At 74.5% G+C, this 109,582-nt stretch carries 108 protein-coding genes, 1 tRNA gene and 2 pseudogenes; 52 read left to right on the top strand and 59 right to left on the bottom strand.

Annotated features, from left to right (window positions below; genetic code table 11):
• Window positions 1-87: sigma factor-like helix-turn-helix DNA-binding protein (locus ACZ4K2_RS32500; protein WP_467479266.1), on the top strand; the 87-nt coding region annotated here is incomplete at its 5' end.
• Between the two features lie 46 nt (window positions 88-133).
• Here ACZ4K2_RS32500 and ACZ4K2_RS32505 read toward each other — a convergent pair.
• Together ACZ4K2_RS32505 and ACZ4K2_RS32510 are read right to left on the bottom strand one after the other, a co-directional pair.
• Window positions 134-613: an ATP-binding protein gene (locus ACZ4K2_RS32505; RefSeq protein ID WP_467479256.1), complete on the bottom strand. Its 480-nt coding sequence runs from the start codon at window positions 611-613 to the stop codon at window positions 134-136.
• A 97-nt stretch (window positions 614-710) separates the two neighbouring features.
• Window positions 711-1,058 carry an STAS domain-containing protein gene (locus ACZ4K2_RS32510; protein WP_467479254.1) on the bottom strand — a complete coding sequence of 116 codons (348 nt, stop codon included), beginning with the start codon at window positions 1,056-1,058 and terminating at the stop codon, window positions 711-713.
• A 180-nt stretch (window positions 1,059-1,238) separates the two neighbouring features.
• On the opposite strand from ACZ4K2_RS32510, the gene ACZ4K2_RS32515 reads away from it, so the two are divergent.
• Window positions 1,239-1,934: an ANTAR domain-containing protein gene (locus ACZ4K2_RS32515; RefSeq protein WP_467479264.1), complete on the top strand. Its 696-nt coding sequence runs from the start codon at window positions 1,239-1,241 to the stop codon at window positions 1,932-1,934.
• A 274-nt stretch (window positions 1,935-2,208) separates the two neighbouring features.
• Here ACZ4K2_RS32515 and ACZ4K2_RS32520 read toward each other — a convergent pair whose 3' ends face one another.
• Window positions 2,209-3,324 (bottom strand): DUF1152 domain-containing protein, encoded by a 1,116-nt coding sequence (locus tag ACZ4K2_RS32520; RefSeq protein ID WP_467479252.1) that lies wholly within the window; start codon window positions 3,322-3,324, stop codon window positions 2,209-2,211.
• A 240-nt stretch (window positions 3,325-3,564) separates the two neighbouring features.
• On the opposite strand from ACZ4K2_RS32520, the gene ACZ4K2_RS32525 reads away from it, so the two are divergent.
• Window positions 3,565-4,947: an STM4012 family radical SAM protein gene (locus tag ACZ4K2_RS32525; RefSeq protein WP_467479250.1), complete on the top strand. Its 1,383-nt coding sequence runs from the start codon at window positions 3,565-3,567 to the stop codon at window positions 4,945-4,947.
• A gap of 152 nt (window positions 4,948-5,099) precedes the next feature.
• Here ACZ4K2_RS32525 and ACZ4K2_RS32530 read toward each other — a convergent pair whose 3' ends face one another.
• Window positions 5,100-6,026: a DMT family transporter gene (locus tag ACZ4K2_RS32530; protein WP_467479248.1), complete on the bottom strand. Its 927-nt coding sequence runs from the start codon at window positions 6,024-6,026 to the stop codon at window positions 5,100-5,102.
• A 320-nt stretch (window positions 6,027-6,346) separates the two neighbouring features.
• Between ACZ4K2_RS32530 and ACZ4K2_RS32535 the strand changes: the two genes are divergently transcribed.
• From ACZ4K2_RS32535 to ACZ4K2_RS32545, 3 genes are all read left to right on the top strand, one after another.
• Window positions 6,347-6,517 (top strand): DUF5670 family protein, encoded by a 171-nt coding sequence (locus ACZ4K2_RS32535; protein WP_146464684.1) that lies wholly within the window; start codon window positions 6,347-6,349, stop codon window positions 6,515-6,517.
• Between the two features lie 337 nt (window positions 6,518-6,854).
• Window positions 6,855-7,628: a hypothetical protein gene (locus tag ACZ4K2_RS32540; protein WP_467479245.1), complete on the top strand. Its 774-nt coding sequence runs from the start codon at window positions 6,855-6,857 to the stop codon at window positions 7,626-7,628.
• Between the two features lie 495 nt (window positions 7,629-8,123).
• Window positions 8,124-8,642 carry a transglycosylase SLT domain-containing protein gene (locus ACZ4K2_RS32545; RefSeq protein ID WP_467479244.1) on the top strand — a complete coding sequence of 173 codons (519 nt, stop codon included), beginning with the start codon at window positions 8,124-8,126 and terminating at the stop codon, window positions 8,640-8,642.
• A gap of 143 nt (window positions 8,643-8,785) precedes the next feature.
• Here the strand turns inward: ACZ4K2_RS32545 and cynR are convergent, their stop codons facing one another.
• The 4 genes from cynR to ACZ4K2_RS32565 all read right to left on the bottom strand — a co-directional run bounded on the left by cynR (window position 8,786) and on the right by ACZ4K2_RS32565 (window position 11,648).
• A complete protein-coding gene (cynR, locus tag ACZ4K2_RS32550; RefSeq protein WP_467479242.1) occupies window positions 8,786-9,691 on the bottom strand; it encodes a transcriptional regulator CynR in 906 nt (301 codons plus the stop codon).
• 71 nt (window positions 9,692-9,762) lie between these two features.
• Window positions 9,763-10,263, bottom strand: coding sequence for a nucleoside deaminase (locus ACZ4K2_RS32555; protein ID WP_467479240.1), 501 nt, complete (start codon window positions 10,261-10,263; stop codon window positions 9,763-9,765).
• Window positions 10,264-10,441: 178 nt separating this feature from the next.
• Window positions 10,442-10,912 carry a cyanase gene (cynS, locus tag ACZ4K2_RS32560; RefSeq protein ID WP_467479238.1) on the bottom strand — a complete coding sequence of 157 codons (471 nt, stop codon included), beginning with the start codon at window positions 10,910-10,912 and terminating at the stop codon, window positions 10,442-10,444.
• Window positions 10,913-11,033: 121 nt separating this feature from the next.
• Window positions 11,034-11,648, bottom strand: coding sequence for a carbonic anhydrase (locus ACZ4K2_RS32565; RefSeq protein WP_467479236.1), 615 nt, complete (start codon window positions 11,646-11,648; stop codon window positions 11,034-11,036).
• Window positions 11,649-11,949: 301 nt separating this feature from the next.
• Between ACZ4K2_RS32565 and ACZ4K2_RS32570 the strand changes: the two genes are divergently transcribed.
• Both ACZ4K2_RS32570 and ACZ4K2_RS32575 read left to right on the top strand, forming a co-directional pair.
• A complete protein-coding gene (locus ACZ4K2_RS32570; protein ID WP_467479234.1) occupies window positions 11,950-12,564 on the top strand; it encodes an ankyrin repeat domain-containing protein in 615 nt (204 codons plus the stop codon).
• Window positions 12,561-13,688 (top strand): hypothetical protein, encoded by a 1,128-nt coding sequence (locus ACZ4K2_RS32575; protein ID WP_467479232.1) that lies wholly within the window; start codon window positions 12,561-12,563, stop codon window positions 13,686-13,688. Before ACZ4K2_RS32570 ends, ACZ4K2_RS32575 begins: the two co-directional genes overlap by 4 nt.
• Before the next feature lie 211 nt (window positions 13,689-13,899).
• Here the strand turns inward: ACZ4K2_RS32575 and ACZ4K2_RS32580 are convergent, their stop codons facing one another.
• From ACZ4K2_RS32580 to ACZ4K2_RS32595, 4 genes are all read right to left on the bottom strand, one after another.
• A complete protein-coding gene (locus tag ACZ4K2_RS32580) occupies window positions 13,900-14,106 on the bottom strand; it encodes a cold-shock protein (protein ID WP_201836477.1) in 207 nt (68 codons plus the stop codon).
• 237 nt (window positions 14,107-14,343) lie between these two features.
• Window positions 14,344-15,663 carry an Nramp family divalent metal transporter gene (locus ACZ4K2_RS32585; protein WP_467479262.1) on the bottom strand — a complete coding sequence of 440 codons (1,320 nt, stop codon included), beginning with the start codon at window positions 15,661-15,663 and terminating at the stop codon, window positions 14,344-14,346.
• Window positions 15,663-15,920: a hypothetical protein gene (locus ACZ4K2_RS32590; protein WP_467479230.1), complete on the bottom strand. Its 258-nt coding sequence runs from the start codon at window positions 15,918-15,920 to the stop codon at window positions 15,663-15,665. The genes ACZ4K2_RS32585 and ACZ4K2_RS32590 overlap by 1 nt, the downstream gene beginning before the upstream one ends.
• Window positions 15,921-16,026: 106 nt before the next feature.
• On the bottom strand, window positions 16,027-16,935 hold the full coding sequence (locus tag ACZ4K2_RS32595; protein ID WP_467479228.1) for a manganese catalase: 909 nt from the start codon (window positions 16,933-16,935) through the stop codon (window positions 16,027-16,029).
• 438 nt (window positions 16,936-17,373) lie between these two features.
• On the opposite strand from ACZ4K2_RS32595, the gene ACZ4K2_RS32600 reads away from it, so the two are divergent.
• Together ACZ4K2_RS32600 and ACZ4K2_RS32605 are read left to right on the top strand one after the other, a co-directional pair.
• Complete coding sequence (locus tag ACZ4K2_RS32600; protein ID WP_467479226.1) at window positions 17,374-18,135, top strand: AfsR/SARP family transcriptional regulator; 762 nt, start codon at window positions 17,374-17,376, stop codon at window positions 18,133-18,135.
• Between the two features lie 109 nt (window positions 18,136-18,244).
• Entirely contained in the window at window positions 18,245-18,472 is a 228-nt protein-coding gene (locus ACZ4K2_RS32605; RefSeq protein ID WP_467479224.1) for a hypothetical protein, read from the top strand.
• A 125-nt stretch (window positions 18,473-18,597) separates the two neighbouring features.
• On the opposite strand, the gene ACZ4K2_RS32610 is transcribed toward ACZ4K2_RS32605, so the two are convergent.
• Together ACZ4K2_RS32610 and ACZ4K2_RS32615 are read right to left on the bottom strand one after the other, a co-directional pair.
• Window positions 18,598-18,963 carry a hypothetical protein gene (locus ACZ4K2_RS32610; RefSeq protein WP_467479223.1) on the bottom strand — a complete coding sequence of 122 codons (366 nt, stop codon included), beginning with the start codon at window positions 18,961-18,963 and terminating at the stop codon, window positions 18,598-18,600.
• Window positions 18,964-19,275: 312 nt separating this feature from the next.
• A complete protein-coding gene (locus tag ACZ4K2_RS32615) occupies window positions 19,276-19,449 on the bottom strand; it encodes a hypothetical protein (RefSeq protein WP_467479221.1) in 174 nt (57 codons plus the stop codon).
• Between the two features lie 339 nt (window positions 19,450-19,788).
• Here ACZ4K2_RS32615 and ACZ4K2_RS32620 point away from each other — a divergent pair, with 339 nt between their 5' ends.
• A complete protein-coding gene (locus ACZ4K2_RS32620) occupies window positions 19,789-20,073 on the top strand; it encodes a DUF7336 domain-containing protein (RefSeq protein ID WP_467479219.1) in 285 nt (94 codons plus the stop codon).
• A 40-nt stretch (window positions 20,074-20,113) separates the two neighbouring features.
• Here the strand turns inward: ACZ4K2_RS32620 and ACZ4K2_RS32625 are convergent, their stop codons facing one another.
• The 3 genes from ACZ4K2_RS32625 to ACZ4K2_RS32635 all read right to left on the bottom strand — a co-directional run bounded on the left by ACZ4K2_RS32625 (window position 20,114) and on the right by ACZ4K2_RS32635 (window position 21,792).
• Entirely contained in the window at window positions 20,114-20,344 is a 231-nt protein-coding gene (locus ACZ4K2_RS32625) for a hypothetical protein (RefSeq protein WP_467479218.1), read from the bottom strand.
• Window positions 20,345-20,643: 299 nt separating this feature from the next.
• A complete protein-coding gene (locus tag ACZ4K2_RS32630; protein ID WP_467479216.1) occupies window positions 20,644-21,036 on the bottom strand; it encodes a gas vesicle structural protein GvpA in 393 nt (130 codons plus the stop codon).
• A 384-nt stretch (window positions 21,037-21,420) separates the two neighbouring features.
• Window positions 21,421-21,792 carry an STAS domain-containing protein gene (locus tag ACZ4K2_RS32635; RefSeq protein WP_467479214.1) on the bottom strand — a complete coding sequence of 124 codons (372 nt, stop codon included), beginning with the start codon at window positions 21,790-21,792 and terminating at the stop codon, window positions 21,421-21,423.
• A 160-nt stretch (window positions 21,793-21,952) separates the two neighbouring features.
• Between ACZ4K2_RS32635 and ACZ4K2_RS32640 the strand changes: the two genes are divergently transcribed.
• Both ACZ4K2_RS32640 and ACZ4K2_RS32645 read left to right on the top strand, forming a co-directional pair.
• Window positions 21,953-22,432 carry an ATP-binding protein gene (locus tag ACZ4K2_RS32640; protein ID WP_467479213.1) on the top strand — a complete coding sequence of 160 codons (480 nt, stop codon included), beginning with the start codon at window positions 21,953-21,955 and terminating at the stop codon, window positions 22,430-22,432.
• A gap of 671 nt (window positions 22,433-23,103) precedes the next feature.
• Complete coding sequence (locus ACZ4K2_RS32645; RefSeq protein WP_467479260.1) at window positions 23,104-24,558, top strand: amidase family protein; 1,455 nt, start codon at window positions 23,104-23,106, stop codon at window positions 24,556-24,558.
• 425 nt (window positions 24,559-24,983) lie between these two features.
• Here ACZ4K2_RS32645 and ACZ4K2_RS32650 read toward each other — a convergent pair whose 3' ends face one another.
• From ACZ4K2_RS32650 to ACZ4K2_RS32690, 9 genes are all read right to left on the bottom strand, one after another.
• Entirely contained in the window at window positions 24,984-25,469 is a 486-nt protein-coding gene (locus tag ACZ4K2_RS32650; protein ID WP_467479211.1) for a GNAT family N-acetyltransferase, read from the bottom strand.
• A 72-nt stretch (window positions 25,470-25,541) separates the two neighbouring features.
• Window positions 25,542-25,913: a gas vesicle protein GvpJ gene (gvpJ, locus tag ACZ4K2_RS32655; protein ID WP_467479209.1), complete on the bottom strand. Its 372-nt coding sequence runs from the start codon at window positions 25,911-25,913 to the stop codon at window positions 25,542-25,544.
• A gap of 228 nt (window positions 25,914-26,141) precedes the next feature.
• The gene (locus tag ACZ4K2_RS32660; RefSeq protein ID WP_467479207.1) at window positions 26,142-27,197 is read right to left on the bottom strand and encodes a CU044_5270 family protein; all 1,056 of its coding nucleotides are present in this window, start codon (window positions 27,195-27,197) and stop codon (window positions 26,142-26,144) included.
• On the bottom strand, window positions 27,194-27,844 hold the full coding sequence (locus tag ACZ4K2_RS32665) for an RNA polymerase sigma factor (protein WP_467479205.1): 651 nt from the start codon (window positions 27,842-27,844) through the stop codon (window positions 27,194-27,196). The genes ACZ4K2_RS32660 and ACZ4K2_RS32665 overlap by 4 nt, the downstream gene beginning before the upstream one ends.
• A gap of 275 nt (window positions 27,845-28,119) precedes the next feature.
• Complete coding sequence (locus tag ACZ4K2_RS32670; RefSeq protein ID WP_467479203.1) at window positions 28,120-29,340, bottom strand: Cmx/CmrA family chloramphenicol efflux MFS transporter; 1,221 nt, start codon at window positions 29,338-29,340, stop codon at window positions 28,120-28,122.
• 301 nt (window positions 29,341-29,641) lie between these two features.
• The gene (locus tag ACZ4K2_RS32675) at window positions 29,642-30,613 is read right to left on the bottom strand and encodes an intradiol ring-cleavage dioxygenase (protein WP_467479202.1); all 972 of its coding nucleotides are present in this window, start codon (window positions 30,611-30,613) and stop codon (window positions 29,642-29,644) included.
• 365 nt (window positions 30,614-30,978) lie between these two features.
• A tRNA-Met gene (locus ACZ4K2_RS32680) sits at window positions 30,979-31,055 on the bottom strand.
• Window positions 31,056-31,112: 57 nt separating this feature from the next.
• Window positions 31,113-31,316 carry a cold-shock protein gene (locus ACZ4K2_RS32685; RefSeq protein ID WP_143638655.1) on the bottom strand — a complete coding sequence of 68 codons (204 nt, stop codon included), beginning with the start codon at window positions 31,314-31,316 and terminating at the stop codon, window positions 31,113-31,115.
• Between the two features lie 398 nt (window positions 31,317-31,714).
• A complete protein-coding gene (locus ACZ4K2_RS32690) occupies window positions 31,715-32,359 on the bottom strand; it encodes a dihydrofolate reductase family protein (RefSeq protein WP_467479200.1) in 645 nt (214 codons plus the stop codon).
• Between the two features lie 298 nt (window positions 32,360-32,657).
• On the opposite strand from ACZ4K2_RS32690, the gene ACZ4K2_RS32695 reads away from it, so the two are divergent.
• A complete protein-coding gene (locus tag ACZ4K2_RS32695) occupies window positions 32,658-33,008 on the top strand; it encodes a beta/gamma crystallin domain-containing protein (RefSeq protein WP_467479198.1) in 351 nt (116 codons plus the stop codon).
• A 139-nt stretch (window positions 33,009-33,147) separates the two neighbouring features.
• The gene (locus tag ACZ4K2_RS32700; RefSeq protein ID WP_467479197.1) at window positions 33,148-33,654 is read left to right on the top strand and encodes a DUF4232 domain-containing protein; all 507 of its coding nucleotides are present in this window, start codon (window positions 33,148-33,150) and stop codon (window positions 33,652-33,654) included.
• A 281-nt stretch (window positions 33,655-33,935) separates the two neighbouring features.
• On the opposite strand, the gene ACZ4K2_RS32705 is transcribed toward ACZ4K2_RS32700, so the two are convergent.
• Both ACZ4K2_RS32705 and ACZ4K2_RS32710 read right to left on the bottom strand, forming a co-directional pair.
• The gene (locus ACZ4K2_RS32705; RefSeq protein WP_467479195.1) at window positions 33,936-34,253 is read right to left on the bottom strand and encodes a hypothetical protein; all 318 of its coding nucleotides are present in this window, start codon (window positions 34,251-34,253) and stop codon (window positions 33,936-33,938) included.
• Window positions 34,254-34,850: 597 nt separating this feature from the next.
• The gene (locus ACZ4K2_RS32710; RefSeq protein WP_467479193.1) at window positions 34,851-35,462 is read right to left on the bottom strand and encodes a TetR/AcrR family transcriptional regulator; all 612 of its coding nucleotides are present in this window, start codon (window positions 35,460-35,462) and stop codon (window positions 34,851-34,853) included.
• Window positions 35,463-35,531: 69 nt separating this feature from the next.
• Here ACZ4K2_RS32710 and ACZ4K2_RS32715 point away from each other — a divergent pair, with 69 nt between their 5' ends.
• Together ACZ4K2_RS32715 and ACZ4K2_RS32720 are read left to right on the top strand one after the other, a co-directional pair.
• Window positions 35,532-36,425, top strand: a complete 894-nt coding sequence (locus ACZ4K2_RS32715) for an NADP-dependent oxidoreductase (protein WP_467479192.1) — start codon at window positions 35,532-35,534, stop codon at window positions 36,423-36,425.
• A 579-nt stretch (window positions 36,426-37,004) separates the two neighbouring features.
• Window positions 37,005-37,640, top strand: a complete 636-nt coding sequence (locus ACZ4K2_RS32720; RefSeq protein WP_467479190.1) for a hypothetical protein — start codon at window positions 37,005-37,007, stop codon at window positions 37,638-37,640.
• 124 nt (window positions 37,641-37,764) lie between these two features.
• Here the strand turns inward: ACZ4K2_RS32720 and ACZ4K2_RS32725 are convergent.
• The 4 genes and pseudogenes from ACZ4K2_RS32725 to ACZ4K2_RS32740 all read right to left on the bottom strand — a co-directional run.
• Window positions 37,765-37,911, bottom strand: a pseudogene (locus ACZ4K2_RS32725) (AAA family ATPase); the annotation flags it as partial.
• Window positions 37,912-37,923: 12 nt separating this feature from the next.
• Window positions 37,924-39,591 carry an ABC-F family ATP-binding cassette domain-containing protein gene (locus ACZ4K2_RS32730; protein ID WP_467479188.1) on the bottom strand — a complete coding sequence of 556 codons (1,668 nt, stop codon included), beginning with the start codon at window positions 39,589-39,591 and terminating at the stop codon, window positions 37,924-37,926.
• Window positions 39,592-39,671: 80 nt separating this feature from the next.
• Complete coding sequence (locus ACZ4K2_RS32735) at window positions 39,672-41,306, bottom strand: ABC-F family ATP-binding cassette domain-containing protein (RefSeq protein ID WP_467479187.1); 1,635 nt, start codon at window positions 41,304-41,306, stop codon at window positions 39,672-39,674.
• Between the two features lie 534 nt (window positions 41,307-41,840).
• A complete protein-coding gene (locus ACZ4K2_RS32740; RefSeq protein ID WP_467479185.1) occupies window positions 41,841-43,028 on the bottom strand; it encodes a carboxylate-amine ligase in 1,188 nt (395 codons plus the stop codon).
• A gap of 186 nt (window positions 43,029-43,214) precedes the next feature.
• Here ACZ4K2_RS32740 and ACZ4K2_RS32745 point away from each other — a divergent pair, with 186 nt between their 5' ends.
• Entirely contained in the window at window positions 43,215-44,417 is a 1,203-nt protein-coding gene (locus ACZ4K2_RS32745) for a PP2C family protein-serine/threonine phosphatase (protein WP_467479183.1), read from the top strand.
• Between the two features lie 36 nt (window positions 44,418-44,453).
• Here ACZ4K2_RS32745 and ACZ4K2_RS32750 read toward each other — a convergent pair whose 3' ends face one another.
• Complete coding sequence (locus ACZ4K2_RS32750) at window positions 44,454-44,744, bottom strand: STAS domain-containing protein (RefSeq protein ID WP_467479181.1); 291 nt, start codon at window positions 44,742-44,744, stop codon at window positions 44,454-44,456.
• Complete coding sequence (locus ACZ4K2_RS32755) at window positions 44,744-48,925, bottom strand: SpoIIE family protein phosphatase (RefSeq protein ID WP_467479180.1); 4,182 nt, start codon at window positions 48,923-48,925, stop codon at window positions 44,744-44,746. Before ACZ4K2_RS32755 ends, ACZ4K2_RS32750 begins: the two co-directional genes overlap by 1 nt.
• A gap of 317 nt (window positions 48,926-49,242) precedes the next feature.
• Here ACZ4K2_RS32755 and ACZ4K2_RS32760 point away from each other — a divergent pair, with 317 nt between their 5' ends.
• Window positions 49,243-49,605, top strand: coding sequence for an STAS domain-containing protein (locus ACZ4K2_RS32760; protein WP_467479178.1), 363 nt, complete (start codon window positions 49,243-49,245; stop codon window positions 49,603-49,605).
• A 33-nt stretch (window positions 49,606-49,638) separates the two neighbouring features.
• On the opposite strand, the gene ACZ4K2_RS32765 is transcribed toward ACZ4K2_RS32760, so the two are convergent.
• Window positions 49,639-50,490: a GPR1/FUN34/YaaH family transporter gene (locus ACZ4K2_RS32765; protein WP_467479177.1), complete on the bottom strand. Its 852-nt coding sequence runs from the start codon at window positions 50,488-50,490 to the stop codon at window positions 49,639-49,641.
• Between the two features lie 152 nt (window positions 50,491-50,642).
• On the opposite strand from ACZ4K2_RS32765, the gene ACZ4K2_RS32770 reads away from it, so the two are divergent.
• Window positions 50,643-51,521 carry a LysR family transcriptional regulator gene (locus ACZ4K2_RS32770; protein WP_467479175.1) on the top strand — a complete coding sequence of 293 codons (879 nt, stop codon included), beginning with the start codon at window positions 50,643-50,645 and terminating at the stop codon, window positions 51,519-51,521.
• A gap of 49 nt (window positions 51,522-51,570) precedes the next feature.
• On the opposite strand, the gene ACZ4K2_RS32775 is transcribed toward ACZ4K2_RS32770, so the two are convergent.
• From ACZ4K2_RS32775 to ACZ4K2_RS32825, 11 genes are read right to left on the bottom strand one after another with little or no spacing between them, the layout of a single operon-like run.
• Window positions 51,571-53,151: an AMP-binding protein gene (locus ACZ4K2_RS32775; RefSeq protein WP_467479173.1), complete on the bottom strand. Its 1,581-nt coding sequence runs from the start codon at window positions 53,149-53,151 to the stop codon at window positions 51,571-51,573.
• A 12-nt stretch (window positions 53,152-53,163) separates the two neighbouring features.
• Window positions 53,164-53,739, bottom strand: a complete 576-nt coding sequence (locus tag ACZ4K2_RS32780; RefSeq protein ID WP_467479171.1) for a flavin reductase family protein — start codon at window positions 53,737-53,739, stop codon at window positions 53,164-53,166.
• Window positions 53,726-54,604 carry a hypothetical protein gene (locus ACZ4K2_RS32785; protein WP_467479169.1) on the bottom strand — a complete coding sequence of 293 codons (879 nt, stop codon included), beginning with the start codon at window positions 54,602-54,604 and terminating at the stop codon, window positions 53,726-53,728. Before ACZ4K2_RS32785 ends, ACZ4K2_RS32780 begins: the two co-directional genes overlap by 14 nt.
• Window positions 54,601-55,203 carry a 4'-phosphopantetheinyl transferase family protein gene (locus ACZ4K2_RS32790; RefSeq protein ID WP_467479168.1) on the bottom strand — a complete coding sequence of 201 codons (603 nt, stop codon included), beginning with the start codon at window positions 55,201-55,203 and terminating at the stop codon, window positions 54,601-54,603. The genes ACZ4K2_RS32785 and ACZ4K2_RS32790 overlap by 4 nt, the downstream gene beginning before the upstream one ends.
• Window positions 55,200-56,312, bottom strand: a complete 1,113-nt coding sequence (locus ACZ4K2_RS32795; RefSeq protein ID WP_467479167.1) for an acyl-CoA dehydrogenase family protein — start codon at window positions 56,310-56,312, stop codon at window positions 55,200-55,202. The genes ACZ4K2_RS32790 and ACZ4K2_RS32795 overlap by 4 nt, the downstream gene beginning before the upstream one ends.
• Window positions 56,309-56,572 (bottom strand): acyl carrier protein, encoded by a 264-nt coding sequence (locus ACZ4K2_RS32800; RefSeq protein WP_467479165.1) that lies wholly within the window; start codon window positions 56,570-56,572, stop codon window positions 56,309-56,311. The genes ACZ4K2_RS32795 and ACZ4K2_RS32800 overlap by 4 nt, the downstream gene beginning before the upstream one ends.
• Before the next feature lie 40 nt (window positions 56,573-56,612).
• Window positions 56,613-57,464, bottom strand: coding sequence for a hypothetical protein (locus tag ACZ4K2_RS32805; protein ID WP_467479164.1), 852 nt, complete (start codon window positions 57,462-57,464; stop codon window positions 56,613-56,615).
• Window positions 57,461-58,786 carry a TrpB-like pyridoxal phosphate-dependent enzyme gene (locus ACZ4K2_RS32810; protein WP_467479162.1) on the bottom strand — a complete coding sequence of 442 codons (1,326 nt, stop codon included), beginning with the start codon at window positions 58,784-58,786 and terminating at the stop codon, window positions 57,461-57,463. The genes ACZ4K2_RS32805 and ACZ4K2_RS32810 overlap by 4 nt, the downstream gene beginning before the upstream one ends.
• The gene (locus tag ACZ4K2_RS32815) at window positions 58,783-59,064 is read right to left on the bottom strand and encodes an acyl carrier protein (RefSeq protein WP_467479160.1); all 282 of its coding nucleotides are present in this window, start codon (window positions 59,062-59,064) and stop codon (window positions 58,783-58,785) included. Before ACZ4K2_RS32815 ends, ACZ4K2_RS32810 begins: the two co-directional genes overlap by 4 nt.
• Window positions 59,065-59,117: 53 nt before the next feature.
• Complete coding sequence (locus ACZ4K2_RS32820) at window positions 59,118-60,368, bottom strand: glutamate-5-semialdehyde dehydrogenase (RefSeq protein WP_467479159.1); 1,251 nt, start codon at window positions 60,366-60,368, stop codon at window positions 59,118-59,120.
• Entirely contained in the window at window positions 60,361-61,083 is a 723-nt protein-coding gene (locus ACZ4K2_RS32825) for a thioesterase domain-containing protein (protein WP_467479158.1), read from the bottom strand. The genes ACZ4K2_RS32820 and ACZ4K2_RS32825 overlap by 8 nt, the downstream gene beginning before the upstream one ends.
• Window positions 61,084-61,420: 337 nt before the next feature.
• Here ACZ4K2_RS32825 and ACZ4K2_RS32830 point away from each other — a divergent pair, with 337 nt between their 5' ends.
• From ACZ4K2_RS32830 to ACZ4K2_RS32865, 8 genes are all read left to right on the top strand, one after another.
• Window positions 61,421-62,737, top strand: coding sequence for a KamA family radical SAM protein (locus tag ACZ4K2_RS32830; protein ID WP_467479157.1), 1,317 nt, complete (start codon window positions 61,421-61,423; stop codon window positions 62,735-62,737).
• An 8-nt stretch (window positions 62,738-62,745) separates the two neighbouring features.
• Complete coding sequence (locus ACZ4K2_RS32835) at window positions 62,746-63,987, top strand: pyridoxal phosphate-dependent aminotransferase (RefSeq protein WP_467479258.1); 1,242 nt, start codon at window positions 62,746-62,748, stop codon at window positions 63,985-63,987.
• Window positions 63,988-64,004: 17 nt separating this feature from the next.
• Complete coding sequence (locus ACZ4K2_RS32840; protein WP_467479156.1) at window positions 64,005-64,271, top strand: phosphopantetheine-binding protein; 267 nt, start codon at window positions 64,005-64,007, stop codon at window positions 64,269-64,271.
• Complete coding sequence (locus ACZ4K2_RS32845; protein WP_467479154.1) at window positions 64,268-65,449, top strand: acyl-CoA dehydrogenase family protein; 1,182 nt, start codon at window positions 64,268-64,270, stop codon at window positions 65,447-65,449. The genes ACZ4K2_RS32840 and ACZ4K2_RS32845 overlap by 4 nt, the downstream gene beginning before the upstream one ends.
• On the top strand, window positions 65,442-66,980 hold the full coding sequence (locus ACZ4K2_RS32850; protein ID WP_467479152.1) for an amino acid adenylation domain-containing protein: 1,539 nt from the start codon (window positions 65,442-65,444) through the stop codon (window positions 66,978-66,980). Before ACZ4K2_RS32845 ends, ACZ4K2_RS32850 begins: the two co-directional genes overlap by 8 nt.
• Window positions 66,974-68,251 carry an aminotransferase family protein gene (locus tag ACZ4K2_RS32855; protein ID WP_467479150.1) on the top strand — a complete coding sequence of 426 codons (1,278 nt, stop codon included), beginning with the start codon at window positions 66,974-66,976 and terminating at the stop codon, window positions 68,249-68,251. The genes ACZ4K2_RS32850 and ACZ4K2_RS32855 overlap by 7 nt, the downstream gene beginning before the upstream one ends.
• Window positions 68,248-69,510: an ATP-grasp domain-containing protein gene (locus tag ACZ4K2_RS32860; RefSeq protein ID WP_467479148.1), complete on the top strand. Its 1,263-nt coding sequence runs from the start codon at window positions 68,248-68,250 to the stop codon at window positions 69,508-69,510. Before ACZ4K2_RS32855 ends, ACZ4K2_RS32860 begins: the two co-directional genes overlap by 4 nt.
• A gap of 187 nt (window positions 69,511-69,697) precedes the next feature.
• Complete coding sequence (locus ACZ4K2_RS32865) at window positions 69,698-70,969, top strand: MFS transporter (protein ID WP_467479147.1); 1,272 nt, start codon at window positions 69,698-69,700, stop codon at window positions 70,967-70,969.
• Between the two features lie 39 nt (window positions 70,970-71,008).
• On the opposite strand, the gene ACZ4K2_RS32870 is transcribed toward ACZ4K2_RS32865, so the two are convergent.
• The 4 genes from ACZ4K2_RS32870 to ACZ4K2_RS32885 all read right to left on the bottom strand — a co-directional run bounded on the left by ACZ4K2_RS32870 (window position 71,009) and on the right by ACZ4K2_RS32885 (window position 75,126).
• On the bottom strand, window positions 71,009-71,458 hold the full coding sequence (locus ACZ4K2_RS32870) for a VOC family protein (RefSeq protein ID WP_467479145.1): 450 nt from the start codon (window positions 71,456-71,458) through the stop codon (window positions 71,009-71,011).
• A 144-nt stretch (window positions 71,459-71,602) separates the two neighbouring features.
• Window positions 71,603-71,872, bottom strand: a complete 270-nt coding sequence (locus ACZ4K2_RS32875; protein WP_467479144.1) for a DUF3761 domain-containing protein — start codon at window positions 71,870-71,872, stop codon at window positions 71,603-71,605.
• 136 nt (window positions 71,873-72,008) lie between these two features.
• Window positions 72,009-73,442 (bottom strand): APC family permease, encoded by a 1,434-nt coding sequence (locus tag ACZ4K2_RS32880; protein ID WP_467479143.1) that lies wholly within the window; start codon window positions 73,440-73,442, stop codon window positions 72,009-72,011.
• Window positions 73,435-75,126: an amidohydrolase gene (locus ACZ4K2_RS32885; RefSeq protein ID WP_467479141.1), complete on the bottom strand. Its 1,692-nt coding sequence runs from the start codon at window positions 75,124-75,126 to the stop codon at window positions 73,435-73,437. Before ACZ4K2_RS32885 ends, ACZ4K2_RS32880 begins: the two co-directional genes overlap by 8 nt.
• 127 nt (window positions 75,127-75,253) lie before the next feature.
• Between ACZ4K2_RS32885 and ACZ4K2_RS32890 the strand changes: the two genes are divergently transcribed.
• Window positions 75,254-75,853: a TetR/AcrR family transcriptional regulator gene (locus ACZ4K2_RS32890; protein ID WP_467479139.1), complete on the top strand. Its 600-nt coding sequence runs from the start codon at window positions 75,254-75,256 to the stop codon at window positions 75,851-75,853.
• A gap of 109 nt (window positions 75,854-75,962) precedes the next feature.
• Here ACZ4K2_RS32890 and ACZ4K2_RS32895 read toward each other — a convergent pair whose 3' ends face one another.
• Window positions 75,963-77,501, bottom strand: coding sequence for a class I adenylate-forming enzyme family protein (locus tag ACZ4K2_RS32895; RefSeq protein ID WP_467479137.1), 1,539 nt, complete (start codon window positions 77,499-77,501; stop codon window positions 75,963-75,965).
• Between the two features lie 232 nt (window positions 77,502-77,733).
• Between ACZ4K2_RS32895 and ACZ4K2_RS32900 the strand changes: the two genes are divergently transcribed.
• The 6 genes from ACZ4K2_RS32900 (at window position 77,734) to ACZ4K2_RS32925 (ending at window position 84,893) form a co-directional block, all read left to right on the top strand.
• Window positions 77,734-79,359 carry an NAD(P)-binding domain-containing protein gene (locus ACZ4K2_RS32900; protein ID WP_467479135.1) on the top strand — a complete coding sequence of 542 codons (1,626 nt, stop codon included), beginning with the start codon at window positions 77,734-77,736 and terminating at the stop codon, window positions 79,357-79,359.
• Window positions 79,356-80,468, top strand: coding sequence for an alpha-hydroxy acid oxidase (locus ACZ4K2_RS32905; protein WP_467479133.1), 1,113 nt, complete (start codon window positions 79,356-79,358; stop codon window positions 80,466-80,468). The genes ACZ4K2_RS32900 and ACZ4K2_RS32905 overlap by 4 nt, the downstream gene beginning before the upstream one ends.
• A complete protein-coding gene (locus ACZ4K2_RS32910) occupies window positions 80,462-81,931 on the top strand; it encodes a cytochrome P450 (RefSeq protein ID WP_467479131.1) in 1,470 nt (489 codons plus the stop codon). The genes ACZ4K2_RS32905 and ACZ4K2_RS32910 overlap by 7 nt, the downstream gene beginning before the upstream one ends.
• Before the next feature lie 37 nt (window positions 81,932-81,968).
• Window positions 81,969-83,249, top strand: coding sequence for a cation:proton antiporter (locus tag ACZ4K2_RS32915; protein WP_467479130.1), 1,281 nt, complete (start codon window positions 81,969-81,971; stop codon window positions 83,247-83,249).
• 280 nt (window positions 83,250-83,529) lie between these two features.
• Window positions 83,530-84,159, top strand: a complete 630-nt coding sequence (locus ACZ4K2_RS32920) for a DUF642 domain-containing protein (protein WP_467479128.1) — start codon at window positions 83,530-83,532, stop codon at window positions 84,157-84,159.
• 74 nt (window positions 84,160-84,233) lie between these two features.
• Window positions 84,234-84,893, top strand: a complete 660-nt coding sequence (locus ACZ4K2_RS32925; RefSeq protein WP_467479126.1) for a DUF642 domain-containing protein — start codon at window positions 84,234-84,236, stop codon at window positions 84,891-84,893.
• 7 nt (window positions 84,894-84,900) lie between these two features.
• Here the strand turns inward: ACZ4K2_RS32925 and ACZ4K2_RS32930 are convergent, their stop codons facing one another.
• Complete coding sequence (locus tag ACZ4K2_RS32930; RefSeq protein ID WP_467479124.1) at window positions 84,901-85,890, bottom strand: alpha/beta fold hydrolase; 990 nt, start codon at window positions 85,888-85,890, stop codon at window positions 84,901-84,903.
• Between the two features lie 203 nt (window positions 85,891-86,093).
• Here ACZ4K2_RS32930 and ACZ4K2_RS32935 point away from each other — a divergent pair, with 203 nt between their 5' ends.
• From ACZ4K2_RS32935 to ACZ4K2_RS32955, 5 genes are all read left to right on the top strand, one after another.
• Entirely contained in the window at window positions 86,094-86,474 is a 381-nt protein-coding gene (locus ACZ4K2_RS32935) for an antibiotic biosynthesis monooxygenase family protein (RefSeq protein WP_467479122.1), read from the top strand.
• 255 nt (window positions 86,475-86,729) lie between these two features.
• Window positions 86,730-87,251 carry a toxin-antitoxin system HicB family antitoxin gene (locus ACZ4K2_RS32940; protein ID WP_467479120.1) on the top strand — a complete coding sequence of 174 codons (522 nt, stop codon included), beginning with the start codon at window positions 86,730-86,732 and terminating at the stop codon, window positions 87,249-87,251.
• Window positions 87,252-87,347: 96 nt separating this feature from the next.
• The gene (locus ACZ4K2_RS32945) at window positions 87,348-88,190 is read left to right on the top strand and encodes a DUF4097 family beta strand repeat-containing protein (RefSeq protein WP_467479118.1); all 843 of its coding nucleotides are present in this window, start codon (window positions 87,348-87,350) and stop codon (window positions 88,188-88,190) included.
• Between the two features lie 129 nt (window positions 88,191-88,319).
• Window positions 88,320-89,294: an ATP-binding cassette domain-containing protein gene (locus tag ACZ4K2_RS32950; protein WP_467479116.1), complete on the top strand. Its 975-nt coding sequence runs from the start codon at window positions 88,320-88,322 to the stop codon at window positions 89,292-89,294.
• A complete protein-coding gene (locus ACZ4K2_RS32955) occupies window positions 89,291-90,109 on the top strand; it encodes an ABC transporter permease (RefSeq protein ID WP_467479114.1) in 819 nt (272 codons plus the stop codon). The genes ACZ4K2_RS32950 and ACZ4K2_RS32955 overlap by 4 nt, the downstream gene beginning before the upstream one ends.
• Window positions 90,110-90,199: 90 nt before the next feature.
• On the opposite strand, the gene ACZ4K2_RS32960 is transcribed toward ACZ4K2_RS32955, so the two are convergent.
• Window positions 90,200-90,955, bottom strand: a complete 756-nt coding sequence (locus ACZ4K2_RS32960; RefSeq protein WP_467479112.1) for an SDR family NAD(P)-dependent oxidoreductase — start codon at window positions 90,953-90,955, stop codon at window positions 90,200-90,202.
• Between the two features lie 156 nt (window positions 90,956-91,111).
• Here ACZ4K2_RS32960 and ACZ4K2_RS32965 point away from each other — a divergent pair, with 156 nt between their 5' ends.
• Both ACZ4K2_RS32965 and ACZ4K2_RS32970 read left to right on the top strand, forming a co-directional pair.
• The gene (locus tag ACZ4K2_RS32965) at window positions 91,112-91,525 is read left to right on the top strand and encodes a LytR C-terminal domain-containing protein (RefSeq protein ID WP_467479111.1); all 414 of its coding nucleotides are present in this window, start codon (window positions 91,112-91,114) and stop codon (window positions 91,523-91,525) included.
• Between the two features lie 62 nt (window positions 91,526-91,587).
• Window positions 91,588-92,145 carry a GNAT family N-acetyltransferase gene (locus tag ACZ4K2_RS32970; protein ID WP_467479109.1) on the top strand — a complete coding sequence of 186 codons (558 nt, stop codon included), beginning with the start codon at window positions 91,588-91,590 and terminating at the stop codon, window positions 92,143-92,145.
• Between the two features lie 12 nt (window positions 92,146-92,157).
• Here the strand turns inward: ACZ4K2_RS32970 and ACZ4K2_RS32975 are convergent, their stop codons facing one another.
• Both ACZ4K2_RS32975 and ACZ4K2_RS32980 read right to left on the bottom strand, forming a co-directional pair.
• Window positions 92,158-93,450 (bottom strand): cytochrome P450, encoded by a 1,293-nt coding sequence (locus ACZ4K2_RS32975; protein WP_467479107.1) that lies wholly within the window; start codon window positions 93,448-93,450, stop codon window positions 92,158-92,160.
• Between the two features lie 440 nt (window positions 93,451-93,890).
• The gene (locus ACZ4K2_RS32980; RefSeq protein ID WP_467479106.1) at window positions 93,891-94,304 is read right to left on the bottom strand and encodes an ArsR/SmtB family transcription factor; all 414 of its coding nucleotides are present in this window, start codon (window positions 94,302-94,304) and stop codon (window positions 93,891-93,893) included.
• A gap of 107 nt (window positions 94,305-94,411) precedes the next feature.
• Between ACZ4K2_RS32980 and ACZ4K2_RS32985 the strand changes: the two genes are divergently transcribed.
• Window positions 94,412-96,388, top strand: coding sequence for a heavy metal translocating P-type ATPase (locus ACZ4K2_RS32985; RefSeq protein WP_467479105.1), 1,977 nt, complete (start codon window positions 94,412-94,414; stop codon window positions 96,386-96,388).
• Window positions 96,385-96,804 (top strand): (2Fe-2S) ferredoxin domain-containing protein, encoded by a 420-nt coding sequence (locus ACZ4K2_RS32990; protein WP_467479103.1) that lies wholly within the window; start codon window positions 96,385-96,387, stop codon window positions 96,802-96,804. Before ACZ4K2_RS32985 ends, ACZ4K2_RS32990 begins: the two co-directional genes overlap by 4 nt.
• A gap of 118 nt (window positions 96,805-96,922) precedes the next feature.
• Here ACZ4K2_RS32990 and ACZ4K2_RS32995 read toward each other — a convergent pair whose 3' ends face one another.
• The gene (locus tag ACZ4K2_RS32995; RefSeq protein ID WP_467479102.1) at window positions 96,923-97,684 is read right to left on the bottom strand and encodes a DeoR/GlpR family DNA-binding transcription regulator; all 762 of its coding nucleotides are present in this window, start codon (window positions 97,682-97,684) and stop codon (window positions 96,923-96,925) included.
• 88 nt (window positions 97,685-97,772) lie between these two features.
• On the opposite strand from ACZ4K2_RS32995, the gene ACZ4K2_RS33000 reads away from it, so the two are divergent.
• Window positions 97,773-98,999, top strand: coding sequence for an MFS transporter (locus ACZ4K2_RS33000; protein ID WP_467479100.1), 1,227 nt, complete (start codon window positions 97,773-97,775; stop codon window positions 98,997-98,999).
• A 104-nt stretch (window positions 99,000-99,103) separates the two neighbouring features.
• Window positions 99,104-100,096 carry an LLM class flavin-dependent oxidoreductase gene (locus ACZ4K2_RS33005; RefSeq protein WP_467479099.1) on the top strand — a complete coding sequence of 331 codons (993 nt, stop codon included), beginning with the start codon at window positions 99,104-99,106 and terminating at the stop codon, window positions 100,094-100,096.
• 27 nt (window positions 100,097-100,123) lie between these two features.
• Here ACZ4K2_RS33005 and ACZ4K2_RS33010 read toward each other — a convergent pair whose 3' ends face one another.
• Window positions 100,124-101,080, bottom strand: a complete 957-nt coding sequence (locus ACZ4K2_RS33010) for an SDR family NAD(P)-dependent oxidoreductase (protein WP_467479097.1) — start codon at window positions 101,078-101,080, stop codon at window positions 100,124-100,126.
• An 845-nt stretch (window positions 101,081-101,925) separates the two neighbouring features.
• Here ACZ4K2_RS33010 and ACZ4K2_RS33015 point away from each other — a divergent pair.
• Window positions 101,926-104,097 (top strand): TerD family protein, encoded by a 2,172-nt coding sequence (locus ACZ4K2_RS33015; RefSeq protein ID WP_467479095.1) that lies wholly within the window; start codon window positions 101,926-101,928, stop codon window positions 104,095-104,097.
• A 138-nt stretch (window positions 104,098-104,235) separates the two neighbouring features.
• Here ACZ4K2_RS33015 and ACZ4K2_RS33020 read toward each other — a convergent pair.
• A pseudogene (locus ACZ4K2_RS33020) lies at window positions 104,236-104,349 on the bottom strand (carboxymuconolactone decarboxylase family protein); the annotation flags it as partial.
• A 64-nt stretch (window positions 104,350-104,413) separates the two neighbouring features.
• Window positions 104,414-104,665, bottom strand: coding sequence for a hypothetical protein (locus ACZ4K2_RS33025; RefSeq protein ID WP_467479094.1), 252 nt, complete (start codon window positions 104,663-104,665; stop codon window positions 104,414-104,416).
• Window positions 104,666-105,003: 338 nt separating this feature from the next.
• Between ACZ4K2_RS33025 and ACZ4K2_RS33030 the strand changes: the two genes are divergently transcribed.
• From ACZ4K2_RS33030 to ACZ4K2_RS33050, 5 genes are all read left to right on the top strand, one after another.
• Complete coding sequence (locus ACZ4K2_RS33030) at window positions 105,004-105,519, top strand: DUF1203 domain-containing protein (RefSeq protein WP_467479092.1); 516 nt, start codon at window positions 105,004-105,006, stop codon at window positions 105,517-105,519.
• Window positions 105,520-105,781: 262 nt separating this feature from the next.
• Entirely contained in the window at window positions 105,782-106,324 is a 543-nt protein-coding gene (locus tag ACZ4K2_RS33035) for an MOSC domain-containing protein (RefSeq protein WP_467479091.1), read from the top strand.
• Window positions 106,325-106,559: 235 nt separating this feature from the next.
• Window positions 106,560-107,729 (top strand): serine hydrolase domain-containing protein, encoded by a 1,170-nt coding sequence (locus tag ACZ4K2_RS33040; RefSeq protein ID WP_467479089.1) that lies wholly within the window; start codon window positions 106,560-106,562, stop codon window positions 107,727-107,729.
• Window positions 107,730-108,081: 352 nt separating this feature from the next.
• Window positions 108,082-108,618: a DUF4232 domain-containing protein gene (locus ACZ4K2_RS33045; RefSeq protein WP_467479087.1), complete on the top strand. Its 537-nt coding sequence runs from the start codon at window positions 108,082-108,084 to the stop codon at window positions 108,616-108,618.
• Window positions 108,619-108,833: 215 nt separating this feature from the next.
• Complete coding sequence (locus ACZ4K2_RS33050) at window positions 108,834-109,229, top strand: RidA family protein (RefSeq protein WP_467479085.1); 396 nt, start codon at window positions 108,834-108,836, stop codon at window positions 109,227-109,229.
• The last annotated feature ends 353 nt before the right edge of the window (window positions 109,230-109,582 follow it).

Consider the following 109,582-nt stretch of genomic DNA (forward strand, 5'->3'; position numbering starts at 1 on the left):
CGTCTCGGTGTCTCCCAGATGCACGTCTCCCGGCTGCTGTCACGCACCCTGGCCCGCCTGCGCGAGGGCCTGCTCACCAAGGGCTGAGCCCACCGCCCGCCGCCCGCTCACGAGCCGGCCGGTACGCCCGGCGTCAGCGCGGGCCGTGGGGCGGGTGCCCGGCGGGGAGCCCGTCCGGGTGCAGGTTCAGGTGCGCCACCACCTGCTTGCCGCTCTCCAGGGCGGTGGTGTGCAGCCGGGCGCACAGGCGGGTGACCAGGCGCAGGCCGTGCCCGCCGATGCGGCCGGGGTCGTGCGGGCGGACCTCGGGCCGGTGCGGGGAGCTGTCCCGCACCGTGATGCGCAGTACGGCGGCGTCGGGGGTGACCTCCAGTTCGAGGCCGCCGGGGCCGGGCGCGTGCCGGTAGGCGTTGGTGACGAGTTCGCTGACGACGAGCTGGGCGTCCTGGCTCGTGCGCTGTTCCGGGGGGTGCCCCGCCCGGGCGAGGAGCGTGCGCACGGCCTGGCGGGCCGCGGTGATCGGGGCGTCGCCGATGTCCCACACCGTGCTGTGCCACAGGCGCGGGGCGGGTTCGCGTTCATCCGGGGCATGGTTCCTGAGCGGGGTGACCATAGAACTGTCCTGTGGGTCGTTCTTCGGCTTTCGATCACATGGCGTGGTTGTCGAGTTGTTTCGCGTACCCACTGTCGTCACTCTCATGGGCACACGGTCAGCTGCCGGGCGTGGGCCCGGTACCGGCGATCGTGAAGTATTCCAGGGTTCCGCTGACGGCCAGCAGCCGGTCCACGGCCGGTTGCAGGGGGCCGACGAGGACGAGGTCGCGGCCGTCGGCCCGGTGCCGTCGGTGGGCGTCCAGGAGGGCGTTGAGGAGCATGCTGTCGGCGAAGACGACCCGGGAGAGGTCCACCGCGGTGGTGGGCGGCTCCGCCTGACGGGCAGCCGTGAGGGCCGCCTCGACCTCCTCGCTGTCGTCGTGGTCCAGTTCACCGCGCAGCGTGATCAGCAGGAGCTGATCGAAGCGCGTGACGTGCACTTTCGTCGGGAAGGGCGCGGACATCGGGCCATCCTCACACCCGTCACCGGCCCAAGCCAATCCCCCCCGGTGCGCAGGGGTGCGCGTGCCGGTAGCGCCGGGCCCAGCGGGTATCAGCAACCACGAGCCGCCCTGAGGGGACGAAGACCGCGCTGTGGGAGGTGACCAGCGGTGGACCGCGACCGCGAGCAGCACGCGCTGGACATGATCGACTGGATCCTGGAGACCTCCTCCCTGCGGGAGTTCCTGCACCACCTGGTCGAGGACGCCGTCAGAGCCTCGGGCGCGGACGGCTGCGGCGTGACCCTGCAACGGCGGCACCGGCCGCTGACCGTGGTCAGCACCGGCGGCACGGCGGAGAAGCTGGACGAGGAGCAGTACGGCCAGGACGACGGCCCCTGCCTGCAGGCCCTGCGCACCGGCGAGACCGTGCACGTGCCCGACACGCGCCGGGAGACCCGGTGGGGCCCCTACCCCGGCTTCGCCGCCGGCCTGGGCGTGCGCTCCTGCCTGTCCCTGCCGGTAGCGGCCCGCACCCACACCGTGGGCGCGCTGAACTTCTACGCCACCGGCCCCGACGCCTTCAGCGCCGAGGACCGGGACCGGCTCGCGCTGTTCGCCGCCCAGGCCGGCGGCGGCATCGCGCTGGCGCAGCGCCTGGCCGACGCGGAGGACTTCACCCGCGAGCTGCAGACCGCGCTGGCCTCCCGCAGCGTGATCGACCAGGCCATCGGCAGCGTCATGCAGCAGCACAAGTGCGGCGAGAAGGAGGCCTTCGACCTGCTGCGCCGCCTGTCCCAGCAGACCAACCTCAAGCTCCGCGACGTCTGCGCCCGCCTGCTCACCACCCTCGCCGACCAGCCCCCCGCCCCGCGGGCACCCCTGCGGCCGAGGCCCTGACACCGGTCACCGAAGCACCGGCGACCGACCACCGGCATCGGCCCCCTCCGGCCCCGGCCTCCGGCGACCAACCCCGCCCCCGGCCACCCGTCACCGTCCCCGGGCCGGCCGGGAACCGCCCGCGCACCCGCGGCGGTTCGCCCGGCCCGCCGTGACGGCGCCCGCCGTGACGGCGCCCGCCGTGACGCGGCCGGGCAGGACGGCGCCCGGCATGATGATGCCCCGTGACGGTGCCCGGCGAGGCGGTGCCGGGCCGCCGGGCGGTGGCGCGGTGTCACCGCCCGGCCGTGCCGAGCCGCCACAGGGGCGGGGCGTGCCGGGAGGGCACGACGGTCCGCAGATGGGTGCGCAGCCGGGTCAGCTCGTCCTGGTCCAGGGTGAGTTCCTCGGCGATGCGGCGGGTGGTGACGTAGGCGATGCCGTCGTCCGCGGTCCGCTGCTCCCACCGTGCGTAGCGCTCGGGCAGCGGCTGCCCGGCGGGGCGGCGGGCCGCGGCGGCGGCCGGGGGAGCGGCCCGGCGCAGTTCCTCGGCCCGCTCGCGCTCGCGGGCGATCTCGGAGAACCCGCAGACGCGCAGGCTTGCCCGCTCGGCCTCGGCCAGGTCGCCGGTGCCGGCCAGTTCCCGTGCCAGGGTGTTGATCTCCAGCGCGCGGGCCAGGGTGAGCCGGTAGACGCCGGGGCTCGCGTCGGTCAGGGTCACCGGCCGCGGCGCGTCCCGCGTGCCGCAGACGCCGCGTATGCCGCGGGCCGCCGCCACCAGCAGCGCGCTCGCCTCCGAGGGGTGCCAGTCGAAGACGCGCCGCACGCACAGGGTGTCGGCGGCGGTCAGCGTGTGGACCGGCGTTCCCAGCAGCGGCAGCAGGGCGCTTTCGGGCACCTCCGAATCGAGGCCGGGACCGGCGACGTGGACCGAGGTGTCCAGGCCCGTGTGCGCGCACGCGGCCAGCGCGAGCGCGTCACCGAGCGGACTGCGCAGGGTGGGTTCGCTGCCGTCGGCCAGCACGTCGCCCCCCACGTCGACGACGTCGACGTGGCCGGTCCCGCAGTACGCGGCGGCCTCCTCGATCTGCCGGGCCAGTCCCACCACGCCGTCGTAGGGGTCGAGCATCCCGATCTCGGGCAGCAGGTCGGCGGCGAGGCGGGGCAGCAGCGATCCGGCGGGCGGCCGGGGCGCGGACCGCGGGGTGAGCAGCCGCAGCGTGGGGCCCGCCGGCACCAGGCCGGTGAAGTCCGACGGCCGGCGGGGGCCCGGCACCGGGTCGACGACCAGCCGCTCCCAGGCGTAGGTCAGCACGAGCGCGTCCGTCCCGGCGCCGTGGAGCGCGGCGTGCACCATCGCCGTCGTGATGGCGTCGCCACCACCGCCGGCGGCTAAGAGAAGTCGCTTCATGGAGGACATGGGTATCCCATGACCACCGCCGTTTCCAGGGCGCGGCGCCCTCTTCCCCCTGCCCGGCCCCCCTCCGTTCTCATGCCGCAGGTGCCCCGGCAAGCCGCCGAACCTGCCAAATCAGGTGCGGGGAAACCCGATTACTTCGGCACTTCGCCTCATATCTGAAGTGACCCCCAGTCGAACAAGCTGTGACACGGCGCGACCAACGGATGCAAACCGAAAGGAAGCACCGCCCCAGTGTCGACTTCTTTACCGCTCCTGACCGTCTCCTCGGCCGCCGAGGAGCCCACCACGCCCTACAAGCAGTACGTCTACGCCTATCCGCACCAGAAGGCTTACCGGCTCACCGACGACCGCCCGCTCCTCACCGACGTGTGGGCCGGCGAACGGCTGGACGCCCTCTCGCTGTACGTGCACATCCCCTTCTGCGAGATGCGGTGCGGCTTCTGCAACCTCTTCACCCGTACCGGCGCTCCCGAGGAGGTCACCCGTGACTTCCTCGGCACGCTCGAACGGCAGGCCCGGGCGACCCGGGAGGCACTGGAGGCGAACGGCACACCGCGGTTCACGCTCGCCGCGTTCGGCGGCGGCACCCCGACCTACCTCACCGCGGACGAGCTGACCCGGCTCTGCGACATCTGCGAGAACGTCATGGGCGCGGACCTGCGGGCCGTGCCCTGGTCGGTGGAGACCTCGCCGGCCACGGCGACGGCCGACCGCATCGCGGTGCTGTCCGAGCGCGGCGCCACCCGGCTCAGCATCGGGGTGCAGAGCTTCGTCGACGAGGAGGCGCGTGCGGCGATCCGCCCGCAGAAGCGCAGCGAGGTGGAGGCCGCGCTGACCCGGCTGAAGGAAGCCGCCTTCCCCATCCTCAACATCGACCTGATCTACGGCATCGAGGGCCAGACGGAGCAGTCCTTCCAGGTCTCCCTCGACGCGGCGCTGAGCTGGGAGCCGGAGGAGATCTACCTCTACCCCCTCTACGTCCGTCCGCTGACCGGCCTGATGGCCCGCCACGACGCCGACGGCAGCCTGTGGGACGAACAGAGGCTGCGGCTCTACCGCTTCGGCCGGGACCGGCTGCTGGCCGCCGGGTACCGGCAGACCTCGATGCGGGTGTTCAGCCGGATCGGCACCGCCGCGGTCGAGGGCGCGGACGACAGCAACATCAGCGAGTACAACCAGCAGGCGGGCATGGTCGGCCTCGGTGTCGGTGCGCGGTCGTTCACGAACGATCTGCACTACACGACCGACTACGCGGTGGCCGTCCCCGAGGTCCGGCGCATCATCGACGACTACATCGCGACGCCGACGGAGGAGTTCCGCCGCGCGCAGTGGTCGTTCCGCATGGACGACGACGAGCGGCGCCGCATGTTCGTCCTCGGCATGCTCCTGGAGTCCGGCGGGCTGCGGGTGGAGCAGTACCGGCAGCGGTTCTCCAGCGTGCCGCAGGAGGACTTCCCCGGCCCGTTCGCCCTGCTCGCCGAGCGCGGCTGGCTGGACGGCGACGAGAAGGTGCTGCGGCTGAGCGCGGAGGGGATGGCCTGGGCGGACGCCATCGGCCCGCTGTTCTTCTCCGCGCGCGTCAACGAGGCCATGACCTCCTACCGGGACCGCTGACCGGCCTCCCGGACGGCCCCCCGCACCCGCACCGCCCCCGTCCGGGCGGTGCGGGTCAGCGCCGTCCGGGCCCGCCCGCCGTCCGGGCCCGGACCTTCCTCCCCGGCCCGGACGGCGGACGGGCCCGTTCATCCCCCCCGTTCATCCCCGGGTCATCCCCGGGCGGGTGCCTCGGCGCGGGCCGGCCGGCGCACCGGTACCGACACCACGGCCAGGCCGCCCAGCAGCAGCAGCGCCCCGGCCACGGCCGTAGCGCCGAGCCGTTCACCGAGCACGAGGACCCCGAGCAGCGCGGCCACCAGCGGTTCGGCCAGGCTCAGCGTGCCGGCGGTCGAGCCGCTGATCCGGGCCACCCCGCGGGTGAACAGCAGGTAGCCCAGGGCCGTCGTGGCCAGTGCCAGCCATCCGACCAGCAGGACGGCCCGGGGCTCGGCGAGCCCGTGCGGCCGGGCCAGGACCCAGGGCAGGACCAGGACACCGGCGCAGAACACACTGACGGGCGCGGCGGCGACGGTGTCGGCGCCGAGTTCCCCGAGCCGCTTGGTCGCCGCGATGTACACCCCGAAACTCGCTCCCGCCACCATTCCCAGCAGCACCCCGGAGGCATCGCCCGCACCCGCGTCGGCGGGCACGAGGAGCAGGGCGATGCCCACCACCGCGCACAGCGTGCCGCACATCCACACCCCGCCGAGCCGCTCACCGGTCAGCACCCGCCCGCACACCCCCGACACCGCCGGCACCGTGCCGAAGGTGACGGCGGTCGCCAGCGCCGCGCCGCCGCGGTCGACCGCCTCCAGGAAGCACACCTGGAACACCGCGGTGACCAGGACGCTGACCAGCACCCACCCCCGGCAGCGGCGCCGCCACACCGAACGCAGCCCCGCCCGGCGCACGGTGAACAGTCCCAGGACCAATCCGCCGAGCAGCATCCTGCACCCGCCGATCGCCACCGGCGAGGCACCGCTGCCGGCGAGGACCTGGGCCGGGCCGACGGTGCCCCAGAGGAAGGCGGCCGCCAGGACGGGGGCCACACCTCCGGTGCGCAGGGCCTCCCCGAGTTTGCCCGCTGTGCTCCTCACGCTCCCTCACATTCCGCAGGGCCGGGCAGGATCCCGCGGCACAGCACACCTCGGTGGCACACCCGACGACTCCTGGCCCCGACGCTAGCCACCTCCCCCGGAGCGCCCCATTGGGAGAAGCCACCAAGTCCCCGCAGCCCGCTTGGACGTTGCCTCAAGCCGGGCCACGCCGCGCCGCCGGCCGCGCCGACGCGTGGGACGCCGTACAGGGGGAACACCGCAGGGCACGCACATGCCCTGCATCGCCGGAAAATAACGTGCGGTATGTGTGCGTGTAGGGCAGAAGTAAGGGCATTCGGTGGGCCAGGAGGTTGATAACGATGGTTCCCCTGCTTCTGGTTCTTCTGCTGGCCCTGATCCTCTTCGGCGCGGGCTTCGCCCTGAAGGCGCTGTGGTGGATCGCGGTGATCGTGCTCGTGGTCTGGCTGCTCGGCTTCGTCGTCCGCTCGGCGGACGGAGCGGGCCGCAAGGGCCGCTGGTACCGCTGGTAGACACACCTGCCGGACGCGAGAACCGCGCCCGGCACGGCCCCGAAGGGCCCGGCCGTCCACGGCCGGGCCCTTCGCCGTGCCGCGGACCCGGCCCGCGGGCCGGACGCGAATCGGGCCTATCGGATGCCGCAAGGGGTATGTGAGCAAAACAGCGGCCCCGCGGAACCAGCAGTGGAACCCTGCGCCTCCAAGTTCCGCGGGACCGCTGCCCCGGGCCGAGGGACCGGGCACCCGGGCCGGCTCCTTCGGTCGCCGTCCGGCGGGCGGGTGATGGGGGGTTGGGCCGGATGCCGCGTCCGGATGCGGACCGTGTCCGCCCCGTCACAAGATCCTGACCATGCGGATACCCACGGAGAACTCCTCCCGCCGCCGGCCGGCGCGGCGCGGCGGCGTACGTCACACCCTGTCCACGGCCCTCGCCTGCGGCCTGCTGCTGGCCGGCGCCACCGCGTGCGACCAGACCGTCGAGCGCAAGACCTCCCGCGGCGCGCCCGGCGCGGCGTCCGCCTATCCCGGCCAGTCCGTGGGCAGCCGCCTCCCGGGTGTCGGCGACCGGATGTGGAGTCAGGTGCCGCCCGGCACCGGCCAGGCGGTCGTCGTCTACGGCGAGCGCCGGGATTCCGCCGACAGCCTCGCCGTCCTCTACCAGAAGCAGGACTCGACGTGGGTGCGGACGGCGAGCTGGCCCGCGCACAACGGCCGGCTGGGCTGGACGGAGGACCACCGCATGGACGACGAGCGCAGCCCCGTCGGTGTGTTCACCCTCACCGACGCGGGCGGCACGCTCGCCGACCCCGGGAGCCGGCTGCGCTACTGGCGCGACGACAACGCCTACGCCGCCATGCTGCTCCCCGAGCAGGTCCACGCCCATGACTTCGACCACGTCATCGCCATCGACTACAACCGGCTCAAGGGCGTACCGCCGTTCGACTGGAGCCGCCCGGACGGGGTGGAGAAGGGCGGCGGGATCTGGCTCCACATGGACCACGGCGACGGCACCTCGGCGTGCGTCACCGTCCCCGAGAGCGGCATGAAGACACTGCTGCGCACGCTGGACCCGGCGCAGCACCCCGTCGTCGTGATGGGTGACCGCACCCGCCTGCGGACCTGAACGCCCCCGGGCCGCCCGCCCGCCGGAGCCTCCGGGACGCCCGTGGCATCACGTCATGCCTCGTGAGCGGAACGTGTCGGCCACCGGGGGATGCCCGGTCCGCACGAGACCCCTGTGGGACCCCGGTGGGACCCCTGCGGCAGCCGGGCCGACGGCCGGTTTCCGCCAGAAAACGGGTGACGCGCCCCATAGGGGCCATATCACGTCCTAAGCCCGGCCGTAGCCGGGCGCCGCGACGAGCAGGCACGGAACACGCCGAATGACCGTTTTGAGAGTTTCCTACGAAACGGCGTAGTACGTCACATTCTTGCCCTGCCCTCGGCGGGCCGCTAACCATGTTGGTCGTTGCCGCAAGCCGCGGGGCCGACCGGGCGTCCTACGCCCACCGTGTCCGCCGCGCCGTGCAGCACAGGGCTTCACCCCGACGCCCTGCAGGCCGCGACCGGAAACTTCCGGCCGGCGCCTCGAAGACGTCCCACAGGAGTGTCCCCCTTCATGACCGCGATCACCGCCCCCCGCCGCCTTGCCCGCCTGCGCTCCCTCGCTCTGACCGGCATCGCCACGACCGGCGCCGCGGCCGCCGCCCTCACCCTCATGCCCGCCGCCGCGCACGCCGCCGAGGCCCCGCGCGGCGCCCACACCGCCACCGCCGCCTCGCGCGACGGCCACGCCGACCCCGCCGCCGCGGGCAGCGCGAACAACCTCGACGGCTGGATCAAGAAGTCGCTGGCCATCATGAAGCAGAAGGGCATCCCCGGCAGCTACGAGGGCCTGCACCGCAACATCATGCGCGAGTCCGGCGGCAACCCCAGCGCCCAGAACAACTGGGACGTCAACGCGCAGAAGGGCATCCCCTCCAAGGGCCTGCTCCAGGTGATCGACCCCACCTTCAACGCCTACCACGTCGCCGGCACCGCGCAGAGCGTCACCGACCCGGTCGCGAACATCACCGCCGCCGCCAACTACGCCGCGCACCGCTACGGCTCCATCGACAACGTCAACTCCGCGTACTGAGCCACCCCCGACGCGCCGGGCCGCGCGGGCGAGGACCCGCACCCGGCGCACCCCCGTGGCCGGCCTCACGGCCCGGCCGCACACCCCCCCGGCCGCACACAGCCCCGGCCGCACACACCCCCCGACCGCCGCCCGCCCGTCCGCTACCGCGGCCGGTAGCCGCGTGCCTCCACCACGTCGTCGACGAGCCGGGTGAAGGCCCGCACGGCAGCGCTGCGGTAGGCGTGGGAGCGTCCGAGGAGGGCGACCCCGCGGTCCGGCAGGGCCGGCCGCAGCGGCACCGGACGCAGACGGGGATGGTCGTGGGTGACCGCGTCGGGCAGGACCGTGGCCAGCGGAGTGCGCTGGACGATCTCGATCAGCCCCTGGATGGAGTTGGCCTCCATGGTGATCCGCGGGGTGACCCCGTGCTCGGCGAAATAGCCGTCGATGTGCCCGCGCGTGGCGAAGTCACCGCTGAGCAGCACGAACTCCGTGTCCGCCAGCGCCCGCAGGTCCAGCGGCTCCTCGCGGGGCGGCGCGCCCGGGTCGGCACGGACGACGAGGCTCAGCGTCTCGGTGTACAGATCGGCGGCCTCGACGCCCTGCTGGTGCGCTCCGGCGAACGCGATCCCCAGGTCGATGCCGTCACCGAGCAGGGCCGCTTCCATGTCGTCCTGCGTCATCTCCCGGATGGTCAGGGTGAGCCCCGGATGCCGGCCGTACAGCTCCGCCGCCAGCGGGCCGACGAGGTAGGCGGTGAAGGAGGGGGTGACCGCGAGCCTCAGATGGCCGCGGGAGAGATCCTGCAGGTCGTGCAGCGCACGCTCCGCGGCGGCCAGGTCACGCAGCGCCCGCCGGGCGTGCCGGACGTACGCCTCACCGGCGTCGGTGAGGCGCACACTGCGCCCGGTTCGGTCCAGCAACTGCACCCCGAGCGTCCGCTCCAGCTGTCTGACCTGCTGGGACAGGGTCGGCTGGGAGATGTACAGCTCCTCGGCCGCCCGGGTGAAGCTGCCGTGGTCGGCCACGGCGAGCAGGTAGCGCAGGTGACGCAGTTCCACGGACACCCCGCCAATGTAACGGCGCTCAGCCGCCGTCCTTTCGCCCGCGCCCGCCGCGGCCCGCGCGGTGCCAGCGCTCAGGACGCGGTGGGGACGCCGGTGACGCGCCGCTCGCCGCCGTTGCGCTCCCGCCACAGCCTGTAGACGTCCACCGCCGCCTCGCGCGGCTCATGGCGCATGGGCAGCCGCCGCTCGTCCCAGTCCTTGGCGAACTCACCGTAGAACGTGGCGAGTTCGAAGTACTTGCGGTCGTCCACGTAGTACGGCTCGTAGGCGTCCCGGGTGGTGAGGAAGACCACCTCGTCGGGGGAGCAGTAGTACAGCGAGCCCAGGCACATCGGGCAGGGGTGGGCCAGCACGTAGATCGTGGTGCCCACCAGGTGCTCGGTGCCCAGCTTCCGGCACGCCTCGCGGATGGCGAGGATCTCGGCGTGCGCGGTGGGGTCGTTGGTCTGGGCGACCTGGTTGGCGCTTTCGGCGAGGACCGCGCCGTCCTTGACGATGACCGTCGCGAACGGGCGGCCGCCCTCGGTGACGTTGCGGTGGGCGAGGTCGATGGTGCGCTGGGCGAAGTCCATGTCGTGCCGTCCTTCACGGAATCTGCGGTGTGTGTGGGGGGAGGAGGGGGCGTGCCGGGCCGGCCACGGCGTGTGCGGTGGCGCGGCGGCACGGGCGGGCCGGGAAAACTCTCCGGACCCGCCCGGTGGGGGGAGTGCCCGACGCCGACGGCTCGGCGTCAGAACGGCGGCCGCGGCATCAGAAGGGCTTGAGCGGCAGGTACTTGCCGTCCAGGGTGATCACGGCACGCTCGCCGCCCTCGGGGTCGGCGACCTTCTGCACGTCCAGCTTGAAGTTGATGGCCGAGATGATGCCGTCGCCGAACTGCTCGTGCACCAGGGCCTTCAGCGTGGTGCCGTAGACCTGGAGCATCTCGTAGAAGCGGTAGATGGTGGGGTCGGTGGGGATGCCGCCGGGGATGGACCCCCGCGTGGGGATCGTCTGCAGCAGCAGCACCGCGTCCTCGTCCAGCCCCAGCAGCTCGCCGACCGCACGGGCGGCCTCCTGCGGCAGGGCGTGCTGACCGAGGACGGCCGCGGTGGTGAACGCCACCGACAGCCCGCTGGCATCGGCGATCTGCTGCCAGGTGAGGTCCTTGCGGGTCTTGGCCTCGACCGCGGCGGCGGCCACGGCCTGACGTGCGGCCGGGTCGAACTGGGCGTGCGTCATGCGGATTCTCCTTCGGGTACGAAAAAAACGAGAGGTTCGGATTCGCAGTCGGATACGACATGCGGAAGGCGGACCACGGCCCCGCCACCGGGGCGGCGGACCGGAGGAAGACGGGGGAAGTTCAGGCCGCGTCCGCGCCGGTACGACCGCGCACATCGCTCACGTCGCGCCCATCGAGCGCGTCGAGCACCTCGACGTCGCCGGTGGCGATGTCGAAGACCCAGCCGTGCAGCCGGACGGCGTCCTCGGCCAGGGCGCGGGCCACGGACGGGTGGGCGGCCAGACTGGCCAGCTGGGCCCGCACGTTCGCGCGCACCAGACCCGCCACGTCCCCCGCCCCGCCGGCCCGCGGGGCGCCGGCGTGCCGCAGCCACCGCCCGACCGCGGGCACCGCGCCCAGGTCGTGGCCCTCGGCCAGCGCGGTCATCGCGCCGCAGGCCGAATGCCCGCACACGACGATGTCCGCGACCTTCAGGACCGCGACCGCGTACTCGACGCTCGCGGCCACCGCCTCGGCGTGCGGACCGTGGACCGGGACGATGTTCCCGGCCGTCCGGATCACGAACAGCTCACCCGGCTCACTGTCCGTGATCAGTTCCGGGACGACACGGGCGTCGGAACAGCCGATGAACAGCGTGTGCGGCGCATGGGTGTCGGCCAGACGGGCGAACAGATCCGCCTTGTGCGGACGGACGTCCCGCTGGAAACGGCGGACGCCCTCGGCGAGGCCGCGCATGGGGCACTCCCTTCGGTGGGTGTAGCCGGCCTGCCGGGGCCGGCACGAACCACCATGCGTGACAAGGACCTATAGGGTCCAAGACGCACCAGTGATGCCCCCCATTGGTCCCATCAATGACCCGCGCACCGCACCGGGCCCGCCCCGTCCCGCCGGCAGGATCATCCGATCGGACGACCCGGCCCTCACCCCTGCGGCCATCCGAGCGCAGCCGGAACACCGACGGGCGGGCGGCACCCCGACCGCGACGCTGGGAGCACGGCGAGGCAGCGCGCCCGTCACCGCCCCGTGAAGGACACCCATGACCCGGAAGACCCCCTCTGCCACCGACCTCGCCCTGCTGGACGCCGCCGACCGCGGCGACGCCGACGCCGTCCGCGCGGCCCTGGCCGCCGGCACGGACCGCGAGACCCGCGATCCCGAGGGCCGCACCCCCCTGCTCCGCGCGGCCCTCGCCGACCGGGTGGCGGCGGCCGCAGCACTCGTCGCCGCGGGCGCCGACGTCAACGCCCAGGACGACCGGCGGGACAGCCCCTGGCTCGTCACCGGGGTGACCGGCAGCGTGGCGATGATGCGCGCCCTGCTGCCCGGCGGCCCGGACGTGACACTGACCAACCGCTACGGCGGAGTGTCGGTGATCCCGGCCGCTGAACGCGGCCACGTGGCCTACGTACGCGCGGTACTGGCCGAGACCGGCACCGATGTCGACCACGTCAACCGGCTCGGCTGGACGGCCCTGCTGGAGGCGGTGATCCTCGGCGACGGCGGCCGCAGGCACCAGGAGGTCGTCCGCGCACTGCTCGCGGCGGGCGCCGACCCGCTGCTCCCGGACGGCGACGGCGTCACCGCCCGCACACACGCCGAACGCCGCGGCTTCGCCGAACTGGCGGCCGTACTGCGCCAGGCCGAACAGTGAGGAGGACCGCACAGGCCGCGGCCTGCGCCCTCGCCGCGCTCGCCGCCACCGTGCCGACCGGCTGCACACCCGCCCCCGCCCCACCACCCCCGCACACGCCCCCGCCCGCGGCGGCCACCGGCACGCCACGCGGCTCCGCCGCCCGGGAAACCGTGCTGCTGACCGACTTCGGCGCGGACACCGTGACCTTCGCCGCCCCCTCCCGGCGCCCGGGGACCGCCGGCCCCGCCCCGGTGACCGTGGGCACCGCCCCCTACGGCATCGCACTCGGCCCCGACAAGAACGCCTGGGTCACCACGGCCGAGGGCGTCGCGGTGGTCGACACCACGACCCGCACCCGCACCGCGCTGATCCCCTACCGGACCGACACCGGCCCGGTGACCACCGGCGAGTACCGGGGCGGCGGCATGGGCATCGCGCTGTCCCCCGACGGCCGCCGCGTCTACGCCGGCGTGAACGTGCCGGACGGCGACGGCACCCTCGAAGTCATCGACACCCGCAGCCGCGAGGTCGTGCGCACCCTGCCCGTGGGACGCCGCCCCTTCGACGTCGACGTCTCCCCCGACGGCCGCCGCGTCTACGCCACCGGCCACGACTCCTTCGACGTCACCGTCATCGACACCACCGCCTGGACCACCCGCCGCATGCAAGTGGCCCCCTACGGCACCCAGGGCGGCCTCGGCTCCTGGCTGAAACCGCACTACACCGCCGTCCGGCCGTCCGACGGCGCGCTGCTGCTCCCCTTCGAGGGCGAGCGGCTGGCCGTCGTCGACCCGGACACCGGCCGGGTCCGCATCGAGCGCATGCGCGCCGACACCCACCAGCACGGGGTCGCGATCGGCGCCGACGGCACCCTGTACGTCGTCGGCACCGGCCCGATCGACCCCGCGCGGGACGACGGCCCCTCGCTGACCGTCCGCGCCCCCGACGGCCGGGAACGGATCATCCCGCTGGAGGGCCCCCACGAGTCCGTCGCCCTGTCGGCCGACGGCCGCACCGCCTACGTCACGGGCGGATTCACCCGCGACGGCTCCTGGGACGGCCTCAGCCTCGTCGACCTCCACACCGGCCGGGTGACACGATTCCCGGCCGGCACACGCCCCTTGGGCATCGCCGTCCTCTGACCCGCCGCCCGGGCGGTCCTCGCGCCCGCGCCCCGCCGTACCACCCTGGGCGCCAAGGCCGTGTGGGCGCCCGCCATGTCGCCCCGCCACCCACTCGGCGAACCGGCACCGCGCTCCGACCCGCTCGCTTGAGTATTCAAGTAAGTACGACCACCGACCACGAAACGTGGCCCCCGGGAACACTCCCGGGGGCCACGCTCGGACGTCGGCTCTAAGCGACGACCGTGATGTTCTCCGCCTGCGGGCCCTTCTGGCCCTGCGTGACGTCGAACGTCACCGCCTGGCCTTCCTGAAGCTCACGGAAGCCGGAAGCATTGATGTTGGAGTAGTGCGCGAAGACGTCGGGGCCCCCGCCGTCCTGCTGGATGAAGCCGAAACCCTTCTCGGCGTTGAACCACTTCACGGTCCCGCTGGCCATGCGTATACCTCTCGATCGAGCCGGGCCCACGCCGTGTGGACCCGCAGATGATCACCGCCACCACGCCCGTACACCCGTACAGCAGAGCGCCCGTACCAGGCGACACGGGCAGTGACGGCAACCACCACAACCACCGTGACGCTACATGCAGTACTCGGCCCACGCCAGAGAGAAACAACCCGATACCCCGCCCGATCCAGGCAGAAGACGGCGTTCAGCCCAGGTGAAACGCGTCGTTCAGCCGTGTACGGACTGGGCCACAAGGAGGACGTTCAGGACACTGATCGCCGCGCACACCGCCACCGCGGCCGCCGTGGTCACCTTCCGGTTGGCCACGGGGCCCATCAGTGAACGCCGGGCGGTGAACCACAGCAGGGGCGCGAGCGCGCAGGGGATGCCGAAGGACAGCACGATCTGGCTGAGCAGCAGCGCCCGGGTGGGGGCGACGCCCGCCGCGAGGACGACCAGGGGCGGTGCCATGGTGAGCAGCCGGCGCACGAGCAGGGGGACCTGCCGCCGCAGGAACCCCCGCATGACGACCTGCCCGGCGAAGGTGCCCACCCCTGCGGAGGCGAGACCGGACGCCAGCAGGGCCACGGCGAAGGCGAGGGCCGCCCCGGGGCCGAGCGCGGTCCGCAGCCCCTCGTGGAAGCCGTCGAGGCTCTCCTCGTGGCCGCCGCCGCGCAGCGCCGTGGAGGCGAGGGTGAGCATGCCGGCGTTGACCAGCCCGGCCACTCCGAGCGCCACGGCCAAAGAGGTGCGCTGCCCGCGCAGCACCCGCCGTTTCTGCTCCGGCGAGGTGGCGGCGGGCCGCTTGCCCAGACAGGAGTGCAGGTAGATCACGTGGGGCATGACCGTGGCACCGACGATGCCCGTGGCCAGCATCAGGCTCTGACCCCCGGCCAGCTCCGGCCGCAGCCCGGACAGCGCCCCGTGCCAGGACCCCGCCCGCACGAACTGGTAGGCGAACCCGAGGACCAGCACCCCCAGCAGCAGCGCGGTGACGGCCTCGAAACGGCGCCGCCCCTCGGGCGCCAGGACGAGGAGGAACAGGGACAGCACGGCCACCAGGAGCGCCGCGGGAACCAGCGGCAGACCGAACAGCAGGTGCAGGGCCACCGCTCCGCCGACGAACTCGGCGAGGTCGGTGGCCATGGCGACGAGCTCGGCCTGGACCCACAGCACATACGCCACCGCACGGGGGCTGTGCTCCCGGCACAGCTCCGGCAGGTCCTTGCCGGTGGCCACGCCCACCTTGCAGGCGAGGTACTGCACGAACATCGCCACGACATTGGCGAGGAGGACCACCCACAGCAGCATCGGCCCGTAACGGCTGCCCGCGGTCATGTTCGTGGCGAAGTTGCCGGGATCCATATAGGCGACGGACACCACCAGGGCCGGGCCGAGCGCGGCGAGTCCGGCACGACCGCGCCCGAACCGGCCCCGCCGGCCCGCCCCGCGGGCCGGCGCGCCGTGCGCCGCCGGGTGCCCGGGCCCGTCGGCGGGCGGCTGGAGCGTGCCGGCGGGAACGCTCCGGCAGGACCGGGGGTCGAGCATCACGGCCGGCCCCCCTCGCCCGTCCGGCCCGCCGCCGCGCCGGGGCACCCCGGCCGCCGTGCCGTGCCCACCAGCCGCCGGGACAGGACGGCCCGGTGGCCGGCGGCGCCCAGCAGCACCGGCGCGAGCAGCCACTGGGGCCAACTCCCGAGGGCCACGGCGGTGACGGCCGCCGCGCAGTGGAGACAGATCAGAAGCAGACGTGCCGGGGACGGGCGGGAGACGCGCCGTACCGCGGCGGGGTCGGAGACTGCCATGCTCGCTCCCCGGATGCCTGGAGGGGATGTCTGAAGGGACCGCGGGACGTCCTGGCCGCCGGTGCCGCCCGGCGGGCCACCGGCCCACCGGGCGCGGCGGCCGCCCTCAGTCGTCCGGGCTCAGCGCGTCCCTGATCTTTCCCCTGACGCCGGTCTCGGTGCCCAGGACCGGCCCCTTGGGCGGCCCCTGGCTGCCGTCATAGGTGGCGAACAGCTTCGGGTCGGGCGGGGGAGCCATGCCGAGGTCCCCGAGCGGCTGCGGGTTCTCCAGCACGCTCAGCTCGTGTTCGCCGTCCGGTGCCAGGCCGCCGGCCCACAGCCCGGCGCCCGACTCCGTGCCGTCGGACAGGTGCCACAGGGTCTGGGCGTGCTCGCGGTACTCCTCCTCCTCCAGGCCGCCGGGGACGACGTAGCTCTCCAGCCCGTCCTCGCGGAGCTGCTCGATGGCGGCGAGCCACTGGTTCTGGTGGACGGTGTCCCGGGCCAGGTTGAAGCGCAGCATGTTCTTCACGCCGGGGTCGTCGGTCATGTTGTACAGCCGTGCGGTCTGCAGCCGGCTCTGCGCCTCGGCCGCGACGTTGGCGTAGAAGTCGGCCATCAGGTTGCCGCTGGCGATGGCGTAGCGGCCGTTCCACGGGTATCCGTTGCTGTCCGCGGGCAGCGCCCCACCGCCGGCGATGATGGCCTGCTGCGGATCCATGCCGCCCATGACCGCGCCGACCGCGGGATCACTGACGGCGACCTTGGTGGTGGTCGTGGCCGGTGCGCCCTCCAGGAGCCGGGCCACCATGGTGGCCAGCATCTCCACGTGGCCGATCTCCTCGGTGGCAATGTCCATGATCAGGTCTTTGTACTTGCCCTTGATGCGGGCGTTCCAGCCCTGGAAGAGGTACTGCATCATCACCGACATCTCGCCGTAGGCACCGCCCACCAGCTCCTGCAGCTTGTGTGCGTAGACGGGGTCGGGCTTTTCGGGCTTGGCTTCGAACTGCAGCCGTTGGGTGTGGGAGAACATCACTGCTCCTCGATGGATCTCGCGGTGCGGCCGAGTGGCGGTCCACCGGCACTCCGGTCGCCGAGGCCGGTGACGGCGACGCTAGGCGGGCACCGTCACCACCCCGTCCCCGGCGGCGTACGGCAGCGGGCACCCAACCGCGGCCGGACCACGCACGCCTCCGCCCGCGGCCACACGGGTGCCCGTGCACCGCCCCGGCCCGCCCACCGTGCCCGGTGACACCGCCGAGACGCCCCCCCCGCCGGACCCGCGGCGCGCGCGAGGCCGTTTACCGCACCCTCCCGCGGGCTACGCGGCCCGTCGGAGGCTGCGGGCCCGGCCCCGGCCAGGACGGCAGGGAGCGCCCTCCCGCGGCGAGGCGTCCGCGCACCGCTGCGCGGACAACGCCGCAGGCGGGCGCCTGGGCACGAACACGATGCGAGTTGGCGGTTGTGCCACATGAGTGCCGACGACACCCCCCGACGAACCGCTCCCGACAACACCGTCTGCCTGGGACTACTGGGCGATTTCCGGCTGGAGATCGACCGGCGCAGCGTCTACCTCCCGCCCTCGGCCCAGCGGCTCCTCGCCTACCTGGCCCTCCACCGGGGGGTCGTCCTGCGTGAACAGGCAGCCGAGCTGCTCTGGCCCGGCCTGCCCCGGGCCCGCGCCGCGGCCAGCCTGCGCTCGGCCCTGTGGCGCATCTCCCGGCGCAGCAGCCAGTACCCGGTGGTCGCCCCGGAGCCGACACGGCTCTCCCTGTGCGGCCGGGTGGCCGTCGATCTGCCGGCCGCCTCCCGGTACGCCGCCACCCTGGCCGGCGGCTCCAGCGGTGACCCGCCGGGCACGGAGATCCCGGCCCTGCTCTGCCAGGACCTCCTGCCTAACTGGTACGACGACTGGGTCATGGACGCCCGCGAGCACTTCCACCAGCTCCGGCTGCACGCGCTGGAGGCCGTCAGCCGCCGCCACCGCCACCACGGCCGGCTGTGTGCGGCGCTCATGTACGCGATGACGGCAGCCGAAGCCGAACCCCTGCGGGAAAGCGCCCACCGGGAGATCACCGCCGTGCACCTCGCCGAAGGCAACGCCGCCGAGGCCCTGCGGCACTTCGCCTCCTACCGGCACCGCCTGCACAGAGAACTGGGACTGCCCCCCTCCCCGGAGTACCGCCGACTCCTCGCCCCCTACCTGGGCCGCCACACTGCCGGCAGGCGGTGACCCCCCCCGGCCGCGCCGGGGGGCACGCGCCACCGCCGCCGGAACCCGACCCGCACCGCGGGTTGCGCCGCGGCCGTCGCGGGCAGCCGACGCGGGGAAGGGAGGACCCATGACGCGACGCTCCACCCCGGCCCCGCCGCCGTGGACCCGCCCCGGCAACCGGTGGGGGCCGCGGTTCTACTGGCCGATGCTCGCCATCAGCATCGCCCTGCTGGTGTGGCGGGTGGCCGACGGCGACCCGCCCGGCCGCATCGTGGTGACGGTGCTCCTGGTCCTGATGTGGACCGGCCTGCTGCTCGCCAACCGCACGGCCCGGCGCAGCCAGGACAGCCCCTGACCCCGCACCGGGCACCCGCACGGCACCACACAGCACGGCACCACACAGCGCGGCACCACACAGCGCGGCGCCGCGCCCCGCTCCTCGGAGCGGGGCGCGGCGCCGGTGGGGGAGAGGCCGCCAGGTCAGCGGTAGGCGCAGATCGCGTAGACCGAGATGCCGACGTCGCCGTACCTGGTCTGACGGCCGAGGCCGATCCAGCCGTCTCCGGCGTCCGTGGGGAACGAGCCGACGAGGATCGCGTCGGAACCCTGCGCCTCCGCGCCCCCGCCGACGGCGACCTTCCCGGACGGGCAGTGCACCGTCCGCCGCTGGAAGTTCGGCACGTTCGCGTTCGGCAGCTTCACGACCTGATACCCCTCGACCGCGGCTGCCGCTGCCGCCGCCTTCGGCCCGGCGGGTGCCTGTTCGTCCGCCGCCTGTGCCCAGCCGACCCCCGAGACCAGGGCCAGCACCACCGCTCCGACCCCGAGTGCTTTCTTCCCGCGCATCGTGCTCCTCAGCGTTCGGGAGGCCCCGACAGCCGGGGCCCCTCGCGACCGCCACCCTGCCGCCCCCACACCCCCCGGGAAGCCGTGTACCGGACCAAACGCCCGGAAGGGGGGAACGGGGAGCACCGGCGCAGACCGGTCACCCGTCGTGCTTCCCGCGCCCCGCCGGCCACCCGGAAGCGGCCGGAACCAACCGGCTCCGGCGCCGCTCCGCTTCCCGGCCGGCGGCCCGGGGAGCCGCCAGGGCGCGCGGCACCGGCGGCCGGACGAGCCACCGTGCGCACACCCCGCCGGCCCCGGTACGGCCCGGTGTCAGTGCCGGAGCCTGTCCTTGACGCTCTCCTTGGTGCCCCGGGCCCTGCCCCGGGCTTCGAGCGCGGCGCCCTTCGCGGCGAGGGTCTCCTTGCCGGCGGCGTGGGCCACCTTCCGCACCGCTCTGCCGACGACCTGCTCGGCCTTGGCCTTGGCCTTCTGTCCGGCACTCATGACGGTCCTCCCATCGGCGCCCACCGGTCCGCCTGCCCCTGCCGGGGCCACGGAAACGGCGACCGCACATGCTGTCCGCGGACACCCGCCACCCGCCCGGCCCGGTTCTTCCCGCGGCCAGGGGTCCGCTCCTCCGCGCCGGCCGGCCGGAAGGAGGCCGGCGGCGGACCGGGGTCGATCACCAACGGCGGGATCAGGACAGTCCTCAGCGTCGACCGGCCCACCCACGAGACCTGCACCCGCACCGAGTTGCGCGATGGCCGCACCGGCACGGCCCCCGGCCCCCCGCGGCACCTCTCGCCGAGGACCCCGCCCCGGACCGGACGGTAACCTGTGGCCATGCAGGTCCATCTCCTGTGGCACATCGCGCACCAGAACGAAGCCGGCGACGGCGGCACGGTCGTGCACCACGACGGCACGGACGTCCACATCGACGAACGGGACGGCGACGACGTCAAGTTGCTCGGCGTCTACTCCTCCCGGCACACGGCGGCGGAGCGGATGCGCCGCGCCCGCCTCCTGCCCGGCTTCGCCGACGAGCCGGAGTGCTTCCTCATCGAGGAGTACACCCTGGACGCCGACGCGTGGACCGAAGGCTTCGAGCACGTGCGGCCCGCGGACTGAACCGCCGCGCCGAGCACGCACCGCCCGCGGCGCCCGACGCTCAGCCCGGCCGCCGGGCCATGACCACCAGACCCGGCCCGCCGGACTCCTCGGCGGGCAGCCGGAGTTCGGCGACCGGACGCATCCCGGCCCGCTCGATCAGGCCCACGAACCGCTCCGGCCGCCACAGGTGCGTCGTCCAGCGAACGGGCACGCCCCCGTACGCCTCGGTGCGCACCACGTCCTCCTCGCCGGCGTGGGTGGCGGCGAGGAAGTGCCCGCCCGGCACCAACGCGCGTGCGAACAGGGCGAGAACCCGGGGGAGGACGTCCCGGGGGAGGTTGAACAGCGACCACCACCGTAGTTGTCGGCCACCCGGTCGTAGGACTCACGAACCACCTCGAGATCGGCCGGGCGGTCGACGGGGTGCGCGCGCATCACCCGACGATGGAACCCGCCGCGACGGCCGTCAGCACGGTCGGGGAAAAGGACGGACAGGACCGCACCCTGCCCCTCCGGCGAACCGCGCGACGGGGGCGGGCCGCGGCACGGACGAGCCCGCGGCCGTACGTGCCCGTAGCCGGCCCTCTCTCAGTCCCCGCGCGCGGCGCGCTGGCCCTGGCGCTCCCGGCCCTCCTCGCGGGCCTGCTGGAAGGCGTCGGAGATCGTCTCCGCGGCACCGGACAGGGCTCCCTTCGTCTTGCCCCGGGCCCCGGACTCCGTGAGCTTGCCCGTCAGCTCGGTGAGCCCGGCCGGCTTGCGCGGCCCCGCTTCCAGGTCCATGCGGTTGCACGCCTCGGCGAAGCGCAGGTAGGTGTCGACGCTGGCGACGACGACCCGGACATCGATCTTGAGGATCTCGATCCCGACGAGGGAGACCCGCACGAACGCGTCGATCACCAGCCCGCGGTCGAGTACGAGCTCCAGCACGTCGTACAGGCCGCTGGAACCGCCTCCGCCACCCTGCTGTGTCGCCATGGTCATAGGGACCAACCCCTTGCCGTGCCTTTTCGTGGGGTCCGGTCGGCCAGGATGCCGGCAGCGCGTCGGCCCCACCGCCCGCCGCGGCGAAGGCCCGCGACGAACGCTCCGGAGGCGGGTAGCCACCGCCGCCCACGGCCAAACGCCGGGTACGACACCGGCAGGGCGCCCGGCCCGGCCCGGCGCTGTCGCCCTCGCCGTCCCTCCCGAGCCACCTCTATGCCCGCCACGGCGGTGCGCGGCGGGATCACCACCGCCTCCGCCGTGGCGTTCCGTGGCGGGACACCGGCCGTGCGTGACCGCCGTGGGCCGGGGCGCCCGGGCACCCGGTCCCACGCGGTCCCACTCTGCCCCCGTTCCCGACTCCGCCCTGGCCGGCCGCGGCCGTCAGGCGTCGAGGGCCTGGCCGAGGCTTTCGTGGCAGCCGATGAAGGTGTCGACGCCGACGAGTTCCAGGATGCGCATCACCGGGCCGGTCGGGCGTGCCAGGCGCAGCCAGCCGCCCGCCTCGGTGAGGGAGCGGTGGGCGGCGATGAGAATGTTGATGCCGCTGGAGTCCATGAACGTGACCTGCCACAGGTCCACCACGACGCGGGGCGTCCCGCAGGCGTCCAGGGCCCGACGAAGCGTGTCACGGGTGTGGTGGTCCAGTTCCCCGGACACGGTCAGCACCTGGACGCCGTCGGCGGCGGTCGCCACGACCGACAGCCGGCCCGGCTGCCCGCCGTTTTCGCCGTCCGCCACTTCTTCCTCAGCCATGTCGGTGATACTGGCACAGCCGGACCCTCGCCCGGATCGCTGCCCCGCGATTCCCGGGTGATGTTCTTGCGCGGCGCAACCGGCACCGGGGCGCCGAGCGTCACCCGGTAGCGATACGGGTACGCGCACGCGAGGTGAATGCACAGTGAAGGCGGCCGCGATGGAGTCAGTGCCCGTGGGCGAGGACGGCACCACGCCCCAGGAGCGGACCATACAGACCACGGTGGCCCTGGACGGGGACGGCACCGACATCGCCCAGGCCCGGCGCCTGGCCGCCGGCTTCCTCGACCGCGTCCGGGCCGAACACGGCCTGCCCGTCTCGCGGCGCGCCGTCGACCTCACCCGCCTGGTCGTCAGCGAACTGGTCACCAACGCCCGCAAGTACGCGCCCGGACCGGTGCTGCTGGACCTGTGCGTCACCGGCGACACCGTGGAGGTCGCGGTGTGGGACTCCAACCCGGAGCTGCCCATGGCCAGGGCCGCGGACGCCGGCCGGGTCGGGCAGCACGGCCTGGAGATCGTCATGGCCGTCGTCCACGGCTTCGAGGTGCAGCGCGAACCGGTCGGCAAGCGCATCACCGCCCGCATCGCCCTCACCGACGACCCCGGAGGCACCGCGTCCGGCCGCCCGCCCGGATAGCCGGATCGGCGGACGGCGATCATCGGCCCTCGGGACGCGTGCACCGGGCACGTGTGGGCCACGTACACGTGAGCGAGCCACGTGTGGACCGCGTCCATGTGAGCCGGACACGTGGGGGCCGGGCACGTGTGGACCGGGCACGTGTGGACCGCGTCCATGTGGGCCGGGCGCATGTGGCCCGGGGCGGCCGGCTGCGGTGGGCGGCCCAGCGCCCCTCCCTCCGCTCCCGGCCGGGAGCCCCGGCGGGCCCCGGGGCGCGCGCCGGACCGGGGAACGGGACCACGGACCCGCCGGAAGCACGCCCCCCTCCCCGCGGACCCCGGCGGAACCGGGCCCAGGGGAACGGGACCTCGACGTAACCGGGGCCGGTGGCGCTCTTGTGCGGGCGCGGCAGGCTGTAGTCGGCTGTCCCCATGCGACAGTTGACGGCACATCGGTTACGGACGCCCCACGGCACGGCACGCCGCAGGGGCGCGGCCGGCAGGAGAGGGACGGCGGCTCTGGGCGCCGCCGTACTCGCCGGGTCACTGTGGGCGGCCTCGCCGCTCCAGCCCGCGCGGGCCGCCACCCCCGCGCCCGCCGGCGCGATCGCGGCCACGAGCGGGGCGCCGGAGCACGGCTTCGGCCGCCTGCGCCTCGACACGGTGACCATTCCCCAGCTCCAGGCCCGCATGGCGGCCGGCGCGCTGACCCCCTCGGAGCTGACCCGCGCCTACCTGAAGCGGATCGAGGCGCTCGACCCGAAGATCCACGCCGTCCTGCGTACCGATCCCTCGGCCCTGAGGCAGGCCGCCGCGAGCGACGCGCGGCACCGCGGCCGCTCCGTCCGCGGCCCGCTCGACGGCATCCCGGTCCTGATCAAGGACAACGTCGAGACGCGGCACCTGGCCTCGACGGCGGGCTCCCTCGCCCTGGCGGGCAGCCCCCCGGCCTCCGACGCGGACCTGGTGAAGCGCCTGCGGCGGGCGGGCGCGGTGATCCTGGGCAAGACGAACCTGTCCGAGTGGGCCAACTTCCGCGCGCAGAAGCCCACCTCGGGATGGTCGGCGGTGGGCGGCCAGACCCGCAACCCCTACGTCCTCGACCGCAATCCGTGCGGATCGTCGGCGGGTTCGGGCGCCGCGCTCGCCGCGTCCCTGGCACAGGTGGCGATCGGCACCGAGACCGACGGCTCGATCGTCTGCCCGGCCGGCATGAACGGCGTGGTCGGCCTGAAGCCGACCCTCGGCCTGGTCAGCGGCGACGGCGTGGTGCCGATCTCCGCCGAGCAGGACACGGCGGGACCCATGGCGCGCAACGTCGTCGACGTGGCCCTCACGCTGTCGGTCATCGCCCGGCGCCCCCCGGGAGCCGGGGGCACGGACACCACCGGCGCCGCCCGGGCCAGGCGCGCGGCCGGGCTGCCGGCCGGCTCGTTCGGCCCCGGGAGCCTGCGGGGCAAGCGGATCGGCCTGTGGCGCCTGCCGTCCCTGGGACAGGCGGTCGACGGCGTGATGACCCGCGCGGCAGGCCGGCTGCGCGCCGCTGGCGCCGAGGTCGTCGAGGTGACGCCGCCCTACCAGGACCGGCTCGCCGCGCTCGAATTCCCGGCGCTGCTGACGGAGTTCCACCGGGACATCGACGCCTACCTCGCCACGCGCGAGGGCCCGCGCGCCCTGGCCGCCCTCATCGCCTTCAACCGCGCCCACCGGGCGGAACAGACCTGCTTCGCCGGGCAGGAACTCTTCGAGCAGGCCCTCGCCGCCCCGCCCCCGAGCGACCCGGGATACCGCACGCAGCGGGCGGAACTGCGAGAGCTGTCACGGCGTTCGATCGACGAGACGATGGCCGCCCACCACCTGGACGCGATCGCCGCGCCGACGAACCCGCCCGCCTGGACGACCGACTGCGCACGCGGCGACAACGATGTGATCCCCTCGTCCACCCCGGCGGCCGTCGCCGGCTACCCGTCGCTGTCCGTCCCGGCGGGCTCCGTGGGCGAACTGCCCGTCGGCATGCTGCTGATGGCCGGCGGCCGCCAGGACACGGCGCTGCTGTCCCTCGGGGCGGCCGTGGAGCGGCAACTGCACGCCTGGCGCGCGCCGCGGTACCTGCCGACGACCGGCCCCGGCACCGCCCGGCGGTGAGCGGCGGGCCGCCGGCACCCGCCGCGAGCCCCGCACGCGCCCGGCACGGAACCCGAGCCGGGTGCGAGCCGCCTCCAGAGCCTCCCGCCCGGCCCGGCACGGGACCCGAGCCGCCTCCGAACCGCCTCCAGAGGCTCCCGTCCGGCCCGGCCCGAGCCCGGCGAAAGCCCCTCGGGTCCCCGCGCCCGGCCGTGCCGCCGGTCCCGGGGACCCGGGGCGGGCCGGACCTCGGGGTCCGGCCCGCCGGGCCACGGCCGCGTCGTCGGCGGCCGCCACTACAGTGTGCGGTCGTCCGGCTGAGCGCCTCCGTCGCCGGTCCCCGTCGGCCGCCGTCCCGCTGAACGCCGGCCGGGCGGGTGGCACGGCCGGCCGCGCCGCCCGGACCGGTACCGGTGGCCTCGGCCGGCGCCGCAGGCGGCCGGGGGCTACGGACGGCCGGAACGGCTTCCCAGGGCGGTCAGGGCGTCGTCCGTGAGCCGGTACACCGTCCACTCGTCCTGGGGACGGGCGCCCAGCGCCTCGTAGAAGTCGATCGCGGGGCGGTTCCAGTTCAGCACCGACCACTCCAGGCGCTCGTAGCCCCGGGCCACGCAGATCCGGGCGAGTTCCGTCAGCAGGGCCTTTCCGTGGCCGCCGCCGCGGGCCTCGGGACGGACGTACAGGTCCTCCAGGTGGATGCCGTGCACGCCCCGCCAGGTGGAGAAGTTGAGGAACCACAGCGCGAAGCCCACGACCGCGCCGTCGGTGTCCTCGGCGACGTGCGCGTACGCGGCCGGACGCGCGCCGAACAGGGCCTCGGTGAGCTGTTCCTTCGTCGCCCTGGCCTCGTCGGGCGCTTTCTCGTACGCGGCGAGGTCGCGGATCATGGTGTGGACGGCGGGGACGTCGGCGGGAGTCGCGGGTCGGATCACGCCCCGAGTCTGACATGTGCGGCCCCCCGCCCCCCGGGCCGGGCCCGGGGGAGGAGGGCGGTGCGAGGTGGGTCATGCCTGCCGGGTGCGGCCCTCGTCACGCGCCTGCTGGAAGGCGTCCGACATCGCCTCCGCGGCACCGGACAGCACGCCCTTGGCCATGCCGCGGGCGCCGGACCCCTTGAGCTGGTCGGGCAGATCGGTCAGCCCGGCCGGTTTGCGCGGTCCCGATTCCAGGTCCAGGCGGTTGCAGGCCTCGGCGAAGCGCAGGTAGGTGTCGACGCTGGCGACCACGATCCGAATGTCGATCTTGAGGATCTCGATCCCGACGAGGGAGACGCGGATGAACGCGTCGATCACCAGTCCGCGGTCGAGAATGAGTTCCAGCACGTCGTAGAGACCACTGGAACCGCCCCCGCCGCCGCCCTGCGTCGCCACGGTCATCCCGACCAACTCCTCGTCATTCGTCCTGCACGGTCGCGCCGACGCTGCGACCGGCCGCGACGAAGGCTGCCAGGTTCGTGTGACCGCCACCCCCCGTGGCCAAACGCGCGGCCGGGCCGGCACGGCTCACCCGCGCGGTGACCCGCACCACCCCCGCCGGCCCGCCGGGCTCCGGCGGGCCGGTGCCGGCCCTCTCCTGCCGCACACCCGAGGACTGAGTGTCCGGGGTCAGGATGCCTTCCCGGCGGGCCGGGGCCGTACCTTCTCCTCGTCCACGACGGCCCGCTGCAGGATCGCCGTGCGCTCGGTGACGGTGCCCACCTCGGCGTCCCCGGCCGCGGTGACCTGCACGCCGCGGCTGCCGAGGTAGGCGTAGGTGTGCCGGTCGAAGATCCACTCGATGCGTTCGCCGGTCGCGGGGTCCAGACGGGCCAGCGCGATCCCCTCGCGTCCCGCGGCGTCCTGGGAGCGCGGGACGACCACGACGCCGGGGATCCTCGCCGCGGCACGGTAGAGCGCGGCGGCGGTCGGCGCGGACACCAGCTGCTCGCCGACGATGTCGCCGATGACGTCGAACGCCTGCTGGTCCCGGTCGCTGTCGCCGTTGGTGCGGGCGTAGACCCTCTTCAGCAGTGCCTCGGGGTCGGTGGGCAGTGCCCGGGTCTCGTCGTAGGAGTCACGGGTGATGTCGCTGTCGAGGGTGACGCCGTCCTCGGGCTGGTAGCCGGGCTCGTCCAGCCAGCCCCTGTGCCCGTCCGGGGACAGCCAGACCTCACGGGTGTGCAGGGGCTGCACCCAGGTGCGGGAGGTGTCGGTGTCCCCGTCCACGTCGGTGCTCGTGAAGGACACCTCGCTCCTGATGTAGATGAACTGGTCGGCGCGGGGTGCCGGCACGGCGTCGCGGCCGGCCGCGGTGGCGATGCGCTCGACCGTGGCCGCCAGCGCGACGTCGGAACCCGCCTGGATCCGTACGACGGGGGCCGCGACCGGGGCCGGCCCGTGGCCGCCGGAGCCGCCGGAGGCGCCGAGGGCGACGGCCGCCGCCCCGGCCAGGGCCAGCGCGGCCGGGATGCCGATCAGCACCGGCCGGCGCAGACGCCCGCGGGCCGGCCGGGGCGCGGCGGGCGGGACGGTGACGGCGGGACGGGAGCGTTCGATGTGTGCCATGAAGGTGTCCTCGAGTCGGTGCCGTCGGTCGGGTGGCAGCTCCGGGTCGCCGGGCGCCGGCAGCAGGCCGGCCAGTTCCGCGGGGTCCGGCTCCCCGAACCTCGGTGTCCGCCTCATCGAGCCGTCCCCTTTCCCGACCGGGCCGCGAGGGTGCGGCCGCCCTGTTGTTGTCCGCTCCCGCCGACGGGTTCCGTCCGCGCGTGCGGTCCCTTCCGGCCGGTGGCCAGTTCCTCGGCGGCGAGCGTGCGCAGCCGGGTGCGCGTGCGCGACAGCCGCGAGCGCACCGTGCCCAGGGGCACGCCCAGCGCCTGGGCCGCCTCGGCGTAGCTCAGCCCGGACCACACGCACAGCGTGAACACCTCACGCTCGCCCCGGCGCAGGCGTGCCAGGGCGCGGCCGGCCGCGGCGAGTTCCTCGGCGTCGGCCATGCGGCCCACCAGCGCCTCGGCGAAGTCCGGCACGGGCTCCTCGGCCGGCAGCCGGGTCAGCGCGGCCGAGTGCCGCCGGGCGGCCCGCGCCGTGTTGCGCAGCACGTTGACGGCGATCCCCATCACCCAGGGCCGTGGCGTCTCGCCCTCGTCCCGCAGCTTCGCGCGCAGCCGCCAGGCCTCCAGGAAGGTCAGCGACACCACGTCCTCGGCCGTCGCCCGGTCCCCGGACACCCGCACGGCATGCCGGAAGACGAGCTGCGCGTGGGCGCGGAACAGCTCCCGGAACGCCTCGGGGTCGCCCGCTCGTATGCGGGCGTGAAGTGAATAGTCCACGCTGTCGGTTGTCCGCGCGGGGCGCCGGGTTCCGGTGTCCTGCGTCACACCCTCCGCCGGGGCCGGTCGAGGAAGGCCCCGGACGCCCGTGACCGCCCCGGACGCCCGTGACCGCCCTGGACGGACGGCACCGGCCCTGACGCCACGCGGCCGGGCTCCCCGGGGAAGCGGGCCGGGCGTGCGGTCAGGGGCGGGCGGCTTCCGCGGCCGCGGCCGCCGGGGGAGCGTCCGGCCGCGTGGCCGGGCGGCGGTCCCGTGGGCAACGGTCCGTGCGCTCAGGCGCGGGCCGGCTCCGCCGTCGGCTCGGTGGCCGGGGCCGAGGAGGCGACCACCTGGGCCGGACGGGACGGCGTGCGGCGCTCCAGGCGCAGCGCGGCCACCGCGAGGGCGATCGCGGTGACGGTCATGGCGGCACCCGCCCAGGCGGTGGCGGAGAAGCCCAGCCCCGCGTCGATGACGGTGCCGCCCAGCCAGGGGCCGCCGGTGTTGCCGAGGTTGAAGGCGGCCGTGGTGGTGGCTCCGGCCAGGGTCGGGGCGGCACCGGCCACGTTGAACATGCGGGCGTTGAGGGCCGGCGCGGTGAAGAAGGCCGAGACACCGATCAGGAAGGACAGGGCGATGGCCGCGGCCGCCGTCCCGGCCAGCAGGGCGAGGGCGGTCAGGAAGACCGTCGAGGCGGTGATGCCCCAGATCATCACGCCGAACAGGTGCGCGTCGGCGACCCGGCCGCCGATGGTGGTGCCGACGAGCGCGCCGACGCCGAAGAGGCCCAGGATCCACGGGACCCACTTGGCATCCAGCCCGGCCACGTCCGTGAGCAGCGGCGACAGATAGCTGAAGGCGCAGAAGACACCGCCGGCGGCCAGCGCCGTGATGCCGATGGCGAGCCACACCTGACGGTCGCCGTAGATGCGCAGCTCACGGCTGAGCGTCGGCCGCTCGGCGGGCAGCGGGATCCGGGGGACCAGCGCCAGGATGCCGGCGAGGGCGACGGCGGAGGCCGCGCCGACCGACCAGAACGCCGACCGCCAGCCCAGGTGCTCACCGAGGAACGCGCCGGCGGGGACGCCGAGGACGTTGGCGATGGACAGGCCGCCGATCATGACGGCCATGGCACGGGCCCGCTGGCCCTTGTCGACCATGGCGATGGCGACGGCCGCACCGACCGCCCAGAAACCGGCGCACGCCAGGGCCGAGACGACACGGGAGACGAACAGGAAGGCGTAGGAGGGGGCGAGCGCGCCCGCGACCTGCCCGATGCCGAAGATGCCGATGAGGGCGATCAGGGTGGTACGGCGGGGCAGCCGGAGGGTGCCCACGGCCAGCAGCGGTGCCCCGACCACCATCCCGATCGCGAAGGCGGATATCAGCAGGCCCGCCTGCGGAATGCTGACGCCCATGTCCTCGGCGATGGGGCTCAGCAGTCCGGAGAGCATGAACTCACTGGTACCGAGCGCGAACACGGACAGTCCGAGGATGTAGACGGCTACGGGCATGCGGGATCGTGCGGCATCTCTGGGCATGACACACACCAACCCGCGCGAACGTGATCACATTCCCCCCTGCCGACCGCGCCCGGCCGCGACGGCCCCGCCGAGACCACCTCATCGGGACATACATCCACGGAACAGATGTACAGGGGTGTGGCGGACGTACAGGGACGGAGCGGACATGCGGGTGCGGTCCCCGCATGCCCGCCGTGTCACGCGCCGCGGGCTGCCCGCGCCGGAGCCCGGCACGGCTGAGCCTGACCGGGCCCCGACCCTGCCGGCCCGGCGCGAACGGCCGGGGCGCCCGTCAGGCGCTGGGGGAGGGGGAGGGGCCGGGGAACGGGCCGCCCGGCGGGCCCCCGCCCTCGTTGGTCGCGGCCGGGTCGACCGCCATCGTGAGGGAGCCGAGGACGCCCCGCTCGATCGCCCGGCGGTCGTAGACGAGGCGGAGCAGCCCGCCCTGCGCGCCGGTCCCCGGGTAGAGCATGTCCTCGTCGAGCTTGACGCGGGTCCCGGTGTTGGCCGAGTAGGGGGCGACACCCTCGGTGGCCTTCACCGCGTCCTCGGCGAAGTAGAACTGCCCGGTGTGGCAGGTGCGCCCGCCGGTGTAGCCGTCGGCGGTCCGCTTGCCGCCGGTGTGCACCTTGGTGTGGATGTGGACGGCGCGGCCGGCGTACCAGCCGGGGAAGACGGTCCGGAAGGTGACGAAGCCCTGGTGGTCGGTCATCTGGATGCCGCGCAGCCAGGTGAGGTCGTCCGTGGGGGTGGCATGGCCCCCGCCGCCGCCCGGGGGCGGCCCCGTCGGCGTGCCGGAGGGCGGGGGACCCGGGGGCTGGCCGGGACCGGGAGGGGTCCCGCCCCCGTTGCCGTTCTGGGTGTAGCCGGAGTAGACGCCGGACGCGTCGCAGTGCCAGATCTCGACGGCCGAGTTCCGCAGGGGCCTGCACGTCGCGGCGTCCACCGCGCGCAGGCGCAGCAGGAGCGGTATGCCGGTGCGGTCCTCGACGACGTTCTTCCGGAAGAGCTCGTAGTCGATGTAATAGGGGCCCTCGATCTGCTCGGCGGTCAGCCGCATGCACGCACCGGAGGCCAGCGCGGCGGCCTCCGCGGCATCGACTGCGCCGAGGTCGGTGGAGGAGTACCGGGCGGACGCGTCGGCGGCGGTGCCGATCCCGGCGAGGGCGACTGCTCCGGCCCCGCTCAGGGCCAGCATGCGGCGGCGTGACACGGCCCGTGAGACGACGGCGTTGTCGGGCTCGTCGACAGGTGGATTGGTCATGGACGCGACATTAGGAGCGCTGCCTGTGAGACGGATGTGAATCAGCGGCCTGATCCGGTCAACCTCCGCAACGGCCGCCGGCAGCCGTTACGGAAGGTTGACGGGCCGGGCCGCGGCCCGCGTGCCGGGCACGCGGTCCCCGGTGCGTCACGGGCCCTCCGGGGACGCCCGGCGGGCGAGGAACTCCTCGAACGCCGCCCGCTGCTTCGGATCCATGAAGCCCTGGCGGACCCCGCGGGCCTTCTCCTGGAGCCAGTGCGCCTCGTCGGGGTCCAGGAGCTCGGCGACCAGGCGAAGGGGCCGGCATCCGGTGAGGGGGACCGGACACGGCGAAGGGGCCCGGCATGAGCCGGGCCCCTTCTTACTGGTAGCGGGGACAGGATTTGAACCTGCGACCTCTGGGTTATGAGCCCAGCGAGCTACCGAGCTGCTCCACCCCGCGTCGGTACCGCCACTCTACACAATGGCTGGGACGCGGGGCGACGCGGTTTCGCGGCCGTCAGCCGCGGACGATGTTCTCCGCCTGGGGGCCCTTCTGCCCCTGGGTCACGTCGAAGGTGACCGTCTCTCCCTCGACGAGCTCCCGGTAGCCGTTGCCGGCGATGTTGGAGTAGTGGGCGAAGACGTCCGGTCCGCCGCCGTCCTGGGCGATGAATCCGAAGCCCTTTTCGGCGTTGAACCACTTAACGGTGCCGCTGGCCATGCTGTTGTCCTTCGATATATCGCTGGGAGATCCCGGCTGGTCTGTGGGCGGGGCCGACCGTGACGGAAGGTGCCCGCGTCCGTTCTACCCCGTCGCCGCGCGGTTATCCGACTTTTGCAGAAGTCGATGCCGCCTTCCCGTGCCGGCCGGGTTCCTCCTGCCCGGGACACCGGTGGTCTTACCGGCTGTTTCCGGCCGGTCCGCCGGGTCAGCGGACCCGTACCGTCACCGTCTTCGAGGCGGCCGTTCTCCTCCAGGCACAGCCGGCGCAGGTAGCCGGCGCTGTCGCCGTGCGCCGTGTCCGTGATCGTCTTGCCGGTGTGCGCCGTGCGGGGCGCGGTGAGTCCACACCGCCCTTGGCGAACGCCGGCGCCGGGACAGCCGGAACGGGCGGCGCGTCACTTCCGCCAGAACAGGTGGTGCGTCACACCGCTCGGGCTGGGCACGACCTCCAGGTGGAACCGGTCCAGCAGCTCGTCGGGGGACTCCCACAGCCGGAGCCCGGTCCCGAGCCGCACCGGCGAGACCGCCACGTGCAGGGTGTCGACGAGATCCGCGTCGAGGAACTGCCGGATGGTGGTGACCCCGCCGCCGAGCCGGACGTCCTTGCCCGCCGCCGCCTCCCGCGCCCGTCGGAGGACCGTGGCCGGATCGCCGTCGACGAAGTGGAACGTGGTGTCGGAGAGCGTGAACGACTCACGCGGGTGATGCGTCATGACGAACACCGGGGTGCGGAACGGGGGGTCCTCGCCCCACCAGCCGCGCCACGCGGGCTCCTGCCAGGGCCCGCGCCGGGGCCCGAACTTGTTCCGGCCCATGATCTCGGCGCCGATGCCGCGTGCGAAATCCCGGGTGAAGTAGTCGTCGAGACCCCGGCTCCCACCGGGATCGGTGCGCATCGGCCAGCTCGCCGTCGCCCCGGCCCAGGCGAACAGCCGCTCGGGACGGTCCAGGCCGAACGGCCGCTCAAGGCTCTGGTGCTCACCCGCACCGATGCCGTCGTCCGAGACGTTGAAGTTCATGACTCTCAGCAGTTGTTCCACGTCGCTGCTCTTCCGTTCCTCTCCAGGCCCCGGCGCCTCGTCGTGCGACGGGGCGCCCACACCCTCACGTCGAACGGGACACGAGCGGATCGACAACACCCCACCCCCGACTTCCCGGCCGCGATCCGGCCCGGCCGGGGCCACGGCCTTACCGCGGGCTATCACCTCTTCGTGGTGTTTTTTCTGATCACATCCGTTATGGGCGTGTTACGTCCATAGCGTGGGGCGACACATCCGAGCCGGCGACACCCTCCGACAGGACGGCACGTGCGCCGGCCTGCGGTACGAAGGAGACAGTGTGATCTCGAAGAGCAAGAGGGCCGCGCGCGCCCTGGCCATGGCGCTCGCGACCGCCACCGCCCTCACCCTCGGCACGAGCGGCAACGCCTTCGCCATCGACCACGTCGAGTGCCGCGGGGGCGAGAACTTCCTGAAGATCTGGTCCCACGACGGCGGCCGGCAGAGCGTCGACTGCTACGCCAACCGCGGCCGGACCGGCTTCGGCGGATGGTGGGTCGACCGGATCTCCACGGGCAACAACGACCTGATCTACTACGACGCCAACGGCGACTCGGTGCGGATCAACCGCTGGACCGACATCACCTTCCCGAACCGCCCGCCGAGGGTCGACAGCATCGAGATCCTGTGACGGGCCGGCACCCCGGGAGCCCGGGCCTGTACCGATCCTGAGACATTCCCCGTGTGGGCCCGGGGGCAGGGATCATGCCGACCATGGTCCTGGCGGAGGACACCCGGCAGGACCATCAAGCAAGGCAAGGAGTGTTCCGATGCGTACGTTCGGGAAGTTCGCCACCGCCGTCGCCGCCTCTGCGCTGGTGGTGGCCGCTGCCGGTGCGGGGGTCGCGCAGGCTTCTTCGGCGGCAGGTGCCGCCGCCCCCTCGGCCTGCCGGCCGGCCAACCACACCGCGAAGATCACCGCAGCACCCGCCAGCTCAGGGCACCGCCACTACCGCGTGACCCTGACCGCGCCGCGCGGGTACGCGTCCTGCCGGCTGGCCGGTTCGCCCACCGGCGTGCGGTTCTCCGACCACGGCGTGCCGACCGGGGTCACCGCCGGCCGCTACGGCGACCAGAAGACCGTGGTGACCTTCGGCCCGGGCCACCCGGTGCACTTCGACATCCAGGTGCCCAACGACCGCCGCGGCACCCCCGCCGACGAGGCGTCGTTCACGCTCCAGGCCCCGGGCGGGGAGATCCCCGGCGCGTCCTTCGCCCAGGGCAGGCTCAAGGTGGCCCGCGGCACCCTCATCGGCCCGGTCCAGCGCGGCGCCTGACCCGCCGCGGCACGGTTCCGCTCGGACCCCCGTACGGAACGAAAACGCGCCACGGACGGGACGCCGCCGCACAGCCGCACACGGCGCCACCGCGGCGGGAGCGGCTGTGCGGCACGCGGACGGTGTCCCTCCCCGAGGCCCGAGGCCCGAGGGACCCGAGACCGGAGACCGGAGACCGGCTCGGTTCGGCTCGGTTCGGGGAGGAACACCGCCGTCTTCCCGCGCGGTGCGCCGCGTGCGCGGCCGGCCGGGTGGGGGAAGGCCGGCCGCGCGGCCGGACGTCAGCTGGGGGTGACCCCCACGCGCGTCACGATCGCGTTCAGGTCGCACCACGTCGTCGAGGTGCCGCCGGACACCGCGCGGTTCCCGAAGTGGGTGTAGACGTAGCCGGACTTGTTGCACTCGATGAACTCGGTGAACGCCCCTCCGGTGCAGCGGATCGACGCGCCCTTGTGCCCGGCGCTGCCGGTCAGCAACTGCGGCTGCCCGCAGGAGAGGGCCGCCGCGCTCTGACCGGAGGCGGCGGCCGTCTCGGCCACGCCTCCCACGGCCAGGGCCACGGCGGACAGACAGGCAGCGCTGATGGAACGCATACGCATACGACTCTCCTTGTTCCCCGGGGATTCCCGGGTGGTCGTTCCGGTGTCTCCGTGTGCTGCGCGGACGCGCCCGGCAAAGGGCCCAGGCATCCGGGGCGGGCCGGCGCTCGCTCACCGCGCCGTTCCAGTTGAGCGGGTGCGGAGGTTGTTCGTAAGGAACCCGTCGAGAGAATTCAACGAACAGGATTGTTCGGCATCGGCACCACCCGCCGAACAACCCCGCGTCCGCCCGGGACCCCCGGCGCCCCAGGGCCGTGGTGGCCAGTCAGCGGTCCGCCCTGTGGTCCCCGGTGGCCTGCTCCCTGCCGCGGCTCGGTCCGTCGGCGTCCGGCCGGCTGCTCTGGCCGCTCCCGCACGAGGGCGCGGACCTGAACGGCGACCACCACTCCGTGCTCCACGGCGACGCCGACGCCACGGCGGCCGCGATCCGCACCGGCCGGCCGGTCGTGACCGGGCGGGGCGGGCCGGCACCCTCGCCCCGCCCCGGCGCCGGGTCCCCGGCCGCGCACGGCCCGCCGGAGGGGAGAGAGCCGCTGTCCGCACACCGCGGGGGCGGGGGAGTCGCGGCCGGGGCGGGTGCCTCTGGCCGCGTCCGGGCTACGGTGCGGCCGGGCCCGGGCCTGCGGGGTGCGGGGAGGGGCGGGCGGCCTCCCAGGCCGCCTCGATCATCAGGAAGACCTCGTCCACCGCGGCCTGCGGATCGCCCGCCTCGCGGGCCAGCGCGTAGGCGTCGACCGCGAACCTCGCGACCGCCCGGCAGGCCGTCGGGGTCCGGTTCAGGCCGGGGCCGTCGGCGATGGCCGCCGCCAGTGATTCCGCGTGGCGCAGTCTCATCGACTCCTCGTACTCCCGCAGGGCGGGCGAGGCGTCGATCATGCGCCATACCGGGGCGGCGGCGTCCGCCGTGCAGTGCCGTACCAGGGCGTGGATCTCGTGGCGCAGCGCGGGGACGAGCGGTTCGTGCGCCGCCCGGTCGGTGACCGCCCGTACGAGGCGCTGCTCGAAGTCCGCGTCCTGCTCGAAGACCAGGGCCTCCTTCGAGGCGAAGTGGGAGAAGAGCGTGGTGACGGCCACGTCGGCCTCGGCGGCCACGTCCCGGATGCCGACCGCGTCGTACCCGCGTTCCAGGAAGAGCCGCAGGGCGGCCTCGGCGATCTTCTGGCGGGTCTCGGCCTTCTTGCGCTCTCGGCGTCCGGTCGGCGGGGTCATGGCCGCACGCTACCAGGTCCGTATCCGTAACAACTTCAAAAAGCTAACCGTTAGTGTTACGTTCGGTGTATGAGAAAAGTGAGCTTCGCCGAGTTCGGCGGACCGGACGTGCTGCGGCTGGTGGAGGCCGAGGAGCCCCACGCGGGCCCCGGCCGGATACGCATCGCCGTGCGGGCGGCGGGCGTGAACGCCGTCGACTGGAGGATCCGTGAAGGCCAGGTCCTGGGGGCCCACCCGGTCGAGTTGCCCGCCGGAGTCGGCCTGGACGCCGCCGGGGTGGTGGACGAGGTCGGCGAGGGCGTCGACGGCGTCGAGGTCGGCGACCGCGTGTTCGGCGAGGGGAGCAGCACCTACGCCGAGTTCGCCGTGCTGTCGGCCTGGGCCCGTATGCCCGGCGGCCTGACGTTCGAGGAGGCGGCCGGGTACCCCTCCGTGGTGGAGACCGCGCTGCGCGTCCTCCGCGAGTGCGGGGTGCGGCCCGGGCAGACGCTGCTGGTCAGCGGCGCGTCCGGGGGAGTGGGGTCGGCGGTGCTCCAGATTGCCCGCGACCGGGGCATCACGGTGATCGGCACGGCCGGGGCCGCGAACCAGGACTACCTGCGCGGCCTGGGCGCCCTCGCCACGACGTACGGCGAGGGCTGGGCCGAGCGGGTGCGGCGGCTCGGCCGGGTCGACGCGGCTCTCGATCTGGCGGGCTCGGGCGTGATCCGCGAACTCGTCGAGCTGACCGGGGACCCGCGGAAGGTGATCTCCATCGCCGATCTCACCGCGCCGGAACTCGGAGTCCGCTTCTCCGGCGTGGCCGGGAGCGTCCCGGACGCGCTCGCCGAGGCCGTCGACCTCATCTCCCGGGGCAGGCTCCACATCCCGGTCGAGAAGTCCTACCCGCTCGCCGAGGCCGCGGCGGCGCACATCGACAGCCGCGCCGGTCACACACGCGGACGCCGCGTCCTGATCGTCTGAAGAACCGGCCGCCGCTACGGGTGCCGGCCCCGCGAACAGCGGCCGGCACCCGTAGCGGCGGCCACGCCCCCGGATCCCGCCCCAGGCCCGGCGCGGCCGGCCCGCCCGCGGAGGGCCGCCTCCAGCGCACGCCGCGCGGCACACACCCGCCCGGCACCCCGGCGAAGGCCGACGCATCGCCCGGGAGCGCCCGTCGAGCACGTACCGGGCGACCGCCCCCGGCCCGCCCCGACGGCCAGGAGGCCCGTCCGCACCGCCCCGCGCCGACGACGGCGCGGCCCACCGTACGGCGCCGGACCTGTCACGCCACGGCGCCGGACCTGTCCCGCCCGGTACCCGCACGCGGCACAGCCGACGCGCGCCTCCCGCGCACCGCGGACGCATCCCCGGACAGGCAACCGCCCGGCCGTGGCCGCGACGTGCCGCCGCCCGCACGGTCTCCCGGCCCGCCGGCCCGCCGGCGCCCGTTCCCCGTTCCCTCCCGGCCCGGCCGCCGAGACCGGGTGCCGCGTTCACCCCACCACCGGTGCGCGGGCCGGATATCGTGCTACGTCCCCGAGGAGAAAGGGCGACGACGCCATGGACAGGTCCGCCTCCAAGAGCTTGGTCCGCGCGAGCCTCGTACTGGGCGCGGCCCTGGTGTCCACCGCGCTCTGCGCCCCGGCGAGCGGAGCCGCCCCCGGGGAGCCGAGGCAGGACACGGGAGCGGTCACGGCCGCCCGCGCGAGCAGCGAACGCGGCTGCCCCGTCGTCTACTTCGACCTGGGCGAAACCCTCGTGCACACCGCCGACGACGGCGGCATCGGCTACCGGCGCGGTGCGGCCTCGTACCTGCGCGCCCTGCGTGAACGCCACGTCGCCGTCGGCCTCATCACCAACGTCCCGCCCTCCTGGGGCACGACCGACGCCGAGCGTGCCGCCAGGCTGAAGGAGGAGGTCGACGCCGCCTGGCGCGGCCCGGCCCCCTTCGCCTGGGCGGACTTCGGCGACCGCGTCCTCACCCCGCGCACCGAGACCGAGCGCAAGCCCGCCCCGGTCCTCTGGCAGCGCGCGAAGGCCGCGTCGGGCCACTGCCGGGTCGTCTACCAGGCGGAGACGGCCGAAGAGGTCGACGTGGCCGCCTCGCTGGGCTTCGTGCCGTACCAGGTCGGCCGCCCCCACCGGCCCGCGTTCCTGCCGGTGGGCCTGGTCGAACTCCTCGGCGGGCCCCGCTGACCGAGGAGCCCGATCAGGCCCGCCGAGGAAAGGACGTCCTCCACGTACGGCACGGGCCCGTGGCGGCGGTGGCCCGCCTTCTCGCCGATCGCCGACCGCGCGCGGGGCAGTGCCGGGGAAGCCGCCCGCGGTCCAGCGGCGAGACCCGGACCACCCGGTCGAAGCGGCCGGGACGGGTCAGGGCCGGGTCGAGGATGCCGGCGCGGTGGGTGGCCGCGGTCATGACGACGCCCTCCGAGCCGGAGAATCCGTCCCTCTCGGTGCGGATCCGGCCCCGGCGCGTTCAGGCGCCGGCCCGGGCCGCCGGCGCCGTGCCGCCCCGCCGCCCGGGCACCGGGGCCAGCCCGACCTCCCGGCCCGGCCAGCGGCGCCTCAGCCAGCGGTCGTGACTGGCGATGACGATCGCGCCCGGACCGGTGCCCAGGGCCTCCTCCAGTTCGTCGCACAGCCGCGGGGACAGGTGGTTGGTGGGCTCGTCGAGCAGCAGCAACTGCGGCGGACGGGCCACCAGCAGGGCCAGCGCCAGCCGTCGGCGCTGCCCGACGGACAGCCGGCCGACGGGTTCGTCCAGGTCCGCGTCGTGCAGCAGCCCGAGCGAGCCCAGCGGCACCTGCTCGGCCCGCTCCGGTCCCAGGGACAGCGCGTAGGTGTCGCGGACCGTGCGCTCGGGCCGCTCGAACACGGTGTCCTGGGTGAGCAGCCCCACCGTCAGCCGCCGTCGCCGGTGCACCTCGCCCTCGGCCGGCAGCCGGCCGGCGAGCACCGCGAGCAGCGTCGACTTGCCCGCCCCGTTGCCGCCGGTGACCAGCAGCCGGTCGGCCGCCGACACCTCCAGGGCGGCCACGGCGAGCCGGCCGGGCACCCGCACCCCCCGCAGGCGGACCAGCGGCTGCGGGCCCTCCTGCGCACCGGCGGCCAGCGTCCGCGGCGCGAACCGCAGCGGACGCGGCGGCTCGGCGACCCCGGTGCGCTCCAGCTCCTCCAGCCGCCGGCCGGCATCGCGCACCCGCCGGGAGATCTGGTTCTGCACCCGGCCCGCCCGGTGCCCGTAGCCCATCTTCTCGTTGTCGCGCGGCCCGCGGTCGGGCGCGACGCGGTGCGCGCTCACCCCCGCCGCGTGCCGCAGCCGCGCCGCTTCCTCCCGCTCCTCGGCGTACCGCCGCTCCCAGCGGGCCCGCTCGGCGCGCTTCTCGCCCAGGTAGGCGCTGTAGTTGCCGCCGTAGCGGACCGGGCCGTCCACCGCCGGGTCGAGGTCGAGCAGATCGGTGCAGACCGCGTCCAGGAACGCCCGGTCGTGGCTGGCGAGCACCACGCAGCCGGGCAGGGCGCGGACCTGCTCCTCCAGGAAGGCGGCGGCGCCGTCGTCGAGGTGGTTGGTCGGCTCGTCCAGCAGCAGCGCCGAGGGCCGCCTGACGAGCAGCGCCGCCAGGGCGAGCCGGCCGCGCTGGCCGCCGGACAGCGAGCCGAGCGTGCGGTCGTGGCCGAGCGCGCCGAGGCCCAGCCCGTCCAGTACGAGGGCGGCGCGGCGGTCGGCGTCCCAGGACTCCCGCTCCTCGGCCCGCTCCAGGAGCCGGCCGTAGGCGTCGAGGAGTTCCCCGTGGCCGGGGGCGTCCTCGGGGACACGGGACAGTTCCTCGCCGAGCCGTGCGAGGTCCGCGAGGTCCCGGCGGGCCTCGCGCAGCGCCTCGTCGAGCACCGCGCCGAGGGTCCAGCCGGCGTCGAAGGGCATCTCCTGGTGCAGGAAACCGAGGTCGGCGGGGCGGGTGACGCTGCCGGCGTCGGGTTCGTCCACGCCGGCCAGGACCCGCAGCAGGGTGGACTTGCCGGTGCCGTTCTCCCCGATCAGGCCGATGCGCCGGCCGGGGGAGGCGGTCAGGTGGACGCCGTCGAGGACGCGGCGGCCGCCCAGGGTGCGGACGATGTCGTGGGCGAGCAGAGCGGTCTGGGGCATGGGTGTCCGTCCGGGGGGTGATGCGGTGGGCGGCCCGCCGGGCGCCGGGCCTCGTGCGCGGGCCAGGTCGCACCGGCGGTTCACACCCCGGCTTCCCCCGTCTCCGTCAGCGTGCCGTCGGCCAGCCGCAGCCGGCGGCCCACCCCGATCTCGGCGAGGAACCGCTCGTCGTGGCTGACCACGACGAACGCCCCCTGGTAGGCGTTGAGCGCGCTCTCCAACTGCCCGGCGCTGACCAGGTCGAGGTTGTTGGTCGGCTCGTCGAGCAGGATCAGGTGCGGGGCCGGTTCGGCGCACAGCACGCAGGCCAGGGTGGCCCGCAGCCGTTCGCCACCGGACAGGACCCCGGCCGGCAGGTGCGCCCGGGCGCCCCGGAAGAGGAAGCGGGCCAGCAGGTTCATCCGCTCCGCCTCGGGCCGCCCGGGCGCGAAGCGGGCGAGGTTCTCCGCCACGGTGCGGTCCTCGTCCAGCAGGTCCAGGCGCTGCGAGAGGTAGGCGATCCGGCCGTCGGCGCGGGTGACCTGCCCGCCGTCCGGGGCGAGGTCACCGGTGATCAGCCGCAGCAGGGTGGTCTTGCCGGCACCGTTGGGACCGGTCAGCGCGATGCGCTCGGGGCCGCGGACGCTCAGGTCGAGACCCCCGCCGGCGAACACGGCCCGGCCGGCGCGGTGCACCTGCAGCCCCTCGCCGAGGAACAGGGTGCGCCCGGCGGGCACCTGTGTCCCGGGCAGCTCCAGGATGAGGCGCTGCTCCTCGCGCAGCGCGCGGCCCGCCTCGTCGAGACGGGCCCTGGCCTCGCTGACCCGGGACGCGTGCATCTGCCCGGCCCGGCCCGCGGCCTCCTGCGCACCGCGCTTCATGGTGCCGGCGAAGATGCGGGGCAGGCCGGCGTTCTTGAGGTTGCGGGCGGCGTTGCTCGCCCGGCGCTCGGCGCGCTCCCGGGCCTGCTGCATCTCCCGCTTCTCCCGCTTCAGTTCCTGCTCGGCGCTGCGGACGTTCTTCTCGGCGACCTCCCGCTCGGCCCGCACGGCCTCCTCGTACGCGCTGAAGTCACCTCCGTACAGGCGCAGTTCGTCGCTGCCGAGTTCGGCGATGCGTTCCATGCGGTCGAGCAGCGCGCGGTCGTGGCTGACCAGCAGCAGGCAGCCGGTGAAGTCCTCGAGCGCGTCGTAGAGCTTGTGGCGGGCCGTCAGGTCCAGGTTGTTGGTGGGCTCGTCGAGGAGCAGCACGTCGGGGCGCGCGAGCAACTGGGCGGCGAGACCGAGGGATACGGCCTGGCCGCCGCTGAGCGTGCCCAGGACCCGGTCCAGGGCGAGACCGCCCAGACCCAGGCGGTCGAGCTGGGCGCGGCTGCGCTCCTCGATGTCCCAGTCGTCACCGATGACGGTGAAGTGCTCCTCGCTCGCGTCCCCGGACTCGACGGCGTCCAGGGCGCGGATGACCCCGGCGACGCCGAGCACCTCGGCGACGGTGAGGTCACCGCTCAGCGGCAGGGTCTGCGGGAGGTGGCCCAGCACCCCGCTGACCGACAACGAGCCCGCGGTGGGCTTGAGTTCACCGGCGATCAGCTTGAGCAGGGTGCTCTTGCCGGAGCCGTTGGGCGCGACCAGGCCCGTACGTCCGGCGCCCAGGGCGAAGGACAGGTCGTGGAAGACCGGGGTGTCGTCCGGCCAGGCGAAGGACAGGTGCGAGCAGACGACGGCGGCGTCGGACATGAAGGAGACCTCGACGGTTCGAGGGCAGGGCCGTGCGGACCTCTGCCCTGGGCAGACGTGGGAAAAGGGGGTACGACGAAACGGACCACGTCGGCGGCGCTCCTGTGCACCGGCCGGTGGCCGTCAGAACCGGGTCTCACCCGGAGATGTCGTCGTCACCCACCACGTCTGCGACTCCTCTGCCTCTGCCACGGTCCAAGTCGCGCACAGCCTAGCAAAGGAGGCCACGCCCCGGCCGGGACCGCACCCGCCCCACCCCGCGACTGGCACCCCGCCCGGCCCGACAACGTACGGCTGTATTACACCCGCCCGGCAACGTACGGCTGTAGTACACCCGTCCGTGCACCCGCCGCTGACCCCCGCCCGGGCCTGCCGCCGGACAGCGGCCACGGTCGGCAGGGGCGGGGCCCAGTATTGCGAGGGGTGTCGGGCCGCCTGTACACGCAGGCGGTATTCCGCGCGGCTCGCGGACGTACGGCTGTATTGCACCCGTCCGCATACCCCCGCCGGCCCGGCTCCCGGAGCGCACCGCGCTCAGGGCGTCTGCGTGGGCCAGGTCGCGGCGATCACGTGGTCCACGACGTCACGCAGGCTGGAGCGGCGGCGGTAGGCGGCGCGCTGCCGGTCGGCTCCGCCTCCCTCGGCGCGCAGCCGGTCCCACCGGGCGCGCACCAGGTCGAGATCATCGGCACGGCGCAGGGCGGGGGACAGGACCCGCAGCATGTGCTCGACCTGCGCGGCCTGCGGGGCCAGCCGGCGGGTGACCGGGTCCAGGGCGTGCCCGCCCAGTCCGTCGCGGGCCGCCCGCCAGCAGGCCGCGCGCAGCATCTCCGGCACTGGGCGGGGGGCCGGTTCGCCGGCGCGGACGGCGTCGAGGGCGGTGGCGACCAGGGCGCGGACGACGGCGGCGAGCAGGACGGTGTCCTCGCAGGTCAGCGCGGCGTCGGCGACGCGTACCTCGACGGTGGGCAGGTGGTGGGAGGGGCGGATGTCCCAGTAGAGGCCGCCGCGGTCCAGCACGGCCTGCGCGTGGGTGAGTTCGTCGACCAGGTCCTGGAAGTGGGCCGGCGACTCGAAGTAGGGCGGCGGGCCGGAGACCGGCCAGCGTCCCCAGGAGATGGTGCGCCAGCTCGCGTAGCCGGTGTCGCGGCCCGCCCAGAACGGCGAGTTCGCGGTCAGCGCGGTCAGCGTCGGCAGCCAGGGCCGCAGGTGGTTGCTGACCTGGACCGCCTCGTGCGGATCGGCCACGCCGACGTGGACGTGACAGGCGCACGCGCTCTGCTCGTCGTCCAGCGCGCGGAACCGCGACAGGCTCTCCGCGTACCGCGGGCCCGGTGTGAGGGGCACGGGGGTGACCAGGCCCAGGACCGGGGAGCCGGTCGAGGCGATGCGCAGGCCGCGGCCGGCGGCCGCGGCCGCGAGGGCCGCCCGCGTGGCGCGGATCTCCTCGGCCGCCTCCGCCAGCCGGGTGTGCGGGGCGGTCCGGCTCTCCACCTGGTAGCGGGTCAGCTCGGTGCCCACCCGGTCGCCGAGCGCCCCCGCGGCCGCGGCGGCCACCTGCGGGCCGAGGGGGCTGACGGCCCTGGTGACGGGGTCGACGAGGAGGAACTCCTCCTCCACCCCGACCGTCAGCGGGGCGGACCTGCCCCCGAGGGCGCCGTGGCCGTGGCCGGTGGCGGGTACGTCGTCCGGCGGCGACTGCTGCTGCGGCTGACTGGTCATGGTGAGTGCACTGTGGCAGAGGGCGCCCGCCCGCACGCGGTGAAACGGCGAGCGCGGCCGATTCCCGACCGATTCCCGACGAAGCGAGCACCGCGCCCGGCAGCCCGCTCCGCCGAACACCACGTGCGCCGGTATGACCGGGCCGGGCGGCGGGAAGCCGGGGATCGTGAGAGCGGGGAGACGGCTGTGACCGGTGACGAGGGCCTGGGCCTGGACGACGTGCTTCGGGCGGCGGAGGACGCCGCTCCGGTGGAGTCGGTGGACGTGGTGGCCCGGAACCTGGAGAAACGGTTCTCGGCGACGGAGGTGTCCTTCCTGTTCGTCGACCTGCTGGGCCAGGAGGCCGTGCGGCTGCCCCGGGCCGGCACGGCCGGGGACGCCGCCGGCCGGGCGGAGCGCACCGCCCTGGCCGGCAGCGTCTACGACCGGGTGCTGCGCTCCCAGCGCCTGCACCAGGAGGACGATGGGGAAGGCGGCTGCCGGCTGGTGGCGCCGGTCACCAACCGCGGCGACTGCATCGGCGTGCTGGACATGGTGGTGCCCCACGCGGACGACGCGGTACGGGACGCGGTGGCGCAGGCCGCGCACGCGCTGGCGTACATCGTGGTGACCGACCGCCGCTTCACCGACCTCTACCACCGGGGCCGGCGCACCACCGCCGTGAGCCTGGCGGCGGAGATCCAGCACCAGCTGCTGCCGACCGCGCCCTGCTGCGAGGCGGCCCACTTCACCCTGGCCTGCGCACTGGCCCCGGCCGACGAGGTCGGCGGCGACACCTACGACTACGCCCTGGACCAGGACACCCTCCACCTGTCGATCACGGACGCCATGGGCCACGACACCGCCTCCGCGCTGCTGGCCACGCTGACCGTCAACGCCCTGCGCGGAGCCCGCCGCGCCGGACGGAGCCTGCTCGACCAGGCCCATGCCGCCCACCGGGCGATCACCGGCAACGCCCGCGGCATGACCACCGGCCAGCTGCTGCGCATCGACCTGGAGAGCGGCGCCTGCGCGCTGGTCAACGCCGGCCACCCCCGCCCGCTGCGCCTGCGCGGCACCCGCGTGGAGGAACTGATGGTCAAGGCCGACCTGCCGTTCGGGGCGCCCCTCCCGGTCAGCTACCGCGTGCAGCGGCTGCGACTGCGGCCCGGGGACCGTCTGGTGCTGCTCACCGACGGGATGCAGGAGCGCCACGCCGCCGCGGTCGACCTGCCGGCCCTCATCGCCGACACCCGCGAGGAGCACCCCCGCGAGGTGGTCCGGGCCCTGACCTCGGCGGTCCTGGACGCCGGCGGGGGACACCTGGCCGACGACGCCACCGCCCTGGTGCTGGACTGGCACGGCAGCCTCTCCGGGCAGCGTCACACCAGCGGCGGCTCCAACGCCTGAGCGCCGGCCCGCCGGGCACGCCCCCGGCGGGCGTTCTCAGCCGAGACCGTGCACGGTGGCCAGGTCCGCGAGACCGGAGACGGTCAGGACGGGGGCCAGCAGCGGTGTGGCGATGAGCTGGAGGCGTTCGGCGTGCACGAACAGCACGCTCAGACCGGCGCTGTCGAGGTAGCCGACGGCCGTCAGGTCCAGCACGAGCGGGCCGGCCGAGGCGTCCAGGGCGTCGGCGAGCGAGCCGGCGTTGCTCATGTCGATCTCGCCCGCGACGGTCAGTTGCGGTGTGCCGTCCGGGCGCCGGCCGGGGACGAGGGTGAGCGGGGTGGTCATCAGGCGATCCTCAGGTGCATGTCGACAGTGGTGCCGGCGATGCCGGGCGTGATGGTGACCTGCTGCATCAGGGAACGCATCAGGGTGACGCCACGACCGCGGTGGGGGTTGAGCTCGGGCTGCGGGTGCTTCCACCGGCCGGTGTCGGTGATGGTCAGGTGCAGGTCGTCGACGAGGGCCTCGGCCCGCAGGCGCACCTGCTCGCCGGGGGCGTCGCGGTGGCCGTGCTCGATGGCGTTGGCGCACGCCTCGCCCGCGGCCACCAGCACGTTCTGCACGGTGCCGGGCGGCAGTTCGCACTGGTCGAGCCAGCTGCGCAGGGCTTTGCGCACGGGCGCGAGCTGGGCGGACTCGGCGGGGAAGGACACGTCCAGGGGCGCCGGGTGCCGGTAGAGGAGCAGGGCGACGTCGTCGTCGTACCCGCCGGCCGGCGCCAGGCGGGTCATGATCCGGCTGGCCAGGTCGTCGACGGTGCAGTCGCGGCCGTCCTGGACGGCTTCGCCGGCCTGGTCGATGCCGTCGGTCAGCGGCCGGCGCCGCCGTTCGACGAGGCCGTCGGTGTACAGCAGCAGCGTGCCGCGCGCCGGCAGGACGCACTCGGCCTCGGGCCGAGGGCGGCCCGGCCGCACCGCGAGGGGGATGGACCGCCCGTCCTCCAGCAGCCGGGTGGTGCCGTCGGGGTGGGCCAGGATGCCCGGCGGGTGCCCGGCGCTGGAGTAGGTCAGGTGGCCGGTCTCCGGGTCCAGGACGCCGCAGAAGACGGTCGTGCACAGGGCGCCGGGAATGGTGGCGGCGAAGTGGTCCAGGGCCATGAGGGCCTGCGCGGGGCTGGTGTCCTGCAGGAGCAGGGCGCGGCAGGCGCTGCGCAGCTGCCCCATCACGCTGGCGGCCTCCAGGCCGCGGCCCACGCAGTCGCCGACGACGATCCCGGTCCGGCCGTCGGGCAGGGCGATGGTGTCGTACCAGTCGCCGCCGACCTCCAGGGGCTGGGTGGCCGGCTCGTAGCGGACGGCGAACCCCTCGGGCAGGCTGGACGGCCCGAGGATGGCCCGTTGCAGGGCGATGGCGGTCTCGCGCTGCTGGTCGAACTGATGGGCCCGGTTCAGTCCCTGGGCCAGGTGGCCGGCCAGCAGCGACAGCAGAAGCTGGTCCTCCTCGGTGAACGGCCGGTGCTCGCCCAGGTCGATCCACGCGACCATCGGCCCCCGGGGGTGCTCGACGGTGATGGCGGCGCCGGTGGAGTGCGGCACGGAGGTGAGCGCGGGCCGGCACCGCATGTCGCCGAGCGCCTGCCGGTCGGCGGCCGGCAGGTCCTGCCAGGACGAGCCGTCGGTGGCGGTCAGGGACGGCTCCGCGCCGCCGTCGAAGACGGCCGCCAGCACGCACCGGGCGCGCCACAGGGTCCGCAGCTCCTCCAGGGCCCCGGCGAGGGCCTCGGGCAGGCTGGTGGCCTGGGACAGGCGGGTGCTCAGCGCGGCCAGGGCGCTCTTGCGCTGGATGGCGTAGTGCTCGGTGGTGACGTCCCGGAAGGTGCCGACGGTGACCCGCTGCCCGGAGTCGGGGTCCTGGACGTGGGCGAAGCTGGCGGTCACCCACCGCCGGTGGCCGTCGCGGTGCGTGACGGGGATGGTGTAGGAGCCCCGGGGGTTGCTCAGGAGCTGGTCGAAGGCCTCACTGACCTGGCGGTGGGCCTCCGGGTCGGTCTGCGCCGACGGCCACCAGGGGTGGACCGGGAGGTAGGGCAGGTCCTCGGGGCCGTAGCCGAGGACGTCGGCGAACGCGGCGTTGATCTCGATGACGGCGCCCTGCTCATCGCAGACGAAGAAGGCTTCCTGGAGGGAGTCCACGAGCGCGGTGCGCCAGCGGGCGTGGTGGGTGCGCAGCCGTGCCAGCTTGACGTTGGCCTCGACCCGGGCGAGCAGTTCGGCGGCGGCGAACGGCTTGACGAGGTAATCGTCCGCGCCGGCCTGCAGTCCCTCGATGGAGGCCTCCTGCCCGGCCCGCGCGGACAGCAGCAGCACGGGCAGCGAGGCGGTGCGGGTGTCGGCGCGCAGGGCGGCCACCAGTTGCAGGCCGTCCAGGCGGGGCATCATGACGTCGCTGACCAGCAGCTCGGGGGGTTCCCGGCGGATGGCTTCCAGCGCCTGCAGCCCGTCGTCGACCGCCTCGACCTGGTAGCCGGCGCCGGCCAGGAGGCGGGTGAGGTACTCGCGCATGTCGGCGTTGTCGTCGGCGATCAGCACCCGGGCCTCCAGGCCGGCTTCGGCGGCGCGGGCCGGCGTGCCCGTCGTCAGCGGAATCGTCGCCGTTCCCGCGGGCTGGTCGGCCGCGGTCCGGGGCAGCCAGCGCAGGGCCTCCTCCACGAAGGGGTCGGCGGTGCCCGCCGCCGCGGGAACCGCGGCCCGGGGGCCGGTCCCGGCCGCGCGCGCGAGGGCGCCGGGGGGCAGGTGGGCGCTGCCGAAGGGCAGCCGGACGGTGAACTCCGTGCCCTCGCCCTCGGTGGACCGGGCGGTGATCGTGCCGCCGTGCAGGCCGACCAGTTCCTGGACCAGCGCCAGCCCGATGCCGCTTCCCTCGTTGGAGCGGGAGCGGGCGTTCTCTATGCGGTGGAACCGCTCGAACAGCCGGGGCACCTCGGCCTGCGGCACCCCGATGCCGGTGTCCCGGACGGTGACGGCGGCCTGGCCGTCCTCCTCGCGCACGACGACCTCGACGGAGCCGTCGAAGGTGAACTTCAGGGCGTTGCTGAGAAGGTTGAGGACCACCTTCTCCCACATGTCGCGGTCGACGTGGACGGGCCGGCCCAGCGGGCGGCAGTCCACGCGGAAGTCGAGGCCGGCCCGGTCGATGGCGGAGCGGAAGACGCTGGCCAGTTCCCCGGTGACCGCCGCCAGGTCCACGGGCTCGTAGCGGGCCTGCATACGCCCCGCCTCGATGCGGGAGAAGTCCAGCAGGGCGTTGACGAGCTTGCTCAGCCGCAGCCCGTTGCGGTGGATCATGTCCAGTTCGCCGCGGGCCCACGCGTCGTCCGCCAGCCGGCTCCGCAGCTCCGCGAGCGGGCCCATGATCAGGGTCAGGGGGGTGCGGAACTCGTGGCTGATGTTGGAGAAGAACGTGGTCTTGGCCCGGTCCAGCTCGGCGAGCTCCTCCGCCCGCTGCTGCTGGGTCTCGTAGCTGCGGGCGCTCCCGAGACCGGAGGCGAGGTGCCCGGCGGCCAGCTCGACGAAGCCGCGGTAGCCGTCGTCCAGCGCCCGGTAGCGGTTGAGGCCGGCCACCAGGAAGCCGTACGGGGCGGTCCCCTGCCGCAGCAGCGGTACGGCCAGGGCCTGCCGCGGCGGCTGCCGCCAGTCGCCGGCCGGCAGGTCGCCGAACCGGTCTCCCACCAGGTCGATCAGTGCCGGTTCACCGCGCGACAGCACCGCCGCGGGCCACACCGGGTCCGCGTCGCCGGCCCGCACCACCGGGACCGCCATGGGGTGGCCGCCGGGTATCCCGGTGGTGCCGGCCAGCCGGGCGGTGCCGTCGTCCGTGAACAGGTAGGTCAGCGTGAAGGGCAGGTCCCTGGCGTTGCGCGCGAGCTGCCGGCCGGCGAACTCCAGCACCTCCTGCTCGGTGCGGATGACACTGGGGTCGGAGCCCAGGTCGCGCAGGGTCGCCATGCGGCGCTCGCCGATGACCCGCTCGGTGTCCTCGCTGACCACGCACAGCATGCCGACCAGGGTGCCGTCGTCGTCGTGCAGCGGACTGTAGGAGAAGGTGTGGTAGCTCTCCTCGCGGTAACCGGCCCGCTCCACGAACAGCAGCAGCGCCTCGTCCCACGTCGCCCGGCCGGTCCCCAGCACGTGGTCGATGCGGGGGCCGATGTCGTCCCAGATCTCCGCCCACACCTCGCGGGCCGGGCGGCCCAGCGCCCAGGGGTACTTCCGGCCCAGGGTGTCGCGCCGGTAGGCGTCGTTGCAGAAGAACGTCAGCTCCGGTCCCCACGCCATCCACATGGGAAACCGGGAGGACAGCAGGATGCTCACCGCGGTCTGCAGGCTCTGCGGCCAGCCGTCCGGCGGTCCCAGCGGAGTCGCCGCCCAGTCGACCGCGAGGAGATCACGGCCGACCACCGGATCGGCGGTGAAGAGGGCGGCCCCGGCCGTCGACAGCCCGTCCCCAGCGTCCTCGGAACCCGCCACGTCACACCCTTTCCGACCCCACTGCCCCTGCAGTGCTCCTGCCCCCGTCGACGCCGTCGATCACGGCGCTGATAAGGAGATACCCACGACTCGCCGACCCACCGGTGCGGCGGTGCCGCGACGACTTCGTAGGATAAGCCAACTGTTCTGGGCAACCCGTCCAGCCCGGCACGGAGCACGTACCGCACCCGGGTCGTGGCAGCCGGCACCTGCTGGGCACGACGCCCGGCTGGCCCTCTCATTCGTGGGTAGGCGTGACAGCGCAGGGTGCGCCACATCCAGCTCCCGCCCGCATCCGCCGCTAGGAGAACGATCCTGTGACCGAGACAGAGCGCACGTTGGCCATCACGCAGGAACCCGGTCCCCGCGGATCGATCCTGGTGCGGGTGGACGGGGAACTGGACCACCACACCGCGCCGCAGCTCCGTGCGGTCGTGGCCGAGCTGCCCTTCGGCTCGGTCCCCGCGGTGGTCCTGGAACTGGCGGGACTGGAGTACTGCGACTCCACCGGCATCACCGCGTTCATCACCGCCTACCACCAGGCCACCGCCGCGGGATCCGCGCTGGGCATCGCGGGCCTGCGCCCGGGGCTGCGGCACATGCTGGAGATCGCGGGGATCGACCAGATAATCCCCCTGCACGCCACCGCCGAGGAAGTCCTCGACCGGGTGCGGAAGTAGCACCCGGCGGGCCGGGCCCGGCGTACCCGCGGGTCACGGGCCCGGCCGGGGCGGCGGGCCGCCCCCTCGTCCCCGACGGGGCCGGCGGCGCGGAGGCGCCCGTCGCGGTCCGGCCTGCGCGGGCCGACGGGCAGCACGGGGCGGCCGTGCGTGTCCTCGACGACGGGGGGCGCCGAGGCGTACCGGGCGGCCAGGCCCGTGGCGGCGCCGAACCAGCCGCCCACCTGGGTCACGGTGCGCCGGCGCCCCGGTCTGGAAGGCGCCGGCGGCCAGGAGGACGAAGGTGGCCGTCGGCAGCACCAGCTCGGCCGCACGGCGAGGCCGACGCGCGGCGCGGCGACGGCCGTGCAGGCGCTGAGGAGGCCCCACCCGAGCAGGAACGGCCCCAGGGCGTCGTGGGTATCGCCGGCGACCACCGGGGCGCGGCGCGAGCCACCCGTAGGTAGGCCGGAAGGCGCCGTACGAGACGAACGCCGTGGCGCCGAAGGTGCTGCCGTGGCGGAACTCGAACAGACCGGCCGCGAACCGGTCGAGGCCGCCGTGGAACCGGGCGAGGGCCGGTGCGGGGAGGGCCGCGCCGGACTCCCTGAGCGGGCCCGTGCCGACGGCGGACAGCAGCGGGGTGGTCGGGGCGAAACCCGCCAGGCCCGGCGGGGCGGGATCGCCGGCGGCCACCGGGCGCGGGGCCGGGCGGGCGGCTGCCGCGACGGCACCGCTCGTCGTCTCCTCGTTCACGGCCGGCACCCCTTCACTCGCAGCGGCCGGGGACCGGGGGAGGACCGCGCGGGCCGCGGCCGGCGCCCGTGCCCGCCGGGTGGCCGGTGGCCGCCGAGAATGACGTGAAATCAACCGTCCGGGAAAAGCCGCCTCCCCATAAGTGCACATGCCAAACGTATTGATGAGGAAGAGGAGGGAAGGCTACGCTCCTAGGCGCCGTTACCCGTCCGTGACCGAATAGCTGGACGACGGAGCGAAGGAAAAGAGCCGGCGGACAGCCGGGCTTGTATTTCGACGGGCCGACCTACGCGGGGGAAGAATTGGATACACGGCATTTCGAGGCGTTCCTGGGCGCCGTGGACGCGGGCAGCGTGACCCGGGCGGCCAGTCTGCTCCAGGTGACCCAGCCCACCGTGACGAACCGCATCAAGGCGCTGGAGCGGTCCCTCGGCCTGGTCCTGCTGGAACGCCTGCCCGGCGGCGTCCGGCCGACGAGAGCCGGTCACTCCATCATCGAACAGGTCCGCGAGATCGTACGGCTCAGCGGTCGCGTCCGGCGTATCGCGGACGCCTCGCTCACCCCGCAGGGCAGAATCTGCGTCGGCGCGTCGGAAAGCCTCATAAACCACCGGCTGCTCCCGCTCATCGAATACCTGCTGTTGCGATATCCGGAAATGGATGTGTCGCTCAGACTGTCCACTCCCCAGGAATCGCTCGTCATGCTGCGCAACGGGCAGCTGGACTGCGTGTTCATGATAGGGAGCGGAGCGTCCCAGCAGGACGTGGAGCACCGCGACCTGCGCCCCGAACCGTTCGCCCTGGTCGCCGGGGGGCGCCGGACCCGCGGCCGCCCGGACGCCCGGGAGCCGATCCCGTCGATTCTGGTCACCGCCGACCTCGACGTCCGGCACTGCGGCGGACTCCTGTACGAGGTCGAGTCGACCCTGCGGGCGGGGCGGACGCTGAAACTGGACTCCATCACCGCGGTGAAGCGCATGGCCGAGAGCGGCATCGGCGTCGCACTGCTGCCGGAGGTCACCGTGGCCGAGGACATCGCCGACGGCCGGCTCCGCAGGGTCGTGGGCTGGCGGCCCGCCACCCCCACCTACACGCAGGCCCTGTGGCGGCGCGGCGACGGCGCGCACCCGGTCCTCGACGCCGTGCTGAAGGCCGCCACCGACGTGGTCGGCGCGGGCTGACCGGACCCCGCACCCCCGGACCTCCGGGGCGCGGAGCCCGGCGGACGGCTCAGGCGGCGTCCGTGGCCAGGGCGGCCAGCAGCCGCCGGTGGTCGGTCTTGCCGTGCTGGTTGACGGGCAGGCTCCCCATGACGCGCACCACGCTCGGCGCCATGTACGCGGGCATCGAGCGCAGGCAGAACGCGAGCAGGTCGCTCTCCGCCGGAGCGGCCGCGCCGTCGGCCGGGACGACGAACGCGCTCAGCTCGGCACCCCCGTCGGGCCCCTCGTAGACCACGACGGCCGCCTCGCAGACCCCGGGATGGGCCAGCAGCCGCCGCTGCACCTCGGCCGGTTCCACCCGGTTGCCGCGGATCTGCACCTGGGAGTCCCGCCGCCCGCAGAAGCGCAGCGCGCCGTCCTCGCCCCGGAAGGCCAGATCACCGGTGCGCAGCAGGCGCTGCCCGGAGCGGGGCTCCAGCGGGTCGGCGACCAGGACGGCGTCCGTGGCCCGCGGGTCCCCCCAGTAGCCGGTCATCAGGGCCGGGCTGCGCAGGTACATCTCCCCGACGACGCCCTCCTCGCGCACCGGCGCCCCCTCGGGGTCCAGCAGCAGGATGTCGGTGCCCCGGTGCCCGTTCCCGATCGACAGGTGCGTCACCCCGGCGGGCAGCGGGTCGGGGACCTCGGCGAAACTGGCCGCCATGGACTCCGTCGCCCCGTAGCAGTTGACCAGGCGGATGCCGGGCCGCAGCCGCTGCAGGTGGCGCAGTTCGTCCAGCGGGAACTCCTCCCCGCAGAACAGGACCCCGCGCAGCTCGGTCAGCTCGGCCAGCCGCTCCGGCACGTGGCGCAGCGACTGCCGCCAGATCGACGGCACACCGTTGACGTGCGTGGCCCGCGTCGCGTGCAGCACCTTGAGGAACCGCGTCGGCCAGCGCAGCAGATCCCGCGGGACGGGCGCCACCGCCGCCCCGCTGCCCAGGGCCAGGCCGATGTCCAGCAGCGAGAAGTCGAACTGCAGGGGGGAGGTCGACGCCACCCGGTCTCCCACCGACACGAACTCCTCGGCGATCATGCCCCGGTAGAAGGCGACGACGGCCCGGTGGCTCATCACCACGCCCTTGGGCCGGCCCGTCGTGCCCGACGTGAAGATCAGGTAGGCGGTATCGCTCGGCGTCACGGCGCGCCGCAGCCGGCCGCGGCGCACCGGCGGGCGGGGCACCTCGATGCCGCCCGGGCCGAACCGGCCGTGTCCGACGCCCTGCCCCGGCTCCCCGCCGGCCGTCAGGCACAGCGCCGGCTCGGCCAGCCGCTCGATCGTCTCCCGCCGTTCGGCCGGTGTCTCGGGACTGACCGGGACGAAGGGCAGGCCGCGCGAGGAGCACGCCAGCACCAGGGCGACGGCCTCGGCGGACGTGTCGGACACGATCATGACGCGCTCGCCGACGTCCAGGCCGTAGCGGTCCAGTGCGGCGGCGTACCGCTCGGCGGCCTCGCGCAGGCCGTCGAAGGTCGTCACCCGTGGCGCGCCGTCCGCGTACTCCACCACCGCGGGCCGGTCGGGGTGCGTGTCGGCGGCGGCCAGGAGGAACTCGTCGAAGCGTTCGTCGGGCCGGTGGGGCACCGCGGGTGCGGGAGTCGCTGGCATGGTCCCTCCAGATCAACGCGGGTCGTCGGCAGCGGCCGGGGCGGGCGGTACCGGTGGTGCGGGCGGTACGGGTGTGGCGATGTGCGGTTCGCCGGTGACGAGGACCAGCGGGGGACCGGGGGCGGCGGTCAGATGGCGGACGGTGCCGACGACCAGCACATGGTCGACGGCGGTGAAGGTCTCCGCGACATCGCAGGTCAGCACCACGGCGGCGTCGTGCAGGACCGGGACGCCGCCCAGCACGGCGTGCGGCGTGCCCCGGAAGCGCTGCGCGGGGCTGCCGCTCGCGAAGCGCCGCACCAGCGGGCCCTGCGTGTGCGACAGCACGTTGACGGCGAACCGGCCGGCGGCGAGCAGGTCGTCCAGGGTGCGTCCGCCCGTGCCGAAGGCCACCAGCACGCTGGGCGGCGCCACGGAGAGCGACATCAGCGAGGTCGTGGTGCACCCCACCGGCCCTCTCGGGCCGAGGGCGGTGGTGACCGCGGCACACTTCGCCAGGCCCGTCATCGTCGCGCGGAACAGCGCCTCGTCCACCGCCGCCCCACCCGGCGGGGCCGCCTGGGGAGCCGTCGTCTCAACTCCGAGCACGGCTCACCTCCGGGCCGGCCGTGAGCCGGGCGAGCCGGTCGAGGGCCCGCCCGACCACGCCGGCGCGGGGGCGTCCGCGCCGGGCGGAGTCGGCGGCGAAGCGCAGGGCCTTGGGCAGCTGCGCCCAGGCGTCGGCCTGCTCCGGGGCGGGCCGCGGCCCCAGGCGGTGGAGCTGGTGCCGGGCGGCCGCCCACAGGTCGTCGGCGTGCCGCTCCAGCAGTTCGCCGTCGGCGGTGAGGCGGTCGTGCAGGTACCCGAGGACCTCCCGCGGCTCGCGCAGCCAGGTGCCCGGCCACTCCGTCGGGGGACCGGCGGGGGGCGCGGCGGTCCGGCGCAGCCACCGGTAGGCGTCCGTGGGACCCGGGTCCGCCGGTTCCCCCAGGGCGTGCACGTCCCGGTTGCGCACCGCCGCGTCGAGCCGCCCGACCGGCGCCAGGGCCCGGCCCAGCGCGTCGTCGCCGAGCACTCCCGCGTAGGGCAGCTGCTCGCCGCCGGGCATCAGGGCGTGGAAGGGGTCGGCCACCAGCCACCCCTCGGCGCCGTGGCCGCGCAGCAGGAACCAGTGGGGGACGGCCCGCACCCCGTGGTGCGGCGACCAGGGCAGGTGGAAGGCGTTGCCCGACACGATCACCTGCCCGTCCTCGGCGAGCCGGGCGGCGAGCGCGGCACGGGCCGACGGCCAGTGCGGCCGGTGCTCGGGCACCAGGGTCCCGCCGTCGATGCGGTCGTGGTGGGAGAAGGCGAGCGCGCCGTCCGGGCCGTCGGTGCGCACCCACAGGTGCACCGCGGCCGCCAGCCGGACGGCCGCCGTGCCTCCCAGGTACTCCACCAGCGCGGTGGAGTAGCAGGACAGGGCAGGTGTCATGGTGTCGCCTCCCAGGCGCAGGCCACGGGTACGCCGACGAGCCCGCGCACCTTGCGCCAGCGCAGCCCGCGCCAGTCGCCGTCGTCGAGGTGCGGGGGCACGTCGATGCTCCAGGGACGCCCCCCGATGCCGGATCCGTCGGTCTTCACGCAGGCTTCCTGGACCGTCCAGATCTCCGTGAAGACGGTGTGCCGCAGGGGCGCCGGCAGGCGGTCCAGGCGGTCCGCGTACGGCGCGGCGCACCGCCGGAGCATCGAGCGGCCGACCTGCCCCGGCGGCACCTGGACGTCGACCCCGACCCGGCGGCCGCGGGCGACGGCCACGACGGTGTGCTCCCCGTCGTGGGAGATGCTGATGCCGGTCCGGGGCCGGCCCGCCAGGACCGGCTTGCCGTTGCGGCCGGCCACGACCGGCTCGCCGGCGCCGGCGGGGGCCACCTCGGCGAGCAGACTCCGCAGCAGCGCGCGCCCGGCCAGCAACTGCCGCGCACGCCAGGCCGGCCGGCCGCGGGCCGCGTCGCGGTCGGCGCCGGTGAGACGGCCGGCGGACGCCTCACCGGTGGCCACCCACACGCGGGAGCCGACCTCCAGCACCCTCATGAGACGTCCTCCGGCCCGCCCTCGGCGGCCGTTTCGGCCACGATGTCCAGGACGACCTCGGTGGTGCCGCCGCCGATCCCGAACAGCGCCCCCTGGGCCCGCAGCTGCTGGGGGCCGCCGGTACGGAAGCCGTGCGCGCCCTGGAGGTGGGCGCACACGTCGAGGACGTGTTCGACCGCCCCGGCGGCGCTGGCCTTGAGCAGCGCGGCGGCCGAGGTGTCGCGCCGGACGGCGACCGCCTCGGTGAGGCTCTCGGTCAGGGCCCGGTGCTGACGCGAGTGCAGCAGGGCCTGCGCCCAGCGCCGGCGCACGTCCTCGCGCTGCCACAGCACCCCGTCGCCCCGGCGGCGCCGCCGCAGGTGGCGGGCGGTGTCGCGCAGCACCCGCTCGCACAGCGCGACCGCCCACAGGGCGCCGGCCAGCCGCTCGGTGGCGATGTGCGCCGCGAAACCGCTCAGCCCCCGGCCGGTGCCGCCCACCACGTGGTCGCGGGAGAGCCGGACGCCGTCGAACGTGAGGTGACCCGTGCCGGAGCCGTCGAACAGCGCCGTCTCGGCCGGTTCCGCGTGCACGCCGGGGGCGTCGGCCGGTACGAGCACCCAGGTGAAGTTGGTGAAGTGGGGGCCCGGCCGGTGGCGGGCCAGGACGAGGGCGGCACCGCAGGCCGTCGCGTTGGTGATCCAGCGCTTGGTCCCGTCGAGCCGGACACCGTCCGCGTCCAGGACGACCCGCGTGTCCAGTGCCGCCAGGTCGCAGCCGGAGGTCTCGTCGGTGGCGGCCAGGGCCACGACCGTGCGGCCGCCGAGACCGTCCGCCAGGGTCCGGGCGGCCGGGCCGCTCCCCGTGGCCAGCAGCGGCAGGCAGGTGGCCAGGGGGACGGTCACGGCCAGCGTCGCGCCCAGGCCGAAACGGCGGTCGACGTCGGTCAGCAGCGCGCCCAGGGCGGCCGGGTCGACGCCCCGGCGCGGGTCGCCGCCGCGGTAGACCCCGGCCAGCCTGTGCTGCGCGCCCAGGACGCGCCAGAGGTCGGCGCCGCTCGCGTCGGCGGGCAGCGCGCCGAGCCCGGCGCCGGCCGCGGGGGCGGCCCGCGGCACCGCGAGGACGCTCATGCCGCCGCCCTGCTGTCCTTCTCGTCGCCGGCGCCCGCCCGCCGCACCGCGGCCCACAGACTGCCCGCGGTGGCGAAGGTGGTGTCGTTGAGGTCCTCGTCCGGCAGGCAGACACCGAGCCCGTCCTCGATGGCGAAGAGCAGGTCGATGGCCTTCATGGAGTTCATCCCCAGGTCGTGCAGCCGGCTGTCCTCGGTCAGGGGGCGGTCCCCGAGGTTGGGCAGGAAGGGCGTCAGCAGGTCGATGAAGGACTGGTTCACGGCTTCTCCGTCGCGTGGGTGGTCGGGTGGGTCGGCAGGGTCAGGGGCGGGGGGACCGCACGGCGAACACCTCGCGGTCGGCGGCGAGCAGGGACACCAGCTCGGACAGCAGGCCGCCGGGTACCGCCCTGCCCCGCTCGGCACGCCGCTGGGCGATGAACGCCGACGCGGCGAGCCGGTCCCAGCGGCTCAGGTGCTCCCGCGCCTGAAGGCGCTCGCCGAGGTGCTCGCGGTAGGCGGCGTGCAGGTGCCGGGACCGCGTCAGCAGCCAGGTCTCCGCGGTCAGCCGGCGCAGCGCGGCGAGCCGGTCGGAATGGCCGGCGTAGGCACCGGCGTAGGCCGCCGGATCCTCGAGGTCCAGCTCCGGCCGGGGCGCGCGGTGGCCGGGCACCGGCGCCAGGGCGCAGGCGAAGGAGGCGGTGGGCAGCCGCTGCCAGGGCAGCGTCCAGCGGCCCGGGCGGGCCGGACCCCACGCCGTGTCGTTGTCGTAGGCGTCCTCGACGCCGGCTCCGTCCCGGTGCGCCGCGACCAGGAAGCCGTGGTCCATGCGGGCCCGGCCCGCATAGGGCAGCCAGGGCATGTCGTAGGCGTCGGCGACGGCGTAGACGACGGGCGCCCGCCCGGCCATGGCGCGCAGCCCGTCGGCGGGGACGCCGTGCCCGACGTCCCGCGGGCGCAGGCCGACCAGGGCCGCCCCGGCGCGCAGCTGGTCCTCCGCCCGCGGGTCCACCGTGGGCAGGCCGCCGGGGCCGGGCCGCGGCCGGAAGCGCAGGCGCGCCCCCAGCGCGAGATGGCGCCCGGGCCCGTACCGGCGGTCCGCGAGGACCGCCAGGTTGACCTGGACGCAGTCCAGGATCCCGGTCCGCACGGCCGGGGCCGCGGTCGCCGTCACGGCCGCGCCCCCACCGGCGCCAGCCCGGCCACCGCGCGGGCGAGCGCCTCGTCGGGCGGGGACTGGTCCTCCACCCCGCCGGCCAGGAAGTGCTCGTAGGCCCCGAGGTCCAGGTAGCCGTGGCCGCTGACGCACACCAGGACGCCGCCGGAGGTCCTGGGATCGGCGGCGATGCGGGCGGCGGCCGCCAGGGCGTGGCCGGATTCGGGCGCCGGCAGGACGCTCTCGTGGCGGGCCAGCAGCCGCCCCGCGTCCAGGGCGTCCGCCTGGCCGACCGCCATGGCGTCGACGTCCCCGCTGTGCCGCATCGCGGAGATGAGCTTGGCCGCGCCGTGGAAGCGCAGCCCCGCGGTGTGCGCGTCCGGGATCCGGTAGTCGCTGCCGATGGTGTACATGGCCTCCAGCGGGCCGCTGCCGGTGGCGTCGGTCTTGTCGTAGGCGTAGACGCCGCGCGTCAGCTTCGGGGTGCTGCTGGACTCGGCGGCCACCAGGCGGGGCCCGTCCGTGCCGGCCGCGCGGGCGGAGGCGTGGAAGGGCAGCGCGATGCCGCCGAAGTTGGAGCCGGCGCCCACGCACCCGACGACGGTGCCGACCCCGGCGTCCAGCCCGGCGAGCTGCTCCTCGGCCTCCAGGCCGATCACGGACTGGTGCAGGATGCTGTACGTCTCACCGCTGCCGATGCAGAAGGCCACCCCGTCGTGGCCGGCGGCGTACTCGACGGCCTCCCCGATGGCCAGCGAGAGGCTGTTGCCGGCGGCCGGGTCCTCCGTCGCGGCGACCTTGGTCATACCGCTCGGGCTGGCGTGCACCTCGGCCCCCAGCATGCGCATCAGGACGCCCCGGTAGGGCTTGCGCCGCAGACTGGACTCGACCATGAAGACCCGGCAGCGCAGCCCGAACAGGGCGCACGCCGCCGCCATGGCGGTGCCCCACTGACCCGCGCCGGTGCCCGTGACCAGCTCCCGCACGCCGGCCTTGCGGTAGTAGTAGGCCTGCGCGAGCGCCGTGTTGAGCTTGTGGCTGCCCGAGATGTTGACGCCCTCGTTCTTGACGTAGACGGGGACGCGGGCGCCGACGGCCTCCTCGAACCCGCGGGCCCGCCACAGCGGCGTCGGACGGTACTGCCGGTAGCGTTCGACGACCGGCGCGGGGATGTCCCAGTACTCGCGGCTGGAGACGCTGTGCCGGATCAGCTCGGCCGGCGTGTTGATCTTTATCTCGCCGGACCCGTCACCGCGGCGGGGCGGGGTGCGGTCCGGCGGCAGCGGCTCGGACAGGTGGGGCAGGACGCTGCGCCAGCGGGTCGGGATCCCCTGCGTCACCGCCGCACCTCCGCGGCCGTCACGACGTCGATCAGGTCCCGGACGGTGCGGAAGCTGCGCCCCACGAAGAGGTCGTCGGGCAGGATGACGTCGAGTTCGTCCTCGATCCGCACGAGCATCCCGACGAACCCGAGCGAGTTCACGTTGAGCAGGTCCCCGACGAGCGGTTCGTCGTCGGCGACCCGGTCGGGCGGCAGGGACAGCCGTGACTCGGCGATGACCACCTTCTTGACGACGGTGGTGACGGCGTCCCGGTCGAGGGACAGTTCCTGGGGCATGGCGTGCCTTTCGCGGGGGAGGAGCGCGGGGAGGGAAGGGGGAAGGCCGGGCGTCAGCCGCGCAGGGCGCCGTCGCCGTCGGTGACGTAGCTGTGGGTGACCAGCGCGCCGAGCGTCACGGGACCGCGCACGTGCAGCCGGCCGGTGGCGATGGCGATCTCGGTCCCCAGGCCGAGGGTGGGGCCGTCGTGCAGCCGCAGCGAGCCGTTGACCACGACCATCGCGGCGTCGACGCGGCGGCGGAAGGCCTCCACGACCTGCCGGTCACGGGCGATGACGCCCTCGGTGTGACCGGAGCCGTGCCGGCGGACGTGGTCCAGCGCGGCGCCCTCGCCGTCGACCGCGACCACGGCGACGACCGGGTCGAGGAACTCCCGGTCCAGGTCGTGCGCGGCCAGGGGCTCGGTCTTGAGCGCGCCGGGGACGACCGCGTCCAGGTCGGGGGCCGTGCGCAGGGTCAGCTCCGCCTCGCGGCCCGCCAGCCCGTCCGCCAGGGCCCGCAGGTAGTCCCCGGCGACGGCGCGGTCGACCAGCACGGTCTCCACGGAGGTGCAGCCGGCCGGCTCGGGCAGCTTGCTGTCCAGCGTGGCCCGCACGGCGAGGCCGAGGTCGGCACTGCGGTGGACGTAGAGGTGGTTGACGCCGCCGCCACTGGCGATCAGCGGGATGGCGCTGGTACGGCAGTGCTCCACCAGCGCGGGACTGCCGCGCGGGATGAGCACGTCCACCTCGTCCGGCCGCTTCAGCAGGGCCCGCAGCAGCCGGCGGTGCGGATCGTCCAGCACGGTGACCAGCCCGGTGGGCAGCCCCGCCCGGTGCAGCGCCGCGTGCACGGCCCGCTGAAGGGCGGCGTTGGTCGCCGCGGTCTCCTTGCCGCCGCGCAGCAGCACGGCGTTGCCGACGGCCACCGCGAGCAGGGCGCCGTCCACGGTGACGGTGGGCCGCGCCTCGTAGACCATCAGGACGACACCCAGCGGCCGGGGGACGCGGTGGACGTGCCGGGCCGCGCCCAGGACGGGCACCTCCGTCTCCTTGACCTGCCGCAGCTCACGCCGGACCACCCCGCTCAGCGCGGCCATCCGCTCCCGGTGGACGTCGCCCAGGCGCAGCCGGTCCACCAGCGTGGGCGGCATGCCGAGCCGCTCGGCCGCCGCGATGTCCGCCGCGTTGGCCTCGGCGATCTCCGGCCAGTGGGCGGTGAGCTCCTCGCCGAGGGCACGGCAGTACCGGTCGTAGGCGGGGTCGCCCACGGGCGGGGCCGCGTCGAACGCCGCCCGGGCCCTGGCCAGCAGCTCGTCAGGCATGCTGCTCCTCCGTGCTCGCGAGGAAGGCCCCGAGATGGTCCAGCAGGAGGGGCAGCCGGTCGCCGTCGAAGGCGCTGAAGTGGTCGCCGGGCAGCGGCCGCACGGTCAGGTCCGCGGCCACCTCCCGCCAGGCCGCCAGGTGGGCGTCGTTGTCCTCGCCCGCGCACGGCATCAGCAGCGTGGGGCAGTCGTGGCGGCGCCGCGCCCGGTAGGAGACGACGGCGTCCAGGTGCGCCTCGGCGGTCAGGGCGGCCCGCCCGGCGGGCACACCGCCGCCGTCGTCGGCGGCGAGGCCGGCGCGGACCCGCTCGCGCCAGCGCCGGGCCGCCGCGGGGTCGCGGTCGATCCGGGCGGCCGGGCTGTCCACCATCACGACCCGGGGCCGGTGCCCCTCCTCGGCCAGCCGGGCGGCCAGCTCCCAGGCGAGGACCCCGCCCAGCGACCAGCCGAACAGCAGCCGCGGCGGCTCGGGAAGGCCCGCGAGCAGCGCCAGGTACCGCTCCGTCATGGCGGTGACGGTGCGGTCCGGCTCCTCGCCCGGCGCCAGCCCGTGACCGCGCAGGGCGAAGACCGGACCGGAGCGGCGCAGGGCGAACCCCACCCCCGTGTAGGCCCCGACGCCCCCGCCGGCGGCGTGGACGAGGACGCTCGCCGCACCCGGCCGCGGCCGGCCCATCGGCATGAGCACCGGCTGGGCGACTCGTGCGCTGCTCATGGTGTTCGTCCGCGCTGCGGGCAACCGATCATCAACGATCTTTCCTTCCGCGCTCAACGGCATCGACGGGAAGCGACTTCCGCGCCTCCCACCTTTCAAACGAATTCCGCCCGCACCCCATAGAGGACCCTTATCGCTTTTCCCGGCGGGCATTATGGCGACAGGTCCGACAACGTAATTAGGCACTCTTATCGACGCCATGCGAAGCATTTATGGCTCTGCGCACGGTCTCGAATCAACGAATCCCGGACGGGTAACCGGCGCTCGACGCCACGACCGCCGAAAAGGGTCGGCCTGCCGTCGCCCAGGTATTCCGCCGAAACCAGAGGGACCCCGCATGACACTGATGCTCGACCAACCGGTCGGCGTTACCCGCTTCAGGGCCTTCGGTCCGCGGCAGATCGACGACATCGTCCGGCGCTACGGCCTTTCCCCGGAACTCCGGGACGGCATCGCCCTGCTGGCCCATGTCCTGCCGTTCCGCGTGAACGAGTACGTGCTGGACGAGTTGATCGACTGGACGGACCCGGCACAGGACCCGATGTTCCGCCTGGTCTTCCCCCAGCGCGGCATGCTCCCCGACCACGACGAGCGCGCCCTGGAATCGCTCGTGCGCTCCAAAGCGGCGAAACGGGAACTGGCCGCCGAGGTCGGCCGGATACGCGGCGGCCTCAACCCCCACCCCTCCGGGCAGCGCGAGTACAACGTGCCGGTGCACGAGGGCGAACGGCTGGCCGGCCTCCAGCACAAGTACCGCGAGACCGTGCTGTACTTCCCCACGCAGGGGCAGTCCTGCCACTCCTTCTGCACCTACTGCTTCCGCTGGGCGCAGTTCGTGGGCGACCCCGCCCTGCGCTTCGCCGCCCCCGGCCCCGACCGCCTCGTCCGCTACCTGCACGACCACCCCGAGGTCAGCGACGTCCTGGTGACGGGCGGCGACCCGATGGTGATGAGCACCGACCGCCTCACCGGGCACCTGGAACCGCTGCTGGCGGTGGAGAGCGTCCGCACCCTGCGCATCGGCACCAAGTCCCTGGCCTACTGGCCGCAGCGCTTCGTGAGCGACGCGGACTCCGACGCGCTGCTGCGGCTCTTCGAACGGATCACGGCCGCGGGCAAGCAGGTCGCCGTCATGGCCCACTTCACCCACCCCCGCGAACTGCGCACCGCCCTGGTGACCGAGGCCCTCCGGCGGATCCGGGCCACCGGAGCCGTGGTCTACTGCCAGGCCCCGATGGTCGCGCACATCAACGACGACGCCGAGACCTGGGCCTCCATGTGGACGGCCGAACTGGCCCTCGGCGCCGTCCCCTACTACATGTTCGTCGAACGCGACACCGGCCCCTACGACTACTTCAAGGTGCCGCTGGCCCGCGCGATGGAGATCTTCCACACCGCCTACCGCACCCTGCCGGGACTCGCCCGCACCGTGCGCGGACCGGTGATGTCCACCACGCCCGGCAAGGTCGTGGTGGACGGCGTCGAGACCGCCGGCGGCGACCGCTACTTCCAGCTCCGCCTGGCCCAGGCCCGCGACCCCGCCCTGGTCGGACGCCCGTTCCGGGCGCACTACGACCCGAGCGCCACCTGGCTCGCCGACCTGGAGCTCGCGGCGGACACCCCGCGCGACATCCGGGAGGCGCTGCGCCCGTGAACGCCTCGATGTCCCCCAACCTCGCCCTCAACGAAGAGGTCGCCCGGCTGCGGGCCCAGGGCCGCTCCGTCGTCCACCTCGGCTTCGGCGAGTCCCGGCTGCCCGCCTTCGCCCCCCTCGTGGAGCACCTGCGCGCCGGCGCCCGCCGCAACGCCTACGGACCCGTGGCCGGAGCGCCCGACGCCCGCGCCTCCCTCGCCGGCTACTTCCGGCGCCGCGGCCTGCCCACCGGCCCGCAGGACGTGCTGCTCGGCCCGGGCAGCAAACCCCTGCTCATGGCACTGAACCTGGTCCTTCCCGGGGACGTGCTGCTGCCCCGCCCCTGCTGGAACTCCTACGCACCGCAGGCCCGCATGGCGGGCAAGAAGGTCTACGGCGTCCCCATCCCCGCGCAGTGCGGCGGCGTCCCCGACCCCGACGCCCTGGCGGAGACCGTCGAACGCGCCCGCCGCGCGGGAGGCGACCCGCGCATCGTCGTCCTCACCCTCCCCGACAACCCCACCGGCACGCTCGCCTCCGCCCGGCTCGTCGAGCGGGTCTGCCGGATCGCCGAGGAACACGACCTGGTCGTCGTGTCGGACGAGATCTACCGCGACGTGATGCACCGCCCCGACGCCCCCTTCCTCAGCCCCGCCGAAGTGGCCCCCGACCGCACCGTGGTGACCACCGGACTGTCCAAGTCCCTGGCCCTGGGCGGCTGGCGGATCGGCGGCCTGCGCGTACCCCCCGGCGCCCGCGGCGGCGCACTGCGCGACCGGCTGATCGGCGTGGCCAGCGACATGTGGTCCACGCTGCCGGGCCCCATGCAGCAGGTCGCCGCCTACGCCTTCGGCGACCCGCCCGAGATCCGGGAGCGGCTGGCCGCGAGCGCCCGGCTGCACGGCGCCGTGGCCCGCGCCGTGCACGCCGCGGCTCTCGCCGCCGGCGCCACCTGCCGGCCGCCCACCGGGGCGTTCTACGTCTACCCCGACTTCGCACCCCGGCGCGAGGCGCTGGCCGAGCGCGGCGTGGACGGATCGGCGGCACTGGCCCGCCACCTCCTCGACGAGCACGGCCTGGCCGTCCTGGCGGGACACCACCTCGGCGACGACCCCGGCGCACTGCGCTTCAAGGCGGCCACCAGCATGCTCTACGGCGACACCGACGAGGAGCAGGAAGCCGCCCTCGCCGCCCCCGACCCGCTCGCCCTTCCGCACGTCGCCGACGCCCTCGTCCGCGTCGCCGAGGGCTTCGCCAAACTCGGCGCCTGACCCCACCGGGAGACACCATGGAGACACCCGACGTCCGCGCGGTCGTCACCGGCACCACCGCCGAGGTCCTCGGCGTCGACCACACCGACCTGCACACCGCCGGCGCACTCACCGACCTGCCCACCTTCAGCTCCTTCAGGATCGTGGAGATCGTCGAGCGGATCGAGGAGGAACTCGGCACCGAGGTCGAGGCCGGCGAACTCACCCCGGACAACCTCAGCCGGCTGGACACGCTCGTCGCCCTCTTCGAGCGGACCCTGCGCGCGAGCGGGGTGCCCGGATGACCGTCACCGACCTCCCCCGCACGGCATGGCGGCCCGCCGACCTCGAACGCGCGGTCCGCGAGGTCGAGACGGAAGCCGCCCGGCACGCCGAAGCCTGCGACCGCGAGGCCCGCTTCCCCGTCGAGGCCCTGCGGGCCATGCGCCGCACGGGACTGCTCGGCCTGCTGGTACCCGCCGAGGACGGCGGCCCCGGCGGCAGCACCACGGACCTGCTCACCGTCAGCAGCCGCCTGTCCCGCACCTGCATGTCGGTCGGCATGATCTTCACCATGCACTGCCAGCAGACGGCCGCCGTCGTCCGCGACGGCGGCCCGCTGCGCGAACGCCTGCTGCCCCGCATCGTCCGCGGCGAGCTGTACCTGGCCTCGGTGACCACCGAAGCCGCCACCGGCGGCCACCTGCTGTCCTCCGGATCGGCACTCACGGCCGACGGCGACTCCCGCATCCGCGTCGACCGCTTCGCCCCCGTCGTGACCGGCGGCAGCCACGCCGACGGATTCCTCATCACCGCCCTCGCCCCCGACGCCGCGTCCCCCTCCCAGCTCTCCCTCGTCTACGCCGACCGCGACCAGCTCGACATCACCGCCCGCGGCGGCTGGAACCCGATGGGCATGCGCGCCACCCACAGCGCCCCCCTGCACCTGGCCGGCGAGATCCCCCGCGACCAGGTCATCGGCGACCACGGAGGATTCCGGGACATCGCGGTACGCACCTTCGCCCCCCTGGCCCACCTGGGCTGGGCGGCGTGCTGGCAGGGCGCCGCCGACGGCGCCCTGCAACGCGTCGTGACCCTGCTGCGCGCCGAACGGCGCCGCCACGACCTGGAATCCCCCCTGCTGCTCACCCGCCTCTCGCGGGTCCGCCAGCGGCTGGACACCGTCCACGCGCTCGTCACGCACGCCGCGTCCGTCCTCGCCTCCGCCGAGGACACCACCACCGCACCGGTGCAGCTCCTGCTCAACGCGGTGAAACTGACCGCGTCCGAGCTGTGCCCGGCCGCGGCCGACGAACTGATCGACCTGATGGGCATGCGCCACGGCTACCTGCGCGACTCGCCGACCGGCCTGGAGCGGACCCTGCGCGACCTGCGCTCCGCCCCGCTGAACTACAGCAACGACCGCCTGCACGCGGCCGACGGAGTCCTGGCCCTGATGGACCGGGAGGTCCGCCATGTCTGACTCGCCGTCCGACCTGTCCGACCTGTTCGGTCTGTTCGCCCGGACCGCCCGCCGCCACCCGGACCGGCCCGCCCTGTGCGTGGCCGGCCGCACCCTCACCTACCGGGAACTGGCCCGGGCCGCCGACCGGCTCGCCGGCCACCTCGGCCCCGTCCCGCCCGGAGCACGGATCGGCCTGCTCGCCTCCCGCTCACCCCTGGCCTACGCCGGCTACCTGGCCGTCCTGCGCGCCGGGGCCACCGTCGTACCGCTCAACCCGCTCCACCCCGCGCACCGCAACGCGACGATCGCCGCCCGCGCCGGCCTGCGCTCGGTCCTCACCGACACCGCCCTGCGGGATCTGCTGCACACGAGCGGGGTTCCGCTCGCCCTGGCGACGGCGGACGGCACCCCGGCGGGACACCACACCCCGGCCCCACCGCCCGGCACCGCCCCCGAGCCGCCCGGCGAGGCGCCCGCCTACATCCTCTTCACCTCCGGCTCGACGGGCGTCCCCAAGGGCCTGCCCATCGCGCACCGCAACGTGCTCCCCTACATCGCCCACCAGGTGGAACGCTACGAGGTCGGCCCCGGCGACCGGCTCAGCCAGACCTTCGACCTCACCTTCGACCCCTCCGTGTTCGACATGTTCGTCACCTGGGCCGGCGGCGCCACCCTCGTCGTGCCCCGGCGCGAGGACCTCGCCGACCCGGTCGCCTTCGCCCGGGACCGGCAGCTCACCCACTGGTTCTCCGTACCGTCGGTGGTCTCGCTGGCCGCACGCATGCGCAGGCTCCCCGCCGACAGCCTGCCCGGCCTGCGCTGGGGGCTGTTCGCCGGGGAGCAGCTGACCCTCAAACAGGCGGCCGCCTGGCACCGCGCCGCCCCGCACGCGGTCATCGAGAACCTCTACGGCCCCACCGAACTGACCGTCACCTGCACCGCCTACCGCCTCCCGGCCGACCCCGCCGACTGGCCGGCGACCCGCAACGCCTCCGTCCCCATCGGCCACTGCCTGCCGCACCTGGAACACGTCGTCCTGGACGAGACCGGCCGCCCCGCACCCGAGGGCGAACTGTGCGTACGCGGCGCGCAGCGCTTCGCCGGCTACCTCGACCCCGGCAACAACGCCGGCCGCTTCCTGCACTGGACGCCCGGCACCCCCGCCCGCGCCCACGACACCCCCGACGCCCCCGCACCGCGGCTCTGGTACCGCACCGGCGACCGGGTCGCCGAGGAACACGGGGTGCTGACCCATCTCGGCCGCCTGGACGCCCAGGTCCAGGTGCACGGCTACCGCGTGGAACTGGGCGAGGTCGAGGCGGCCCTCGGCAGCCACCCCGCGGTGCAGGACGCCGCCGTCCTCTTCGACGGCACTGACCTCCAGGCCCTCTACGTGGGCGCCCCCGTACCGGCGCCGGAACTGGCCGGCTGGGTCGCGGACAGGCTGCCCGCCTACATGGTCCCCGGCCGGTTCCTGCGGGTGGAGCGCTTCCCGCTCAACGACAACGGCAAGCTCGACCGCAAGAGGCTGGAGACGCTGGCATGCTGAGGAACGACCACGACGCCCTCTGGCACAACTCCCTCACCCCGCAGGCCGTCCGGGACGGCGGCCTCGACCGCACCGCCGTCGTGCACGGCAAGGGCTGCCGCCTCCAGGACGCCACCGGCGCCTGGTACCTGGACGCGCGGGCGGCCATGTGGAACACCACCCTCGGCTACAGCTGCGAACGGATCGTGGACGCCGTCACCGAACAGCTCCGCCGCCTGCCGGTGGCCCAGGTCATCCGCTACGAGGAGCCCGCCGAGATCTCCCTGCGCTACGCCCGCCGGCTGGTGGCCGCCCTGCCCGACCCCCTCAACCACGTCCGCTTCGGCAGCACCGGCTCCCAGATGACCAGCGCCGCCGTGCTGCTGTCCCGCTTCGTGCGCAAGGTCCGCGGCGAGACGCGCCGCGTCAAGGTCCTCGCCTTCACCAACGGCTACCACGGCACCGGGGGCCTGGCCGGGGCGCTGACCGGCGAACGGCAGATGCACGCCCTGCAGGCCCCGCTCGTCCCGGACGTCCACCACGTCCGCCCCTGGGACCCGGCCGCCCTCGAACGGGCCGTGGAACGCCACGGACCGCAGCACATCACCGCCGTGATCGTGGAGCCGATCATGGGCACCGACGTCCTGCCCGCCCCCGCGGGCGTACTCGCCCGGATCCGCGACCTGTGCGACCGGCACGGCATCCACCTCATCGCCGACGAGGTCACCACGGGATTCGGCCGGACGGGCGCGATGTCGCTCATGGCCGCCCAGGGCGTCCTGCCCGACCTGCTGGTCCTGGGCAAGGGCATCACCTCCGGCTACTTCCCGCTGGCCGCCCTGGTCTGCTCGGACACCGTCTTCGACGAGGCGCTCTCCCGCCCCGACTACGTCTTCCCGCACGGCTGCACCGCCGACGGCCACCCCGCCGCCATGGCCGCCGGACTGGCCGTCCTGGAGGAACTGGCCGACGGCACCCTGCTCCAGCGGGTGCGCACCACCGGAGCGGCGATCCGCCGGAGCCTGCGTGCGGCGGCCGAGGACATCCCGCTGATCCACGAGGTACGCGGCGAAGGCCTCATGACCGGCGTCGAACTGCGCACCCCCGCCGGCCGGCCGGGCGCGAGCGAGATGGCCGCCGTACGGGACGCCTGCAAGACCGCCGGCCTGCTGCTCACCAGCACCAACAACACGCTGGTGCTGATGCCCCCGCTCGTGCTGGACGAGGCGGAGGCCGACGAACTGGTGGAACGGCTCACCACCGCCCTGCGCACCGTCGGGCACACCTCGTGACCGGGCGCCCCGTCGTCGCGGTCGTCGACGGCTTCGGCTCGGCCGACCGGCTGGCCAAGGCGTTCGACGCGGCCGGCCACGACTGCGTCCGCGTGCAGAGCACCGTGGACATCCCCGACCACTACCGCAGCGAACTCGACCTCGGCCGGTACACCGCCAACCTCGTCCACACCGGCGACGTCGAGACGACCACCCGGCTGCTGGCCGCCCACCGGCCGGTCGCGGTGATCGCCGGCGCCGAGCAGGGCGTCGAACTCGCCGACCTCCTGTGCCAGGCGGCCGGACTGCCGGGCAACGGCACCGCCCTCAGCCACGCCCGGCGCACCAAGGACGTGCAGACGCGGACCGTCGCCGCGGCCGGCCTGCCCACCGCACGCCAGCTGCCGGTCACCGACGCCGGCCGGCTGCGGGCCTGGCACGAGCGGCTGGGCGGACGCGTCGTGGTCAAACCCACCCGCAGCGCCCGCAACGACGGGGTGAGCGTCTGCGACAGCCCGGCCGACTCCGTCGCCGCCTACGAACGCGTCCGCCGCGCCGTCAACAACTTCGGCCTGCGCAACGAAGGGGTGGTGGCCCAGGAGTACCTGATCGGCACCGAGTTCGTGGTCAACACCGTCAGCCGGGACGGGCACCACCGCGTCACCGACACCTGGCGCTACCAGAAGATCGACGTCAACGGCGTCCGCGACCGCATCAACGGCATCGTCTCGCTGCCGCCGTCGGACCCGCGCTGGACCCGGCTGCGGGACTACGCCTTCCCGGTGCTCGACGCCCTCGGCATCGCCCACGGCCCCGCCCACCTGGAGATCATCCTGACCGCCGACGGCCCCCGCCTGGTGGAGGTCGGCGCCCGCCTGTGCGGCTCGGACGTGGCCCGGTACGCCGTCCTCGCCACCGGCGAGTCGCAGATCGACCGCACGGTGCAGGCGTACACCGACCCCGCGGCCTTCCTCGCCGACACCGCCACCCCCTACCGCAGGGACGCGCACGCGGCGATGGCCTTCCTCGCCTCCCCGCTGGAGGGCCGCCTGACCTCCTACCCGCTGCTCGGGGAGGTGGAGCGCCTCGACAGTTACCAGGGCATGACCCTGAAGGTCACCCCGGGCCAACGGCTGCACCGCACCGTCGACGACAGCACCGAGCCGCTCACCGTCGGCCTGGCACACTCCGAGGCCGCGACGCTGGAGAAGGACTTCCAGACCGTCTGCTACCTCGACGGCCACGGCTTCTACGAAGTGGAGGCGGACCGGCGCGCATAACCCCCCGTACACGGGCGTCCCGCGCCGCCCCGCGCCGGGACGTCACGATCGTGCGCGATCTCGACGGCTTCGGCTTCCCCCACGGGGAACCGGAGCACCGAGACCGTCCCGCCGCCGTCCGTACGGGGACGGCGGCAGCCGGCACCGCACAGCGCTGCCGGCGCACCGACCGACATCAGGGAGCATCGTGGCCGAGGGCTGGCGCAGAGACTTCAACTTCGTCTGGGCGGGCGAGACCGCCTCGCTGGTCGGAACCCAGGTGTACCAGCTGGCCATGCCACTGACCGCGGTCCTCACCTTCGACGCCACCCCGGCCCAGCTGGGACTGCTGGGCGCGCTGACCTTCGCCCCCTACGTCCTGCTCGGGCTGCCCGCGGGCCTGCTCATCGACCGCTTCCGGCGGCGCGGAGTACTGATCCTGGCCAACCTGGGGCAGGCGCTGCCGATCGGCGCCATCCCCCTGCTGGCGGCACTGGACCTGCTGACGTTCGGCCGGCTGCTGGCGCTGGCCTGCGCCGCCGGGACGGCCCGGGTATTCTTCACCATCGCCTACCGCTCCTACCTGCCGGCGATCGTGCCACCGGAGCACCTCACGGGCGCCAACTCCCGCCTGACCTCCAGCGAGTCCGTGTCGGAGATCAGCGGCCCGGGCCTGGGCGGCGCGCTGGTGCAGCTCGTGGGGGCACCGTTCGCTCTGCTCGTCGACGCCTTCTCCTACCTCGCCTCCGCGCTGGGCGTCTCGGCGGTCCGCAGCCGCGAGAAGCCCGTCACGCCGGACCCCGCGCCGCTGCGCATCCAGATCGCCGACGGGTTCCGCTTCACCTTCTCCAGCAGCTACTTACGGGCCACGCTCGGCGAGGCCGCCAGCTACAACCTGTGCTGGCAGATCGTCCTGACGATCCTCACCCTGTTCGCGGTGAAGGAACTGGACATGAGCCCGGGCACCCTGGGACTGATGCTGTCCGTCGGTGCCGTCGGCGCCCTGCTCGGCGCGGCCCTCACCGACCGCCTCGCCCGCCGGGTGGGCCTGGGCCGCACCCTGGTCATCGCCGCGGTGATCGGCGACGTCGCCCCGCTGCTCCTGCCGGCCGTGCACCGCGGCACCTGGGCGGCGCCCCTGTTCGCCGCCGCGTTCTTCGTGCAGGGCTTCGGCATCACCGCCTGCAACGTGCACACCATGACGATCCGGCAGACCGTGACCCCGCAGCGGCTCCTGGGCCGCACCAACGCCGCCTACCTCTTCATCGCCCTGGGCGTGAAGCCGGTCGGCTCGCTCCTCGGAGGCTGGCTGGGCACCCGGCTGGGCCTGCGCGGAGCGCTGCTGGTGGGCACCGTGGGCCTGCTGAGCACCTGCCTCTTCCTGGCCCTGTCCCCGCTGCGCAAGGTCCGCACCCTGGACGGCCTGCGCCCCGAACCCCCCGAGGAGACCCGCGCCCCCGCCCCGGCGGCCACCCCCTGAACGCCCCGCGCCCCGGGACCGCGCCCGCGGGCCGCCCGGCTACCGGTCCCGCTCCGCGACGAAGATGCAGAACGGGTGGCCCTCGGGGTCCCGGTAGACGCGGAAGCGCTCCTCGTCGTCGGCATCCGGCCGGTCCCGGTCGCTGAGCAGGCTGCCGCCGAGGGCGAGCACCCGCTCGTGCTGCTCGCGCAGCTCGGCCAGTGAGGTGACGCTCAGGTCGAGGTGCATCTGCTGGGGCACCGGGCCGTCCGGCCAGTCCGGTTCGCGCAGGCGCGTCACCTGCTGGAAGGCGAGCCGCGGGCCGCCGTCGGGGTGGCGCAGTACGAGCCAGTCCCGGCCGCGTTCGTCCGGCTGCCCGGCCGGGGGCGGCTCGTCCCCCGGGGCGTAGTCGAGTCCCAGCAGGGACCGGTAGAACTCGGCGAGTTCACGGGCGTCGGTGCTGTCGAGCACGGTCTGCACCAGCCGGATGCGGCTTGTGTCGTCGGTCATGGGCTCCAGGTGCCCCTCCCGGCCCCGCCCGAACGGGCCGCCCGGGGGAACGGACGCCCGGCGGACCGGTCCGGCCGGGTGCGGGAAGAGCGCAGGGCGCCTTCCCGGCGAGCGGGAGAAGGCGCCCTGCGCGAGCCCGGAGGCCTACTTGAACCAGTAGCGGACACCGCGGTGGTGCGAACAGGTGCCCTGCGAGTGCCGCGAGTAGGACACCGAGGCGTCCTTGCACTTGGCGGTCTCGTACTTGTCCTTGGGCTTCTGGTGGTGCGTCCACCCGCACAGCCCGGTGGTGTGGGAGACGCAGCGGTGGGCGGTGTTGGTGGCCGGCAGCGTCGCCGCGGACGCGGTCGGTGCGCTGAAGAAGACGCCGGCCACGGCCACCGCCACGGCGGAGACGGTCAGACGAGCACGCAAAGGGCCCCCCCCTTTATCGAGATGAGCTGGTGCAGGGGAGACACCCTATACAAACTTCAACCACCAGCGGACCGCTTGCGGTTGACGCGGTACCGGCATGCGCCCCCGCCGCCGGCCGGTACGGCGGCGGGGGAGTTCATTCCGCCAGGTCCGGGGTCCGTATCGGGCGGCGGAACCCGCCCGAGCGCACGGCCAGGATCCCCACGCCCGCCAGCGCCCAGACGACGCCCACGATCTTGGCCGGGGTGTCCAGGCTGATCCACAGGGCCGCGTTCACGACGAACCCGAGGCCCGGCAGCAGCAGTTGCAGCACGGCGGCGGCGGGCCCGCGGGCCTCCGCCCGCCCCGCCCGCCGGTCGCGGACCCAGAAGCCGATCACCGCCAGGTTCACCGCGGCGAAGGCCACGTACGCACCGAAGTTGATCAGCGACGCGGCGCTGCCGAGGTCCAGGAAGACCGCGGAGGCGGCGATGAGGCCCACGACGAGCACGTTGACGGCCGGGACACCGGTGCGCGGATCGACCCGTCCGAAGACCGCGCGCGGCAGCATCCCGTCGCGCCCCATGGCGAAGAGCAGCCGCGCCGCGCTCATCTGCTGGGTCAGCCCGCACCCGAGGACCGCGGTGAGGTACCCGCCCACGAAGACGGTCTGGAACGCGGCGCCGCCGATGTACCGGGCGATCTCCGGCGAGGCGCCCACGATGTCGCCCACGGCCGAGACGTCCGGGAAGAGCGTCTGCATGACGTAGGTGACGGCGAGGAAGAACACCCCGGCGGCGGCCACGATGAGCAGGATGGCCCGCGGGATGTCCCGGCGCGGGCGCTCGGCCTCCTCGGAGAGCGTGGAGACGGCGTCGAACCCCAGGAAGGACAGGGCCAGCAGCGACGCCCCGCCGAACAGGTCGGGCAGCGACACCGTGGCCGGGTCCAGCCCGGTGCTCCCGAAGGACCGGCCGTGGGTGAGGACCGCGCGCACCGCGAAGAACAGGAACGCGACGGCCACCCCGGCCTGGACGATCACGAGCGCCACGTTCACCCGGGCGGCCAGGCGCACGCCCACCAGGTTCAGCGCCGTGCAGATCACCACGGTGGACAGCACCCACACCCACGCCGGGACCGCGGGCAGGACGGCCCCCATGTAGATCGCGGCCAGCAGGGCGTTGAGCATGGGCAGCAGGACGTAGTCGAGCGTGGCGGACCAGCCCACCAGGAAGCCCACGGGCGTCCCGAGCGCCTTGCCCGCGTAGGTGTACACGGACCCGGCGGAGGTGATGCGGCGGGCCATCCGCGCGTAGCTGAGCGCGGTGAGCCCCACCGCGACGAGCACGGCCAGGTAGGCCAGCGGCACATGGCCGCCGGTCGCCTCCGAGACCAGGCCGAAGGTGTCGAACACCGCCAGGGGCGCCATGAAGGCCAGGCCGAGGAAGACGATGTGGCGCAGCTTCAGACCGCCGCGCAGCCGGGCGCCCCCGGGCGCGCCGTGGCCCGGCCCGGCAGCGCCCCGCGGGGCGGCCGCGTCCTCGGAGACGGCCGCGGCGGCCCCGGAGGGCCGCGGGGAGACCTCAGGCATGGGCGTGACCGCCCTCGGCCCGGGCGGAACAGGACGTGGGCGCGCCGTAGTGGCCGGCGGTGGCGCGCGCCGTGGCGGCCTCGTGGACGACCTCGCCGCCCACCCAGGTGACCTCGGCCCGCTGGTCGAGCAGCGCCGCCGGATCGGATTCGAGCGCGTAGAGGTCCGCGGACCACGCGACGAGGTCCGCCCGGGCGCCCTCGCGGACGACGCCGTACTCGTCCTCCCGGTGCCAGGCCCAGGCGCCCTCGGCGGTGTAGCCGCGCAGCGTCTCGTCCAGCCCCAGGCGCTCCGCCGGGGTCCAGGCGTCCCTGCCGTCCAGCCCGGCCCGCGTCAGGGCCGAGTAGAAGCCCACCAGCGGGTCCATCTCGCCCACCTGCCAGTCGCTGGAGAGGGCCACGTGGGCGCCGGAGCCCATGAGGGAGCGCAGCCGCCAGGCCCGGTCCCAGCGGGCCTCGCCGACGTTCTCCATCCAGGTGCCGGCCACCAGGTCCGGGGAGCAGTGGCGCGGCTGCATGGCCGCGGTGACCCCGAGCCGGGCGAAGCGCGGCAGGTCCTCCGGGGCCAGGCACTCGACGTGCACGAGCCCGTGGCGGCGGTCGCGGGTGCCGTTGGTGCGCGCGGCGTGCTCGACGGCGTCCAGGGCGAGGCGGATGCCGCCGTCGCCGGTGGCGTGGGTGTGCGTCTGGAAGCCGAGGCGGTCCAGCTCGGTGACGACCTGGGTGAGTTCGCCCAGCGGCGCCGAGGGGTGGCCGCGGTGGCCGGGCCGGTTGGCGTAGTCCTCCAGCATCCAGGCGTTGTGGGGTTCGATCACGTCGTCGGCGTAGAGCTTGACGGGGCCGAACGACAGGCGGTCGCCGCTCGGCGCGGTGTCGGCCGCCTGGCGCAGGCTGCGGCGGAACGCACCGTCGGAGCCCATCGGGTGGAAGAGCGCCGCGATGACGCGGGAGCTGAGGCGTCCTTCGTCCTGCGCGCGCCGGAACAGGTCGATCTCCGCGAGCGGGACCTGCGGTTCGACCACGGTGGTGATGCCGGCGGCGGTGGCCATCTCCAGGCTGCCGAGCAGCTTGCGGTAGCGCCGCTGCGGCGAGTACATCGGGATGTCGCGCTGCAGGCCGGCCAGGCCCGCCGTCGTCATGGCGCTGGTGTAGAAGTCGGTGACCCATCCGGTCGCCCGGCCGTCGGCGTCCCGTTCCGGGCGGCCCCAGGGGATGTCGCCGCCGTCGTCCAGCCCCAGCGCGCGGACGGCGGCGTCGTTGAGCCACACCGAGTGCTGGTCGTAGGTGGTGACGAAGACCGGGCGGGAGGTGATGCCGGCCAGGTCCCCGGCCCGCGGGCGCCGGCCGTGGACCACCGAGTAGACGGCGTTCTCGGCGCAGATCCAGGTCAGGTCCGGGCGCGCGCCGGCGAGTTCGGCGAGCCGGCGGCGGACCTCCTCCAGGGTGTCGGCCCCCTCCAGGCTGACGGCGTCGGGGTCGAAGCCGAGCAGCAGGTGGTTGTGGCTGTCGATGATGCCGGGGGTGAGCAGGCCGCCGTCCAGGCGGCGGTGCTCGCGGGCCGCGGGGGCGTCCGTCTCCTCGCCCACGAAGGCGATGCGCCCGCCGGTGATGCCGACGGCGCCGGCCCACGGCCGGGCGTCGTCGAAGGTGCGCACACGTGCGCCGGTGATCAGGGTGTCGAGCATGGTGGTCCTCGGTTCTGGGCCGCACTGCGAACGGGCGCGAGGGCGCGCGGAGACGGTGCGCGAGTTTTTTGCCATCAGCGTCAAAGAATGGGTCGAGTGTCATGACAACCTCCGCTAGTGTCAAGACATGGCCCGCCCCAAGAACCAGGACGAACGCCGCGCCCACCTCATCCAGGCGGTGATCGACACCACCGCCCGCACCGGACTGCGCTCCCTCTCGCTGGCCGACGTGGCGCGCCGGGCGGGGCTGACCCGGGGTGCGGTTCTGTACTACTACGACGACCTGGACGCGCTGCTGAGCGAGGCCTACCGGGCGGGCATGGAGCGCTTCTGCGACCGGCGCGACGCGCTGCGGGACACCATCGCGGACCCGGCACGGCTGCTGGGGGAGACGATCCGCGCCGGGCTGCCCACGGGGCCCGACGACGCGCTGATGCGCCTGCTGTACGAGTTCGACGTGGTCGCGGGCAGCTCGCCGCTGCACACCACGCTGGTCGAGGCGATGTACGAGCGGCAGCTGGCCACGTACCGCGCCGTACTGGAGCGGGGGGCCGGCGCCGGGGTGTTCGACCTTTCGCTGGACACCGCGACGGCGGCCCTGAACCTGGTGGCGCTGGAGGACGCGTACGGGCTGCACATCGTGGCCGGCAACACCCGGATCAGCGTGGGGCGGGCCGCCGAGGCGATGTTCGACGCCGCCCGGGTGTTCGGCGCGCCGGCCGTGTGAGCGGCCCCGGCGCCGGTGCGGTGCGTCCGGCCGGTGACCGGGGCGGCCGCGTCACGTCTGCGCCGCCGGATCCGCCGCGGCCCGGCGCCCGCGGCGGGCGCCGGGCCGTTCACGGGCCGGTGCCGGGGCGGGCCTCCAGCAGGGCACGCAGCGCGGCCTTGTCCGGCTTGCCGCTGGGCGCCACGGGGACCTCGCGGATGCGGGTGATCCCGGCCGGCACGTCGCCCTCGCCGAGCTCCCGGGCCACCAGCCGGCGCAGTTCGTCCGCATCCGGCGCGGCCCCGGGGTGCGGGACGACGAAGGCGTGGATCGCCTCACCGGTCCGCTCGTCCGGCACCCCGACGACGTACGCCTGGTCGACGCCGGGATGGGAGGCCAGGACGCGCTCGACGGGGCCCGCGTAGTGGACGACGGCATTGACGATGACGATGTCGCGCGTGCGGCCGGCCAGGCGCAGCCGGCCCTGCGCGTCGAGCCGGCCGAGGTCGCGCGTGCGGACCCAGCCGTCCCGCAGGACCTCCGCGGTCTCCGCCGGGTCCTGCCAGTAGCCGCGGAACGCGTCCGCCGTCCGGACCCACACCTCGCCGGTCCGGCCCGTGGGGAGTTCCCGGCCGTCCTCGTCGCGCACGGACATCGCGACGGTGTCCAGGGGCCGTCCGACGCTGTCGGCCAGGCCCGGGTCGGCCGCCAGCTCCTCCGGTTCCAGGACGGTCAGCATGCCCGTCTCTGTCTGGCCGTAGGCGTGGTGGACCACCGGCCCGAGCAGTTCGGACGCCTCGGTCAGCCGGTGCGGCGCCAGCGGGGACCCGGCCACGACGAGCGCCCGCAGGCTGCCGGTGTCCACCGCCCGGTGGCGCACGGCGTCGAGGATGCCGTACAGGCGCGGCACCGTCGTCAGACAGGCGGTGACGCGCCGGTCGGCGAACACCTCGGGGAAGTGCGGGGGCTGGTCCGGTATGACGGCGGTGCCCCCGCCCAGCAGCGCCAGGACCAGGTGCTCGAACATGACGGCGCTGGTGAGCGTGCCGAACAGCAGGAAGCGTTCGTACCGTGCCGCCAGCCGCCGGGTGCGCTCGCTCCAGCGGGCGGGCTGGAGGGCCCAGCCCTCGGACAGGGCGCCGTAGGTCACCATCACGCCCTTGGGGCGGCCGGTGCTGCCGCTGGTGAGGTGGACGACGCCGACGCCGCCGCGGTCGCCCCGCGCGGTCAGCTCGCCGGGGCCCGGCGCGGTCCGCGCGGCCCGCCGCAGCACGCCGTCGGTCCGCAGCACCGCGACGCCCGCCGCCGCGGCGGCCGCCCCGGCCGGCCCGCCGGTGCCGTCCGTCACCACGGCGCCGACGCCGCGGGCGAGGATGTCGTGCAGGTGCCCGCGGGTCAGCCCCGGGCGCAGGCCCACCACCTCGCACCCGACGACGTGCGCGGCCACCCGGACGGCGAACGCCTCCGGGGTGACACCGGTGCCGAGGGCCACCCGGGACCCGGCGGCCAGGCCGGCGGCGCGCAGCCCCCGCACGAAGGCGGCGACCAGCACGAGCACCTCCGCCCGGTCCACCACGCGGCCCCGGTACTCGAAGGCGGGCAGGGAGGGGGCGGCGCGGAACGCGTCGAGGAGGGCCTGCGGAAAGACGTCCCCGGGCTTTTCGTCCATTTCGTCTCCCCTCTGTGCCGGAAAAACCGGCGCGAAGGCGGTGAATGACTGGAAAGCGACCATTCCGGGTGAGGGGCTGCGGACCCGGCCGTCAATCGCCCTCACGTTAGCCGACGGGGCGGATTCACCACCCAGGGAATCCTGTGACCTACGCCACACGGAGGCGGTCTAGTCGCATGCTTTAAAGATCAAGTAATGTCTTTTCCCGCCCCGACGGAAGGCAGGACGACCCATGTCTGACTTAGGACAGGTTGACTATCTCGTCATCGGCGGCGGGCCCGCCGGCCTGCAAGCCGGTTACTTCCTCGAAAAAAGCGGCAGGAATTACCTCATCGTCGACGAGGGCGACGCCCCGGGCGCCTTTTTCACCCGTTTCCCCAGACACCGGACGCTCATCTCCTCGAACAAGGTGCACACCGGGTGGAGCGATCCGGAGATGCGGCTGCGCGTCGACTGGAACTCACTGCTCTCCGACGAGGGCCCGCTCTTCACCGCCTACTCCCCGCGCTACTTCCCGCCGGCCGACGACATGGTCCGCTACCTGGCGGACTTCGCCCGGGCGCACGGCCTGCGCATCCGCCCGGCCACCCGCATCACCCGCGTCAGCCGGCCCGGCGGCGGCCCGTTCCTGGCGACGGACCGGCATGGCAACGTTGTCCGGGCCCGCCGGATCATCGTCGCCACCGGCGTCTCACGACCCTACGTGCCGCCCATCGAGGGCGCGGGGGAGGCGGAGCACTACGCCGAGGTGTCCGTCGACCCGGCCGAGTTCACCGACCGGCGCGTACTGATCATCGGCCGCGGGAATTCCGCCTTCGAGACCGCCGACCACCTCATCGAGACCGCCGCCGTCATCCACGTCGCCGGACCCGGTTCGCTCAAACTCGCCTGGCGGACGCATTTCGTCGGGCACCTCCGGGCCGTCAACAACAACTTCCTGGACACCTACCAGCTCAAGTCGCAGAACGCCGTACTGGACGGTGACATCCTGCGCATCGCCCGGAAACCGGACGGTACCTATCTCGTCAGCGTGAGATTCGCCCGCGTCGAAGAAGTCGTGAAAGACATCTCCTACGACCGGGTCATCCTGGCCACCGGATTCCGTTTCGACGCCTCGATCTTCGACGACGACTGCCGCCCCGACCTCGTCGTCAAGGACCGCTTCCCGCGGCTCACCAACGCCTGGGAATCCGTGAACGTGCCCGGCCTCTATTTCGCCGGCACCATCACCCAGTCCCTGGACTTCAAGAAGTCCACCAGCGGTTTCATCCACGGCTTCCGGTACGGCGTACGGGCACTGCACCGCATCCTCGAACACCGCTACCACGACCGGGAGTGGCCGCACACCGCCCTGCCCGCGGACCCGGGCCCCGTCACCGACACGCTCGTCCGGCGGGTCAACCGCACCTCGGCGCTGTGGCAGATGTTCGGGTTCCTCGGCGACGCGGTACTGGTCGGCGCCGACGGCACGGTCCGCCACTGCGAGGAGGTACCGGTGGCGCACCTGCACGAGGCCGCCGCCCGGGGCGACTTCGGCGACCTCGCCGCCTACTTCGCCGTCACCCTGGAGTACGGCGCCGACCACGACCGGGTCGACCCCTTCGACATCACCGTCGGCAGGACCCCGCAGCAGGACACCGGCGGCCTCGACGCCCGCTACCTCCACCCCGTCGTACGGCACTTCCTGCCCGACGGCACCGGCAGAGCGGTCGCCGAGCACCACCTCACCGAGAACCTGGAGAACGAGTGGGACGACCCCGGCGTCCACGTCGGCCCGCTGCGCTCCTTCCTCGCCTCCCGGCTGCCCGCCGGCGAGGAACACCCGGCCGGCGGGCAGAGCGCCGCCCCCCGCGCATGACCGGCCCGGGAGCCGGCCCCCCGCCCGGCCCGGCCGGGCGGGCACGCGCGGAACTCAGCCCCGAGCACTACGACTTCTTCGCCGGCGGCGCGGGCCGGGAGACGGCGCTCCGGGAGAACGAGGACGCCTTCGCCCGGCTGGCCCTGCTGCCCCGGATACTGCGCGGCAACACCGACCGCGACACCCGGGTGAACGTGCTGGACCGGCAGTGGCCGGCGCCGTTGTTCGTCTCGCCCACCGCCTTCCACCGGCTCGCCCACCCCGACGGCGAACTGGCCACCGCACGCGCCGCCGCCGCGACCGGCACCCCGCTGGTGACCGGGATGGCCGCCACCACCGCCGTCGCGGACGTCACCGCGGCCGCCCGCGCGGTGGACCCGGAGGCCGTCGTCTGGTTCCAGCTGTACCTGCAGCCGCGCCCCGACGTCACCGCCGAACTGGTGCGCCGCGCCGAACGGGCCGGCTGCTCCGCGCTCGTCGTCACCGTGGACTCCCCGGTCTTCGGCACCCGCACCCGCGACCTGCGCAACGGCTTCCACGACCTGCCGCCCGGCCTCGCGGCCGAGAACATGCGCGGCCTGCCCGGCAGCCCGCCCGGCGGCACACGCGACATCGCCATGTGGCCGGCCGGCTGGGACGACCTGGGCCGGCTGCGCGAGCTGACCGGCCTGCCGCTCGTGCTCAAGGGCGTGCTGCACCCCGAGGACGCGCGCACGGCCGTGGACCGGGGCGTGGACGCGCTGCTCGTGTCCAACCACGGCGGCCGGCAGCTCGACGCCGCCCCGGCATCCGTCGAGGCCCTCCCGGCGGTGGCCGAGGCGGCCGCCGGACGCGTACCGGTCCTCATGGACGGCGGCGTCCGCCGGGGCACCGACATCGCCCTGGCCCTCGCGCTCGGAGCCCGCGCCGTCGGAGTGGGACGGCCCGTGCTCTGGGCCCTCGCCACGGGCGGCGAGGCAGGCGTACGGCAGGCGCTCACGGCCCTGCGCGAGGACTTCGGCCAGGTCCTCGCCCTCACCGGCGGGCACCGGCCCCGGGACCTCACCGCCGACCAGGTGGTCCCGCGCGGGCCCGCGCACCGGCCCCGGTCGGGGGAGCGGACATGGTGAGCCGGGCGAAGGCGGCGGCCCTGGCGGCGGGCGGCGCACTGCTGCTGTCCGCACCGGCCTGGCTGCCCGGCCGCGTCGTCGCCCTGCGCACCAGGGTGTTCGCCCGCGTCAACGGCGACGAGGCCCTGCTCCTGCCCAACGCCGTCTTCGGCCCCGACCGCTTCCAGGAGGTCTACGGCCACCCGGCCGCCGGGGGCCGCAGCAAGGGCGCGGCCCTGTCCGACCTGTTCTGGTACTGGCTCGCGCCCGGCGCCGACGTCCACCAGGAGCACCTGGAGGCCGGCCCCCGCTACGACGAGGTCGCCCGGCACACCCTCGCCATCCTCTCCGGCCCGTCGGCGCAGCTGTCGGCCGCGGCGGCCCGGCTCACCCGGCAGGCCCTGGCGGCGGCCGGCACCGGCCGGGTGCGATCGGTGCGGCTGCGCGACCTGATGATGCCGGTGTGGGCCGGGTTCTTCTACGAACTGGTCTTCCAGGAGCCCTGCCCGGACGAGGCCCGGCGGCTGATCGTCGCCAACGCCGAGGACGTCGTCAACGCCCTGAAGTGCACCCGCCCGCGCCACCTGCGCCGCAGGCACCGGCTGACGCGCTACCTGCTGCACCGGCTGGCGGCCGGTGACGTGCCGCACCCGCTGCCCGCCGGCCTGAGCCGGCGCCAGCAGGCGTTCTACCTCCAGGGCACCTTCTTCAACACCGCCGTCGTCCAGATGTCGGAGGCGATGGCCCACCTCCTGCTGGTCCTGGCGCAGCACCCGGGGACGCAGCGACGGGTGGCGGCCGGCCCCGACGACGACCGCCACCTGACCCACGTCATGCACGAGACGTTCCGCCTCTACCCGCTGTTCGGGGTGGCCCACCGGATCACCACCGCGGACCTCACGCTCGACGGCCTGCCCACCATCCCGGCGGGCTCCGTCCTGGCCTTCAGCTACCCCGACTACCACGCGGCCGGCCACCGCGACCCCGAACGCTTCGACCCCGAGCGCTGGGAGTCGCTGTCCGTGCGCGACGCCCACCACATCCCCTTCGGCGTCGCCGCCAACCGGCCCTGCCCCGCCTGGCGCCTGGCACCGGTCGTCATGCGCGCCGCCACCCGCGAGGTGCTGGCCCGCTACGTGCTCGACTCCTCCGTCGGCCACACCCGCTCCATCCCGCACCGCGCCCCCTGCCTGCTCTTCCCCCGCGACCGGCCGGTCCCGCGACGCCTGCGGACCGCCCTGCGCACCGCCCTGGCCGTCCGCGACCGGGCCGAGGACGTCGGCCGCAGCCTGCTGCAACTCGTCCTCGGCACCTGGATGGTGCTGGACGCCCGCCGCACCGGGCCCGCCGCGGCGTACTTCGCCCGGCACGACACCGAGGGCCGCCCGCTCGACGACGGCCACGACGGCCACGGCGTGCCCGGCGCCGCGGCCGGACCGGACCGGCCCGCGGCCACCTGCCCCTACCCGCGCCGCGACGCCTGACGGCGGGCCCCCACCCCGCACCCCTGAGGAGTCACCGTTGTCGACCACCGAGCTGGGCCCGGCGTTCTTCCTCGCCGTGGCCGTCGTCCTCGTCGTGTGCCGCCTCGTCGGCCGGCTCCTGCGCCACGTGGGCCAGCCGCCCGTGGTCGGCGAGATGGTCGCCGGCGTGCTGCTCGGCCCCTCCGTGCTGGGCCTGGCCTCACCCGGCCTGGAGGAGGCCCTGTTCCCGGACGAGATCCGGCCCGTGCTCTACGTGGCGGGGCAGATCGGCCTCGTCGTCTTCATGTTCCTGGCCGGGTACGAGTTCCGCACCGACCGGCTGCGGTCGGTGGGCCGCACCGCGGTTTCCGTCTCGGCGGCCGGCATCGTCGTCCCGCTGCTGCTGGGCACCGCACTGGCCTGGGCGGCCCGCGACGCCGTGGGCCTCTACCCGGACGGGGTCTCGGCCACGGTGGGCGCCCTGTTCGTCGGGGTGACGGTGGCCATCACCGCCTTCCCGATGATGGCCCGGATCATCACCGAGCGCGGCCTGTCGGACACCCGGTTCGGGGCGGTGTCCCTGGCCGCGGGCGCCCTGGACGACGCCGTGGCGTGGGTGCTGCTGGCCGGGGTGCTCGGCATGGCGGGCGGCGGCCCGGGCACCTTCCTGACGGCGGTGGCCGGCACGGCCGGGCTCGCGGTGTTCCTCGGGGTCCTCCTCCGCCTGCGGCCGCTGCTGCTGGAGCGGGCGCGACGGCTGACCGGGGAGCACATGCTGCTGGTCACCGTCCTGCTGCTGTTCCTCGCCGCGTGGTACACCGACCGCATCGGCCTGTACGCCGTGTTCGGCGCCTTCAGCCTCGGCGTCGCCGTGCCCCGCGACGCGGTGGTGACCCGCGCGGTGGCCTCCCTCGCACCGCTCGGCCGCATCGTGTTCCTGCCCCTGTTCTTCGCCTACTCCGGACTGAACACGGACTTCACGCTGCTCTCCGACGGCAGGCTGCTGCTGTTCACCGCGGCCTGCGTGGCGGTGGCGGTGGTCAGCAAGTTCGGCGCCTGCTGGGCCACCGCACGGCTGCTGGGCGAACCGCAGGCGGTCGCCGTCCGCGTGGGCACCCTGATGAACGCGCGCGGCCTCATGCAGCTCATCGCCATCAACGTCGGACTGGCCGCCGGCATCGCCTCGCCCGCCCTGTTCGGCGTGCTCGTGATCGTCGCCCTGGTCACGACCCTGATGACGACTCCCGTGCTGGCCCTCCTGGACCGCCGCGACCGCTCCCGGCGGCCGGCGGAGCCCGCACCGGCCCCGGCGGCCCCGGGGGAGAACACCCCGATCTGAACCGCGCCCTCCCGCACCGGGCGCGACGCCGGCCCATCGTCACGCACAGCGACCGAAACCCCGGGACGCACCGTGTGCGGAAGCTGATGTCCCACTCTTCCGCGCGCGGGCGTACGCCGATACGTGACGTGCCCGTACACCGCGCGCCGGTGCTCCCTCGGGAGCGCCACGGACGGGTGACGAGGGGATGCCGGGGCCGAAGTGATGGGCATGCGAGAGGCACACACGGTCACGACCCGGGGGTGTGTGACCGTCCCCGCCCCCCACGAAAGGACACCGCATGTCGTTCACCGCACGAGCTGTGGGCCTGATCGCCGCGACCCTCCTGACGGTCCCCCTCACCCAGGCACACGCCGGCGTTCCCCACCGGGCCGCGGCAGGCCCGGTCGGCCCCAACCTCGTCAGCAACGGCAGCTTCCTGAGCCCCGGCGTCACCCGCGAGCAGCGCTACAAGCCGTTCAACTCGGACACCGACGCCCCCATCGCGCCCTGGGAGGTCACCGCCGGCGAGGTGCACATCTTCTCCGAGCACGAGGCGGGCGCCGGCGGCGCCCAGGCCGCGGACCTGACCGGCGGCCCCAAGGCCACCATCAGGCAGGTCGTCCACCTCGACGAGGGCACCCGCTACCGGCTGACCTGGCAGGAACGCACCGAGACCTGGGAGGGGTGCGGGGTCAAGCCCGCCGAGAACCAGAAGTACCAGGTCGCCGTCACCGGCCAGCGGGCCAGGACCTACACCCCCACCTCGTCCTGGCAGCCGCCGGACCCCAGCCCCCTGGACTTCACCGCCACCGCGGACGACACGGTCGTGCAGTTCATCTCCGCCTCCGACAACTACGTGGCCCCCGAACACTGCGGCGCGATGGTCACCCGCATCTCGCTGAAGGAACTCCGGGGCGGCGGCAACTGACCACGCGGTCCCGCCCGCACCCGAGGGGCGTGCCGCCGCGGGACGGCGCGCCCCCTGCGCAGAGGAGCCCCAGCGTGAAACACACCGCCACCGCCTGCCTGCTCGCCGCCACCGCCTGGCTCACCGCGCCGGGTCCCCTCACCGCGACCGCGCACGGCACCGCGGCCGCCGCCGGACCGGCGGTCCGCAACGGCACCTTCACCGACCCGGCCGCCCCCGCCGGCGCCTACCTGCGGATCACGGGCGACTCCGCCCGCGGCCCGGCCCACTGGTCACTCACCCGCGAGGACATCGACCTCTACAGCCCGTCCCTGGCCCACCTCGACGACGGCCAGGCCGCCGACCTCACCGGGTCACGGAACGGCGCCATCGGCCAGAGCGTGGCCACCACGGCCGGCCAGAGCTACGAACTCACCTGGCAGGACGCTCCCGACACCTGGCCCGGAGCCCCCCAGGACCCGGCCGGCCCCGATCCGGAGAAACAGAGCTGCCTGGACAAGAACGCCGCCGACCAGCCCTACCAGCTCGTGATCGGCGAGACGCGCGCCGTCACCTACCGGCCGTCCGGCACCGGTCACCAGCCCCACTGGACCCCCAGGACCAGGCAGTTCACCGCCCGGGAGGACGACACCGTCATCCGGTTCGCCTCCCAGTCCGCCACCGCGTCCCTGCCGCACTGCGGCCCGCAGATCACCCACGTGGCCCTTCACCCGGCAGCCGCCTCCCACGGGTAGGCGGGGTTCAGGCGGGGAGGGAGGCGAGCCAGGCGGTCAGCAGGCGGTTGACCTCCTCGGGGCGCTCCTGCTGGACCCAGTGCCCGCATCCTTCCAGGACGTGGGCAGAGGCCAGACCCGGGAGGGTGACCGGGTAGGCGTCGATCGCGTCGGCCATCCAGGTCGTGGAGGCGTCCAGGGCGCCGCCGATGAACAGGGACGGCTGCCTGACCGGGGCGCCCTCGTACGGGGCGAGGTCCGCCCAGTCGCGGTCCATGCAGCGGTAGCGGTTGAGGGCGCCGGTCATCCCGGTGCGCTCGAACTCCCCGGCGTAGACGTCGAGGTCCGCCTCGGTCAGCCAGGCGGGCAGCCCGCCGCCGGGGAAGCGGTCGCGCAGCCGGCCGCCGTCGCGGGCCACGAAGTGCGGGTCGGGCTCGCCCGGGCCGGGCATGGTGCCGGCGGACAGGGCCGCGTAGAAACCCGCGAGCCAGCCCCGGACGTCGGGCTCCATCTCCGCCTCGGCCCGGCCGGGCTCCTGGAAGTAGGAGACGTAGAACTCCTCGTCGCCGCCCATCCGCGCGAAGACGTCGCCGGGGCGGGGGCCGCCGGGCGGCGTGTAGGGGACGCTCAGCAGCCCGACGGCGCGGAAGACCCCGGGATGGAGCAGGGCGGAGGCCGCCGCGATGCCGGAGCCCCAGTCGTGCCCGACGACCACCGCGCTGTCCTCGCCCAGGGCGCGTACCAGGGCGACGTTGTCCTCCACCAGCTCGACCATCCGGTACGCCTCCCGCGCCGCCGGCCTGGAGGAGCGGCCGTAGCCGCGCACGTCCAGCGCCACGGCCCGGTACCCCGCCGCCGCGAGGGCCGGAAGCTGGTGGCGCCAGGAGTACCAGGACTCCGGGAAGCCGTGGACGAGCAGGACCAGCGGGCCGCTGCCCTGTTCGACCAGGTGCAGGCGCCCGGCGGGCCCCGCGACGGTGCGGTGGTGTGGACCGGCGGACGACGGGGACGGGTGCATGGCTTCTCCTCGGTTCACCGGACGGACCGCGTTCACCCCACGGATCATCCGGCCCGGCGGCCGGCGGACGTGAGCGTTTTTGCCGTTCCGGCAAATCGGCAGGACAGGGCGCCGGACGGCTTCGGTCAAGAGTTGGATCCCTCTTGCCTCCCGTCCGGGAAAGACGCTGGATCGCCGGGCGAGCCCCGCCTTACCGTGACGCCATGAGTGATCACCCGGAAGCGCCTGTCGCGCCCGTCGAGGCCTATGAACCCCCTTACTACGCAGCCGTCTTCACCAGCGTGCGCACCGAGGAGCAGAGCGGCTACGGCGAGACCAACGCCCGTATGGAAGACCTCGTCAAGGACGTTCCCGGGTACCTGGGGATGGACCACGCGCAGACCCCCGGCGGGCTGAGCATCACCGTCGGGTACTTCCGCGACGCCGACGCCCTCGCCGAGTGGCGGAGCGACGCCGAGCACCGCGCGGCGCAGCGGCGCGGACGGGCCGACTGGTACCAGAGCTACACGCTGCACGTGGCGAAGGTGGAGCGGAGCCACGGATTCACCCGGGAACAGGCCCCGCAGAGCCCGACGGCGGACTGACCGGCCCGGCTCGCCCTGGCCCGGCCGGGGCGACCGGCACCTGGCACCACTGGCATCCCACGACACCACTGGCGCCATCTGGCATCACATGGCGCCACTCCGCGCCACCGGAGGCACCTGGAAGGACCGACGCCACCGTCTCCTCCACCCCCTCCCGCGCCTTTTCCGCAGGTCACAGCGGACGGGCTCATCGCGCCACACGCAAGTCGCCCTGGCTGCTTGCGTGTGGTGCCATGGTGGTGCCATGATGGCGTCATGGACCTCACCCCGTATGTCGACACCATCCACCGCGAACTCATGGTGGCTGCCGACGCCGGCGGCGACGAAGCCCGCGAGCTGGCCGAGCGGCTCACGGCCCCCCTGGCGTCGGCGACCCGGCTGACCATGCTCAACGTGCTCTCCGCCGCGATGGACGAGATCACCCGTGAACTCGCCCCCGGCTCGGTCGACGTACGGCTGCGCGGACTGGACCCCGACTTCGTCGTGACACCGCCGCCCGCCGACGGTGGTGCCACCTCCGGGCCGGCGGCCGCGCCCGCCGGACCGCTCCCCGCCCCGGCCCCGGCCGACGACGAGGGAGGCACCGCCCGCGTCAACCTGCGACTGCCGGCCCACCTGAAGGCGCGCGCCGAGGAGGCCGCGAACCGCGAGGGCCTGTCGGTCAACGCGTGGCTCGTGCGGGCCGTGTCGGCCGCGGTCGACGGCGGCGGCGGCACACCGCGCCCCGCGGAGCGCGCCGCCGGCATCGGGCAGAGCTTCACGGGCTGGGTGCGCTGACCGCGCCCCGGCCCCCGCACCTCGAAGAAGCACAGCACCACCACACCACGTCCCACCAGCGGGGACGCTCCCAGGACTCATGAGGACGGTACAGCCATGCCTTCTTTCGACACTCCCGAACCGATCGCCGTCGTCGCCCACGTCGGCGCCGGCTCCGTCCGCTTCGCCGCGAGCGACCGGTCCGACACCCTCGTCGAGGTGCGGCCCGGCGACCCCGGGCGGGACAAGGACGTCCGGGCCGCCGAGCAGACCGAGGTCTCCTACGCGAACGGCGTCCTGACCATCGGCACCAGGGAACGCCGGTTCATCGGGCCGACCGGCGCCGTCGACGTGCTGGTGGAACTGCCCACGGGCTCGCGCGTGGAAGCGACCGGCTCCTGGACCCAGGTGCTCGGCCAGGGCCGGCTCGGCGAGGTCCGGGTGAAGACCTCGGGCGGTGACGTCCGCCTGGACACGACCGGCCGGCTCCAGCTGACCGCCGCCCACGGCTCGGTCACCGTGGACCGGGTCGAGGGCGGGGCGGAGATCACCACCAGCTCCGGCAGCGTCCGCGTCGGCTTCCTCGAAGGCCCCGCCGTCCTGAAGAACTCGCACGGCTCCACGACCGTCGGCGCGGCCATCGGCGACCTGCGGGTCAACCACGCCAACGGCGACATCGACATCACCCGCGCCGAGGGCTCGCTCACCGCCACCACCGCCCACGGCACGCTGCGGGTGGGCGAGGTGGCCCGCGGCGAGGTCCAGCTGGAGACCTCCTACGGCGCCATCGAGATCGGCATCCGCGAGGGCACGGCCGCCTGGCTCGACGCACACTCGGGCGCCGGACGGGTGCACAACATGCTCACCGCGTCCGACACTCCCGCGCAGACCGAGGACACCGTCAAGATCCGCGCCCGCACCCGGTACGGCAACATCGACGTCCGCCACGCCACGGCCTGAGCACCTCCCGACGGCACCACCCACCCGCGCCGTCCCCCTCCGCCGGTCACCCGCACCCCTGCTCACCCCTGCCGCTCCACCCCCGTCACCCGACTCCTCGAACGGGAGGACTCCATGCCTTCATCTGTCATGCCCACGTCCAGACAGGGCGGCGGGCCGGCACCGGCCGCCGTCACCGCCGTCGGCCTGCGCAAGGCGTACGGCGACAAGACCGTCCTCGACGGCGTCGACCTGCGCATCCCCACCGGGTCCGTCTTCGCGCTGCTCGGCCCGAACGGCGCCGGCAAGACCACCGTCGTGAAGATCCTCTCCACCCTCGTGTCCGCCGACGGCGGGCAGGCCCAGGTCGCGGGCCACGACATCGCCACCTCCCCGGACGGGGTGCGGGCGGCGATCGGCGTCACCGGGCAGTTCTCCGCCGTCGACGGCCTGATCACCGGCGAGGAGAACATGCTCCTGATGGCGGACCTGCACCACCTCACCCGCCGGGACGGACGGCGGGTGACCGCCGAACTGCTCGGACGGTTCGACCTCGCCGACGCGGCGAAGAAGCCCGCCGCCACCTACTCCGGCGGCATGAAGCGCCGCCTGGACATCGCGATGACCCTGGTCGGCAACCCGCGGATCATCTTCCTCGACGAACCGACCACCGGCCTCGACCCGCGCTCCCGGCACACCATGTGGGGCGTCATCCGCGAACTGGTGACGGGCGGGACGACCGTCCTGCTCACCACCCAGTACCTGGAGGAGGCCGACCAGCTCGCCGACCGCATCGCGGTGCTGAACGACGGCAGGATCGCCGCCGAGGGCAGCGCCGGGGAACTCAAGCGGCTCGTCCCCGGCGGACACGTACGACTCGGATTCCGTGACCCGGCCGCCTTCCGGTCCGCCGCCACCGCACTGCGGGAGGCCGCCGGGGACGACGAGGCGCTCACACTGCGGATCCCCTCGGGCGGCAGCCAGCGCGAACTGCGCTCCGTCCTCGACCGGCTGGACGCGGCCGGCATCGAGGCGGACGAGCTGACCGTCCACACCCCCGACCTCGACGACGTGTTCTTCGCCCTGACCGGCGGCACCGACCGGACCAAGGAGACCGCCCGATGAGCACCACCGCGGCGCCCGCCCGCCCCTCCCGACTCTCCCTCGCCGTGCGCGACTCGTCCACGATGCTGCGCCGCAACCTCCTGCACGCCCGGCGCTACCCGTCCATGACGCTGAACCTGCTGCTCACACCGGTCATGCTCCTGCTGCTCTTCGTCTACGTCTTCGGCGACGTGATGAGCGCCGGCATCGGGGGCGGCGGAGCCGACCGCTCCGCGTACATCGCCTACCTCCTGCCGGGCCTGCTGCTGATGACCATCGGCAGCACCACGATCGGCACCGCCGTCTCCGTCGCCATGGACATGAACGAGGGCATCATCGCCCGCTTCCGCACCATGGCCATCCACCGCGGCTCCATCCTCATCGGGCACGTCGTCGGCAGCGTGGTGCAGTCGGTCGTGAGCGTGCTCCTGGTCGGCGCCGTCGGCGTGGCCATCGGCTTCCGCTCCACCGACGCCACGGCCCTGGAGTGGCTCGCGGCGTTCGGGCTGCTGGTGCTCTTCACCCTGGCGCTCACCTGGATCGCGGTCGGCATGGGCCTGGTCAGCCCCAACGCCGAGGCCGCGAGCAACAACGCGATGCCGCTGATCTTCCTCCCGCTCATCTCCAGCACCTTCGTGCCGGTGGACGCGATGCCGGGCTGGTTCCGGCCGATCGCCGAGTACCAGCCGTTCACCCCGGCCATCGAGACCCTGCGCGGCCTGCTCCTGGGCACCGGGATCGGCCACAACGGCTGGCTCGCCCTCGCCTGGTGCCTGGCCCTCACCACGCTCGGCTACTTCTGGTCCAAGGCGGCCTTCCAGCGCGACCCGAAATAATCCGCGACCGACCGCCCCCCCTCACGCGGGCGGCGCACCCCGACCCCTCCGGTGCGCGGACGGTGCGGTGGCGGGGTCTCGGCGGGGCGATCAGCGGAGCTTGATCGCGCCGCCGTCGGCCATCACCGTCTGGCCGGTCATGTACTGGGCGTCGTCGCTCGCGAGGAAGGCGACGATGGGCGCGACGTCCCGGTCGGGGTCGCCGAACCGGCCCAGCGGCACCTTGGCCGCGGACAGCGCGTACTGCTCGGGGCGGGCCTCGGCCCACTGGGCCACGCCGGCCGTCAGGGCCATCGGGCAGACCACGTTGACGCGGATGTTCAGCGACGCCCACTCATTGGCCACGACACGGCTCAGGCCGCGGATGGCCTCTTTCGCCGCCGCGTAGGAGGCCTGGTTGGGCTGACCGTCGAGTCCGGCACCGGAGCCGAAGTTGACGACCGAGGCGCTGCCGGCCTTCCTCAGCTCCGGCAGGGCGGCGAGCATGAAGTTGCGGGTCGCGTACAGGCTGGTGTCCATGGCGAGATTCCAGTCGTCGTCCGTCTGCTCCTCGAACGGCTTCTGCCGCGACACGCTCGCGTTGTTCACCAGGACGTCGAGCTTCCCGAAGTGCTCGACGGCCGCCGCGACCGCCGAATCGGCGACCGCCCGGTCGGAGACGTCGCCGTGCAGGAAGACCACCGCGTCGCCCAGCTCGCCGGCGAGCGCCTCCCCGGCCTCCCGCTGCAGGTCGACGACGACCACCCGGGCGCCGCGGGCGACGAACAGTTTCGTGATGGCTCCGCCGATGCCGGAGGCGCCTCCGGTGACGATGGCCGACTTGCCCTGCAGGCTGAGAGAACTCATTGGACGCTTCCTTGCGTGATCGCCTGCGGTGCAGGCTGCCCATAAAACCAGAATGAATTCTAGATCGAGCGGTGTGAAGCCAGGATCAAGGCCGTACGGCGACGGCGTCGTCATGACACCGGCTTCGACCCGGGCGGCGCGTGCCCGCGGGGCGGGGTGGCCGCGGGCCGGGCGCCCGCCCCTTGCCGGTGCCGGCCCGCCGCCCGGCAGCTGTTCACCGCCCTCAACCACGACCGGGAGACGACCAAGGCGGACCTGCGCAAGCTCACCGCCCATCTGCCCGCCCCCGCGGGCACCGTGCAGGTCACCGTGCTCAACGGCACCGGGACCCCGGGCGAGGCGGTGAAGGTCGCCGACCGGCTGCGCTCCCTCGGCTTCCGGATCGCGGCCACCGGCAACGCGCCCCGGCCGGTCGACAGGACCACGCTCACCTACGGCCCCGGCCAGGCGGAGCAGGCCCGGGCACTGGCCGGGCACCTGCCCGGCCTGGCGGCCGTCCCGGCCGCAGGGCAGGGGACCACCGCCGTGACGCTGACCATCGGGGCCGACCTGCCGGCCGTCACCGGCTGAGCACCGCACCCGCCGCGGCGTGCCCCGCCGCCCCGCGCGCACCGCGGCTGGTCAAATGAGGCATGGCATCGTCCTGGACCGGTAGCCGGGTGCGCCTGCGCGCCGTCGAACCCGGCGACTGGACGGCGTTCCGGCGCTTCGCCGACGACGACGGACGGCGGGGGAGCCGGCTGGAACTGCCGCGGTCCGCCGAGAGCTGGCGTGCCTGGGCGAGGGAGCAGGCCGTCGATGGGAGCCGGGACGACCGTTTCCGGCTGGTGGTGGAGTCGACGGCCACGGGGGAGCCGGTCGGCACGGTCGGCTCCCACCACACCGGCCCCCGCTCGGGCTGGTTCGAGTTCGACGTCGCGATCGCCGCCGAACACCGGCGCGCGGGCTACGCGACGGAAGCCCTGGTGCTGCTGCTGCGCTACATGTTCGCCGAGCGCCGCTACCACAGATGCCTGGCGAGGATCTTCGCCCATAACGAGGCCTCGCTGGCACTGATGCGCCGGCTCGGCTTCGTCGAGGAGGGACGCCTGCGGGAGCACGTCTTCTTCGCCGGCCGCCACCACGATCTCGTCCTGCTGGGGATCCTCTCCCACGAGTTCGACGCACGGCACGGGGCGGGCGGACCGTGAGCAGGCCCGCGGCTACCGCGGGGTGGCGCGCAGCCGCAGCCCGGCGGTCGTCAGGCCCTCGAAGGTGGCGACCCGGTGGCTGGGGCCCGGTCCGGGCGGCTCGTGCAGGCGGCAGCGGCGGGCGGTCTGCGCGGTGAGGAGCGTCAGCATCGCCATGGCCAGGGCGGTCCCCTCGCAGCCGTGCGGTCCGGTACCGAAGGAGAGGAAGGCCCCGGGGTCCTCCGGCGAGCCCGCGCCGTCGAGCCAGCGCTCGGGCCGGAAGAGGTCCGGCTCGCGGTGCTCCCGCGCGTCGCGGTGGGCGGTGTAGGGGCAGACGAGGAGGGTGGACCCGGCCTCGATGGTGTAGCCGGCGAGCTCGGTCTGCCTCGGCACGCTCCGGGTCAGCAGCCAGCTCGGGGGGTACAGCCGCAGCACCTCGCGCACCAGCGCCTGGGTGTAGTGCAGGCTGTCGACGTGCGTGGCGGTCGTCGTGGCCGGGTCCGCGGGCAGCAGGGCCGCCGCTTCGGCCGCGACGCGGTCCGCCGCGCGGGGGTGCCGGGCCAGGTGGAGCAGGATCCAGCCGGCCGCCCGGGACGGCGTCTCGAAGGTGGCGACGGTGATCCCGGGGAGCGTGTCGAGGACGGCCTCCTCCGGCAGCAGGCCGTAGCGGGAGGAGGGCCGGAGCATCTGCCCCAGCATGTCGTCGCCGAGGCGGCCCGAGGAGCGGCGCCGGCGGACGACGGGCCGCAGGGCGTCGGTGAAGGCGATCTGCTGCCGGGTGCGGAACCGCCGCGCCGGTGTGGGGACCCAGCGCGGCCACACCCAGTGCGTGGGGCGTACGAGCACCTCCCGGGCCAGGAAGAGCTGTCCGGCCAGGGGCAGCAGCGCGGGGGCGTCCTCGGAGTAGAGGTAGTCCACGCCCATCTCCGCCAGGGCGTGCCGGACCAGGGGCAGGACGTCGACGTCCCGGCCCGCGGGCCAGGACCCGGCGAACCGGGCGGCCCGGGGCGCGATCTCACCGATGCGGGACGCGACCGCCTGCGCGCGCAGTCCGCGCATGCGGGCGGCGTGAGCCCGCGCGCGCTCCCCGGGCGCCGGCTGTCCGTCCGGCCGCCGCAACGGCGGGAAGAGGGGCGAGGGCGCCTTGGGGAAGTCCTGCGCGCGGCGCAGGACCGCTTCGCACGGCTCGGCGGTGGCGGCCACGTAGACCCCCGGCTCCAGTCGCCAGACGCCTCCGCACTCCTCGGTGCCACGGCGCGCCAGCGCCAGCCGGTCGCGGCTCCAGGCGGCGAAACCGCCTTCACGCACCTGCGGCGGTTCGTTCATGCGGCCCATGGGATCGTCCCCCGGCCCTCGTAGCTGTCCAGGCCGATCGTCGCCGGCGTGACCTGGGGCCGGCGGGCGCCAGGGAGCACCCGCCGGCGGCGCGGCCGCTCAGTCGCCGGCGTACGCGTCCCATTCGTGCGACCCGTACGCACCGTAGTGGCGGCTGAAGGACAGCCTGCCGAGCAGCTTGGCGATCATGATGCACTCCTCTCGCCTGTCTTCAGCACTGAATGCCACACATGCCATATTTCCACATATCCCAGGTATGGCATGTGGAGCGTTTCCAGGGCATCTCCGGCCGCCTGAAGGGAGGTTGGCCGCCTCGCGGTCCCGGGCGGGACCCGCCGCCCCCGCGGTCGGGGCCGTGGGCGGGGGCCGTCGTCCGGGACCCGGCCGGACCGTGTCCGCCCAGGCCCGTGCACCCCTCGCCGGGGGCCGGCTCACGCCCCCTCGGGGGCTCGGCCGCCCGGGGCGACGGCCTCGGGCTCCGGGTCGGGCGGCGCGGCGTCGCTCAGGCCGAGGCGCAGGTGCTCGACGTGGTAGAGGGCCTGGTCGAGGAGTGCGGCGACGTGGTTGTCGTAGAGGGCGTAGACGACCGAGCGGCCCCGGCGGGTGCCGGTGACGAGGCCGAGGTTGCGCAGCAGGCGCAGCTGGTGGGAGCAGGCGGACTGCTCCATGCCGACCTCCGCGGCCAGTTCGGTGGCCGGCAGCGGGCCCTCGCGCAGGCGGGCGAGGATGAGCAGGCGGGAGGGGGTGGCCAGGGCCTGCAGGGTGGTGGCGACCTTGGCGGCGACGGCCGCGTCCAGGCGTGTGCGCGGGGCGCTGCTGGCAGGTGGTGCGGCTCCGTGACCCATGCGCCCAGGGTACGTGGCCATGAACGCATGAATCGTTGTTCATTTATTCCTGTTACGGTGGCGGGGCCGGACCCCTTCCACCGCCGTCGTTCCAGGGAACCGCCTCGATGTCTTCCACCCTCACCCGCCCGGCCCCGGCCGGCACCGCCCGCGAGGCGGCGCCTCCCCGGCGGCGCACCCGGATCCTCGCGCTGCCCGAGGCCCGCTGGGCGGCCGCGGCCCTGGTGCTGTTCCTGGCCGCGCTGCCGCTGCGACTGACCGGCGCGCCGGCCTGGACGTGGGGCCCGCTGTTCGCCCTCACCTACGCCACCGGCGGCTGGGAACCCGGCTGGGCCGGGCTCCGGGCGCTGCGCGGGAAGACCCTGGACGTGGACCTGCTCATGGTCGTCGCGGCCCTGGGCGCGGCGGCGATCGGGCAGGTGCTGGACGGCGCGCTGCTGATCGTCATCTTCGCCACCTCCGGCGCGCTGGAGGCGGTCGCCACCGCCCGCACCGCCGACTCGGTCCGCGGTCTGCTCGACCTCGCCCCGGCGACCGCCGCCCGGCTCGCCGCCGACGGCACCGAGGAGACGGTGCCGACCGACCGGCTCGGCGTGGGCGACACCATCCTGGTGCGGCCCGGCGAGCGGATCGGCGCCGACGGCCGGGTGCTGAGCGGGTCCGGCGAGGTCGACCAGGCCACCATCACCGGCGAGCCCCTCCCCGTCGCCAAGGAGGAGGGCGACGAGGTCTTCGCCGGCACCCTGAACGGCACCGGCGCCCTGCGGGTGAGGGTCGAGCGCGACCCGTCGGACTCGGTGATCGCACGGATCGTGGCCATGGTCGAGGAGGCCTCCGGGACCAAGGCCCCCACCCAGCTGTTCATCGAGAAGGTCGAGCAGCGCTACAGCCTCGGCATGGTCGCCGCCACCCTCGTGCTGTTCGCCCTGCCGCTGGCCCTCGGCGACGATCTGCGGTCCACCCTGCTGCGCGCCATGACCTTCATGATCGTCGCCTCGCCCTGCGCGGTGGTGCTGGCCACCATGCCCCCGCTGCTGTCCGCCATCGCCAACGCCGGACGCCACGGCGTCCTGGTGAAGTCCGCGGTGGTCATGGAGCGCCTCGGGCAGGTCGACGCGGTCGCCCTGGACAAGACCGGCACGCTGACCGAGGGCACCCCCCGGGTGACCGACATCCGCCCGCTGGCCGCCTCCGGCCTGAGCGAGGACGAACTGCTGCGGCTGGCGGCGGCGGCCGAGCACCCCAGCGAGCACCCGCTGGCCCGCGCGATCGTGGACGCCGCCCGGAGCCGCGACCTCGGCATCCCGCCGGCGGAGGACTTCACCTCCGCGCCGGGCACCGGAGTGCGCGCACGCGTGGCGGGCCGGCCCGTGGCCGTCGGCAGCCCCGCCCGCCTCCTCGCCGGACGCGCCGGCCACCCCGCCGCCGCGCAAGCCGCGGACCTGGAGCGGGAAGGCCGCACCGCGGTGCTGGTCACGCTGCACGACACACCCGTGGGAACGCTGGGCATCGCGGACCGGCTGCGCGAGGAGGCCGCCGCCACCGTCTCCGCCCTGGGCGAGCTGACCGGCAGCGCCCCCGTGCTGGTCACCGGCGACAACCCCCGCGCGGCGGCCCGGCTCGCCGCCGAGGCCGGCCTCACCGACGTGCGCGCCGGTCTGCTGCCGCAGGACAAGGTGAGCGCGGTACGGGAACTGGCACAGGCCGGACGGAAAGTCCTCGTGGTCGGCGACGGCGTCAACGACGCCCCCGCGCTCGCCGCCGCCCACACCGGCATCGCCATGGGCCGCGCCGGATCCGACCTCGCCCTGGAGACCGCCGACGCCGTCGTGGTCCGCGACGAACTGGCCGCCATCCCCGCCGTCGTCCGCCTCTCCCGGCAGGCGCGCCGGCTGGTCGTGCAGAACCTGGTCATCGCCTCGGTGTTCATCACCGGCCTGGTCGTCTGGGACCTGGCCGGCCACCTGCCCCTGCCGCTCGGGGTCGCGGGCCACGAAGGCTCCACCGTCATCGTCGGCCTCAACGGCCTGCGCCTGCTCGCCGACGGCGCCTGGCGCCGCGCCCGCACCGGTACCGGCCGATGAGCCGCCGCACCCGCAAGACCGCCGCCGCGGCGGAGACGGCCCGCTGCACCGTCACCGTCTGCCTGGGCTGCCGCTGCGGCACCACCGGGACCGCCGGCGCCGGCCCCGCCGCCCGCCTGGCCGTACTGCGCCGGGCACTGGAGGGCACCGCCCAGGTGCGGGTGACGGACTGCCCGGACGTCTGCGAGCACGCCGACGTCATCGTGGTGCAACCCTCCGCCGCCGGACGCGCGGCCGCCGGACGCGCGGCCGGCGGACGCCCGGTGTGGCTGGGCCCGGCCGGCGACCCCGCCACCGCCGACGACATCGCCGCCTGGGTGCGCTCGGCCGGCCCCGGGCTCGCCGACCCGCCCGGCGTCCTCGACCTGTACGCGTTCACCCCCTCCCGCCGCGTCCGCCGGGGCGCCGACGGCTGACCGGGGCCGCGGCTCCCGTGGCCGGCCGGGGCGCCGCCGTCCACCCGCGCGCACGCCCTCGCCGCGCCGGACGGGAACGGCCCCGGCGTCCTCGCCTGCGCGAGGACGGGCGCGGTGGTCAGACGGTCTTGACGACGGTGCCGGCGCCCTCGATCGCGGCCGTCTCGTCGGCGGGTGCGGTGGTGTCGGTGACGAGGGTGTGCAGGAGGGCGGCGGGGCCGACGTAGGCGTGGGCGGTGCGGCCGAGTTTGCCGCCGTCCGTGGCGGCGACGGTGCGGCGGGCGGAGGCGACGCTCGCCTTCTTCACCGCGGCGTCGTCGAGGTCGTAGGCGGTCAGGCCGCCGGCCGCGCTCAGTCCGCAGCAGCCGATGACGGCGGTGTCGAAGCGCAGGGCCGCCAGGGAGGCCAGGGCGAGGGGGCCGGTGAGGGCTCCCTCGGCGGCGCGGGGCCGCCCGCCGGGCACGAGCAGCGTGGCCGGGCCGGGCGTCCCCCCGAGCACGTGGATGGCCTGCAGGGACAGGGGCATCACGGTGACGGGCCGCTCGCGCAGCAGGCGCGCGACCTCCAGGCAGGTGGTACCGCTGTCCAGCACGACGCTCTCACCGTCGGCGATGAGCGCGCAGACCTCGGCGGCGATCCGCCGCTTGGCGTCGACCGCCTCGTGGGCGCGCAGCGCGAAGGGCGGTTCCTCGCCCCGGAGCAGCAGGGTGCGCGCCCCGCCGCGGACGCGTTCCAGGACGCCCTGCGCGGCCAGAATGTCGAGGTCGCGCCGGATGGTCATCTCCGAGGCGCCGGTCAGCCCGGCGAGCTCCTGGACCGTGGCGCCGCCGGAGTCCCTGACGGCCTTCGCGATCAGTCCGTGCCGGTCTGCGTTGCTCATACCGCGATTGAACACCACCCGGAAACGAACAACAACGTGTTCGATACCGCGCCTTTCAAACGTACTGTCTGTTCGTTACGGTGGGCGGATGGAACGTTCGCTGCGAGCCGCCCGCGTGGCGACCTACGTCTACTTCGTCCTGTGCGGCACCTTGATGGGCGCCTGGGTGGTGCACATCCCCGGGATCGAGGAACGCGTGGGCATCAGCCACGCCACGCTCGGCGGCCTGCTGGTGCTGCTCGGGCTCGGGGCCTTCGCCGGAATGCGGGTGGCCGGCCCCCTCGCCGACCGCCTCGGCACCCGCACCGTCGTCCCGGCCGGCGGCGTCCTGTGCGGCGCGGCCCTCGTCCTGCCCGGCCTCGCCCGGGACCCGTGGACGCTGGCCGGCGCCCTGCTGGTCTTCGGCTTCTGCAACGGCTGCCTGGACGTGGGCATGAACGCCCACGCCGTGCACGTGGAGAAGGCGTACGGCCGGCCCGTCATGTCGGGCTTCCACGCCACGTTCTCCGTCGGAGGCGTCCTCGCCTCGCTCGCCGCGGCGGGCACCGCGAGCGCCGGCCTGGCCCCGGCCGCCGCCCTGGCCGCCACGGGAGCCGCGGGCATCGTGGCCGCGCTCGCCTCCGCACACGCCCTGCTGCCCGCCGCCCCCGCCGCGGGGAGCACGGCCCCCGCCGCCGGGAGCACCGCCGCCGAGCGGACACAGGCGCCACCGGCCGGTCCGGACCGCGGCACCGCGGGCCGGGTCCGGCTCCTGGCCGTCCTGGCGCTGATGGTCATGCTGTGCGAGGGCGCCGCCAACGACTGGAGCGCCCTGCACCTGAAGGACGTCCTCGGCGCGTCCGCCGGCACGGCCGCCTTCGCCTACGGCACCTTCGCGGCCGCCATGACCCTCGGCCGGCTGCTCGCGGACCGCTTCGCCGCCCGGTTCGGCTCCCGGGCGGTCCTGCGCCACGGCGCGGCCACGGCCGCCGCCGGCATCACGCTCGTGGCCCTCGGCCCGTGGCTGTGGACCGCGTTCACCGGCTGGGCGCTGTTCGGGCTGGGCCTGTCCGGATGCGTCCCGCAGCTCTTCAGCGCGGCCGGGCACGCCGACCTCGCGGCCGCCGGCGCCAACGTCTCCCGTGTCGCCGGACTCGGCTACGCCGGCATGCTCGCCGGCCCCGCCGTCATCGGCTGGCTGACCCACCTCGTCGCCCTCGACCACGCCTTCGTCCTGCTGACCCTGCTGTGCCTGGCCACCGTCATGGGCGCCCGGGTCCTGCGCACCGGATCCGGCCGCACGCCCCGCAGCGAGCCGGCACCCGCCGGAAACTGACCGCTCGTACGACCCCACCCCCGCCCCCGTGCCGTACCAGCCTCCTCACCTCCCGGCCGCCAGGGCCGGGCACGGAACCCCGCAGCCGACCGAAGGAGCCCCTCATGCCCGAGCCCCACACCCCGCCGGCCCGCGGCCGTGTCGGTGTCCTGCTGCCCCGCGACCTCCCCGCCCGTGACGTGCTGCCCTACGCCCGGCGAGCCGAGGAACTGGGGTTCGACCAGCTCTGGGTGGTGGAGGACCTCGGCTGGCGCGGCGGCATCGCCCAGGCCGCCTCCGTCCTGGCCGCGACCGGCCGCATCACCGTCGGCATCGGCATCCTGCCCGCCGGCGCCCGCAACGTCTGCTTCGCCGCGATGGAACTGGCCACCCTCGCCCAGCTCCATCCCGGCCGCCTCGTCGCGGGCATCGGCCACGGCATGCCCGACTGGATGCGCCGGGCCGGCTCCTGGCCCGCCAGCCCCCTGACACTGCTCAAGGAGTACACGAGCGCGCTGCGCCTGCTCCTCGCCGGTGAGCCGGGCCCCGCGAACGGCCGCTACGTGCGCTGCGAGGGCGTGGTCCTCACCGAGACGCCCGACATCGTCCCGCCGCTCGTCCTGGGCGTCCGCGGCCCCCGGTCCCAGCAGGCCGCGGGCGAGATCGCCGACGGGCTCCTCCTGGCCGAACCCGCGGCCCCCGCCTACGTCACCGCCTCCCTGCGCCACCTGGGCCCCGCCGCCACCGGGCGCGCCCCGGAGATCGTCACCTACGACGCCGCCGCCGTCGACGACGACGAGGAGACCGCCCTCGCCCGCGTCCGCACCGGCCTGGCGGCGATCGGCGAGCCGGACTGGGCCGCGCACATCGACCCGCTGCCCTTCGCCGCGGAGCTGCGCGCGCACCGCGCCGCCTGCCCCGACGGCGGCACCTTCGCCCGGACCATGCCCGCCGCCTGGGTCCGCGAACTGAGCATCGCCGGCACCCCCGGCCAGGCCCGCGCGGCGATCGACGCCCGCCACGCCGCCGGCGCGACCAGTGTCGTCCTCGCCCCCGCCGGCCCCGACGCCCCGGCCTCCCTCGACTCGCTCGCCCGCGCCCTCACCCCCCGCCCCTGACCCCGGACCGCCCCTGGGGGCGGCCCCCTACAGAAGACCGAGGTCCGGATCGATGCCGGCCAGCTCACCGCTGAGGTCCCACAGGCGGGCGGCGACGGCCGGGTCGGCCATGTGCGAGGGGACGGGCTCGCACCGCGGTCTGCCGCGCAGGCCGAACACCCGCGGCCCCCACAGCTGCCCTCCCCGCACCTGCGGGTCCACCACGGCCCGGACCACGGGCCAGGCCCCGGCGTCCTTGCCCTGCACCAGGAGCGCGCAGGGCAGGGCGCGCAACCGCTCGCCGGGCGTCGTCACCCCCACCGGCGGGCGGGAGGGGGTGAGGGAGTCCAGGGCGCCGCCGGGGTGGGCCACCACGCTGAGCACCGTGCTGCCGGCGGCCCGCAGGCGACGATCGAGTTCGAAGCCGAAGCACATCTGCGCCAGCTTAGAACGGCCGTAGGTGCGCTTGGGCCGGTAGTCCCGGGCCGACTGCGGATCGTCGAGGTCCAGCCGCTCGGAGCGCGCCGCGAAGCTCCCCACCGTCACGACGCGGGCCGCCGGCGCCGCGGACAGCAGGGGGGCCAGCCACCGGGTCAGCGCGAAGTGACCGAGATGGTTGGTGCCGAACATCAGCTCGTGGCCGTCCCGGGTCTCCCGGCGCGGCGGGTCGTCCAGCGCGACCCCCGCGTTGTGGACGACCGCGTCGAGCCGGTCCAGGCCGAGGGTGTCCACGGCGGCCTTCAGGCCCGACAGGTCGGCGAGGTCCAGTCGGAGGTGCCGCACCCGGGCGCCGGGGACGCGTGCGCGGATCGAGGCCGTGGCGGCGTCGGCCTTCGCCCGGTCCCGGCTGCCGAGGACGACGACGGCGCCGGTGGCGGCGAGCTGCTCCGCGGTGAAGTAACCGATCCCGGCGTTGCCCCCGGTGACCAGGAAGGTCCGGCCCTCGGCGGACGGCAGCCGGTGCACGTCCCACGGTCGGCTCGGGGAGGCGGATACGGAAGACACGATGAAGGCTCCTTGTGCTCTGGACCGGCGTGCTCACGGGGAGCACCGACCCGCCCAAGATCACAACCTCCACCGACATCCCGCCGACAGACCACCCTCCCCGCCGACAGACCCCCGACACCCCCGCGGAACACCGCCCGGACTCGGCACGATGGACGTGCGCACGCCCTGCCGCCCACGAAGAAGCGGAAACTCCTCAAGCGCTGCCTCGCCACCGGCATCGCGCTGGGAATCGTCGGGATGATCCTCCACCTCGCCGACGCCTGGACGGCCGGCTGAACTCCCGTCGGCGGGTCTCCGGACGCGGGGGAGGCCCCGTGGCGCGACGCGGGCCGTCACACGCCCGACGGCTTCACGCGCCGCCGCCGAGTGTGCCACCCTCTCACCGACGCGTGACATTCCCGGCGCCGACGACCGCCAGGCGCAGGGGCGGCGCACCGCGCTCCGACAGGCCCGGGCGAGCGCCGCGCGGGCGCAGGCGGTCAGGTCGCCTCCGGCGGCCGTCCGCCTCCTCGCCTTCGCCCACCTCGGATCACGAGCACCGTCAGGACGCCACCGCACAGTACGGCGATGATCCCCAGCACGAGTGGGATCACCGGCCTGTGCCCACCGTTCCCGGACACGGCCAGGAACATCGCGGCGGCACCGGCGAGGCACATCACCCCTGTGGCGATCCTCAGCCTCGGCACCGATCCGGTCCTCCGCCGTTCACCGCTCCCGCCCCTCCTCATGGCCACCAGCGTGCCCGGGGGGTCGCGGACGAAACCGGCGCTCTGCCGGGTGGGGGCGCCGCTCGGACGAAAACTCCTGTGCGCCGGCTCACGCGCCTCTGCGATCATCCCCGGATGGCGCAGAGTCTCGAATCGCTGGTCATCCGGCACACCCACCGCCTCCCCAATCCTCAGGGCTCCACCGGTCAAGGAGCCGTCGCAGCCCGGCAGTTCGACGCGGCGCTGGCATCCGTGGGCTTCAAGCTCTCGGCCGAGCTGCTGGAGCGGCTGTCGGGGCTGTCCGAGGCCGCGGTCGTGCACACCGCCAGGCGGACGCTGCGCACCGTGAGCGAGATGGTGGGCGACCACGTCCGGCACAACGCGTACTTCATCGACTTCCCGGCGAACGTCCCGGACACCGAGGAGTTCTGGGCGCGGTGCGTGGCGAAGGCCCTCGCCGACGGCACATCGCGCGAGAGCGTGCTGAGGCAGCTGAGGAACGGGCTGCTGAACCTGCTCAGCCTGCCCGCGTACGGCCGCTACCAGCACACCTACGAGGAGCTGCTCGCCGCACAGGACGAACTGATCGCCTCGGCGGGCGACCGGGTCACCGTCCTGCACCTCGGCCGCGACCTGGACGACGAACTCACCGACCTGTACCTGGCTCTGGCCGGCAGCACGACCCCGCTGGGCGAGGACGACCTGCGCGACCTCAAGACCCTCGCCGAGCGGTACGCGCTCGGCCCCCGGCCGGAGGCGATACCGGTCCGGGAGAACCGGGCGGTCCTCAACGAGGCCCGGCTCGCCGCCGGCGCCGACCTCCTCCTCGACACCGTCACCGACGTACTGCGGCTGGCCTGCGCGCTGTCGGGCGGCGACGTGACGCTGCGGGAACCGACCCGGTTCCGGGCGCTGTCGCGGCCGCAGCGCCGGGGACTGCTCGCGGGCCTGGACGCCGTGGTCGCGGCGAACCCTGCGAAGCTCGCCGATGTGCACGCGCACCGGGAGCCGTTCAAGCGGCTCGGCGAACGCCTCCACCCGCACGAGTACCCGCGCTGGCCGCACGCCGCCGACGTGTTCGCGGTCGCACGCGGCGAGAAGGCGGCACGCTCCTTCGACAGCCGGGTCGAGGAACTGCTCGACGCCTCCGACGTCCCCGGCGCGGCGCAGTTGCTGAAGTCCGCTCCCGGCAGGCTGTTCCGCGCCCTGGACCTCCTGCTGCGCACCGCCGACGGCCAGGACGAGCGGGACGCCGTGGTGGCCGCCGCGGTCCAGGCCGCTCCCGGTGTCTCCGGCCGGGTCGTGCTCTCGGTGCGCGAACACCTCCACAACCGGGCACGCGAGAGCGGCGAACCCCGGATCTTCGTCAACCGCCGGGGCCGCGCCTGGGTGACCCCCGACCTCCGGCCGCCGGTACCGGCCGCCGACCGCGACCGCCTGATCGCCGCCCTCGACGACGAGCTGCGCCGCCGGCTCCCCGCACCGGACCGGCTGCTGCTCGACCCCGACGTCCTCGACGTCGCGCTCCCGCTCAGCGGCCGGGCGACCGCGGCCGGGCTCGGCGTCCTGCCGCGGGGGTCGGCCTCCCCGGTCGAGGGCGGACGACTGCGCTTCTTCGTGTACTGGAAGGAGAGCGGGAAGCGGACCGACTACGACCTGTCCGCGCTGCTCCTCCACACCGACTACAGCACCGACTCCTGGCTCTCCTACACGTCCCTCAAGGCCGTCGGGGGCGCGCACTCGGGCGACATCACCGAGGCGCCCGACGGCGCCTCGGAGTTCATCGACCTGTCCCTGGACCGCGTGCGCAGCACGTTCATCGTCCCGCAGGTCAACATCTACGCCGGCGAGGACTTCGAGGAGGTCGAGGAGTCGTTCTTCGGCTTCATGCTGCGCGACGGCGAGCAGAAGGGCCGCCCGTTCGAACCGCGCACGGTGCGGATGAAGTCGGAGCTGCGCGGAACGGGCCGGGTGGCGCTGCCGCTGGTGTTCCGGCGGGGCGACGACGGCCGGTGGCGCGCGAAGTGGCTGCACCTGTACCTGCGGGGCATCTCCTCGGCCAACCGGGTCGAGGAGAACCAGGCGTCCGTGTCGAAGGTGGTGCGCGCCGTCGTGGAACGCAAGCAGCTGACGGTGGGCTACCTGATCGACCTGATGTCCGCCGGCACCACGACCGTGGACCTGTGGGACGGCGAGCCGGTCCCGGACGAGCCCGTGACGTACATCGGCCTCGAACGTCCCGAGGGCCTGCACCCGGACTCCCGGATCATCACCCTCGAAAACCTGCGCGACTTGATCCCCGGCTGAGTGCTAGCGTTGCCCACGGCGAGGCCATGAAGGGGCTTCCTTCTCACCTTCCTTTCCTGAAACGAGTCCTTTCGCTCTCCTCGCCGCCGACTCCGACCGGGAGGCGCCCACCGGGTGCCTCCCGGTTCGCGTGTGCGGTCAGCTCTCCAGAGCGGCGAACACGCCGGGGGTGTAGGAGCCTCCCCGCATCCGCGTGATCACACCGAGCCGGTTCGCGGCGTTGCTCATGGCGACCAGGTTGATCCGGACCGCGCTCTCACCGAACGGACGGGCCCGCCGCACGATCCCGGCGGCCCGGGGACACGCGGTCCGGGGGCTAACCGCGTCCGGAGCGTTCTCGCGCACGCTGGACGTCGTCCTCCGCGGTCGGCAACGGCTTGTGGCCCTCCGACCAGTGGTTGATCCACCCGCAAGCCCCGCACGCGTAGCGGCCGTTCACGCCCGACACCTCGGCGCCGCACTGCCCGCACTGCGTCCGCGTGATCTCCTGCCCCGCCAGGAACTCCGCCGCTGCCGCCGCCGTATCGGTGTCCTGCGCAACCCGGTCGCGCTTCCGTGCTCCAGTCACGCCCCCGACCCTACCCACAGACCCGCCGCGTTCGCGGAGACCGGCCCGCACTGCGGGCACAACCATGCCCCGTTCGAGCCCTGCTGCGCCGCTCCGCCACACTTCGGGCAGTTCACCGGCCGACCCCCTGCCTCCCCGCGCCGCAACGCGCCGACGGAGCCGGCATGAGCCGCCCGCCCCGGAAGCGGTAGACGCCCGCAGGCCAGGCTGAACCCAGGGCACGGACCGGACCGGACCGGCCCGGAAGACGCCGGCGCCGCCGGCCGGCGGTCCTGCCACCCCAACTCGACGTCGCTTTCCCGCCGGTGGGAACACCGGACGGCGCGCAGCCTTGACGCATGACGACAGTGACGACGTATCAGCCGGCGGCCATCGCCTCCGACGTGCTCACCCAACTCCGCGAACGCGACGACGCGGGTGCGGTTCCCCGACCGTACGTCTGCGACGAGGGCGGCGCGCCCCTGCGCTGCTGTCTGCGGCGCAGCCGTACGGGCGAGCGGATCGCCCTGGTCTCGTACGCGCCGCTGCGCCGCTGGGCCGCGCTGAAGGCCGTGACTCCGGGCGCCTACGACGAGGTGGGACCGGTTTTCATCCACGCCGACCGGTGCACCGGTCCCGACCCGGCCGCCGGACACCCGTTCGCCGAGACCGGGGCATCCCGAGTCGTCCGCCGCTACACCGCCCAGGGCGGCATCGCGGGCGGTGCCCTCGTACGACTGCCCCAGGACCACGCCGAGGCACGGACCGTCCTGGACAGCGCCGTACAGGAGGCCTTCACCGACCGGGAAACCGCCCTGGTGCACGTACGGGCGGTGGAGTACGGCTGTTTCCTCTACGAGGTACGCCGGCACTGAGGGCGCCGGCGCAGGACGGTCCGGCCGATCATCCGGCCCTCAAGTACCTCTTCCCAGGCAAGGCGGTGTTGCCCGGGAAGCCCCTGCCCGGTCAGCAGAGCGCGTCGACGGAGCTCTGGAATGTGGTGGTGGCACATGGGCCAAGCGTCTGCCGCCAGGGTCCCGCCAACGCCCCGCCTGCGATCGGCCGTCGCTGCCCTGCCCTGGGGGACGGGGTTAGGCTCGTGGTCGGTCACGGTCACCGATCAGGGGGTTTCGAGGGATGAGCGCACGCGTCACGGCGGTCAGCAGCAACGGGGAGTACTCGTTCACCAAGCCGAACCGGGACAGCGTCACACTGCTCGCCGGGCTCGGTGTGGAGGGGGACGTGCACGCCGGTGTGACGGTCAGGCACCGCTCGCGCGTCGCGCAGGACCCCACCCAGCCGAACCTGCGCCAGGTCCACCTCATCCACGAAGAACTCTTCGCCGAGGTCGGCGAAGCGGGCTTCGAGGTGACGCCCGGCGACCTCGGCGAGAACATCACCACGCGCGGAATCGACCTGCTCGGCCTGCCGGCCGGCACACTGCTGCGCATCGGCGACTGCGCGGTCCTGGAAGTCACCGGCCTGCGCAACCCCTGCCTGCAGATCGACGACTTCCGAAGCGGGCTGCTGAAGCAGGTCGTCGGCCGCGACGACGCGGGCAACGTCGTGCGCAGAGCCGGAATCATGAGCATCGTGAGGGAAGGCGGCGTGGTGCGTCCCGGCGACCCGATCGTCCCGGAACTCCCCGACGGCCCGCACCGGCCCCTGGACCGGGTCTGACCCGATCCCCGGACAGGCCGCCGGACACAGCCGTACGCGCGGAGGGGTCCGCCGGGCCGGGGGACGGGGTCGTCCCCCGGCGAGGTGACCGCGGCTGCCGGCGCCCGCGCCCCGGCCCACGGCCCGTACCGGAGGCGCCTGGTGAACCCGGACAGAGCAACGGCCGTTACTTCCGGACCCCGCGGACGGATACCTCTCCTGTGTACGCTCCCGCACTCCGACCCGCGAGGTGCCCATGAGACTCGTGTCCGCCCTGGCCGCCGCCTCCGCAGTGGCCGTACTGACCACCGCCGCTCCCGCCCTCGCCACCGCCCCGCCCACCGTCCCCGCCGCCCGCACCGCCACCGCTGCCGCGCCCCACGAGGCCACCCGGCAGGAGGTGCTCAAGCTGCTGTCGACCGGCACGCCCGGGGCACTGGCAGCCGCCGAGGACTCCCGCGGCGCCTGGTACACCTCCGTGGGCACGGCAGAGCGCGGGGCGTCGGTCACCCCCCTGCCCGACGACCGCTTCCGCGCGGGCAGCATCACCAAGATGTTCACCGCGACCGCCCTCGTCCAACTGGCCGCCCAGGGACGCCTCCGCCTGGACGACACGGTCGACCGCTGGCTGCCGGGCCTGGTGCGGGGCAACGGCAACGACGGCCGGAACATCACCCTGCGCCAACTGCTGAACCACACCAGCGGCCTGTACGACTACACCTCCGACCCGGAGTTCGCCCGCGCCTACCTGGCCGGTGAGAACTTCCTGCGCCACCGCTTCGACCGCTTCACGCCGCAGCAGCTCATCGCGACGGCGCTCACCCACCCTCCCTACAACGGCCCCGGCAAGGGCTGGCACTACTCCAACACCAACTACGCCCTGGCCGGACTCGTGATCGAGAAGGCATCCGGCCGCAGCTACGCCCAGCAACTGCGCCGCACCATCATCGAACCCCTCGGCCTGCGGCACACCACCGTCCCGGGCACCTCCGTCGAGGTACCCGCACCCCGCCTGCGCGGCTACTCCAAGCTCGGCGAGAACGACCCCTCCGCCCCGGTCCACGACGTCACCCGCATGAGCCCCACCGTGCCGAACGCCGCCGGCGAGATCATCTCCACCGCCCCCGACCTCAACCGCTTCCTCTCCGCGCTGATGTCCGGCCGCCTCGTCCCGGAACCGTGGCTGCGGCAGATGCGCACCACCATCCCGCTCAACAGCCAACTCTCCTACGGACTCGGCCTGCTGGCCCGCAAGCTGCCCTGCGGGAAGACGGCGTGGGGCCACGGCGGGCAGATCCAGGGCTACCTCTCCTACGCCGCGGCGACCGACGACGGCACCCACCGCGCCACGGTCGTCGTCAACTCCGACTGGCCCGACCCGGCCCGCCTGGACGAGGTCCTCGACGCCGAGTTCTGCCAGGCCTGACGAACCGTCAAAAACGGAGCGGTACGCCGCGGGTCTGGTCCCATGGTGTGCCATGGAGGCCATGGTCACGAGCGTCATCGCGGTTCTCGGCACCTTGCCGGGCTCCACGGTGACGCATGTCTTCCAGCAACGCCCGGACTGGGGGAGCTGGGGACCGGACGGCGGCCCGGTCCGGGCCGCTCATGGCACCGGCCGGTCGACGCGTGCGCCGTTCGGCCGTGCTGCGCCGTGCGGGTGAAAGCGGGAGGTTCTCCGGTCACACCGGAACCTCTTCCGGGATCTGCCCCTCTTCAGGTGCGTGGCGCGCGCTGACATCGCGCGCCGATGCGAACACGAGGGGAATTCGAACTCAATGAAGAGCAAGCTGACCGCAGTGGGCCTCGCGGCCGTCGTCGTCGCCGGCACCGCCGCTGCCACCGTCCCGGCGTCGGCCGCCCCCGCCGCGCCGACCCGCTGCCACACCGCCGACCTGAAGGCCGGCTTCGCCACCGGCGAGGACGCGGCGCCGGAGATGAAGAAGACCAACAAGCAGACCCAGGCGTACATCTGGTTCACCAACCGGAGCGCCCGCACCTGCACCCTGTCCGGTTTCGCCGGCGTCGACATGATCGGTGCTCAGAGGACCGACGGCACCTGGTCGCTGCGGCGCTCCTCGAAGAAGCCGGTGAAGATGGTCCTGCGCCGGGGGGACACGGTGGACTTCAGCATCACCCTGCTCCCGGTGGCCAAGTCCAGGCCGCAGAAGGAGAAGTTCGTCCCGGGGAAGTTCGTGGTCACCCCGCCGAACGAGACGCAGCACTTCACCCTGAAGTGGCCGTTCGGCGGCCAGATCCTCAAGCAGGACGCCGCGACCCGCCCGGCCACCTACCTCAACCCGATCGGGCTGTAGGCGCGACCGGACAGCCGCCGGGCTCGGCCTCGGCGCCACGGGTGGCCACCGCGGAACCGGAGCCGGACCGGGCCGAGGCCTGCGGCCGGTGCGATGGCCACCCGTACCAGGCCCGTTCTTCGCACCGACGCGGGCGCGTCGGTGCGATGGACGGTGAGGAATACGGTGACGAACGGGGCGGGGAGCCGATATCCGGTCGTGGCATGATCGGCGCCATGGAGCACTTCGTACGCCCCGACGGTTCCCCGCCCGTCAACGGCTACAGCCACGCGGTCGCCTTCACCGGAGCGATGGTCGCCGTCTCGGGCCAGGTCCCGCTGGACCGCGACGGCAACCTGGTCGGCAAGGACGACGCCGAGGCCCAGGCCCGGCAGGTCTACGCGAACCTGGCCGCCGCACTGGAGGCGGCGGGCTCCGGCCTGGAGCACGTGGTCAAACTGACGGTCTACCTGACTGATCTGGACGATCTGGCCGCGTTCCGCAGAGTGCGGGACGAACACCAGGACGCGGAACGCCCGCCCGCCAGCTTCCTGGTGAGGGTGGCCGGCCTGGTGCACCCGGACTTCCGGGTCGAGGTGGACGCGCTGGCCGTGGTGCCGAACGCCGGATGACGGCAGCAGTCACCGCAGCGGACCCCGGCCACGCCCCGGCCCTGTAGCCGGCCCGCCCCGGTGACCGCTGCAACCAGGAAGGCGCGCCGGCACCGGACCGGCGAGCACCCCGCGCGCCGGCGACGTGCCACCTCTCAAGGCACCGCCCTCGCCGCCGTACCGGCGGCGGCTGAGCACACCGAGCAGCCAGTGCCCCCGTGAGCCCGGGCCGTGCTCGGACCGCGGGGCGTACTCGATGCGCGCCCCGCTCCCGCCGTACCGGAGGCGTCCGGGGGAGTGGGGGACGTCGCCGAGGTGCGGGCCCGGCCGACCTGCCGAAGAATCGTGTCCGTCCTGGTTCTTCGTGGAGGAGG

Source organism: Streptomyces sp. NPDC025833 (assembly GCF_055558055.1).

Excerpts from the sequence above, each read along its gene's own strand:
- ACZ4K2_RS32630 (WP_467479216.1), bottom strand. The coding sequence starts at position 21,036 with ATGACCATGGCGACACAGCAGGGTGGCGGAGGCGGTTCCAGCGGCCTG.
- ACZ4K2_RS32735 (WP_467479187.1), bottom strand. The coding sequence starts at position 41,306 with ATGTCCGACGCCGCCGTCGTCTGCTCGCACCTGTCCTTCGCCTGGCCG.
- ACZ4K2_RS32845 (WP_467479154.1), top strand. The coding sequence starts at position 64,268 with ATGACCGTCACCGACCTCCCCCGCACGGCATGGCGGCCCGCCGACCTC.
- ACZ4K2_RS32545 (WP_467479244.1), top strand. The coding sequence starts at position 8,124 with ATGACCGCGATCACCGCCCCCCGCCGCCTTGCCCGCCTGCGCTCCCTC.
- ACZ4K2_RS32975 (WP_467479107.1), bottom strand. The coding sequence starts at position 93,450 with ATGAACGAACCGCCGCAGGTGCGTGAAGGCGGTTTCGCCGCCTGGAGC.
- ACZ4K2_RS32750 (WP_467479181.1), bottom strand. The coding sequence starts at position 44,744 with ATGACCACCCCGCTCACCCTCGTCCCCGGCCGGCGCCCGGACGGCACA.
- ACZ4K2_RS33045 (WP_467479087.1), top strand. The coding sequence starts at position 108,082 with ATGAAGAGCAAGCTGACCGCAGTGGGCCTCGCGGCCGTCGTCGTCGCC.
- ACZ4K2_RS32555 (WP_467479240.1), bottom strand. The coding sequence starts at position 10,263 with ATGGACTTCGCCCAGCGCACCATCGACCTCGCCCACCGCAACGTCACC.
- ACZ4K2_RS32920 (WP_467479128.1), top strand. The coding sequence starts at position 83,530 with ATGTCGTTCACCGCACGAGCTGTGGGCCTGATCGCCGCGACCCTCCTG.
- ACZ4K2_RS33040 (WP_467479089.1), top strand. The coding sequence starts at position 106,560 with ATGAGACTCGTGTCCGCCCTGGCCGCCGCCTCCGCAGTGGCCGTACTG.
- ACZ4K2_RS32785 (WP_467479169.1), bottom strand. The coding sequence starts at position 54,604 with ATGACACCTGCCCTGTCCTGCTACTCCACCGCGCTGGTGGAGTACCTG.
- ACZ4K2_RS32985 (WP_467479105.1), top strand. The coding sequence starts at position 94,412 with ATGTCTTCCACCCTCACCCGCCCGGCCCCGGCCGGCACCGCCCGCGAG.
- ACZ4K2_RS32900 (WP_467479135.1), top strand. The coding sequence starts at position 77,734 with ATGTCTGACTTAGGACAGGTTGACTATCTCGTCATCGGCGGCGGGCCC.
- ACZ4K2_RS32880 (WP_467479143.1), bottom strand. The coding sequence starts at position 73,442 with ATGCCTGAGGTCTCCCCGCGGCCCTCCGGGGCCGCCGCGGCCGTCTCC.
- ACZ4K2_RS32615 (WP_467479221.1), bottom strand. The coding sequence starts at position 19,449 with ATGAGTGCCGGACAGAAGGCCAAGGCCAAGGCCGAGCAGGTCGTCGGC.
- ACZ4K2_RS32790 (WP_467479168.1), bottom strand. The coding sequence starts at position 55,203 with ATGAGGGTGCTGGAGGTCGGCTCCCGCGTGTGGGTGGCCACCGGTGAG.
- ACZ4K2_RS32830 (WP_467479157.1), top strand. The coding sequence starts at position 61,421 with ATGACACTGATGCTCGACCAACCGGTCGGCGTTACCCGCTTCAGGGCC.
- ACZ4K2_RS32840 (WP_467479156.1), top strand. The coding sequence starts at position 64,005 with ATGGAGACACCCGACGTCCGCGCGGTCGTCACCGGCACCACCGCCGAG.
- ACZ4K2_RS32535 (WP_146464684.1), top strand. The coding sequence starts at position 6,347 with ATGGTTCCCCTGCTTCTGGTTCTTCTGCTGGCCCTGATCCTCTTCGGC.
- ACZ4K2_RS32940 (WP_467479120.1), top strand. The coding sequence starts at position 86,730 with ATGGACCTCACCCCGTATGTCGACACCATCCACCGCGAACTCATGGTG.
- ACZ4K2_RS32850 (WP_467479152.1), top strand. The coding sequence starts at position 65,442 with ATGTCTGACTCGCCGTCCGACCTGTCCGACCTGTTCGGTCTGTTCGCC.
- ACZ4K2_RS32590 (WP_467479230.1), bottom strand. The coding sequence starts at position 15,920 with ATGGCAGTCTCCGACCCCGCCGCGGTACGGCGCGTCTCCCGCCCGTCC.
- ACZ4K2_RS33030 (WP_467479092.1), top strand. The coding sequence starts at position 105,004 with ATGACGACAGTGACGACGTATCAGCCGGCGGCCATCGCCTCCGACGTG.
- ACZ4K2_RS32710 (WP_467479193.1), bottom strand. The coding sequence starts at position 35,462 with ATGACCCCGCCGACCGGACGCCGAGAGCGCAAGAAGGCCGAGACCCGC.
- ACZ4K2_RS32945 (WP_467479118.1), top strand. The coding sequence starts at position 87,348 with ATGCCTTCTTTCGACACTCCCGAACCGATCGCCGTCGTCGCCCACGTC.
- ACZ4K2_RS32815 (WP_467479160.1), bottom strand. The coding sequence starts at position 59,064 with ATGCCCCAGGAACTGTCCCTCGACCGGGACGCCGTCACCACCGTCGTC.
- ACZ4K2_RS32895 (WP_467479137.1), bottom strand. The coding sequence starts at position 77,501 with ATGGACGAAAAGCCCGGGGACGTCTTTCCGCAGGCCCTCCTCGACGCG.
- ACZ4K2_RS32855 (WP_467479150.1), top strand. The coding sequence starts at position 66,974 with ATGCTGAGGAACGACCACGACGCCCTCTGGCACAACTCCCTCACCCCG.
- gvpJ (WP_467479209.1), bottom strand. The coding sequence starts at position 25,913 with ATGACCGTGGCGACGCAGGGCGGCGGCGGGGGCGGTTCCAGTGGTCTC.
- ACZ4K2_RS32990 (WP_467479103.1), top strand. The coding sequence starts at position 96,385 with ATGAGCCGCCGCACCCGCAAGACCGCCGCCGCGGCGGAGACGGCCCGC.
- ACZ4K2_RS32570 (WP_467479234.1), top strand. The coding sequence starts at position 11,950 with ATGACCCGGAAGACCCCCTCTGCCACCGACCTCGCCCTGCTGGACGCC.
- ACZ4K2_RS32505 (WP_467479256.1), bottom strand. The coding sequence starts at position 613 with ATGGTCACCCCGCTCAGGAACCATGCCCCGGATGAACGCGAACCCGCC.
- ACZ4K2_RS32705 (WP_467479195.1), bottom strand. The coding sequence starts at position 34,253 with ATGCGTATGCGTTCCATCAGCGCTGCCTGTCTGTCCGCCGTGGCCCTG.
- ACZ4K2_RS32520 (WP_467479252.1), bottom strand. The coding sequence starts at position 3,324 with ATGAAGCGACTTCTCTTAGCCGCCGGCGGTGGTGGCGACGCCATCACG.
- ACZ4K2_RS32935 (WP_467479122.1), top strand. The coding sequence starts at position 86,094 with ATGAGTGATCACCCGGAAGCGCCTGTCGCGCCCGTCGAGGCCTATGAA.
- ACZ4K2_RS32795 (WP_467479167.1), bottom strand. The coding sequence starts at position 56,312 with ATGAGCGTCCTCGCGGTGCCGCGGGCCGCCCCCGCGGCCGGCGCCGGG.
- ACZ4K2_RS32825 (WP_467479158.1), bottom strand. The coding sequence starts at position 61,083 with ATGAGCAGCGCACGAGTCGCCCAGCCGGTGCTCATGCCGATGGGCCGG.
- ACZ4K2_RS32980 (WP_467479106.1), bottom strand. The coding sequence starts at position 94,304 with ATGGGTCACGGAGCCGCACCACCTGCCAGCAGCGCCCCGCGCACACGC.
- ACZ4K2_RS33005 (WP_467479099.1), top strand. The coding sequence starts at position 99,104 with ATGCCCGAGCCCCACACCCCGCCGGCCCGCGGCCGTGTCGGTGTCCTG.
- ACZ4K2_RS32635 (WP_467479214.1), bottom strand. The coding sequence starts at position 21,792 with ATGGCTGAGGAAGAAGTGGCGGACGGCGAAAACGGCGGGCAGCCGGGC.
- ACZ4K2_RS33015 (WP_467479095.1), top strand. The coding sequence starts at position 101,926 with ATGGCGCAGAGTCTCGAATCGCTGGTCATCCGGCACACCCACCGCCTC.
- ACZ4K2_RS32740 (WP_467479185.1), bottom strand. The coding sequence starts at position 43,028 with ATGACCAGTCAGCCGCAGCAGCAGTCGCCGCCGGACGACGTACCCGCC.
- ACZ4K2_RS32910 (WP_467479131.1), top strand. The coding sequence starts at position 80,462 with ATGGTGAGCCGGGCGAAGGCGGCGGCCCTGGCGGCGGGCGGCGCACTG.
- ACZ4K2_RS32765 (WP_467479177.1), bottom strand. The coding sequence starts at position 50,490 with ATGTGCACTTATGGGGAGGCGGCTTTTCCCGGACGGTTGATTTCACGT.
- ACZ4K2_RS32775 (WP_467479173.1), bottom strand. The coding sequence starts at position 53,151 with ATGCCAGCGACTCCCGCACCCGCGGTGCCCCACCGGCCCGACGAACGC.
- ACZ4K2_RS32515 (WP_467479264.1), top strand. The coding sequence starts at position 1,239 with ATGATCGACTGGATCCTGGAGACCTCCTCCCTGCGGGAGTTCCTGCAC.
- ACZ4K2_RS32670 (WP_467479203.1), bottom strand. The coding sequence starts at position 29,340 with ATGCCCGTAGCCGTCTACATCCTCGGACTGTCCGTGTTCGCGCTCGGT.
- ACZ4K2_RS32960 (WP_467479112.1), bottom strand. The coding sequence starts at position 90,955 with ATGAGTTCTCTCAGCCTGCAGGGCAAGTCGGCCATCGTCACCGGAGGC.
- ACZ4K2_RS32870 (WP_467479145.1), bottom strand. The coding sequence starts at position 71,458 with ATGACCGACGACACAAGCCGCATCCGGCTGGTGCAGACCGTGCTCGAC.
- ACZ4K2_RS32955 (WP_467479114.1), top strand. The coding sequence starts at position 89,291 with ATGAGCACCACCGCGGCGCCCGCCCGCCCCTCCCGACTCTCCCTCGCC.
- ACZ4K2_RS32970 (WP_467479109.1), top strand. The coding sequence starts at position 91,588 with ATGGCATCGTCCTGGACCGGTAGCCGGGTGCGCCTGCGCGCCGTCGAA.
- ACZ4K2_RS33035 (WP_467479091.1), top strand. The coding sequence starts at position 105,782 with ATGAGCGCACGCGTCACGGCGGTCAGCAGCAACGGGGAGTACTCGTTC.
- ACZ4K2_RS32720 (WP_467479190.1), top strand. The coding sequence starts at position 37,005 with ATGGACAGGTCCGCCTCCAAGAGCTTGGTCCGCGCGAGCCTCGTACTG.
- ACZ4K2_RS32675 (WP_467479202.1), bottom strand. The coding sequence starts at position 30,613 with ATGACCAATCCACCTGTCGACGAGCCCGACAACGCCGTCGTCTCACGG.
- ACZ4K2_RS32580 (WP_201836477.1), bottom strand. The coding sequence starts at position 14,106 with ATGGCCAGCGGGACCGTGAAGTGGTTCAACGCCGAGAAGGGTTTCGGC.
- ACZ4K2_RS32730 (WP_467479188.1), bottom strand. The coding sequence starts at position 39,591 with ATGCCCCAGACCGCTCTGCTCGCCCACGACATCGTCCGCACCCTGGGC.
- ACZ4K2_RS32600 (WP_467479226.1), top strand. The coding sequence starts at position 17,374 with ATGAGTGCCGACGACACCCCCCGACGAACCGCTCCCGACAACACCGTC.
- cynS (WP_467479238.1), bottom strand. The coding sequence starts at position 10,912 with ATGACGCACGCCCAGTTCGACCCGGCCGCACGTCAGGCCGTGGCCGCC.
- ACZ4K2_RS32640 (WP_467479213.1), top strand. The coding sequence starts at position 21,953 with ATGGAGTCAGTGCCCGTGGGCGAGGACGGCACCACGCCCCAGGAGCGG.
- ACZ4K2_RS32540 (WP_467479245.1), top strand. The coding sequence starts at position 6,855 with ATGCGGATACCCACGGAGAACTCCTCCCGCCGCCGGCCGGCGCGGCGC.
- ACZ4K2_RS33050 (WP_467479085.1), top strand. The coding sequence starts at position 108,834 with ATGGAGCACTTCGTACGCCCCGACGGTTCCCCGCCCGTCAACGGCTAC.
- ACZ4K2_RS32585 (WP_467479262.1), bottom strand. The coding sequence starts at position 15,663 with ATGCTCGACCCCCGGTCCTGCCGGAGCGTTCCCGCCGGCACGCTCCAG.
- ACZ4K2_RS33000 (WP_467479100.1), top strand. The coding sequence starts at position 97,773 with ATGGAACGTTCGCTGCGAGCCGCCCGCGTGGCGACCTACGTCTACTTC.
- ACZ4K2_RS32885 (WP_467479141.1), bottom strand. The coding sequence starts at position 75,126 with ATGCTCGACACCCTGATCACCGGCGCACGTGTGCGCACCTTCGACGAC.
- ACZ4K2_RS32510 (WP_467479254.1), bottom strand. The coding sequence starts at position 1,058 with ATGTCCGCGCCCTTCCCGACGAAAGTGCACGTCACGCGCTTCGATCAG.
- ACZ4K2_RS32660 (WP_467479207.1), bottom strand. The coding sequence starts at position 27,197 with ATGAGGCGGACACCGAGGTTCGGGGAGCCGGACCCCGCGGAACTGGCC.
- ACZ4K2_RS32835 (WP_467479258.1), top strand. The coding sequence starts at position 62,746 with ATGTCCCCCAACCTCGCCCTCAACGAAGAGGTCGCCCGGCTGCGGGCC.
- ACZ4K2_RS32950 (WP_467479116.1), top strand. The coding sequence starts at position 88,320 with ATGCCCACGTCCAGACAGGGCGGCGGGCCGGCACCGGCCGCCGTCACC.
- ACZ4K2_RS32820 (WP_467479159.1), bottom strand. The coding sequence starts at position 60,368 with ATGCCTGACGAGCTGCTGGCCAGGGCCCGGGCGGCGTTCGACGCGGCC.
- ACZ4K2_RS32595 (WP_467479228.1), bottom strand. The coding sequence starts at position 16,935 with ATGTTCTCCCACACCCAACGGCTGCAGTTCGAAGCCAAGCCCGAAAAG.
- ACZ4K2_RS32605 (WP_467479224.1), top strand. The coding sequence starts at position 18,245 with ATGACGCGACGCTCCACCCCGGCCCCGCCGCCGTGGACCCGCCCCGGC.
- ACZ4K2_RS32995 (WP_467479102.1), bottom strand. The coding sequence starts at position 97,684 with ATGAGCAACGCAGACCGGCACGGACTGATCGCGAAGGCCGTCAGGGAC.
- ACZ4K2_RS32715 (WP_467479192.1), top strand. The coding sequence starts at position 35,532 with ATGAGAAAAGTGAGCTTCGCCGAGTTCGGCGGACCGGACGTGCTGCGG.
- ACZ4K2_RS32620 (WP_467479219.1), top strand. The coding sequence starts at position 19,789 with ATGCAGGTCCATCTCCTGTGGCACATCGCGCACCAGAACGAAGCCGGC.
- ACZ4K2_RS32700 (WP_467479197.1), top strand. The coding sequence starts at position 33,148 with ATGCGTACGTTCGGGAAGTTCGCCACCGCCGTCGCCGCCTCTGCGCTG.
- ACZ4K2_RS32610 (WP_467479223.1), bottom strand. The coding sequence starts at position 18,963 with ATGCGCGGGAAGAAAGCACTCGGGGTCGGAGCGGTGGTGCTGGCCCTG.
- ACZ4K2_RS32685 (WP_143638655.1), bottom strand. The coding sequence starts at position 31,316 with ATGGCCAGCGGCACCGTTAAGTGGTTCAACGCCGAAAAGGGCTTCGGA.
- ACZ4K2_RS32930 (WP_467479124.1), bottom strand. The coding sequence starts at position 85,890 with ATGCACCCGTCCCCGTCGTCCGCCGGTCCACACCACCGCACCGTCGCG.
- ACZ4K2_RS32645 (WP_467479260.1), top strand. The coding sequence starts at position 23,104 with ATGGCGGCCGGCGCGCTGACCCCCTCGGAGCTGACCCGCGCCTACCTG.
- ACZ4K2_RS32890 (WP_467479139.1), top strand. The coding sequence starts at position 75,254 with ATGGCCCGCCCCAAGAACCAGGACGAACGCCGCGCCCACCTCATCCAG.
- ACZ4K2_RS32565 (WP_467479236.1), bottom strand. The coding sequence starts at position 11,648 with ATGCGCGGCCTCGCCGAGGGCGTCCGCCGTTTCCAGCGGGACGTCCGT.
- ACZ4K2_RS32905 (WP_467479133.1), top strand. The coding sequence starts at position 79,356 with ATGACCGGCCCGGGAGCCGGCCCCCCGCCCGGCCCGGCCGGGCGGGCA.